Source organism: Novosphingobium oxfordense (assembly GCF_044029435.1).
Lineage (GTDB): Bacteria > Pseudomonadota > Alphaproteobacteria > Sphingomonadales > Sphingomonadaceae > Novosphingobium.
This window is the reverse complement of sequence record NZ_CP147005.1, coordinates 3,225,001-3,333,279: the sequence shown is the minus strand read 5'-3', so window position 1 is coordinate 3,333,279 and position 108,279 is coordinate 3,225,001. Positions and strand designations below refer to the sequence as shown.

The following is a 108,279-nucleotide window of genomic DNA, read 5'->3' as shown; positions in this document are numbered from 1 at the left end:
GATCGAGTTCCGCAAGGCGCATTACGAAGGGCAGTTCACCCCACCGCAGCTGAAGCCGACGATCGTCTATCCCGCCTTCGACGGGGTGATCGACTGGCACGGCGCCACCATCGACCCGCAGCGCAAGCTGCTGATTGCCAATGCCAACTACATCCCCTTCATGATCACCATGAAGCCACGCGGCCCCTACGAAAAGTCGGGCGCGGTGCCGCCGTGGAACGGTTCGGGTAACGAACCGAAGATCGGCCCGGGACTCGCCCCGCAATATGGCACGCCCTATGTCGGCATGGTCCATCCCTGGCTCAATGCGCTGGGCGTGCCGTGCAACCCGCCGCCATGGGGCACGCTGACCGCGATCGATCTGGTGACGCACAAGATCGTCTGGCAGCGCCCGATCGGAGACACGCGCGCCACCGGGCTGGGCGGCACCCATACGAACCTGCCGCTGCCGACCGGCATCTTCAATATCGGCGGCAACATGATGACCGCGGGCGGGCTCGACTTCATCGGCGCCACGGCGGACCAGATGTTCCGCGCGGTGGACGTGCGGACGGGCAAGACGCTGTGGCAGGTCGGCCTGCCCGCCGGCGGCAATGCCACGCCGATGACTTATGCGGTGGACGGCAAGCAATACGTGCTGATCGCCGCAGGCGGCCACGGCGGGCTGGGGACCAAGACAGGCGACTACCTCGTCGCCTATGCCTTGCCCGAAGGCTGATCCGCTGGGCTGACCGCTGAGAGGTTTGGGAGAGAGGGCGTCGCCTGCGGGCGGCGCCCCATTTCCATTCAGCGCGTGGGAATCTTCAGCGCGGCCCTATGGGCGACTTCGGCAATCGCGCCTTCGCTTTGCGCGACGCGATTTTGCGTGGCGGCAGTGTAGACCGTCAGGACGTAGAATTGGCCCGACGGCGGGCGAATCACTGCAATGTCGTTGACCGCACCGGCATTGTTGGTCCCCGGCTTGTTGGCCACGGTCCAGCCTTTCGGGACGCCTGCGCGGATGCGCCGTGTGCCGTTCTGCTCGTTCTGCATCCAGACGAGTAGCGTGGCGCGCTGGTGCTCGCCGAGGACGGTGGGCGTCAGCAGCAGGGCATTCAACGAACCGGCTATCGCGGCGGGCGTGGTGGTGTCGCGCAAGTCGCCGGGCGCCCCCAGGTTCAGCGCCGGCTCGATCCGATCAAGCCGTGATGTCCGGTCGCCCAGGGTGCGGAACAGGCGAGTCACCGCCGATGGGCCGCCCACTAGGCCGAGCAGGTAGTTGGCGGCGGAATTGTCGCTGCGCTCGACCGCTGCTTTGCACAGCGTCTCTACCGGCAGCGTCGCGACATCGGGCTGCTGTGCGGTCACCGGCGAATTGCCCAGCCGGTCGGCGGCGCGGATCGTGATCGGACGTTGCAGCAGGCGCGGGTCCGTTGCCGCGCGGCGGAACACCTCGGCGGCGAGGAAGATCTTGAAAGTGGAGCAGAGCCTGAATCGCTCGTCGGCGCGATGCGTGAAGAGAATCCGGCCATCGCTGGCGCGCAGGACCGCGCCGATGTGCATGCCGTGCCGCCGCTCGAATTCGGCCAGATCGGATGCCGCCTGCACGGGGCAAGCCAGCGCGGCCAGAGCGATGCCGCCGATCAGATGGCGGCGGGTGAGGGCATGGGTCATCGCTTCGCTCGGCGCAGTTCAGGGGCGCATCTGCCTATCCCGTTGCGCCACAACAAAAAAGGGCCGCGGTTTCCCGCGACCCCTTTTTGTAAAGCCGAAGCTCTCGAAAAAGCGGATTAACGCTTCGAGAACTGGAAGCTACGACGTGCCTTGGCGCGACCGTACTTCTTACGCTCGACCACGCGGCTGTCGCGGGTGAGGAAGCCGGCTGCCTTGACGGCGGCGCGCAGGGCGGGCTCGTACTTCGAGAGAGCCTGGGCGATGCCGTGCTTCACAGCGCCAGCCTGGCCCGACAGACCGCCGCCCTTGACGGTGGCGATCACGTCGTACTGGCCGTCGCGACCAGCAACCTGGAAGGTCTGGTTGATGACGAGGCGCAGGGTCGGACGTGCGAAGTACACTTCCTGGTCGCGACCGTTGATGATCACCTTGCCGGTGCCGGGCTTGACCCACACGCGGGCCACGGCGTCCTTACGACGGCCGGTGGCGTAAGCGCGGCCCTGGGCGTCGATTTCCTGGGCGCGGAGCGGGGCGTTCGAAACGACGGGAGCGATCGTCTCAGCCGAATTGGCCACGGCGACTTCGCCGAGGTCCTTCAGGTCGGACAGGCTCTGAACGGTATCGGTATCAGACATTACGCGCCAACCTTGTTCTTGCGGTTCATGGAAGCGACGTCGAGCGCTTCGGGCTGGGTGCCACCGTGCGGGTGCTCGGTGCCGGCGTAGAGGTGCAGGGCTCGCATCTGGTCGCGGCCGAGCGGGCCACGGGGGATCATGCGCTCAACAGCCTTTTCAAGCACGCGCTCGGGGAAACGACCGGCGAGAACCTTGTCCGCGGTCACTTCCTTGATGCCGCCGGCGTAGCCGGTGTGCTTGTAGTAGGTCTGCTGCTTCAGCTTGTTGCCGGTGAACTTCACCTTCTCGGCGTTGATCACGACGACGTGGTCGCCGCAATCGACGTGCGGGGTGAAGCTCGGCTTGTGCTTGCCGCGCAGGAGGTCTGCGATGACGACCGCGAGACGGCCAACCACCAGACCCTCGGCATCGATCAGATGCCACTTCTTTTCCACCTCGGCCGGCTTGATCGACCGGGTGACCTTCGTAAGCGCCTTCATGGCTGGTCTATCCCTAATGTTCAGGTCGCGCAGGGCAGGGAATCGCTTTCGGCGAATCTCCGGCTACGCGGGAAGGCGGCCAAATCGTCGAAAAGGGTGCGCAAGTCAAGCAGACTGCGGGATTCCAGAGAGGTAAAATGATACCGTCCGGAATTCTGGGATGGTCGAGAGATCGGTCGCACATACCCGCGTCGCCGAACTTCGTCGCCCCCGCGAAGGCGGGGGCCCCCTTGTTCTTCGTCGCGAGGTTGCAGAAGGAAGCGGGATCCCCGCCTTCGCGGGGATGACGGGGAGGGGTGGGGTGTTGCTTAGATAGAGCCCGTCCCAGTTCCGATGCTCGCCAGCCACGCGAGCGTGCCCGGCGCGCCGGTGTCGCAGCGCCAGCCGAGTACGGCGGGTTCCTCATAAGGGTGCAGTTCCGTCAGCCGGGCAACGGCCGCGTCGAGCAGGGCGGCGTTGGTCTTCACCAGCAGGCCCTGTTCCTGAGCGGTGTCCTTCACGCCATTCCAGACGAAGACAGAGGTCATGCCGGGCATCAGGTTGCCGCAAGCGGCGAGGCCCTCGTCCAGCAGGGCGTTGATCGCCGCCAACGCGCTGTCCTGATCGGGAAACGGGCTCCAGATCAGGGCAGCGATGGAGGCGGCCTGTTCGCTCACATCCCGAGCCCGACCTGATCGCGGCGGCCAAGGCCGTGCGCGCCCCAGGCCGTCGCCGCCACCAGCAGCGCGCCGCAAAGCTGGTGCGCCACCGCCAGCCACAGCGCCACGCCGGACCAGACGGTGCAGATGCCGAGAATCACCTGAATCCCGAAGGCGCAGTGAATCGCGACCGAAATCTTGCGCAGGCGCATCGCCTTCAGACGGCGCGCCATGACGATCAGCACGGCAACCACCGCCCAGGCCCACCAGCGATGGACGAAGTGAGTAAGGTAAGGATCGTTAACCAACGCATGCAGCGCGCCGCCTGCCCACTCGACGCCATCGGGAAGGAAAGTGCCCTGCATCAGCGGCCAGGCGTCCAGGCTGAACCAACCGGCGCCGGCGACATAGCCCGCGCGCAAGCCCGCAACCATCGCCCCCATGAACAACTGGAAGAACAGCATCGCCAGTGCCAGTGCACCGAACCGCGTCAGCCGAGCCCGCGCCTGCCCGCGCGCCAGTTCGCGAAGGTCCAGCGCGGTCCAGACGAGGCCCCCCAACGTCGTCAGCGCCACCAGCAGGTGTGCGGCGAGGCGGAAGTGGCTTACCCGGTCGGCCGCTTCGGCGGTGAGGCCGGAGGAGACCATCCACCAGCCGACCACGCCCTGAAGCCCGCCCAGCGCCAGCAGCGCCAGCAGGCGCGGCTTGTAGCCCAGCGGGATCGTGCGCTTGAACCAGAACCACGCCAGCGGCAGCGCAAAGGCCAGACCGATCAGGCGCGCCAGCAGGCGGTGGACCCATTCCCAGAAGTAGATGAACTTGTACTGCCCCAGCGTCATGCCCGCCGGGCCGTTCACGTCGATGTACTGCGGGATCTGCTTGTAGTGTTCGAATTCCGCCTGCCACTGCGCTTGCGTCAGCGGAGGAAGAGCACCGGTGATCGGCTTCCATTCGGTGATCGACAGGCCGGATTCGGTCAGGCGGGTGATTCCACCCACCGCCACGATCATCACCACCAGCGCGGCCACGAAGAAGAGCCAGCGCACCATAGGAACGATATCGTCGGAAGTTCCGAGCAGCGGGCGACCGTCAGCATTTCTCATGGCCCATGTCCCTGCGATCTTGCGACGAATTGCGCAAGAGCCACGTCGTCTGAACGAAAGATTGTGAAGGCCGGCTCTTGAATGATGTTACAACATCACATAGATGAGCCGCATGCGGAGTACCCTGATAGCGATTCGAAACCGGATGGACCGGGCGGGCGTCGTCCTCAGCGGACTGTGCGCGGTGCATTGCGTCCTGGGTGTGGTGCTGGTCGGTTTCCTCGGCCTGGGCGGCGATTTCCTGGGCGGCAAAGTGCTGCTCTCTCCCGAGATTCACCGCGTCGGCCTGATGCTGGCGGTGATCGTCGGGGTGATCTCGCTCGGCTTCGGCGTGGCCCGCCACCGCCGTGTCGCGCCGATGGTGATCGGCGGCCTCGGCCTTACGTTGATGGGTGCTGCCATCCTTGTCGGCCATGGCTTTGCGGAATCGGTGCTCACCATCATCGGCGTCTCGTTCGTGGCCTTCGCGCACATCCGGAACATGCGCCACACGCATTGACGGTTTCGCGAGGGTTTCGGGGAAGTGCCGTTTGGGCACTTTCCAAATCCGTTCCCGGCGCTATCTGCGGCGCATGGCTGCAGACATCTCCCTTACCGTCAACGGCGAACCGCGCCGCATCGCGCCCGGTTCCAGCATTGCCGACCTTGTCGCCGATATCGGCCTTGATCCCACCAAAGTGGCGGTCGAGCATAATGGCGAGATCGCACCGCGTTCGACGCTGGCCGATGTCCAGCTGTCGGACGGCGACGTGCTGGAGATCGTCCACTTCGTCGGCGGCGGCTGACGCGCCCGAACTGCCGCTCCGTTTCCTGAATCCGCGCTCCCCGAAAGGATGCGAACCTTGACCGATACTGCTTCCGCTTCCGACTCGTCGCTCGACTCCTGGACCGTCGCCGGCCGCACCTTCACCTCGCGCCTGATCGTGGGCACCGGCAAGTACAAGGATTTCGAGCAGAACGCGGCGGCAGTTGCGGCTTCGGGCGCGGAAATCGTCACCGTGGCGGTGCGCCGCGTCAATGTGTCGGACCCCAAGGCGCCGATGCTGACCGACTATATCGATCCGAAGAAGATCACCTACCTGCCGAACACCGCCGGCTGCTTCACGGCCGACGACGCGATCCGCACGCTGCGCCTGGCGCGGGAGGCGGGCGGCTGGGACCTGGTGAAGCTGGAAGTGCTGGGCGAGGCGCGCACGCTCTATCCCGACATGCGCGAGACGCTGAAGGCCACCGAGATCCTGGCCAAGGAAGGCTTCCTGCCGATGGTCTACTGCGTGGACGATCCGATCGCCGCCAAGCAGCTTGAGGAATGTGGCGCCGTGGCCGTGATGCCGCTGGGCGCGCCGATCGGTTCGGGGCTGGGCATCCAGAACAAGGTGACGGTGCGTCTGATCGTCGAAGGCGCCAAGGTGCCAGTGCTGGTCGATGCCGGAGTCGGCACCGCATCCGAAGCGGCGGTCGCCATGGAGCTGGGTTGCGACGGCGTGCTGATGAATACCGCCATCGCCGAGGCGAAGGATCCGATCCGCATGGCCCGCGCAATGAAGCTGGCAGTGCAGGCCGGACGCGACGCATATCTTGCCGGACGCATGGGCCAGCGCCGCTATGCGGACCCTTCAAGCCCGCTTGCCGGCCTGATCTAATGGTTAACGAATTCCTTTCGAAATGCTTCCGCGAGGTGCCGTAGGCAAACGTTTGCCCGGTTAAGCGCATGGAAAGCTGAAAGGCGTGAAAATGATTCTCGTGGGAAGGGGATGACCTTCCCCGTCACGGGAGTCATGAGCATGACCTACACCGGCGCCGCCACCGTCACGATCAGCGAGCTGCGGGAATTCGCCAGCTTCACCGGGTGCGAGCAACGCTACATCCGGCGCAGTCTGGACGTGGGGCTGGGCCGGCAGGATGCGCTCAAGCTCTGGGGCCGGAACGCCACCGAACTGGCCTCCATCCGCAAGCAATATGCGGCCTATGAAGAGATCAAGGTCCTGCGCGGCACGCAGCCGAGCGAGGCCGGGTTCGAAGATATCGAAAGCTTCATGGGCAAGCTGCTGCGCATGGCCGCCTTCGATCTGGCGCAGGAGCGGATATCGTCCTTCGCCGCCTTTCGCTTCCTTTACGAGCGGCTGCTAGGCGCCGGGATACGTCCCTGGCTGCCCGCCGCCTTCTGCGGCGCCGCGGCGCTGCCCCAGATTCAGCCGGAGCGGCGCAAGCTGCTGCTCCATTCGATCAGCGAAGCCGCCGCCACCGCGCCCGGCTGGTCTGGCCGCGAGCCAAGCTTCTATCCCGAATGGATAGAGAAGGAAGTGGCCTGACACCCATTCCCCTGCCCGGAGCCCCCCGGGTCGCAATGAAGAGAGCGTCGCAAAAATAAGAACGACGCAAAGATGGAACGAAATTCAGTTCCTTGCTGGGGGACGCGCCGGATGGAAACATCCGGCGCGTTTCGTTTCCGAAGCGTTTCAGTTCTCCATCCAACTGGCCGCCAAGGCAATTTCGCCTATACTGCCGGCATGAGCGAACCCGCACCCGCCGCCACGGCCGCCGCCCGCTTCCCCACTTTCGGGCTTGCGCCCTGGTCGATCGTGGTGCCGTTGATAGCGCTGGGCGCCGTGGTGCTGGGCAAACCGTCCAGCATCAGCCTTGCCATCGTCATCGCCATCGCGCTGGGCGGCGCGGTGATGGCGGCGGTCTATCACGCCGAAGTGATCGCCCACCGGGTGGGGGAACCGTTCGGCACGCTGATTCTGGCCTTTGCGGTGACAGTGATCGAAACCTCGCTGATCGTCTCGATCATGCTGAGCGAGGGGCACGGCGCTCAGTCGCTCGCGCGTGATACCGTGATCGCGGCGGTGATGATCACCATCAACGGCATCGTCGGCGTCTGCCTGCTGCTCGGCGGCGGGCGGCATCACGAGCAGGGCTATACCCAGTCCGGCGTCAATCACGGCCTCGCGATTCTCGCCACGCTCTCGGTGCTGACGCTGGTCATGCCCAACTACACCACCAGCAGCGTCGGCCCGTTCTACAACGACAACCAGCTGATCTTCATCGCCTTCGACGCGCTGATGCTCTACGGTGTTTTCGTTGTCGCCCAGACCATCTGGCACCGCGACCACTTCCTGTATCCGGACAAGGATCAGCCCCCGCACGAAACAGTGCCGACCGCCAAGGCGGCGGCGGCCGGAGCGATGCTGCCGCTGACGCTGATCGCAGTGGTGCTGCTGGCCAAGGCGCTTTCGCCCTCCATCGAAGCAGGCGTGGCGGCAATGGGCGCGCCGCCAGCTCTGGTAGGCATCATCATCGCCGCGCTGGTGCTGGCGCCGGAGAGCCTTGCCGCGCTCTCCGCCGCGCGCGCCAACCGGGTGCAGACGAGCCTCAACCTTGCCATCGGCTCGGCGCTCGCCACGATCGGACTCACGATTCCGGCGGTGGCCATCGCCTCGATGTCGATGGGGCTCGACCTCGAACTGGGCCTGTCCGCCAAGTCGACCGTGCTGCTGGGCCTGACTCTGCTGGTGGCGACGATGACGTTGAGCACCGGGCGCACCACGCTGGTGCAGGGCATGGTGCATCTGGTGATCTTCGCCACCTATCTGTTCACGACGCTGGTGCCGTGAATCAGGTTTAATTGCACCGGCAACCCATACCCAAAATACCTCGTCGTCCCCGCGAAGGCGAGGATGACGGGGTTTGGTATCGTGGATGTTGTGTCGCGCTCGTCTAGCAGGACTCCACACTCAGTTCCGATAGAGCGCATCCAGCCGGTCGGTATAGCGTTCCTTCAGCTTGTGCCGGCGGATCTTCAGGCTGGGGGTCATCTCTTCGTTCTCGATCGAGAACGGCTCGTCGGCGAAGGCGTACTGACGCACCTTCTCGATCACCGAGAGGTCCGTGTTCACCCGATCGATCGCCCCGCGAATTTCCGCACGGAACGCCGGCAGACGCTGCAATGCCTTGAAATCGAACTTCTCATCGTTCGCCTTGGCCCATTCCAGCGCCCAATCGGCATCGGGAACGATCAGGCCGACGATGTAAGGCCGGCGGTCCCCATAGACCATGGCCTGCGCGATCTCCGGCTGAAGCGTCAGCATCGATTCCACCTTCTGCGGAGAGACATTGTCGCCCTTGTCGTTGACGATCATGTCCTTCTTGCGGTCGGTGATCTGGATGCGGCCGCGCTTGTCGATATGGCCGATGTCGCCCGTGTGCAGCCAGGCGCCCGTTCCGGAATCGATCAGCACCGCGCGGCTGGCGGCATCGTTCTGCCAGTAGCCCTGCATGACCAGTTCGCCGCGCACCAGAATCTCGCCATCGTCGGCGATCTTCAGATCCACTCCGCGCAGCGGCGGGCCGACGGTGGAGTGGTCGATGCCGGCAGCGGGACGGTTGCAGCTGATGATCGGCCCGGCTTCGGTCTGGCCATAGCCTTGAAGCAGGGTGAGCCCCATCGAATCGAAGAACACGCCGATCTCCGGATTCAGCGGCGCGCCGCCGGAGACCAGCGCCTTGATCCGGCCGCCGAACTTGGCGCGCACCTTCGGCCGCAGCGTGTGTTCGAGCACGAGGTTGACCGCCTTGTCGCCAAGGCGCCAGCGGCCGCGCTGGCGGCGCTCACCGAGGCCCATCGCCAGATCCATCAGCTTCGAGGCGACGGCACCCTGCTTTTCGATCTGCTTCATGATGCGCGTGCGCAGCACTTCGAACAGGCGCGGCACCACCACCATGATGGTCGGCCGCACTTCCTCGATATTGGCGGCCAGCTTGTCCAGCCCTTCGGAATAGTAGATCTGCCCGCCCACGCCGATCGGCAGGAACTGGCCGCCGGTATGCTCATAGGCATGGCTGAGCGGCAGGAACGAGAGGAAGGTCTCGCTCTGGTCCAGCCCGAAATCGTCCATCACGATCTGCGCCGCACCGGCCACGTTGGTCAGCAGCATGCCGTGATGCTGGCGCACGCCGCGCGGCGCGCCGCCGGTGCCGCTGGTATAGATGATGCAGGCCAGATCCTCGCGCCGGAAATGGACGAGGCGGGCCTCGACTTCTGCGCGCGCGAGCACCGGATCGCCTTCGAACAGGCCGTCCCAGTCATGCAGTTCGAACGAACCGCCTTGCAGCGGCGGCATCCGCTCCATGCCGATCACATGGCGGCACAAGTCGGTCTGAACGATCGCCGGCAGCAGCGTCTTGCCCAGCTTGGCGGAGGAGACGATCGCCGCGTTCGCGCCCGAATTCTCCAGGATGTGAATGTGATCGCGCGTGGTGTTGGTGGTGTAGGTAGGCACCGTCACGCAGCCCGCCGCCATGATCGCCAGATCGGCGATGCACCATTCGGGGCGGTTTTCGGAGACGATCAGCACCCGGTCGCCATCGTGCAGGCCCATCCGGCGCAGGGCGGAGGCCATCAGGCAGACGCGGCGCGCCACTTCGGCCCAGGTGATCGGCTGCCAGGCGCCATCGCGCTTGGCCCAGAGCATCGGGGTTTCGCCGAGGGCATCGGCGCGCTTCAGAAACAGCGAAACGAAGTTCGTGCTGTTGTCGAAGTCAACAAGATCCATGTTGACCGGGGTCCTCTCGTGAAATGTCGGAATTTGTCGTTTCGTCAACGTCTAGGCGCGCGCGTCGGTTGCGACAAGCGCGGCCAGTGACGAGATCGGGCGGGGGAAAACCGCGATTGCGGCGTTATTCGGTGCCCACAGCTTCGGCGATGGACGTGAATCCATCGCGTTTCATCAGCGATTCCAGTCCCTTGCAGATGGCTTTGGCGATTCCCGGACCTTCGTAAACCATGGCGCTATAGACCTGGACAAGGCTGGCCCCGGCGCGAATGCGCGCCCAGGCATCTTCCGCCTTGGCGATGCCGCCCACGCCCACGAGGGGAATCGCCCCGCCGGTGGCCTTGCGGAAATCGCGCAGGCGCTGGAGCGCCAGATCCTTGAGCGGCGCGCCCGAAAGCCCGCCGGACTCGCCCGCGTGCTGGGATGCCAGCGCTGGGCGCGAAATCGTGGTGTTGGACACGATCAACGCGCCAAGCCGGCGATCGATGGCGATGCGGGCAATCGCGTCGACATCCGCCGGCTCCAGATCGGGCGCGACCTTTAGGAACACCGGCGGCCGGCGATCGTCGCCGCAGGCCGCGTCCCGCGCCTCTATCACCGCGTCCAGCAGGCCGGTCAGCGCCGATTCGTCCTGCAGCGCGCGCAGGCCGGGGGTGTTGGGGCTGGAGATGTTCACCGCCAAATACGTGGCCAGCGGGGCCATCAGCCGCGCCATCGTCGCGTAATCGGCAACCCGGTCAGTCGAATCCTTGTTGGCACCGATGTTGATGCCCAGCACGCCCGGACGGTCCTGACGTGCCGACAGGCGCGCCAGCGCTGCTTCGGCCCCGTGATTGTTGAATCCCATGCGGTTGATCACCGCGCGGTCTTCCACCAGCCGGAACAGGCGCGGCTTGGGATTGCCGGACTGGGGCAGGGGGGTGATCGAGCCCACCTCGGCAAAGCCGAAGCCCAGGCCCAGCAGGGCGTCGGGCACTTCGCCGTCCTTGTCGAAGCCTGCCGCCATGCCCACCGGATTGGGGAAGGCGATTCCGCCCACTTGCGTGGACAGGCTGGCGGGAAAGGCCGGCGCGCGCGTGGAACCGGCCAGCTTGAGGCCAGCGAGGGCGAGGCCGTGTGCCGATTCGGCATCGAGTCGGAACAGGGCGGGTTTGAGCAGGGAGTAGATCACGTCCGCGCGCATAAACGCGTACGCCCTGCGGCTCAAATGCTTCTTTGCCAGCCCGCCAAAGCGACGGAAACACGGACGACAGTGCGATCTGCGACACGCCGTGTCGCAATTATACAATAAATCGCCCGGCCCCTTCCCTACACGGGATTTGCGACCCGAAGGGCTCGTAGCGGGATGCGCACGAGTTCTTTATTACCTTAAGGGCGGTTCCCAGTTCGCTGGGGGCCGCCTTTTTTTGGTTTATTTCGGGTTATTTTTCCTCCGTTGTGGAGAGGGTTGCAACAGCGTTAACCGGCGAAGCCCGCAAATCCTGTTGAAACTCCATTGAAACCGCAGCCTTCCTGCACTACGTGGCAAATCGGAAGAAATTGATCCACTTTAAGCTGCGGGTCCCGAAAGCCTCTACCGATGCGTTTATCGAGCATGGCGGACTATGCCGTCGTCATCATGTCTGCTGCCGCCCGGCACTGCGGCGGATGCCCGCTCGTCGCGGGTGATTCGAAGCATGGGCGAGTCTCGGCCGCGCAACTGGCCGAGGAAACGCGGCTTCCCGCGCCCACCGTGCAGAAGCTGGTGAGCAAGCTGACCGCCGCTGGCCTGCTGCGTTCTTCGCGCGGCGTGGGCGGCGGGTTGAAGCTGGCCCGCTCGCCCGACACGATTTCGGTTGCGGATATCGTCGAGGCAGTCGAAGGGCCCATCGCGCTCACCGCCTGCCTAGAAAAGGGCAAGTCTCCGGACAAGCCCGAATGCCAGATCGAGGGGGGCTGCCAGGTCCGCCCGCACTGGCCGCAGGTTAATGCGGCACTGCGCGGCGCTCTGGCGCAAGTGGCCCTGACCCAGCTCGTCGAGGAAGTTTGAATGACTGAAGAAACCGCTCCGGCACTGAGCTCGGCCTTGGGCCAAGATGCGCCCGAACTGCGCGATCAGGCCGCGCGTGACGCGGCTGCCCGCGTGGCGGAGTACGAGCACGGCTGGGTCGCCGATATCGAGCAGGAATATGGACCCAAGGGCCTGTCCGAAGACACCGTCCGCTTCATCTCCGCCAAGAAGGAAGAGCCGGAGTGGATGCTGGAATGGCGCCTGAAGGCCTATCGCCGCTGGCTGGACATGCCGATGCCGGACTGGGCGAAGCTGAACGTGCCGCCGATCGACTATCAGGAAGCCTACTATTGGGCCGCGCCCAAGAAGAAGCCTTCGCTGTCCAGCCTGGACGAAGTCGATCCCGAAATCCTGAAGGTCTACGAGAAGCTGGGCATTCCGCTGGAAGAGCAGAAAGTGCTCGCCGGCGTCGAAGGCGCGCGCAAGGTGGCCGTGGATGCGGTGTTCGATTCGGTCTCGGTCGCCACCACCTTCCGCAAGGAGCTGGAGCAGGCAGGCGTGATCTTCCGCTCGATCTCCGAGGCGATCCGCGAATATCCGGAACTGGTGAAGAAGTGGCTGGGCAAGGTCGTGCCCGTGCAGGACAACTACTTCGCCGCGCTGAACTGCGCGGTCTTCTCGGACGGCACCTTCGTCTACATTCCCGAGGGCGTGCGCTGCCCGATGGAGCTCTCCACCTATTTCCGCATCAATGCGGAGAACACCGGCCAGTTCGAACGCACCCTGATCATTGCCGAGAAGGGCAGCTACGTCTCGTACCTGGAAGGCTGCACCGCGCCGATGCGCGATGAAAACCAGCTTCACGCCGCCGTGGTCGAACTGGTCGCGCTGGAAGATGCCGAGATCAAGTACTCCACCGTGCAGAACTGGTACCCCGGCAATGCCGAGGGCAAGGGCGGCATCTACAACTTCGTGACCAAGCGCGGCCTGTGCCAGGGCGCCCGCTCCAAGATCTCTTGGACGCAGGTGGAAACCGGCTCCGCCATCACCTGGAAGTACCCCAGCTGCGTCCTCAATGGCGAGGATTCGGTGGGCGAGTTCTACTCGGTGGCCGTCACCAACAATTTCCAGCAGGCCGATACCGGCACCAAGATGATCCACAACGGCAAAGGCAGCCGCTCCACGATCATCTCCAAGGGCATCTCGGCCGGTAAGAGCAACAACACCTATCGCGGCCTCGTCCGCGTGGCAGCCAATGCCGAAGGCGTGCGCAACTTCACCCAGTGCGATTCGCTGCTGCTGGGCAAGGAATGCGGCGCCCACACCGTGCCGTATATCGAGGTGCGCAATCCCAGCGCCCAGATCGAGCATGAGGCGACCACCAGCAAGATCAGCGACGACCAGCTGTTCTACGCCATGCAGCGCGGGCTCGACACCGAGCAGGCGGTCGCGCTGATCGTCAACGGCTTCGCCAAGGAAGTGCTTCAGCAACTGCCGATGGAGTTCGCCGTCGAAGCGCAGAAGCTGCTGGGCATCTCGCTGGAAGGCTCGGTGGGGTGACATCCGCCATTCCCGCTCCCCTTTCCCCTGCAAGCACGGTGCCCAAGGCCAGTTGGACCGTAAAACGCGTTCAGGGCGACAAAGACAAAAGACACGAAGGACGAATCCATGACCGCCGCCCGTAAGACCCTCGGCATCAGCAAAGCCGCCGCGCCGAAGGCCGACGCCAAGGCCAGCTTCAACGTGACCGGCGCGCGCCTGGAAACACTCAAGGAGCGCGCGAAAGAAGCGCGCCGCAATCCCAGCGATGCGCAGAAGGCGCTCTGGGCGGAACTGTCCGGTTCCAAGCTGGGCGGCGTGAAGTTCATCCGCCAGTCGGTGGTCGGCTCGGCGATCGTGGACTTCGCCTGCCCCTCGCGCTGGATCGTCGTGCAGCTCAGCCCCGAAGACTCCAACCCGGACGTCAACGAGCTTCAGGACCGCAAGCTTACCGAAGTGGGCATTCGCGTGCTGCGCTTCTCCGAAGACGAAGTGCTCGAACGCATCGAAAGCGTCGTGCGCGAGATCACCACCGAACTCAACGTGCCGTTCGACAAGCGCTCCGCGCGCCGGAAGGCCGGGACCACTGCCGCCCCGCGTTTCGACGAGGGAGCCGAAGGATGACCATGCTCAAGATCGATAACCTTCAGGCCAATGTTGCCGACAAGCCGATCCTCAAGGGTCTCTCGCTGACGATCAATCCAGGCGAGATTCACGCGATCATGGGGCCGAACGGCGCGGGCAAGTCGACGCTGGGCTACACGCTCGGCGGCCGTCCGGGCTATGAAGTGACCGGCGGATCGGTAGACTTCCTGGGCCAGGACCTGCTCGAACTGGAACCGCATGAGCGTGCGGCTGCAGGGCTGTTCCTGGGCTTCCAGTATCCGGTCGAGATTCCCGGTGTCTCCTTCGTCCAGTTCCTGCGCGAATCGGCCAATGCCCAGCGCAAGGGCCGGGGCGAGGAACCGCTGTCGGGCGGCGAATTCCTGAAGCTGGCGCGCGAGAAGGCGGGCCTGCTGCGCATGGACATGGACATGCTGAAGCGCCCGGTGAACGTCGGCTTTTCCGGCGGTGAGAAGAAGCGCGCCGAGATGGTGCAGATGGGCATCCTCGACCCGCGCCTGGCGATCCTGGACGAGACCGACTCCGGCCTCGACATCGACGCGCTGCGCATCTGCGGCGAGGGGATCAATTCGATCATGCGCGCGCCGGACAAGGCCGTGCTGCTGATCACCCACTACCAGCGCCTGCTGGATTACGTGAAGCCGGACTTCGTCCACGTTCTGGCCGCCGGCCGGATCGTCAAGTCGGGCGGCCCCGAACTCGCCCTCCAGCTGGAGGAAGAAGGCTACGAGGCCGTCGTCGCATGACCATGGTCTACCTTCTCTGGCACGAGGACGATCCCGAGACCGAGGACGGCGAACTGGTCGGCGTCTATGGCTCGGAAGCGGAGGCCGCGTCGGCCATCGCCCGGTCCGCCAAGCATCCACAGGGATTCTCGGTCGATGCCCATTCGCTGAACGGTGAGCGCTGGCTGGCCGGCCTGCCCGGCGCCTTCCTGGGGAGAGCGGCCAATGACTGACACCCTTACGCTCCCCACCCGCAAGGATGAGGACTTCCGCTATTCCGACCTCGACGCGCTGGCGGGCCTCTGGCCGGTCGCGCGTGAAGAAATCGTTGTCGCTGCCGATTCCGAGGAATCGCTCCAGATCGTCGAGGACGGCACGGCTGCGGTCGCCCGCCATCTGGTGATCACGCTGGGCGCGCGCGCGAAGTTCGACCTTCGCGTGCTGTCTTCCGGCCCCGCCTACGGCCGCGTGGCCGTGGACGTGCGACTGGGCGAGGGCGCCGACTTCACGCTGGGTGCGGCGCAGCTCGCCACCGGTAGCGAGACGTTGGAAGTGGTCACCAAGGTGGTCCACGCCGAGAAGAACGCCACCTCTGCGCAGATCGTGCGCACGGTGCTGGCGGGCCATTCGGTCGGCTCCTACCTCGGCTGCATCGGCGTCGAGCGCGGGGCGGACGGCACCGATGCCGAACAGTCGGTCCGCGCCATGCTGCTGGACCGCACGGCCACGGCCAATGCCCGGCCTGAGCTGGAAATCTACGCCGATGACGTCAAGGCGGCGCATGGCTGCGCGGTGGGCGAACTCGACGCCAACGGCCTGTTCTACCTGATGAGCCGCGGCCTGACTCCGCCCGAAGCCAAGCGCCTGATGCTCCAGGCCTTCGTCGCCGAAGCCTTCACTGGCGCACCCGGCGAAGAAGCGCTGAACGAAGCCGCTTTGGCACGCTTGGAGGCGATCCTGTGAGCACCGATACGCTTGTCCTCAAGGACCAGTTCCCGGGGCTTGCGGGCGACTGGCACTACCTCGACACCGCCGCGACTTCGCAGAAGCCGCAGGCGGTGATCGACGCCACCGTCAATGCGCTGGGCCGCGATTATGCGACCGTGCATCGCGGCGTCTATGCCCGCTCGGCCGAGATGACGCTGGCCTTCGAAGCCGCGCGCCGCAAGGTCGCCACGTTCCTGGGCGGGCATGAGGACGAGATCGTCTTCACCCGCGGCGCGACCGAGGCGATCAACCTCGTCGCGCAGACCTGGGGCGTCGAAAACCTGAAGGCCGGCGACCGCATCCTGCTCTCGACGTTGGAGCACCACTCCAACATCGTGCCGTGGCAGTTGCTGCGTGACCGTACCGGCGTTGAAATCGACGTCTGCCCGCTGACCGAAGACGGTCAAATCGACCTGGAAGCGGCCGAGCGTATCCTCACCCCCGCGCACAAGCTGGTGGCGCTGGCGCATGTTTCCAACGTGCTGGGCTCAGTGCTCCACGTGGAACATGCCGCGAAGCTGGCCCATGCGGTGGGCGCGAAGCTGCTGATCGACGGCTGCCAGGCGGCACCGCGCATCGCCCTCGACGTTTCGGCGATGGGCTGCGATTTCTACGTCTTTTCCGCGCACAAGCTCTACGGCCCCACCGGGATCGGCGCGCTTTGGGCGAAGAAGGCTCTGCTCGATGCGATGCCCCCGTGGCAGGGCGGCGGTTCGATGATCGACCGCGTCACCTTCGAGAAAACCACCTACGCCCCCGCGCCGCAGCGTTTCGAGGCGGGCACGCCGATGATCGTCGAGGCTCTGGGCCTTGGCGCCGCGATCGACTGGCTGACCGCGCAGGGCCTCCAGCGCGCCGAACAGCACGAACGCGATCTGGCCGCGAAGCTGCGCGCCGAACTGGCCAGGCGGAATGACGTCACCCTGTTCGGCCCGGCGGATTCTGTCGGAATCGTCTCTTTCGCGATGGATGGGGTGCATCCGCACGACCTCGGCACCATATTGGATGAAGAGGGCGTCGCGATCCGCGCCGGACACCACTGCGCGCAGCCGCTGATGGACCACCTTGGCGTTCCCGCCACGGCCCGCGCCAGCTTCGGCCTCTACAGCGACGACAGCGATATCGAGGCGCTCATGAAGGGTATCGAGCGCACCCGGAGAATTTTTGGATGAGTGACCAGAAGCCCAGTTTCACCGTCGAGGAAGTCGATTCGGTAACGCCCGCACCGCGCGCGCGCGTCGAGGATGTGCCCGTGCCTGTCGAACAGCCGGTCGAACGCAAGCGCGACTATCTCGACGGATTCCTTGCCGAAAAGCCGCAGGATATCGATCCCGGCCAGCCCGGCGGATCGATCTACGACGGCGTGATCGACGCGCTGAAGGAAATCTTCGACCCCGAGATTCCCGTCAACATCTACGACCTCGGCCTGATCTACGGCGTCGAAGTCTCGCCCGAGGCTTCGGTCGCGGTGACGATGACGCTGACCACGCCGCATTGCCCGGTGGCGGAATCGATGCCCGGCGAAGTCGAGATGCGTGTCTCGGCCGTGCCGGGCGTACGCGATGCCGAGGTCAACCTCGTCTGGGATCCGCCATGGGACATGGCCAAGATGTCCGACGAGGCAAAGCTCGAACTGGGCATGCTCTGATGGCGACGCTTGCCCCTACCATTACCGCCGGAATCACTGTTCGCCTGGCCGACTATACCGACGCGGCCGATGCCGCGCGCGTGGTCGCGCTGCTCGACAGCTATGCGCGCGATCCGATGGGTGGGGGCAAGGCGCTTTCGGACGACGTGCGCGAGCGGCTGGTGCCCGGCCTCGCCGCGCATCAGGGCGCATTCTCGCTGCTGGCCTTTGATGGCGACGAAGCCCTCGGCCTGGCGAACTGCATCACCGGATTCTCGACTTTCGCCGCGCGGCCGCTGGTGAACATCCACGACATGGCCGTGCTGCCCGAGGCACGTGGGCGCGGTGTGGGCAAAGCGCTGATGCTGGCGGTCGAGGCCGAGGCCCGCGCGCGCGGCGCCTGCAAGATCACGCTCGAAGTGCTGAGCGGTAATGCCACGGCCAAGGGCCTCTACGCCTCGCTCGGGTACGGAGACTATGCGTTGGACCCGCAGGCGGGCACTGCGCTGTTCTGGGAAAAGAAGTTATGACGACGACGACTGAAGCCAAGCCTGCGCGCCAGCGTCCGGCCGCCGTGATCCTCACCGCCAATGCCGAAGCCCGCATCGCCAAGTTGATGAGCGAAGCGCCCGAAGGCACTATTGGCGTGCGCCTTTCCACGCCGCGCCGGGGGTGCTCGGGCCTTGCTTATTCGGTGGACTACGTCAGCGAGGAAAAGCCCTTCGACGAGAAGATCGAGACTCCCGGTGGCCTGTTCTACATCGACGGTGCCTCGGTGCTCTATCTGATCGGCAGCACCATGGACTGGGTGGAAGACGATTTCACCGCCGGATTCGTATTCGCCAACCCGAATGCCAAGGGTTCGTGCGGCTGCGGCGAAAGCTTTACGGTTTAAGTTCTCTGTCCTCCCCGGAACGGGGAGGGGGACCGCCCGAAGGTTGGTGGAGGGGAATCTCAGCGCCACGCAAGCTCGCGTTAGGCCGCGAATCCCCTCCGTCAGTCGCTTCGCGACTGCCACCTCCCCGGTACGGGGAGGACAATTTCCCTCTTAGGTAAAACAAAGGGGCCGATCCCGCCTTGGGATCGGCCCCTTCGTCGTTTTCAAATCCCGAGAAAGGATCAGGCCGGAAGCAGGTGCTCCTTGGCGATCTTTTCCTTCCACACCAACGGCGCGAGCTGGTGGACGTTCTTGCCTTCGGAATCGACCGCTACGGTCACCGGCATGTCCTTGACGGTGAATTCGTAGATCGCCTCCATGCCCAGGTCCGCAAAGCCGACGACCTTGGCTTCCTTGATCGCGCGGGCGACGAGGTAGGCGGCGCCGCCGACGGCCATCAGATAGGCCGACTTGTGCTTGGCGATGGACTCGGTGGCGGCGGGGCCGCGTTCCGACTTGCCGATGCTGGCCAGCAGGCCAAGGTCGAGCATGGTGTCGGAGAACTTGTCCATGCGGGTCGCGGTGGTCGGGCCGGCGGGGCCGACGACTTCCTCGCGAACCGGGTCAACCGGGCCGACGTAGTAGATCACGCGACCCTTGAAATCGACCGGCAGTTCCTCGCCCTTGGCCAGCATATCGGAGATACGCTTGTGCGCGGCGTCGCGGCCGGTGAGCATCTTGCCGTTCAGCAGCAGGCGGTCGCCCTGCTTCCAGCTCTGCACGATCTCGGGGGTGAGGGTGTCGAGGTCGACGCGGATGGCGCCGGCGTCGGGCGTCCATTCCACCTTCGGCCAATCGTCGAGATTCGGCGTTTCCAGGAAGCTGGGGCCCGAACCGTCCAGCGTGAAGTGCGCATGGCGGGTGGCGGCGCAGTTCGGGATCATCGCAACCGGCTTGCCGGCGGCGTGGCACGGCCAGTCCATGATCTTCACGTCCAGGATGGTGGCAAGGCCGCCAAGGCCCTGCGCGCCGATGCCGAGCGCGTTCACCTTGTCGAAAATCTCGATGCGCAGCGCCTCGATATCGTTCTGCGGGCCGCGCTGCTTGAGCTGGGCCATGTCGATCGGCTCCATCAGGCTCTGCTTGGCAAGCTTGACGCAGTGCTCGGCTGTGCCACCGATGCCGATGCCCAGCATGCCCGGCGGGCACCAGCCGGCGCCCATCTGGGGCAGCATCTCGATCACCCAGTCGACGATGGAATCGCTGGGATTCATCATCTTGAACTTCGACTTGTTTTCCGAGCCGCCGCCCTTGGCAGCGACGTCCACCGAGACCTTCGATCCCGGAACCATGCTGACCGAAAGCACCGAAGGCGTGTTGTCCTTGGTGTTGCGGCGGGTGAAGGCGGGGTCGGCGAGAACGGAAGCGCGCAGCTTGTTCTCGGCATTGTTGTAGGCGCGGCGCACGCCTTCATCGACCACTTCCTGCAGCGACTTCTCGGATTCGAGGCGGCAGTTCTGGCCCCATTCGATGAAGACGTTGACGATGCCGGTGTCCTGGCAGATCGGGCGATGCCCTTCCGCGCACATGCGGCTGTTGGTCAGGATCTGGGCGATGGCGTCCTTGGCGGCGGGGCCTTGCTCCGCCTCATAGGCGTCGCCCAGCGCGCGGATGTAGTCCATCGGGTGGAAGTAGCTGATGTACTGGAGGGCGTCGGCAACACTCTCAATGAGGTCGTCTTCGCGGATCGTCACCATTTCGGCCATGGAAAGAGCGCTCCCGGTTTTCCTGTCGGTTCACGTGATTTTGCGGGCTCCTTGAGCCTCTTTGAAAATGCGCGCAAGCGCGCATTTATGCGGCACCTGCCCACGCCCCCACCCGACCACCCATCAAGATACGCTCGTGGGTGGTCGGGTGGGGGCGTAAGGCCGGTGCCGCTTTCGATCGGGCTTAAGGCGCGTTCGCACGCCAAGAAAGCGCATTTTCGACGCAAAACGCGTCGAAAATCGCAATCGCTCTATGCAAGTGCCTGTGCCATCGTCCAAACGTCGCGATAGATCGACCAAGGTATTGCAAATGGCTTGGCCTCATTCGCGGCTTGGCCTAGAAGGCCGCCATCTAGTCCGTCTTTGCGGGGGTAGGGGCGTCATCGTCCCCACTTGTGCCCGCAACAGCATGAGGAATGGGACCCAAATGACCTTGACCGAGGATCGGTCCGCTGCAGCGGTTGCCCGCCACGCCATGATCGTCAGCCAGCTGCGCACCAGCGGCGTCAACGAGCCGTGGGTGCTCGAAGCCATGGCCGGCATCGCCCGTGAGGATTTCGTGCCCGCCGCCATGCGCGATGCCGCTTATATCGACCGTGCGATCACGCTGGAAAACGGCCGTCAGCTCGCCGCCCCGCTGGTGCAGGGCAAGATGCTGGCCGAAGCCGAGCCCACCAAGGAAGACAAGGCCCTGCTCGTGGGCGACGCCAACGGCTACCTTGCCGCGCTGCTGCGTCCGCTGGTCGGCTCGCTCGACGTGGTGGATCCGGCTGCCGCCAAGGATGTCGCCAAGGGTGAGCACACCCTGCTCGTCATCGACGGCGCGATCGAGGAACTGCCTGCCGCGCTGACCGCGACGCTGGCCGAAGGTGGCCGCGTGGTCACCGGCCTGGTCGTGCGCAACGTTCCGCGCCTGGCCACCGGCCGCAAGACCGCCGGCATGCTGGCACTGCTTCCGCTCGCCGAAATCGGGATTCCGGTTCTGCCGGAGCTTGCCGCTCCCAAACGCTGGAGCTTCTGAGCATGGCCCGGTTCGCGTTGCGTGCCGGGCTACTCACGGGGGGATGTCTGATTTTGGCGACGGCCAGCGCTCCGGCACTGGCCGACACCCTCCGCGACGCGCTTGTCCTGGCCTATCAGACCAACCCCACGCTTGAAGCGGCGCGCGCCCAGCAGCGCGCCACTGACGAGGGCGTTCCCATCGCCCGTTCCTCCGGCCTGCCCAATCTGGCGGCCGATGGCTCCATCACCAAATACGTCGATGCCGGCGCGGCCAAGGACATCCAGCCGACCCGGATTCTGTCGGCCGGTGTCGATCTGGGCGTGCCGATCTATTCGGGCGGCGCGGTGCGCAACAGCGTGGCCGCCGCCAAGATCCGCGTGGAAGCAGGCCAAGCCTCGCTGCGCGGTTCGGAAAGCTCGCTGTTCTCGCAAGTCGTCGGCGCCTACATGGACGTGATCCGGGCCGAGGCGATCGTCGGCCTGAACATCAAGAACGTGAACGTGCTGAAGGTGAACCTTCAGGCCACCAGCGACCGCTTCCAGATCGGCGAACTGACCCGCACCGACGTCGCGCAGTCGCAATCGCGCCTTGCCGTGGCGACCGGCGATCTGCGCAGTGCCGAGGCGAACCTGGCCGCCGCGCGCGAAACCTATATCCGGCTTGTCGGCAAGGCGCCCGAAAGCCTGGAAACGCCGCCGCCGCTGCCGAATCTACCAACCAATCCGGAAGAGGCGACCACCGTCGCTCTCGATTCCAATCCCGATGTGCTGGCCGCCCGCCAGCGCAGCAAGGCGGCGGAAAAGGACATCGACGTGGCCGGCGCCGGCCGCCTGCCGCGCGTCAGCCTGTTCTCGAACGGCGGCTATACCGACTATCTCGGTTCGGCCGACAGGCAGATCACCGGCTACGAACACAACCACACGGTCACGGCCGGCGCCTCGGTGTCTATCCCGCTGTTCCAGGGCGGATTGCCCGCCGCGCAGCGCCGTCAGGCGCAGGCGACGGCCTCGGCCACGCTGGAGCAGGAGATCGCCACCGAACGCAGCGTGATCGCGCAGGTCCGCTCCGCCTACACCGCCTGGGTCGCCTCGAACGACCTGATCGTCTCTTCGAAGACCGCCGTCGATGCCGCCGCGCTCAGCCTTGAGGGCGTGCGGGCGGAGAACTCGGTGGGCAACCGCACTATCCTGGACATCCTCAACGCCGAGCAGGAACTGCTGAACGCGCAGGTGGATCTGGTGACGGCCCAGCGCAACGCCTATGTCGCCGGCTTCACCCTGCTGGCAGCGATGGGCCGTGCGGAGGCACGCGATCTCAACCTGGACGGCGGCGTGCTCTACGATCCGCAGGTCAATTACGACCGGGTGAAGGGCAAGATTTTCGACTGGGACAACGATCCGGCACCTGTGGCGAAATCCACCCGCACCGTTGACACACCGGTGCAGGACGGCGAGATTCGCGGGGAGTAACCATCTCTTAACCCTGATTCGGGGAAAGATGGCGGGCGCGCTTTTACCGGGCTTTCCGGCAGGGCGAGACGGGGACAGTTGCAATGCGTCAGAACGGCGAACCCTCGGTCGAGGAGATTCTCCAGTCGATCAAGCAGGTCATCGCGCGCGACAATCGCGCCGCTGCCCGCACCGAACGCGCCCGCCGTGCCGGAGAACCGGTGCGTACGGCAGTGTTCGAGGACGACGTGCTCGAACTGCCTGAGGCTGCCGAGCTGGATGACGACATCGAACTGACCGGTAGCGAACCCGGACTGCTGGACGATGGCGCCCGCGATTCGATGCGCGAATCGCTGGCCGCGCTCGCCATGCTGTCTGAACCAGGCGTGCCGCCGCAGATCGTCCGTTCCGGCGAAACCTCGCTGGAAGGGCTGACTCGCGAACTGCTGCGCCCCGCACTGGCCGAATGGCTGGACAAGAACCTGCCGCCGATGGTCGAACGCCTTGTCGCGGCGGAGATTGCCCGGATCGTCGGCAAGAAGATCTGATCGGCCTGGCCGAACCGGAGTTCGCACTGGACCTCGGCCCCCCGGCTTCCTAACTCTGGGCCATGCCAAGACCCGATCCCGCGCTGCTCGATCCTGCGCGCTACCCGTTTTCCTGTGACATCGAACCGCGCTTCAGCGACCTCGATCTCAACCACCACATCAACAACGTCGCCATTGCCGGCATGTTGGAAGACGCGCGCGTGCGTTTCTATCGCGCCGCCAGCGAGCCCGACGAGTTTCGCGGCTTGGCAACGATGGTGGCCAGCATCTCGATCGAATATCTGGGTGAGACGCACTATCCCGACACGCTGACGTTGCACGGCGCGGTCGAGCATCTGGGCCGCAGCAGCCAGCAACTGGTTCAGGTGGTGACCCAGAACGGCCAGCCGGTGGTCTTCGCACGCACGGTGATCGTCATGGTCGGCCCCGAAGGCCCGGCCGTCCTCCCCGAAAGCTATCGCGCCCGCGCGGCCCAATGGGCACTGCGCGCATGACCGCTTCCACCCGCGAGATCGAACAGGCGGCTGAAGCGCTTGCCAAGGCCGGCGGCGATGCCATCCAGCGCCACATCTTCATCTGCGCGGAGCCGCAGAAGGGCGAATGCTGCTCTCCCGAAAAGGGCGCGGCAGCGTGGAAGTACCTCAAGAAGCGGCTGAAACAGCTGGGCTTGGATGGCCCCAAGCGTGAAAATGGCGGTGGAGTCGCCCGCACCAAGGCGGATTGCCTGCGCATCTGTTTCGCCGGGCCGGTCGCGGTCGTCTGGCCGGACGGGGTCTGGTATCATTCCTGCAACGAGGATGTGCTGGAACAGATCATCCAGCAGCACCTGATCGGCGGCGAGCCGGTGGAGGAATTCCGGCTTCATCCCAAGGCCGATTGAGCCCGCGCCCTTACTTCCCCTTCCAATCGTCGCCGCTGGACAGGAACGCCAGCCCCATCAGCGCAGACGCCAGCAGCATCGTGAAGGCGACGCATAGCGCAGTCGCAATGTAGGCGTGGACGGAAATCGTCCCGTTCGAACGATAGAGTAGAATCACGGAAGTCAGCACGAGGCCGACCGTGATCGTCATCATATAGGCCATGATCCGCCGATAGCGCGCCCAGGCGTGGGCGGCCTTCTCGGGATCTTCAAGGGGCGAGCGCGGGAACATGCGGCCCATTTGGGCCTTTGCTCGCAGCCCCGCAAGCGAATCCCGCGAATCTACCCGGGCATTCGGACGAAGTGGCGGGGCCCGCTGCGCTATGATATCCTTCGATCCCGAACCACGCAGATGAGGGCAGGCATAGGGGGCCAACCCAAGAGGGGCCAATAAGGGGAGAGAGCGACAATGACGATTGCGCGGATTATCGAGGGCCGTGGGCCCGTCCAGACCTGCCAGATCGATACCGCCGTTGGCGCGGCGGCCGGTATCCTGGCCGAACGCCGGATCGGCGCGCTGCCGATTCTGGACGGCGACCAGCTGGTCGGCATCTTTTCCGAACGCGACGTGATCTACCGGCTGCATGAATCCGGCCCCGAAATGCTGAAGAAATCGGTGGCCGATGTCATGACCTCTCCGCCCGTGACGGTGGAGCCTTCCACTCCCGTGCTCAGCGCGCTGGCGCTGATGACTCGCCGCCGCATCCGCCACTTGCCGGTGGTGGAGAATGGCCGGATGGTCGGGTTCGTCTCGATCGGCGATCTGGTGAAGTACCGCATCGACAAGGTGGAATCCGAAGCCGCCGCCATGCGCGACTATATCCAGATGGCCTAAGCGCTGATTACGCAAGGGCTGAGGGTATCAAGGCGGAGCGCGAAAGGGTGGCCACACCCTCTCGCCACCTTGCCGCGAGGGACCGCGAAGCCTACATCGCAGGCATGGAACAAACCGTCACACTCAGCCCTTCGGCTGCGGCGCGCGTCGCCGCGATTGCCGACAAGCAGGGCAAGCCCGCGATCCTGCGCCTTTCGGTGGAAGGCGGCGGCTGTTCGGGCTTCCAATACAAGTTCGGCCTGGCCGATGCCCCTGAATCCGACGACGCTGTGGCAGAGACCGACGGCGTGCGCCTCGTGGTCGATTCCATCAGCCTCGATCTGGTGAGCGGCTGCGTGGTCGATTACGTCGAATCGCTGGGCGGCGCCGCCTTCCGGGTCGAAAATCCCAATGCCGCCGCTGGCTGCGGGTGCGGATCCAGCTTCTCCGTATGAAAAAGATCGCCACGTTCAACATCAACGGGGTCAAGGCACGCCTGCCCCGCCTGCTCGAATGGCTGGAGGAAACCCGCCCCTCGGTCGCCTGCCTGCAGGAGATCAAGAGCCAGGACGAAGGCTTCCCGATCGCGGAATTCGAGAAGATCGGATACCAGGGCATCTGGCATGGCCAGAAAGGCTTCAACGGCGTTGCCATCCTGGCGGACGGAGTGAAGCCGGTGGAAATCCAGCGCGGGCTGGAGGGTGAGCCGGAGGATGAGCATTCGCGCTATCTGGAGGCGGATGTCTTCGGCCTGCGCGTGGTCTGCATCTACCTGCCCAACGGCAATCCGGTGCCCGGCCCCAAGTTCGACTACAAGCTGCGCTGGATGAACCGCCTGCGCCAGCGCATGGCCGCGATCCGGGCAGAGGAAGTTCCGGCGATCGTCACGGGCGACTTCAACGTGATTCCCACCGATCAGGACGTCTGGTCGCCGCCCGCCATGGCGGCGGACGCGCTGATGCAGCCGGAATCGCGCGATGCCTATTTCCGCCTGCTGGGCGACGGCTGGACCGACGCGATCGCCACGCACAACCCGCGCGGCGGCGTCTGGACGTTCTGGGACTATCAGGCCGGAGCCTGGCAGCGCGATCACGGCTTTCGGATCGACCATGCGCTGCTCTCGCCCGAACTGGCGGACCGGCTGGAGACTTGCGGCGTCGACAAGGCCTATCGCGGGCGCGAGAAGGCCAGCGACCACACGCCGGTCTGGGTGCAGCTGCGCGACTGACCACAGCCGGGATCAAGTAGAGACAAAGAAACGGGGTCTGGAGCATGTCGCTCCAGACCCCGTTCTCTTTTGCGAAGCGGCAGCGGGCAGAAGCCCGCCATCAAATCCTCAACGATAGAAGATGTGATCGTCCACCTGCGCAACGCGGGTCAGGCGCCACTTAGGCGAGACGCGCTTGGCGTGGAAGTAGAGGGCGTCTTCCGCCGGGCTCTTCCAGCTTTCCTCCACCGCGATACGGGCGATGGCGAGAGCTTCGCGCCAGTCGGCCGAAGCTTCGCGGATGCTGGGCATATGCTTGCCCTGCACGAAGGAGAACTGGCCGGGCTGGTAGACCACGCCGCAATAGCTGGCGGGGAAGCGGCCGGATTCGGAGCGATTGATGATCACGCGGCCGACAGCAAGCTGGCCTTCCTGCGTTTCGCCACGGGCTTCGAAATAGATCGCGCCGGCAAGGCAGCGCATCTCACTGTCGACCGAACCGCTGCTGGGCTGCATTGCAACCAGCTCGGCAAGGGAATCGGCGTCCTGCGTATCGTTCTGCGCGGCATCATCAGCCTGGTTGTCCGTCGCTGCGTCCCCATCGTTGGGGAGGGACTGGACGACCGGCGTGGAAACGAATGCCGTCGCGGTGTTCGATTTTGCCGCAACCGGAACCGGTTGAATAGCGGCGGCGCCCGAACCCTGTGCGCCAAGAAGAGCGGTCATGACCGTAGCGGCAAGCGCGACCATGCTTGCCAATTGCACTTTGCTTCGCATTTACTCTTGTTCAAAGGCGGTGAACCAGTCCGACGCAGATGGGAACGCATCGCCTTATAGGGCGTTTACGTTCACACGATCTGCCGACGATCCCCCGTCTGCGTGCTAGCCGAGCATGCCTTATTGCTGCCCGACCGCCTGCGCGTGTGTGAAGGGGCCATTAACTTGCAGGACGTGCAAGTCAACCGCGTTTATGCCCCAAGGCCGATGAGCCGTTCGGGTCTTGCGACGTCCAGTTCAACCACCCAAAGATCGCGATCCTGGCCGCGGCGCTTCTGGATGTAGTCGGAAAAGGCCAGCGAATCGGCCATTTCCTCTCGCCTGGAGCAGGTCCAGGCGCGGGTGCCGTCCAGTTGCGGCATCCGTTCGTAAACCCGCCCGTCGCGCCCGTTTTCGAGCAGAACGACAAGGATCGTTCCGGCGTCGCGTTCACCTTTTTGTATAACCATGCCAAACCCGCCCTCTGACTCGGCAGCGCGGATGAGGGCGGAAACTTCAAGATGCGCGGGCAGGCGGCCGTCCATGTCAGAACGCTCCGGCGTATCCGGGCAGGCCGGAAAGGGCGATGCGCGAACGCATGAAAGTGCCGGTACCGCGCCCCACTTCGTCGCCATCCTCATCGATCAGGCGCGATTCCGCCACCAGAACACGGCGGCGGCCACTGACCCAGCGCCCTTCGGCAACGATCGTGCCGCCCTTGATCGGCTTGCTGAGCAGGAGGTTGAACGAAGTCGTCAACAGGAACCGATCCGTGACGAGCGTATTGGCCGCGTAGAAGGCCGCATCGTCCAACATCTTGAAGTAGATCGTGCCATGCGCGGCGCCCGCGGCGTGAAAGCAGTCCGGCGCGACGTCGAAGGTGATCCTCGCCAATCCCTCACCGGGAACTTCCAGGCGCGAGGCGAACAGGCCGTTGATCGGTGCCGAGGCGTAGAGACCTTCAAGCGCACGCCAGTGCAGGGCGGCGCCGCTGGTATCGGCGCCGCCCGCAATGGATGCGTCAGGCTGCATCGCGGTCGATGACGTTGCTAAGCAGGCTGTAGAGCGCCTCGGCGCCGGGCGCCTCGATCAGCGCTTCGTGCATGCGCTCGTCGCGCATCATCCGCGAGATAGCGGCAAGCGCGTGAAGATGGGTCGCACCCGCGCCCTCAGGCGAGAGGAGGCCGAACACGATATCCACGGGCTGACCATCGGCGGAATCGAATTCCACCGGCGAATCGAGGCGAATGAACACTGCCACAGGCCGATTCAGCCCGGGAAGACGGGCATGGGGAATCGCGATGCGACGCCCGAATCCAGTGCTGCCCAGCGCTTCCCTTTCGAGCACGCGCTTGAGCACGGTCTCGCCATCGAGTCCGTAGACGTCGGAAAAAATCCCGGCGAGACGTCCCAGGATGGACGCCTTGGTATCCCCGCTGGCCGTCGTGACGGCATCGGGCAGAAGGTTGAAAAGACTGCTCATTTCGTTTTCTGGTTCTGGTCTCAGATCGGTTTCCAATGCCTAAACGCTCGCAACCCCCGGTAGGTCCGGGGGCTGCTTACTCTCCTCCGATCAGAAGTGCAGGCGCCGGTTGACGCTGCTGTCGGCGTCAGTGCGGTTCGACCCAGCCAATCGAACCGTCGCCGCGGCGGTAAACCATATTATGCCGGCCAGTGCCAGCGTTTTTGAACAGGAGCGCAGTGGTATTGCGCAAGTCGAGCATCATCACCGCATCCGAAACGGTGGCCTCGGGAACGTCCACGCGGGTCTCCGCGATGACGACGGGTGCATCCGCATCCAGTTCGTCTTCGGCTTCGGCCTGCGGCTCTTCGAAGATGATGTAGGCGGCTTCCTCGACGGCGGCGGCATGGGCCGTCTGTTCGTGCCGATCCTTCAGCCGCCGCTTGTAGCGCCGCAACTGCTTGTCGATCTTCTCCGACGCCTGGTCGAGCGCAAGGTGCGCGTCCTGCGCCATCCCGGTGGCCTTGAGCACCAGGTTCTGCATCACATGCATGATGATATCGCAGCGGAAAGCCCCAGCCGGCGCGCGTCCGAACGTGACATGTGACGACAACGCACGGTTGAAGTACTTGTCTATGATCACCGTCAGTCGCTCGCTGGCGTGAACCTGCAGGGCCTCACCGGTTTCGACCTGGTGACCTGAGACGCGGATGTCCATGAGCGAATACTCCTCTGCTATTGTATCAGTCACCCCAGAGCGGGGTATCGACCGACTTGAGGAACTCGGCATGGATGACGAGTTCCTCTGCGGTAGCCGCGTGGGGACGCGGCTGGCGGAAGGGGCGGTCCTTTCGGGTAAGGACTTTGGCTTCCACCACGATCTCGGTTGTTTCGGCCATCAGTTCGAGACCGATCTGGCGACCACCGCGCAGTTCAACGTAGACCTGCGCCAGCAGTTCCGCGTCTAGAAGCGCGCCGTGCTTGGTACGATGACTTCGATCAATTCCGTAACGCGTGCAAAGCGCGTCCAGCGAAAGCTTGGCGCCCGGATGGCGCACTTTCGCCAGCGCCACGGTATCGACCATGCGCGACTTGTCGACCGCGGCCAGGCCCAGCAGGCCCAGTTCGTGATTGATGAAGTTGAAGTCGAACCCGGCATTGTGCGCGACCATCGGGCTGTCCTCGATGAAATCGAGGAAGTCCTGCGCGCCTGCGGCGAACAGCGGCTTGTCGGCCAGGAACGCGTCGGACAGGCCGTGAACGGCCTCCGCCTCTGCCGGCATCGTGCGTTCGGGGTTGAAATAGGCGTGGTAGCTGCGGCCGGTGAGCACCCGGTTGACCATTTCGATGCAGCCGATTTCGACCAGTCGGTCCCCGGTCTTAGGGTCGAATCCCGTGGTTTCGGTATCGAATATGATCTCTCGCATCTAAACTCATATCTGCCTGCCGAAGCGGGATCGCAAGGCCCCGGCGCGGATTATTCCTGGAGGCCCAACGCAGCCACGATGCGCTCCACCTCGTCCCGGGTCTCTGCAAGCGACGTTCCGGTATCGATGACGAAGTCCGCCCGCTGCCGCTTTTCGGCATCGGGCACCTGAAGCGCCAGAATCTGTTCGAATTTTTCCGCGCTCATGCCCGGCCGCGCCAATACGCGCTGGCGTTGCACATCCGCCGGGGCGGAGACCACGGCCACCCCGTCGAGCCCCTCATGCCCCCCTTTTTCGTAGAGCAGGGGAATATCGAAGACGACCAGCGGCGAATCCGCATTATCCCGTAGAAATGCGCGCCGCATCGCCCCCACGGCCGGGTGGACGATCGATTCGAGTCGGCCCAGCGCCTCTCGATTCCCGAAGACGGCGGCACCCAGTTTCGCGCGGTCGACGCCGCTCTCCCCGGTAGTGCCGGGAAAAGCCGCCTCGATCGAATCCAGCAGCGCGCCTCCCGGCCCCTGAAGTTGGTGGACGGCAGCGTCGGCATCGAACACCGGCACGCCCAGATCGCGCAGCATCGCCGCCACGGTGGACTTGCCCATGCCGATCGAGCCGGTGAGGCCCAGAATCTTCGGGCCGATCCGGGGCCGATTCATGCTTCCAGTCGCGCGCGCAGTTCGGCGTCATCCGCCGCGTCGCGCGGCGGTTCAGCGCCGAAGAAGCGGCGGAAAGCATGGTCCGCCTGGCCGATCAGCATCGCCAGCCCGTCCACCGTCTCGAACCCCGCGGCGCGCGCGGCCTGCAGGAAGGCGGTATCACGCGGGCTGGTGACGATGTCGTAGACCACGCTTTTCGGCGGGGCATGGCTGAAATCGAAAGCCAGCGCGTCCTGTCCGGTCATCCCCAGCGGGCTGGCGTTGACGATCACGTCGAAGCACTGCTCGCGATCGTCGAAAGCGAAATCGGTCGGCGCTTCGAAATGGCCGAGATGAATCGCGTGGTGATCATCCTGAGCCGTCAGTTCGTCCAGCATCGTCTGCGCCTTGTCGGGGTCACGACCCGCCAGCACGATCACGAAGCCGCGCTCCGCCAGCGCCGCGACGATCGCCCGCGCCGCGCCGCCGGTACCGAGCACACGAGCCATGCGGAACAAGTGAGTCTCCGCCAGCCGCGATTCCAGCGGTTCCAGGAAGCCCGGCGCATCGGTGTTATAGCCGGTCAGCGTGCCATCGGCCTCGCGCACAACCGTATTCACCGCGCCGATCTTTTCCGCCAGCGGGTCCAGCCGGTCGAGCAGCGGCAGGATCGCCAGCTTGTGCGGCATCGTCACATTGCAGCCGCGCCAGTCCGGATCGGCCCGCCGCGCGGCGAGATAATCGGCAAGCCCCTCGGTGCTGACCTGGTGGCGGTCGTACCGCCCCTCGATCCCCAGCTTCTCCAGCCAGAACCCGTGAATCACTGGCGACTTGGACTGGGCGATGGGGTCACCGATCACTTCAGCATACGGCTGCCTCATTGTTCGATCTCTCCCAGACGGCGCAGCGCCGCCTGCACTTTCAACAGCGGCATGCCGAGGATGGTGAAATAGTCGCCCTCGACCGCCTCGAAAAGCTGCACGCCGCGTGCCTCGATCCGGAACACGCCGACGCAGCCGGCCACTTCGGGCCATTCGGCATCGAGATAGTGTTCGATGAAGGCGTCCGACATGGTGATCACGTGCAGTGACGCCACGGCGTCTTCGGCCCAGACGATCTCGCCATCGCGCGCCAGTGCCGCAGCGCTGTGGAGATTCATCACTTTGCCGGAGAAGAAGCGCAGATGCTCGGCCGCGGCTTCGCGGCTGCCCGGCTTGTCGAAACGGCGGCCGCCGCATTCGACCAACGAGTCACTGCCCAGCACCAATTCGCCGGGCGTTTCGGCCAAAACGGCCTCCGAAACCGCCCGCGAAACCGCCAGAGCCTTGGCCTTGGCCAGTTCCAGCGCAATTTCTGCAGGCGCGGCGCCGACAAGCCCGGCTTCGATCGCGCGTTCATCGACATGGGCGGGCTGGGTGCGGAACGGAATCGCGGCCGCTTCCAGCATGGCGCGGCGCGATGCGCTTTGGGACGCAAGGACGATCATCGTAAATTCCCGGGATTCAGAAAGGTTGAGATTCAAACGGGTCCGCCGACATCCTTGTCCTGCGGACCGGCGGCCTTGCGCTCGTTATAGAGATTGATGATGGCGGCGGCGGTTTCCTCGATCGAGCGGCGCGTCACGTCGATCACCGGCCAGGAATTGTCCGCGAACATGCGGCGCGCATATTTCAGCTCGTTCTCCACCCTTTCGGCCTTCACATAGTCCGTATCGGGCGACTGGCTGAGCGAAAGCAGACGATTTCGGCGGATTTGAATCAATCGGTCCGGCGCGGTGGTGAGGCCCACGACCATCGGCCGCTTCAACCCGAACAGGATCGACGGCGGCGGACTTTCCACCACGATCGGGATATTGGCCACCTTGTAACCGCGATTGGCGAGATAGATCGAAGTCGGCGTCTTGCTGGTGCGCGACACGCCCGCCAGCACGATATCGGCCTCTTCCCAATCTTCCCAGGCGATGCCGTCGTCATGGGCGATGGTGAACTGAATCGCATCGACGCGCGCGAAGTAGGCATCGTCCAGCCGATGCTGGCGGCCGGGACGGCCCTTGGCTTCCTGGCCCAGCAGCGCTTCCAGCGCATCTGTCACCCCATCGAGCACGGCAATCGCCGGCAAGCCCAGTTGCTGGCAGCGTTCTTCCAATCGCCCGCGCGTTTCCTCATTCACCAAAGTGAAGAACACGAGGCCGGGATTGGCCGCGATCTCGCCCATGATCCGGTCGAGATGCTGCTGCGAACGCACCATCGGCCAGAAGTGCCGCAGCACGTCTGAATCATCGAACTGGGCGAGGGCGGCCTTGGCGATCATCTCCAGCGTTTCGCCAGTGGAATCCGAGAGAAGATGCAGGTGAAATCGCGCCATATTCGGCCTTTTCCGGGGTTTTCAGAGGGTTCCACAGGGGGCCTGTGGATATGTCCCGGCATAAACCACGGGATGGATACGGTGACAACTCAAGAGGCCGTTTTCCTCCCCGTTGAACCGATTCAATGGGGCGATTCTTAAACAAGATTCAAATCCGCCCCACAGCCTGTGGGTAACAGGGATAAAGAGTCTTTGACTCAGACTCATCCGAGAGTCGCAGCTGACTCTTGAACCTGTTCAGCCCGGGATAAATCGGGCAGGGTTCAATCGTCCCCGATATCCACAGGGCCAACAGACTCTATCAACCTTTTAAGAATCTTATTTTTTTGGACTGGACCTGAATCTCGATGCCTGGCCTTCTTCTCGACACCCTGCGCAAAACGAACACGAGCAGGCGCCCAATCTGGCTGATGCGCCAGGCTGGACGCTACCTTCCCGAATATCGCGCCCTGCGCGCCGAAAAGGGCGGATTCCTCGCGCTCGTCTACGATACCGACGCCGCTGCCGAGATTACGATTCAACCGATCCGTCGTTTCGGATTCGACGGCGCAATCCTGTTCTCCGACATTCTGATCGTGCCCTACGCGATGGGGCAGGACCTGCAGTTCCTGGCCGGCGAAGGCCCGAAGCTGACTCCGCGCCTTGTCGACAGTGCTTTGAGCGGACTCTCCGCCGTGCCCGAACGGCTGACTCCGATTTACGAGACGGTGCGCAAGGTTCGATTTGCCCTCGATGCGGACAAGACCATGCTGGGCTTCGCAGGAAGCCCCTGGACGGTCGCTACGTACATGTGTGCGGGCGAAGGTAGTCGGGACCAGCATGAGACGCGGGCAATGGCCTATCGCGACCCTGCGGCGTTTCAGGAGATCATTCAGGCTATCGTGGGGGTGACTGTCGAATATCTCAGTGGCCAGATTCAAGCCGGGGCTGAGGCCGTGCAGTTGTTCGATTCATGGGCGGGCTCGCTTTCGCCCGCTCAGTTCGAGCAATGGGTGATCGCGCCCAATGCGGCCATCGTCGAAGCGGTGAAGGCGCGCCATCCGGAGACTCCGATCATCGGCTTCCCCAAGGGATCGGGCGAAAAACTTCCCGCTTACGCCCGCGAGACCGGGGTGGACGCGGTCGGAATCGATGAAACGATAGACCCCATCTGGGCCGCGCGCGAATTGCCGCAGGGCATGCCGGTGCAGGGGAATCTCGATCCGCTGCTCCTGCTGGCAGGCGAGGCGGAACTCGAGAGCCAGACCCTGCGCGTGCTGGACGCTTTCGCGGACCGGCCGCATGTATTCAACCTGGGCCACGGAATCGGCCAGTTCACGCCGATCGAGAACGTTGAGGCGCTTCTGGCCATCGTGCGCGGCTGGTCGCGGTAAACCCCGCCTCCCCGATACGGGGAGGGCGACCGCCTGAAGGGTGGTGGAGGGGACTCGCGGTTTACGCAAAGGCGGCATGAGGACGCCAATCCCCTCCGTCTGTCGCTTCGCGACTGCCACCTCCCCGCGCCGGGGAGGACAAAATGTCCATTGGAATCACCTTGAACCGGGCCGATCAAGCGTGCAGGAGAATCTCTCCGCTCCAACGAGACGTCGTACGCCGATGCAGGAAACGCTTTCCATGCTCTATCTCTGGCTCAAGGCCGGACATGTCATTTTCGTGATCTTCTGGATGGCCGGGCTGTTCATGCTGCCGCGCTATTTCGTCTATCATCAGGAAGCGGAACCCGGCTCGGCAGAGGCGGCGCGCTGGATCGATCGCGAGGCCAAGCTGCGCAAGATCATCCTGACGCCGTCGCTGATCATGGTGTGGATCTTCGGCATCGCCACCGCCTTCTCGATCGATGCCTGGAGCCAGGGCTGGCTTCATGCCAAGCTGTTGTTCGTGCTGGGTCTTTCCGGCTATCACGGCTGGCTCGTGGGCTATGCGAAGAAGCTGGCCAAGGGTGAGCGCACGCTGACCGGGAAGCAGCTTCGCCTGTTGAACGAGATTCCCGGGCTTGCCGCCGCGGTCATCGTGGTGCTGGCAGTCGTCAAGCCGTTCTGATCGAGTCTCCCCGACTCCGGTAATCGCAAAAGTATCGGCTTGGCGCAGGCTGCGTCCGGCTTGTGGAACGTGCGTTGACCGAAGGCCGCGCAATCCCTATCTGAGCCTTGTTCCGGCATAGGGCGGTGAGCCCATTCTCCTGCCCGGATCCGCTTTCCCCAAGCCCAATGATCCCGCCGGCCGACACCCATTTTCCATCCGGAATTCAGAAAAAATGCATCTTAAAGAACTCAAGAAGAAATCATCGGCCGAGCTGGTCGAAATGGCAGAGGAACTTGGCGTAGAAGGCGCTTCCACGCTGCGCCGCCAGGACCTGATGTTCGCCATCCTCAAGGAAGTGGCCGAAGACGGTGAGGAAATCATCGGTCAGGGCACGATCGAGGTTCTGCCGGACGGCTTCGGCTTCCTGCGCAGCCCCGAGGCGAACTACCTTGCCGGCCCGGACGACATCTACGTTTCGCCCAACCAGGTCCGCAAATGGGGCCTGCGCACGGGTGACACCGTGGAAGGCGAAATCCGCGCGCCCAAGGACGGCGAGCGCTACTTCGCCATCACCAAGCTCATTAGCGTCAACTTCGACGATCCGGACGTGGTGCGCCACCGCGTCAACTTCGACAACCTGACGCCGCTCTATCCCGATCAGCGCCTGAAGCTCGACAGCCTGGACCCCACGGTCAAGGACAAGTCGGCCCGCGTGATCGACCTCATCTCGCCGCAGGGCAAGGGCCAGCGCGCCCTGATCGTGGCGCCGCCGCGCACCGGTAAGACCGTGCTGCTCCAGAACATGGCCAAGGCCATCACCGACAACCATCCGGAAGTCTTCCTTCTCGTGCTGCTCGTCGACGAGCGTCCGGAAGAAGTCACCGACATGCAGCGTTCGGTGAAGGGCGAGGTCATTTCCTCCACCTTCGACGAACCCGCGCAGCGCCACGTCCAGGTCGCCGAAATGGTGATCGAGAAGGCCAAGCGCCTGGTCGAGCACAAGCGCGACGTCGTGATCCTGCTGGACTCGATCACCCGCCTTGGCCGCGCCTACAACACCGTGGTGCCCAGCTCGGGCAAGGTGCTGACCGGCGGTGTGGACGCCAACGCCCTGCAGCGCCCCAAGCGCTTCTTCGGCGCCGCGCGCAACATCGAGGAGGGCGGTTCGCTCTCCATCATCGCCACGGCCCTGATCGATACCGGCAGCCGCATGGACGAAGTCATCTTCGAAGAGTTCAAGGGCACCGGTAACTCGGAAATCGTCCTGGATCGCAAGGTGGCCGACAAGCGCATCTTCCCGGCACTGGACGTCGGCAAGTCCGGCACCCGCAAGGAAGAGCTGCTGGTTCCGAAGGATCAGCTCACCAAGATGTGGGTGCTGCGCCGCATCCTCATGCAGATGGGTACCGTCGATGCGATGGAGTTCCTGCTCGACAAGATGAAGGACTCTAAGACCAACGAGGACTTCTTCGCCACGATGAACCAGTAAGAGGGGCTCGGGGGCTTGAGCATTCTCGATACGCTTGTCGCCACCTCTTCCATGGGTGGCCCGGCGGAAATCTGGCAGCACATTGTCAACGATTTCTCGAACCTGGGGACGCCGGCAGCCATGTCGGCGTTCCTCCAGGTCCTGATGATCGACGTGGTGCTGGCGGGCGACAACGCCATCGTCGTCGGTGCACTGGCAGCGGGGCTGCCGGCGGACCAGCGCAAGAAGGTCATCGCCATCGGCGTGATCGCGGCACTGGTGCTGCGCATCGCCTTCGCACTGGTGGTGACGTGGCTGCTGGGCCTTGTCGGCCTGATCTTCGCGGGCGGCCTGCTGCTGCTGTGGGTTGCGTGGAAGATGTACCGCGAGATTCGGGGCGGCGACCACGTCGGTTCTCCGGAAATCGAGGGAGACGACAATTCGGGCGTCCGTCCGGCCAAGAGCTTCGCAGGAGCGGCGCTTTCGGTGGCGGTGGCCGACATCTCGATGTCGATCGACAACGTTCTGGGCGTGGCCGGCGCGGCGCGTGACCATCCTGGCATTCTGATCGTCGGTCTGATCTTTGCAGTGGCGCTGATGGGCGTGGCGGCGAATTTCATTGCCCGCTACATCGAACGCTATCGCTGGATCGCCTGGATCGGGCTTGCCGTGATCCTCTACGTGGCGACGAAGATGATCTACGAAGGGTGGACCGACCCGCAGCTGGGCATCATCACCCTGATGTGATTGGCTGGTGCGTGAAATAGAAAAGGGCCCGGAGGCTTCGGCTTCCGGGCCCTTTTCTGTTGCGAAGAACTAGATACGCACCCTGTGCTTGCCGTTACGTTCATCGTCGCCCCCGCGAAGGCGGGGCCCCGCTTCCTTCGCGCCCCGATAGCAAGAGCAAGCGGGATCCTCGCCTTCGCGGGATGACGGGTTGGAGGCGACGGGAATGCCTAGATAAACGGCCGCTGGCGCGTCTCAGGGTACCAGAACCGTGGAACCGGTGGTTGCCCTCGATTCCAGCGCCCGATGCGCTTCAGCGGCGTCCTGAAGCGCAAATGTCTGACCGATCCGGGGCTTGAGCACGCCACTGGCGATCCGGTCGAATAGCTTCTTCGCGCTGATCGCCAGTTCCTCGGGCGTGGCGACATAATCCGCCAGAGTCGGCCGCGTGAGATAGAGCGAGCCGGCGCGCATCAGGTCGAGCGGGGGCAGGGCCGGGACAGGACCGGAGGCATTGCCATAAGTCACCATCAGCCCGCGACGGCGTAGCGAGGCCAGCGATGCGGACCATGAATCGGCACCGACGCCGTCATAGACGACATGACACATCGCGCCTGCCGTGATTTCCCGGATCTTCTCCGGCAAGTCACTGAAATCGCAATAGAGCGAATGCTCACCGGGAACCTGGGCGGCCTTCTCGGCCGATCCGGTGTGGGCGATCACCGTGACCCCCTTGTCCAGCAGCCAGGGCACCAGCAGCGATCCTACACCGCCCGCGGCCGAATGGACCAATGCCACATGCCCGCGCTCGGCGGGGAAGGTGTCTTCCGCCAGATAGCAGGCCGTGAGTCCCTTCAGCATGACGGCTGCGGCGATTTCCGGGGCGATGCCTTCCGGAATCCGCATGGCCTTGTCCGCCTTGAGCAGTCGGTGCGTGGCATAGGCGCCACCGGCACTGGTGGTGCCGACGCGATCGCCCACCGTGAAACCGGAAACACCGTCGCCGATGGCAATGATCCGTCCCACACTCTCCGAACCGAGGCTGATCGGCAGCGGATCGGGGTAGAGGCCCTTGCGGTAGTAGGTATCGATGAAATTGAGGCCGACGGCCTCAGTCTCGATCACCAATTCGCCCGGGCCGGGGGAGGGGACGGTGAAATCCTCCCGCTCGATCACTTCGGGGCCGCCGTGGCGGCGGGCGATCATCCGGTATCCGGTGGTCATGATGGGGGAATCCTCTCGGTGATCAGAATACGCGCCGGAACGTGTCGGCACGGGCGACACTCCAGGCACGGGCGTAGGGGGTGGAGGCGGGATCGGCGAGCAGTTCGCCGGGCTTCAGGAAGCGGTAGACTTCGTCCAGCGGGCCAGCCTTCGCGCTGTCGATCCGCTGGTACATGTCATGCTGGCTGAGGCCCCAGGGATCGTCATATCCCATGGCGACCACGATCTCGCGCAGCGACTTCAATGTTTCCTTCTGGAACCGGGCGACGCGTTCGGCCTTGTCCTCGACCACGAGACCGCGCTGTCGCCAGGCGACTTGCGTAGCGACGCCGGTCGGGCATTCACCAGTGTGGCACTTCATCGATTGCACGCAGCCGAGCGAAAACATGAAGGCGCGAGCGGCATTGCACCAGTCGGCACCCAGCGCGAAAGCGCGGGCCATGCCGGCGCCCGAGTGAATCTTGCCCGATGCGCCAAGCCGCACCTTGTCCTTGAGATTGGCCCCCACCAGCGCATTGCGCATCAGCGTCAGGCCTTCACGCAGCGGCATGCCGACATTGTCGGTCAATTCCTGCGGTGCCGCGCCGGTGCCGCCTTCGGCGCCGTCGACGACGATGAAGTCCGGGGTGATTCCGGTTTCCAGCATGGCCTTGATCAGCGCCATCACCTCGTGCGGCTGACCGACGCAGAGTTTCATGCCTGCCGGCTTTCCGCCGGACAGCTCGCGTAGCTGAGCCAACCACTGGAGTAGCTCGATCGGCGTGGAGAATGCCGAATGCGCGGCGGGGGAGAGGCAGTCCTTGCCCACTTCCACTTTGCGCGTCTCGGCGATTTCCTGAGTCACCTTGGGGCCGGGCAGGACGCCGCCGTGCCCGGGCTTGGCGCCCTGACTCAGCTTGATCTCCACCATGCGAACCTGATCGGCCTGCGCCTGTTCGGCAAAGAGATCCGGATCGAACTTGCCGTCCTTGTAGCGGCAGCCGAAATAGCCGCTGCCCAGTTCCCAGATCAGGTCGCCGCCATGCTTGCGGTGATAGGGGCTGATCGAACCCTCGCCCGTGTCATGCGCGAATCCACCCATCGCCGCGCCCTTGTTCAACGCCTCGATCGCGTTGGCGGACAGCGAGCCGAAGCTCATGGCGGAGATATTGAGCAAGGCGCTTTCGTAAGGCTTGCTGCAGGCGTCACCGCCGATCTTCACGCGCCAGTCCTTGGGCGCCTTTTCGTTCGGAGCGATCGAGTGGCCCAGCCACTCGTATTCGTCTGAATAGACATCCAGTTCGGTGCCCATCGGATGGGAATCGATCTCACCCTTGGCGCGGGCGTAGACGAGGCTGCGCTCCTCCACCGTGAAGGGGCGCCCCTCGCGATCACCCTCAACGATGTAGGCGCGCAGATAGGGGCGCAAGTCTTCGAACAGCCAACGGACGCGGGCAATCAGCGGATAGTTGCGTCGCAGCGCGTGGCGGCCCTGCACGAAGTCCCACAGGGTCAGCAGCAGCACCGGCACCATGAGCCACAAGGCCCAGCGCCACGATGGAATGAACCAGCAGGCGGCCGTCAGAATCACGACCGCCAGCGGCACGGCGTAGCGCGGGGCGATGGTCATCGCGGCTTAGCCGATGTGCTCCGCGAAGAACGCTTCGGTTCGGCTATCGGCGAGTTCGGCACCCGCTTCGTCGCGACGCTCACCGATCTCGGCAGCGAAACCGTGGTCCAGCCCTTCGTAGTCCCAGAGGGTGACGCGCGGATGATCGTCCAGCCCTTCGTGAATCGCCTTCTGCGCGGCAGCGTCAACGAAGTGGTCGGCAGTGGGAATATGCAGCATCAGCGGGCGGGCGATTGCATGCTTCTCATTGAGCATCTGGTCGATCATCACGCCGTAGTATCCGACCGAGGCATCGATATCGGTGCGCGCCGCCACCATGTAGGCGATGCGGCCGCCCATGCAGAATCCGACGAGGCCGACCTTCGCCACGCCTTCTTCGCGACGGATCCAGTGAATCACCGCTTCCAGATCGCGCATGCCCAGATCGAAGTCGTGCGCCATCATGTAACCGACAGCTTCCTTGAATTCCGCTTCGACATAGGGGCTGAGTTCGATGCCCGGCTTCTGGCGCCAGAAGGTGTCGGGTGCGACCGCGAGGTAGCCGCGCGCGGCCCAGCTGTCGGCCTTCTGGCGGATGCCTGCATCGACGCCGAAAATCTCCTGCTGGACGATGATCGCGCCGCGCGGTGTGCCTTCGGGACGGGCTACATAGGCCGGAATCGTGCCATCGTGATCGAGCGTGGGGATTTCGGTGTTGGTCATGGGGTCTCTCCTGCAGGCCGTTTGGCGGAGTTAGGCACGGGTGATGGACTTTGCCAACGCCCTGTGTCAGCTATGATGCAGAAATTCCAAGCGGGAGGCCGTCATGAAGGTCAATGTCGAGGTAGAATGCTCGCCCGAAGAGGCCCGGCGCTTCCTTGGCCTGCCGGATGTGACCAAGGCCAATGAAGTCTACGTGGATGCTCTCAGCAAGGCCATGCAGGGCGTTGGCAGCGTCGATCAGCTTCAGGAATTGACCAAGCAGGTCGCACCGATGGGCGAGTTCGGGCTGAAGCTGTTCCAGCAACTGATGGAAAGCGGCGCGGCCATGGCGCTGAGCGGTGTGCTGAATCCGCAGGGCGGCAAGCCCAAGAAGGACAACTGAGCCTTCACGCGCTGATCCGGTCAGGCTAGGCGAAGAGCCATGTCTGACCTTGCGCATTCCGATACGATCTTCGCCCTCTCCAGCGGGGCGCCGCCGGCAGCCATTGCCATCATCCGTGTGAGTGGGCCGCAGGCGGGTGCCGCGCTTGTCGCGCTCACCGGCTCGCTGCCCGCATCGCGTCGCGCGCGTTATCGGGTGCTGCGCGACCGGGCAGGGGCAGTGCTCGATCAGGCATTGGTCTTGTGGTTCCCCGGCCCGGCCACGGCGACGGGCGAGGACCTGGCCGAGTTTCATCTTCATGGCGGACGCGCTGTTGTGGCGGCGGTCGAGGCCGAATTGGCCGCCTTGCCAAAGTTGCGCCGCGCAACTCCGGGGGAATTCACCCGTCGCGCTTTCGCCAATGGCCAGATCGATCTGGCCGAAGCCGAGGGGCTGGCCGATCTGCTTTCGGCCGAGACCGAATTGCAGCGCCGCTCCGCGCTGGCGATGGCGGGCGGGGCTTTCTCCCGCCAGGTGGAGCAGTGGCGTGACCGCGTGCTGACAGCTTCGGCTTCGGTCGAGGCGGTGCTGGACTTCGGCGACGAGGATGACGTGGCGGACTTGCCGGCGAACTTTCAAGCGGGCCTGTCCGCATTGCGCGATGAGCTTGGCGAATGGCTTTCGCGTCCGCGCGCCGAAGCGCTGCGCGAGGGCTATCGCGTGGTTCTCGCCGGGCCGCCCAATGCGGGGAAGAGCACACTGTTCAATGCGCTGGTTGAGGATGAGGCGGCGATCACCTCACCGCTGGCCGGGACGACGCGCGATGTGCTGACGCGCGCGGTTGCCATTGGCGGCGTGCCGTTCCTGTTCGGTGACACCGCAGGGCTGCGCGATGAGACGGGCGATGTGATCGAGGCGATCGGCATTGCCCGCGCGCGGGATGCACTCGATCGGGCAGACTTGGTGCTCTGGCTTGGCCCGGAAGGGGAGGGGCCGGATGGCGCCTGGGAGATCGCCGCTCAGGCCGACGTGTTCCACGTGGAACAAAAGGCCGCGCCGCGTCATCGGGTTTCGGCCGTCACAGGTGAGGGTGTGAACGCGCTCCGCCTCGATCTTGTCGAGACCGCGCGCGATGCGATGCCTCGTCCCGGCGAAGCGGCGCTCAATGCGCGTCAACATGCTCTTGTCGCGGAAGCCGAGCGAGCGCTCATGGCTGCTGGTCACGAACGCGATCCGCTGCTGGTGGCCGAAGCTTTGCGACTGGCGCGGGTAGCTTTCGATGCCTTGATCGGTCGGGCCACGACGGAGGATATGCTTGACGCATTGTTCGGACGGTTCTGCATCGGCAAATGACTGAGGCGTAAAGCGGGTGTTCCACGTGGAACACACCTTTGACGCGATTCACAGTTTCGAGTAAGCGCGGCGGATGCATTCATTCGACGTGATCGTGATCGGCGGCGGCCATGCCGGCTGCGAGGCGGCTTCCGTTGCCGCCCGCATGGGCGCGCGCGTCGCGCTCGTCAGCTTTGACCTCGACGCCGTGGGGGCCATGAGCTGCAATCCCGCCATCGGCGGATTGGGCAAAGGGCACCTCGTGCGCGAGGTCGATGCCTTCGACGGCTTGATCGCCCGTGCGGCGGATGCGGCCGCGATTCACTATCGCATGCTCAATCGCTCGAAAGGCAGCGCTGTGCAGGGCCCGCGTGTCCAGGCAGATCGCAAGCTGTTCAAGGCGGCGATCCATCGGCTGCTGAAGGATCAGGGCGACCTGACTCTGGTGGCGGGCGAAGCTTCGGCATTGGTCATCGAACAGGGCAGGGTGACCGGACTCGATTTGGTCGACGGCACGCGCCTCAATGCAAAGGCGGTTGTGCTCTGCACCGGCACTTTCCTCGGCGGCACTCTGTTCCGGGGCGAGGAGCGGATGGTCGGCGGGCGCATCGGCGAAAGCTCTGCGCAAAAGCTCGCAGCTCAGCTGCGCGAGGCGAAGCTGCCGATGGCGCGACTCAAGACCGGCACCCCGCCGCGTCTGGATGGCCGCACGATCGATTGGGCCCGGCTTGGTGAACAGCCGACCGACAACGAACCCTGGACGATGTCGGCGATGGGGCAGCGTCGCGAAGTGCCGCAGGTGTTCTGTGCGATCACCCGGACCAACCCGCGCACGCATGACGTGATCCGTGAGAACCTGCATCGCTCGCCGCTGTTCACCGGTGCGATCGGTGCGCAGGGGCCGCGTTACTGCCCTTCGATCGAAGACAAGATTCACCGCTTCGCCGATCGTGATGGGCACCAGATCTTCCTTGAGCCGGAAGGGCTCGACAATCCGCTGGTCTATCCGAACGGTGTGAGCACTTCGCTGCCGGCCGACGTCCAGCTGGCGATGCTGCGGACGATGGAAGGGCTGGAGCGAGTCGAGATGGCCGTGCCCGGCTATGCGGTCGAATACGATCACATCGATCCGCGTGCTTTACGCACGAGTCTGGAGCTGCGCGACATCGCCGGACTCTACTGCGCGGGCCAGATCAACGGCACCACCGGTTACGAGGAGGCGGCCGCGCAAGGGCTGGTCGCGGGTATGCACGCGGCAGCTGCCGTGCTGGGCCGGGAGCCGGCCGCGCTCGATCGAGCCAACAGCTACATGGCGGTGATGATCGACGACCTGACGCTGCATGGCGTGAGCGAGCCCTATCGCATGCTGACGGCACGTGCCGAATACCGTCTGCGTCTGCGCGCCAACAATGCCTCTACGCGTCTCACGCCCCTTGCGATGGAAGCGGGCGCGGTGGGGCCAGTGCGGCGTGAATGGTTTGCCCGGCGTCTGGAGGCGCGCGCCGAACTGGAAGCTGCGTTCGATGTTCCGGTTGCTTCAGTCGAGATGGCGCAGGCCGGCTTGCCGGTTCGCTCTGATGCAGGTCGTCTTCCGATCCGCGAATGGCTGCGCTTCGGCGGCGTCGACCTTGCCGGACTCTCCCCCTGGATCGCCGGCGAGCATCTGGCGGATGCCGATCTGGCCGAGGAACTCGCCGAGGATGCCGCTTACGCCCCTTACCTTGATCGGCAGGAGCGTGAACTGCGCGAGTTGCGGGCGAGCGAGGCGCTGCCTCTGCCCGAAGATTTCCCATATGCCGAAACGCCCGGCCTCTCGCGTGAGATGGTCGAGCGACTGACCAAGGCGCGGCCGGAGACTCTGGCCGCTGCCGGTCGTATTCCCGGCATCACTCCGGCGGCGCTTGCAGCGCTGCTCGTCCATGTCCGCAAGGAAGCAGCGTGATTTCCACCGAAGACGAAGCACGCGACTGGCTGCGTGCTCTCCCCGAATACGATGCCGCCGCCGAGGGCAGGCTGGAGCTTCTCGTTCGCCTGCTGGCAGAGGAGAACACCCGGCAGAACTTGGTCTCGGCCGCGAGCCTGGATCAGGTCTGGCTGCGCCACATCGTCGACAGCGCCCAGCTACTGCCACATGTTCCACGTGGAACATCGTCGCCCTGGATGGACCTTGGCACCGGCGCTGGCTTCCCCGGTCTGGTGATCGCGGCGCTTCGGCCGGAGTGCGAAGTGCTGATGGTCGAGTCGCGCGCGCGGCGAATCGAATGGCTTGATCGCGCCCGCATCGCGATGGGGTTGGATAAGGCGAGGGTGATCGGCCAGCGTCTGGAGTTGGTAGAAACCCGTGAGGCGCGCGTGATTTCGGCGCGTGCTTTTGCGCCTTTGGAAAAACTCCTGACATTATCCTCTCGTTTTTCCACAAGCGACACGGTCTGGCTGTTGCCCAAAGGGCGGTCTGCACAGCAAGAATTGGAAGACCTTCGCAAATGGCGGCATGTGTTCCACGTGGAACAGTCCCTGACGGATCCGCAGGCGGGCATCATTGTCGGCACGCTGGCCGGCGGGAAGGGTAAGACCAAGTGATCCGTATCGCGATTGCCAACCAGAAGGGCGGTGTCGGAAAGACCACGACGGCGATCAACATTGCCACGGCGCTCGCGGCTACGGGTTGGAAGACGCTGCTGATCGACCTTGACCCGCAGGGCAATGCTTCGACCGGCATCGGTATTTCAGCCACCGAACGAACCGCGTCGTCCTACGATGTATTGGTGGACCGTGCCCGCGTGCTCGACTGCGTCATGGGCACCAAGATTCCCGGTCTCGATCTGCTGCCCGCCACAGTCGATCTGTCCGGTGCCGAAATCGAACTGGTGAATGCGGACGATCGCGCCAATCGCCTTCGCACCGAACTGCGCGGCGATCTCGGTTACGATGTCTGCCTGATCGATTGCCCGCCCTCACTGGGGCTGCTTACGCTGAACGCGTTGACGGCCGCCGACACTCTGCTGGTGCCGCTTCAGTGCGAATTCTTTGCGCTGGAAGGGCTTAGCCAGCTTTTGCAGACGGTGGAGCGGGTGCAGCAGCGCTTCAATCCCGATCTGGGGATCATCGGCATCGCGCTCACCATGTTCGACCGCCGCAATCGCCTGACTGACCAGGTTTCGGAGGACGTGCGCTCGGTCCTTGGCTCGCTCGTTTTCGAAACGACCATTCCGCGTAACGTGCGTCTGTCCGAAGCGCCGAGCCACGGCGTACCTGCATTGATCTACGACCATACTTGCGCCGGCAGCCGCGCCTACATGGCGCTGGCCCGCGAACTTATCACCCGACTGCCCGAGAAGAGGAAAGCGGCATGAGCGACGAATCGATTGTCCGCATCAGCGTACCCCAGCCTGACAAGCCCGTGCCCGCCAAGCAGAAGCCCAAGGGGCTCGGCCGAGGTCTTGGCGCGCTGCTGGGCGAGACGCGCCGCGAGGAACCGCTGCCGGCGGGCAGCGAAAGCTCGGTAAGCTCTCCCCGGGCGGGCGGCCTTGCCGTCCTGGCCATTTCAGACATCACCCCGCACCCGGATCAGCCGCGCCGTATCTTCGATGAGGAAGCGCTGGAGGAACTGGCGGCATCGATCGCGCATCGCGGCGTCATCCAGCCGATCATCGTTCGTCCGATGGGTGGGGGCTACCAGCTCGTTGCCGGTGAACGCCGCTGGCGGGCGGCGCAGAAGGCACAGCTTCACGAGATTCCGGCACTGGTCCGGGATCTCTCCGAGCGCGAGGTCATGGCCCTGGCCCTGATCGAGAACCTCCAGCGCGAGGATCTCAATCCCATCGAAGAGGCACGCGCCTATAACCGGCTTGCCGAATTCGAGGGAATGACTCAGGCCGAGATCGCCCGCATGGTCGACAAGAGCCGCAGTCACATCGCGAACTTCCAGCGCTTGCTGGCATTGCCCGATGGCGTGATCGCCAAGGTGGAGAACGGCAGCCTGTCGATGGGCCACGCCCGCGCGCTGATCGGCTGCGACGATGCGGAAGAGATCGCAGAGGCCGCCATCGGCAAGCAGATGTCGGTGCGTGAAATTGAAAAGCTGGTGCGCAAGAAGCTGCGTGGCGACGTTGCGCCCCGCCGGGCGCGTACGGCGCGCAGCGCGACGGAAGACGCCGATATCGCCGCCGTGCAGAACCACCTTGAGGAATTTCTCGGCATGCCGGTGAAGATCAGCGCGGATGCCGATCCCAAGTCGGGTACGGTGACGATCCGTTACGCCACGCTCGATCAGCTCGATCTGGTGTGCCAGCGGCTTACGGGCGGGTCGATTTAAGCGCTTCTTCGAGAGCTTCGTTTGCGCCCGGTTCTCGTCATCCCCGCGAAGGCGGGGATGACGCTTCCCTGTAGACCTGACGAGAGCTTGAAAAAGGCGGCGGGCACCCGCCTACGCAAAGGCGACGGTCTTGGGAAATTTGCGGGGATGATTGGCTCCCCGCAATTCCTATTCAGTCCAGATAGATGAGCGTCAGATCGCGCTGGCAACGGCCTTTGCCAAGCGCTCAATCCCTGCGGCGTCCTCATCATCGAAACGGCCGGGCAGGGGGCTGTCGAGGTCGATCACCGCGATTACCTTGCCGTCGCGCAGCACCGGCACCACCAGTTCGGAACGGCTCGCCGCGTCGCAGGCGATGTGTCCCGGAAAGGCGTGAACATCGGCCACGACCTGAGTCTCGCCGCTTTCCGCCGCCGTGCCGCAAACGCCGCGACCGAAGGGGATGCGGATGCAGGCGGGCTTGCCGATGAACGGGCCAAGCACCAATTCGCCGTCGACGGTGCGATAGAAGCCGGACCAGTTGAGATCGGGCAGAAACTGCCAGAGCAGCGCTGCAAGGTTGGACATGTTGGCGACCGCATCGGGCTCGCCGGCGATCAGCGCCTGCGCCGATTCGACAAGCTGGTCGTAGAGTTCGGGCTTGGGCGTATCGCCCTGGGGTGCGAAGTCGTACATGGATATGCCGTTACTCCAAGTCGCTGTTGCCGCCTAGCCGGCTCGGGCTTATCCATTGCGCCATGCGCTCGATACTCATCAAAGTCGCCGTCGTCCTGCTGCTGATCATCCTCGCCATAGTCGGGGTGATTGCCTGGGCGCAGTATTCCAACACGTCCGACCTGCCGCTGGAAGCTACCACGGGCAAGGACCCCAAACTCGTCGAGCCCAATCCGCAGACGATTCCCAGCGTCAAGCTGGTGAAGACCGTCGGCTGGGGGCAGGGCGAGGCGCCGACTGCGGCCCAGGGTTTTACCGTCAATCGCTTCGCCGAAGGGCTGGATCACCCGCGCACGATGCTGACGCTGCCCAATGGCGACGTGCTGGTGGCCGAAACCAATGCGCCTGCCGGCAACAAGCCCAGCGGCATCACCGGCATGGTGATGGGCTGGATGTTCAGCCGCGTGGGCGCGGACGTGCCTTCGCCGGACAAGATCGTGCTGTTGCGCGATGCCGATGGCGACGGCAAGGCGGAGGTCCGCGCGGACTTCCGGACCGAGGATATGCACTCGCCTTCCGGCATGGCCTATCGCGACGGCAAGCTCTACATCGCCAATCATGACGCGGTGCTGGAATTCGCATTCCAGCCCGGCGAGACCAAACTGGTGGGCAAGCCGCTGCGCAAGATGATGGACCTGCCCGCCGGCGGGAACCACTGGATGCGCAACCTGCTGCTGAGCGACGATGGCCAACACCTCTATGTCGCGGTGGGGTCCTCCACCAACATTGCCGACAATGGGATGGATGCCGAAGCCGGTCGCGCCGCGATCTGGGAAATCGACGTTGCCACCGGCCATCGCCGCCAGTTCGCGGGCGGCATGCGCAATCCCAACGGCATGGGCTGGAATCCCTCCACCGGAGAGCTTTGGGCCACCGTGCAGGAGCGTGACATGCTGGGTCCGGACCTTGTGCCGGACTATCTGACCAACGTCCCTGTCGGCGCCCAGTATGGCTGGCCGTGGATCTACTGGAAGACGACCTTCGACGATCGTGTCCAGTGGCCGATGGAAACCTACATGCTCGAATATACCCGCAAGCCTGAGTACGCGATGGGTGCGCATGCTTCGGTGCTCGGCATGGTTTTCGCGCATGGCGGCATCACCATGGGCGACAAGTTCGCCAACGGGGCCTTCGTGGCGCGTCACGGATCGTGGAATCGCCGCCCGGCAGTTGGTTATGACGTGGTCTTCGTGCCTTTCGACGAGCACGGCAATCCGAAGAACGTGAAGCCGGTGCCAGTGCTCTCGGGCTTCCTCCAGGACGCCTCGCACACGCGTGGTCGGCCGACCTGGCTGGCCTTCGACAAGACCGGCAGCCTGCTGGTCAGCGACGATACGGGCGGCATGATCTGGCGCGTCAATGTGCCGGGCGCGAAGCCGGCGGCGGAGATCAAGCCGGTGGTGGCGGAGCACATGAAGCCGCTGACGGAGCTGAAGGATCCCACCGCCCCCACGGCGGATACGGTCGCCGGCTTCAAGAAGGGACCGGATAGGCTGCTGCCCTGAAGGTCGCATCACACGGAAACGAAAACGGGGGGCGAAAGCCCCCCGTTTCTATTTCAGAGCACCTTGCCGGCGCGTCCCGCCAGTTCGGTGACATATTGCCAGGCCACGCGCCCCGATCGGGCGCCGCGGCGGCGTGACCATTCCAGCGCGTCACTCTCCTCGAACTCCAGGCCATATTGCTCGGCATAGCCGTGGATGATCGCCAGGTACGAAGGCTGATCGCAATTGTGATAGCCGATCGAGAGGCCGAAGCGATCAGCCAGCGCCAGACGGTCGTCGATCACGTCGCGCGGATTGATGGGATCGTCCTGCTCGCTCATGGAACGGCCGACGATGGCGCGGCGGTTGGAGGTTACTGCCAGACGCACATTGGCCGGGCGCGCCTCCACGCCGCCTTCCAGCCAGGAGCGCAGCAGGCGCGGGCCGGTTCCGTCGCCTTCCTCGAAGCCCAGATCGTCGATGTAGACCAGGAACTGGCGATCCACTTTGCCCAACAGCGTGAACAGCGCGGTAACGCCGTGCAGCGCCTCCTGTGCCACCTGCACCAGCGCGATGCGGCCCGGATGGCTCTCCTGCGCGGCGCGGATCGAAGCGCGAATCACGGCGGACTTGCCCATGCCGCGCGATCCCCAGAGCAGCATGTCATGCGCGGCATGGCCGGCAGCCAGGCGATCGACGTTGGTGACCACGCGTTCCTTCTGCGCATCGATGCCGCGCAGCATGTCCAGCCTGGGCGCTTCCAGCGTGCCCACGGCGCGGGCCTCGGTCCCGGTCCAGACATAGGCCGGGTGGGCCAGCCAATCGACCTGAGCGGCCGGGGGAGGGGCCAGTCGTTCGAGAGCGGAAGCGATACGGGTAAGGACTTCGATCTTTTCGGTCACGCGGTCAGTTCCTCGCTGGTGAGGTCATAGAGCAGGGCGGCGCCATGGCCGGCCTGTGCGAGTGCGCCCATGGCTTCGGGCACGATGTGGTCGGCGAAATAGTGGGCGACTACGGCCTTGCGCTTGGCAAAGGCTTCAGGAAGGTCGAGCGAGGGACGGGCGGCCACTTGCCGTTCAAGCTGCCAGCCCGCAACCGCCACCGCGCAGGCATCCAGGAAGGGCACGCTGGCGGCCAGACGGTCATCCAGCGATCCGGCCAGAAAGCGTTCCGCCGTGGCCTTGCAGCCGAGGGCGAGGTCGCGCAGCGCCGGTGATCCGTTTCCAGCGATCTCGTCCATCAGCGCGAAGAGCACGCCGCCTTGCTCCAGACCTAGCTTGCGAGTCACGAGGTCTGCCGCCTGAATGCCGTTGGTGCCTTCGTAGATCGGGGCGATGCGGGCATCGCGGTAATGCTGCGCGGCGCCGGTCTCCTCAATGAAGCCCATGCCGCCGTGGACCTGAATACCCAGGCTGGCCACTTCCACGCCCTTGTCTGTGCACCAGGCTTTCACCAGCGGCACCAAGAGTTCGGCGCATAGCTGTGCCTCGGCGTCGCCCATGTTGCCGCGGTCGAGCTGTCCGGTGGCGTAGTAAAGCAGGGCGCGGCCCCCCTCGGTCAGCGCGCGCATGCGCAGCAGGGTGCGGCGCACGTCGGGATGCTCGACGATGGCGACGGGGTTCTTGTCGGGCGAACCGGCACGGGCGGACTGCACGCGGTCGTTGGCGTAGGCCATGGCCTGCTGCATCGCCCGCTCGGCGATTTGCACGCCCTGCGCGCCGACGTTGATGCGGGCATTGTTCATCATCGTGAACATGCAGCGCAGCCCCTCGTTCTCAGCGCCGACCAGTTCGCCGATGCATTCGCCGTTGTCGCCATAGCTCATCACGCAAGTGGGCGAGGCATGAATGCCCAGCTTGTGTTCGAGGCTGACGACCTTGAGATCGTTGCGCGCGCCGAGCGAGCCGTCTGGTTCCACGTGGAACTTCGGGACCAGGAACAGCGAAATTCCGCGCGATCCGGCCGGCGCGCCGGGCGCGCGGGCGAGGACGAGGTGAACGATGTTCTCGGCCAGATCGTGCTCGCCCCAGGTGATGAAGATCTTTTGCCCGGCAATGCGGTATTTGCCGGCGTGCGGGCCTTCGGTGATCGGCACGGCCGTGCTGCGCAGCGCGCCGAGGTCGGATCCGGCTTGCGGCTCGGTCAGGTTCATCGTGCCCGACCATTCGCCGCTGACGATCTTGGCGAGGTAGGTTGCCTGCTGCGCCGTGCTTCCGTGATGAATCAGTGCCTCGATCGCGCCGACCGTCAGCATCGGCAGCAGCGAGAAGGCCATGTTCGCGGTACCCATGCATTCCAGCACGGCGACGGCGAGCGATTGCGGCAGGCCTTGTCCGCCAAAGTCTTCCGGTGCGGAGATCGAATTCCACCCGGCTTCCACGAAGTCCGCGTAAGCTTGCGCAAAGCCATCGGGCAGCACGACTTTGCCGTCGATCAGGCGTGCGCCTTCGGTATCCCCCTTGCGATTGAGCGGCGCCCATTCGCCAGCGGCGAACTGTCCGGCGCCTTCGACCACGGCTTCCACCACATCGGGGCTGGCGGCGGCGAAGCGTTCGGTCTGGGCAAGCGCGTCCAGCCCGGCGTTTACGCGCAGGGCAAGGACCTGGTCGATGCTGGGGGGATTGAAAGTCATTTTCGCGGTTTTCCTTGGCTTTCCTCGCCGTGCGCTATAGCGGCAGGGCATGGAGCGCACCAGTCGACCCGAACGCCTTGCCGCCGATTCCACCGGCCTTGCCCGTGCTGCGGAACTGTTGCGCGAAAACGGTCTCGTCGCGATTCCGACCGAGACGGTCTACGGCCTTTCGGCAAGGGCGGACCGCGACGAATCCGTCGCCGCGATCTACCGCGCCAAGGGGCGGCCCAGCTTCAATCCGCTGATCGTCCATGTTGCCGGTCTGGAATCGGGCCGCCGTATCGCCCGCTTCGACGATCGCGCGTTGGCGCTGGCGGAGGCTTTCTGGCCCGGCGCGCTGACGATGGTGCTACCGCTTGCCGATGGCGCAGAGATCGCGCCTGCCGTCACCGCCGGCCTGCCGACCGTGGCGCTGCGCTGTCCGGCGCATCCGGTCATGCGGGAAGTGATCGAGCGCGCGGGGCTGCCGCTGGCGGCGCCTTCCGCCAACCGCAGCGGCGGCGTCAGCCCGACGACGGCGGATCACGTCGTGGCATCGCTGGGCGATGGGATCGACGCGGTGGTTGATGGCGGCGCCTGCGAGGCGGGGCTGGAATCGACGATCGTGGCACTGCGCGAGGACGGCCGCTGGCAGGTCCTGCGGCCGGGTCCGATTCCCGAGGCACGGATTCGCGCGGTGCTGGGCACCGAAGCCGACGCCGTGACGTCACAGGAGATCGAGGCGCCCGGCCAGCTTGCCAGCCATTACGCCCCTGGAAAACCGGTGCGTCTGGACGTGGTGGAGGCGGATGCGGACGAGTTCCACATCGGTTTCGGGCCTGTGGCAGGGCATGAGTCGTTGTCTTCGTCGGGTGATCTGGCCGAAGCAGCCTCCCGGCTTTACGCGTTGCTCCATGAGAGTGCGGCGGCAAAATTTCCCCGTGTCGCGGTGGCGCCGGTCCCGGACGTTGGCATCGGTGCCGCGATCAACGACCGTTTGCGGCGCGCAGCGGCTTAAGCGTCCTCGCGTCGCAGTTGGGATTGTCGGATATTTGCCGCCATTTCAGAGCAGCCCGTTCAGTTTGTGGCGAAGGCTGGCCCGCGCAGCCTGTACAGGGTTTCTCCCCAGCGTACGCGGCGCTGGGCTTCGATGAAGAAGCCATGCCGGCGGATCGCCCGCTCGAAATCGGTCCGTTTCATGTGATGTTTCCAGCCTTGCGGCCGTTTCTTGCCGAGCAGCCGATAGGTGACGTCCTTGAGCGACCAATGGTTGTACGAGATCGCCACGGTCCGGAACGAACGAAGCTGCGAGAGCACGCCATCGACATCGACCAGGTATTCGATCACTCCCAGCATGGATGCCGCGGTCGTATCGACGGGGGGCAGCGGCGCGTGGTTGAGATCGACAACGATGTTGCCGCCCCGATCGACGACGTCGAGCGGGACATAGCGAACTCCTGCTGAGAGGTATTTGCGCAAGGACATCAGGCCGCAGCCGATGTCGGCCACGGATTCTTCGCCGGAGAGGTATTGCGCCGCCATCGATGCGCGCGCTTCCCATGTCGTGCGAAGCCGTTCCCAGACACCTGGTTGGCTTTTGAAGGAGTCCAAGGCCAAGTTGGTCATTTCGCAATTGTCTCCAGCGAACGGCGCGTGACGCCTGTACCCCCGGAGCAATACCGACGGCCGGTCATCCCGATAGCGAAACAACCTCCGGTTTGGTGGAAATGGCCGGACCGTGCCACGCAGACTTGCCTTGCGCCGCGATCAGCGCGGCACGCAGGGTCGGCAAGAAGGCGGACACTGCTGGCGCCGCAGACCCGCTTCAGCGGGCTGCCGGTGCGCCTCCCGGCGTCAGGCTCTGGATATCCGCATAGTCGTCCCGCGCCTTGGTGCAGGAATCGCGATCGCCGCGATCGCATTCCTTCAGGTGGCGCTGGTACTGGCGCTGGAGCTTGCCGATCTTCTCGTCCCGCTCGCGCATCTGGCGGCCGCGTTTCTCATCGGCTTCGGATTGGCTGGTGGTGGCCATGTCCACGGCCGAACTGGCCACGCGCACGGGTGCCGTCACGACTTTGCCAACGGTGCTGATGCAGCCGCTCAATGCAAAAAGGCCAAGGGGCAGGGCGATGAGATGGGCGTGGCGGATCATGTCGGCGGCAAGACTGTCACGCCGAAACTGACATGACAATGAACGCGCCGCAGCGGCCTGTGGGAACCCCGAAAGGAAAGGGCCGCACCCTTGCGGGAGCGGCCCTTCATCTTTCACGAACGCGCTGCCGATCAGACGGCTTCGGCGCTTTCGTAGTACTTCGGCGCGTACTCGTTGAGGATCGCGAGGATCTTCTTGAGTGCGCCCTGTTCGTCGGTCTTTTCCATCGCCGCCAGCTCGCGGGCGAGGCGCGACGAAGCGGCCTCGAAGATCTGGCGTTCGGAATAGCTCTGTTCGGGCTGATCGTCGGCCCGGAACAGGTCGCGCGTCACTTCGGCGATCGACACGAGGTCGCCCGAATTGATCTTGGCTTCGTATTCCTGGGCGCGGCGCGACCACATGGTGCGCTTGACCTTGGGCTTGCCCTTGAGAGTGTCGAGTGCTTCGCGCAGAGTCTTGTCCGAGGACAGTTTGCGCATCCCGATCGCTTCCACTTTGTTCATCGGAACGCGCAGAGTCATGCGTTCCTTCTCAAACCGGAGCACGTAGAGTTCGAGCTGCATCCCGGCAATTTCCTGCTTCTGGAGCTCGATCACACGGCCCACGCCGTGCTTGGGATAAACGACGTAATCTCCAACATCGAAGGCATCGGCCTTGGTTGCCATTTATCGTCCTTTCACCTGCAGGTTCGTTGCCTTACCTACGGAGTGGGAGAAACCCGGGAGGTGCGACTATGGAAACGATACACGTCTCCGCCGCCCGGTCAGATAACTCTCCCAACCGTCTGCTTTCGAATCCTGCCTCGCAATGAAAATACCTGCCAAAACGGGCGGGGAGCCCGGGCAGTCGCGGGATTATATAGCACCGATGTGATAAAATTACCAGAGGCGTGCGTATAATTAACAGGTACCGCGCGCGCGGATTGCGACGCGGCACACGTTTGCACTGCAAGTCCCTCAGCCTAGGGGGAAACCGCTTTCCCTCCCAGCCCCTTCGGAAAGTGTCAGTCGCCTTCGCCGGGTTCGGGCGAAAAATATTTTTCGAACTTACCCTCTTCGCCGCGCATCTCGTCGGCGTCGGCGGGCGCGTCCTTCTTGGTGGTGAGGTTCGGCCATTCGGCAGAGTACTTGGCGTTGAGTTCCAGCCACTGCTCAAGACCGCTTTCGGTATCGGGCAGAATCGCTTCGGCCGGGCACTCAGGCTCGCAAACGCCGCAGTCGATGCACTCGCTGGGATTGATCACCAGCATGTTCTCGCCCTCGTAGAAGCAGTCCACGGGGCAGACTTCGACGCAATCCATGTACTTGCACCGGATGCAATTGTCGGTGACGACATAGGTCATGGCTGCGTATTCCTCTTAGACGGCGTCATTGCGGTTGGCCGCTGCTATGGGATCAGCGGGGGCGGCGTCAAGCACTCTATAGCATGCCTGGGCCTCCGGGGCCGGTCCCCTGCGGGTCGGAAGGGAAAGGATTTCTATCACCCTTGCACCCTCTGCTGTGGGCAGGGTCAGGATGTCTCCGGGCGACACTTTCTGATGCGCGCGTTCCACGCGGCGGCCATTGAGGCGCATATGGCCCGATTCCGCCAACACCTGCGCAATCGGCCGCGTCTTCGAGAGGCGCAGGAACCAGAGCAGCTTGTCCACTCTCATTCCGCGCATCCCGAAATCGGCATCAGCGCCCCCTGTCCGCGCCGATCAGCTCGCCCAGTGCGGCGAAGGCGCCGTCGGTGCGAACGGGCTGTGGACGCGTCTCTTCCGCCTGGCGGCGCGGTGGACGCCAGCGCCAGCGGACGGGGGCTGGCGGGCCATGCGCCGCTTCGGCCAGCGGGCGCGGCATTACCGGCTGGAAACCGGCAAGGCGCAGCAATCGGGCATAGCTGGATGTGGTCAGGCCCATCGACACCGCGCGTGCCGGATTGAGCGCGAAATCGCGCGAGGCAGGGCCGGTGCCGCGTGCCTCATGCGCTTCGCGCAACAGCTTTTCCGCCATGTCGAGCCGGATCAGCTGCTTGCCCAGGTTTCGATAACCGGGCGCGCGCTGGCGCTTGCCGGCATCCATGGCGGGGGGCATCGCCGGATCGGGATCGCCGCCCTGCGTCTGCTTGCCAGCCATTTTCGCCAGTTGGCGGTATAGCGTGATGGGGCCGGGGCGCAGCATTGCGGGCACGAAGAGATCGAGCGCGCCCACGCGCACGCCGAGGCGGGCGAGCATGGTGCGGCGATTCTTGTCCAGCCGGTCCACGGCCGTATCTTCGCGTGCGATCATGCCGCCGCAGTCGACCAGCGTGATCAGCAGCGCGCGCAAGTCCGGCCCGGCATCTTCGGCGCGGCTGGCTTCGTCCAACTTGCCGAGCGGGGCGAGCGGTTCGAGCGCCGCGATCAGCCAGGCTTCGAGCGCGGCGACCAGCGCCTTGCGCGAAGGGGCGGGAATGGCATCGAGCACGCGATCGGGCACCAATACGGGTGCAAGCAGCGAGCGACCGGCGGAAAGCGAGGCGATCTTTTCGCCTTCCCACCGCAGTTCGCCCGCTTCCAGCGAGAGTGTTGCGGTGCCTTCGTGAATCGCTGCAGCCAGTTCATCGGCGCGCTTTTGCAGCAACGCAGGCAAATGCCGTTCGGCGGCCGCCAGCAGCAGCTTGCGATCGGTGAGCCGCGTGCCGGGATCGACCTGGAACGCAAAACCGCGCAGCGAGCCAATATGCTCGCCTTCCACCAGCACTTCCTCGTCTGCCAGACGGACCGAGAGCAGTCCGGCATCGGGACCGAGTTTCTTCATGAGCACGGCAGTCCTGCGGTTGATGAAACGTTCGGTAAGCTTGCCATGAAGCGCATCGGAAAGCCGCGCCTCTACCGCCCGGGCGCGCGCCGCCATCTCATCGCGGGCGAGCACCCAGTCGGGGCGCTGGGCGATATAGGCCCATGAACGGATTGCGGCAATCCGCCCTTGCAGGGTGTCGATATCGCCGCCGGTGCGGTCCAGCTGGGCGATCTGCTGCGCCATGTAGTCGGCGCCGAGTTCGCCCTGCCGCAAGTCCTGCCACAGCCGGGCGACGAAGCGGGCGTGCGTTTCCGAACCCTGCTGGCGGAAATCGGGCAGGCGGCAGACGTCCCAGAACCGCGCCACTTGCGCATGGCCGCGCACGGTGCCGCCGACATCGGGATCGTCGGCAAGGCGCTTCAGCACAGCCAGGTCGATGGCTTCGGGCGCAGGGGCCAGTTCGGGGCGTTCGGGCGGGGCTTCCAGATCGGCGATCAGCGTGGCCAGATCGTCGAAGCGCGGTTCGGGCTCGCGCCAGAACAGCTTGGTCAACGGCGGGAAGCGATGCTCCTCGATCGCGTAGACTTCTTCCGGTTCGAATTCGGAATCGTGTCCGCCCGATCCGGTGAGCGTGCCGAATGTGCCGTCGGTCTGGTGGCGGCCGGCGCGTCCGGCGATCTGCGCCATTTCTGCCGTGGTAAGCCGGCGGTGGCGGCGGCCGTCGTACTTGGAGAGCCCGGCGAAGGCGACATGCTGCACGTCGAGGTTGAGGCCCATGCCGATGGCGTCGGTGGCGACGAGGTAGTCGACCTCTCCCGATTGGTAGAGTTCCACTTGGGCATTGCGCGTCTGCGGGCTGAGCGCGCCCATGACCACGGCGGCGCCGCCTCGGAAACGGCGCAGCATTTCAGCGATCGCGTAGACTTGCTCGGTGGAGAAGGCGACGATCGCGCTGCGCGGCGGAATCCGGCTGAGCTTCTTGGCGCCGACGTGCGAGAGCGTGGAAAAGCGCGGGCGCGAGATCACCTCGACTCCCGGCACCAGCGCCTTGACCAGCGGCTCGATCGTTGAGGAGCCGAGGATCATCGTCTCTTCCCGGCCGCGGGCGTGGAGCAGGCGGTCGGTGAAGACGTGGCCGCGTTCCCGATCGGCGGCCAGCTGCGCCTCGTCGATGGCTACGAAGGCCAGGCTGCGGTCGGTGACCGGCATCGCCTCTGCCGTGCAGAGCAGGTAGCGGGCGTTCTTCGGCTCGATCCGTTCCTCGCCGGTGATCAGCGCGACGCTGTTCTCGCCCTTGATCTTGCAGACGCGGTCATAGACCTCTCGCGCCAGCAGGCGGAGCGGGAAGCCGATGGCGCCACTGGAATGGGCACAAAGCCGCTCGATGGCGAGGTGGGTCTTGCCGGTGTTCGTTGGGCCGAGCACCGCCTTTACCCCACTGGGAGCGTCGTTTCGCGACGAGGCATGCGGCTTGTGAAACATTACCCCCTAGATTTGGCATCCCACCCGGGCGCCCGCAAGACTCGGCTCGCCGAAAAACGGGTCAGAAATCCACAGCGTTAGGTAGCAATTAACCTTAAGCGGGCAGGACATGTGCCCGAGGGCCCGTGTGGGGGCCGCTGGAATGCCCCTGATTCTGCCGCCATCGGAGCTTCTCCGATCGCTGACGGAGTGGGGCAAGGCGCATGGCCGTGCGCCGCGTAAAAGGGACGGGCATCTGTTCAAGGCACTTGAACATGGCGGGGAAATCGCAGCGGGCGAGGGGGGCGGACACGTTGCCGCGCTTTCGCACGCGCAAGTCGTTCCCGAGCCGGCCGCGCCTGAATCGCCCGCACGTGAATTGCCGGCGCAATCAAAGCCACGCCTGACAGATCGGATCGAAGGCTGGAAACGCGATATCGAGCATTGGTGCCATCGCGTGGAGATCGCGCCCGATCTCGCCTGCGATATCGGTAGCCGCCGCTGGCTGCGCGGTATGGCGACGATGTTGGGCCTGTCCGTGGCGGCATGCGCGTTCTGGCCCGATTTCTCGACAGTGGAGGCTGCCACCACCGCGCCGCTGGCCGCGCGCGAGCGCGACGAATTCCGCAGCCAGACGATCGCTCCGCTGGCGCTGGGCGCCGATGCCGGGCGTCACATGGGGGCCAGCCCGCTGGTGCGCCCGCTGGGCAGCGTGCCGGAGCGACCCAGTGTCGATCTGGTCGCCACCCTGGGGCAGGGCGACAGCTTCGCGCGGATGCTTGAGCGGATTGGCGTTGGTGGTGACGATGCCGTCCGCATTGGCACATTGGTCGGTCAGGCTGTTCCGCTCGACCAGATCGAGCCGGGCACCCAGTTCGACGTGACTCTGGGCGGCCGTCCGGTTCCCGGTGCGGCGCGTGCGTTGACCGCGATGAACTTCCGCGCGCGCTTCGACATGGACCTATCGGTCCAGCGGGGAGCGGCTGGCCTTTCGCTGGTGCGCCATCCGATTCATGTCGATGAGACGCCGCTGCGTATTCGCGGCACGGTGGGTTCCAGCCTCTATCGTTCTGCCCGCAATGCCGGTGCGCCGATTGCCGCCATTCAGGCCTACCTTCAGGCCATCGACAAATACGTCAGCCTTGAAAGCGATATCCGCGCCAATGACGCGTTCGATATCGTCGTGGCCTACAAGCGATCCGCCAAGGGCGAACGGCAGGTCGGCAACTTGCTCTACGCGGGGCTGGAGCATGACGGCAAACCGCGTGTGCAGCTGCTGCGCTGGGGGCAGGACGGCGAGATGGTCGCTGGCGCAGGGCTGACCGAATCCTCCACCACGACTCCCGGAATGCCAGTAGCGGGGCACATGACCTCCCCCTATGGCATGCGCCGCCATCCGATCCTGGGATACGTGCGCATGCATGCCGGCATCGACTTCGGCGCGGCCTATGGCTCGCCGATCTATGCGGTGGCCGATGGCGTGGTCAGCTTCTCCGGCCGTCATGGTGGCCACGGCAACTATGTGCGGATCGAACATGGCGGCGGCCTCGGCACCGGCTATGGCCATATGAGTCGCATCGCGGTTTCCGCCGGCAGCCGCGTGCGTGCCGGGCAGGTGATCGGCTATGTCGGATCGTCCGGCCTCTCGACCGGGCCGCATCTCCATTTCGAAGCCTATCGCGGTGGACAGACGATCAACCCGACCGGGCTGCGCTTTGTTTCGGGGCCCCGGATCGACGGCAAGGAAAAGAACGCTTTCGACGCGCGAATGAAGGCGCTGCTGAACGTGCAGCCGGGCGAGGCATTGGGATCGATGGCGCCGGCGATGAATGCATCGCCCAGCACCCTGCGCGAGATCGACCGGCTGGAGCCCAAGACGCTCTGACTCTTGGCATGCATGCCGCACAAGCGGTCTTGCGGCCTTGGACAGTCCGTCACATTGAACCGCCTGGCATTTTCCGGCAATCACACCGGCCATGACCGGAGCATATCCCCACACCCGCCTGCGCCGCGCGCGCGCCACGGCCTGGAGCCGCGCCATGCACCGCGAAACGGTGCTGACCCCAGCCGACCTGATCTGGCCGGTCTTCGTGACCGAGGGAGAGGGCGTGGAACAGCCGATTGCCTCGCTGCCCGGCGTGTCGCGCTGGTCGGTGGACTTGCTGGTCGAACGTGCGCGCGAAGCGGCCGATCTGGGCATTCCCTGCCTGGCGCTGTTCCCCGATACCCAGCCCGAACGCCGCAGTGACAATGGGGCCGAAGCGCTCAATCCAGACAACCTCATGTGCCGTGCCCTGCGCGCCATCCGCGCCGAACTGGGCGACCGCATCGGACTGCTGACCGACGTGGCGCTCGATCCCTATACCAGCCACGGGCAGGACGGGCTGGTCGATGAAAACGGCTATGTGCTGAATGACGAGACGGTGGAAGTGCTTGTCGGCCAGGCGTTGAATCAGGCCCGCGCCGGCGCTGACATCATCGCCCCGTCTGACATGATGGACGGCCGCATCGGCGCGATCCGCGATGCGCTGGAGGATGAGGGCTTCGTCAACGTCCAGATCATGAGCTACGCCGCCAAGTACGCCTCTGCCTTCTACGGCCCGTTCCGCGATGCGGTGAACACGCGCGGGCTGCTGAAGGGCGATAAGAAGACCTACCAGATGGACCCCGCCAATGCCGAGGAGGCGCTGCGCGAGGTGGAGATGGATCTGGCCGAAGGCGCGGACAGCGTGATGGTCAAGCCGGGCCTGCCCTATCTGGATATCGCGCGCCGGGTGAAGGAAACCTTCGAGGTTCCGGTCTTCGCCTATCAGGTGTCCGGCGAATACGCGATGATCGAGGCGGCGGTGGCAGCCGGCGCGGCGGATCGCGATGCGATGGTGCTGGAAACGCTCTTGGCCTTCAAGCGCGCGGGCTGTTCGGGCGTGCTGACCTACCACGCCGTCCACGCCGCGCGCCTCTTGCAGAAGTGACGTCATGACGGACTTTCGCGTCGAGACCGATCGGCTGGTGCTGCGCAATTGGCAGCCGGGGGACATCGCGCGCTTCGCGGCGGTGACCAACAATCCGGATGTCATGCGCTGGCTGGGTGGGGTGATGGACGCGGAGCGGCTGGCCCAGTCCGAAGGCCGGATGATCGGCTTTCACGAAAGCTATGGCCACACGTTCTGGATCGTCGAGCGCAAGGCCGATGGCGGCCATCTCTCGGGCGAGATGCTGGGCTTCTGCGGGCTCAAGAAGATCGATGCGCCGGGGGCTTCGTTCCCTGGCGAGTTCGAGATCGGCTGGCGCATGCGCACCGATGCCCACGGCAAGGGCTATGCCAAGGAAGCGGCGATCGCCTCGCTCGATGCCGGGTTCAGCCGGTTCGGCGCGGAAGAGATCTATGCGATCACGGTGATCGAGAACGAGCCGAGCTGGGGCCTGATGCGCCGGCTGGGCATGCGGCGGCGGGAGGATCTCGATTACGACGATCCGCGCTTTGAGCCGCCGCTGCGGCATACGATCGTCTATTCGATCATCCGCGACGAATGGGCCGCGCAGCCGCGCTGATTGCGTCGGCAGGGAGAGATATAATGAATCGCACCGACATCACCGTGGCCGCCTTCAAGGGCAAGGCGCCGCGGATTCATTCCAGCGCCTTCATCGCGCCGGGCTGCCGGATCATCGGCGATGTGGAGATCGGGCCGGACGTCAGCATCTGGTACAACTGCGTGATCCGCGCCGATGTGAATCGCGTGGTGATCGGCGCGCGGACCAATGTGCAGGACGGCTCCGTAATTCACTGCGACAGCCCCAAGCCCTCGCGCCCCGAAGGCTATCCGACGCTGATCGGTGAGGATGTGCTGATCGGGCATTTGGCGATGGTGCACGGCTGCACGCTGGAGGATCGCGCCTTCGTCGGCCTTGGCGCGATCGTCATGGATGGCAGCTACATTGAATCGGATGGCATGCTGGCTGCCGGTGCGCAACTGACCGGCAAGCGCATCGGCGCGCGCCAGCTCTGGATGGGCCGCCCGGCAAAGTATCTGCGCGATCTGGACGACGCGACGATGGCCGCTAACCAGGCCGGCGTGCAGGCCTATGTCGAACGCGGCCGCGAACATGCCGAGGCACTGGGCTTGTAAGACGGATGGCCAAGCCGAAAGCCGCGTTACCCTCCGCCGATGAAGTGAGAACGCTGATCGACGCCGATCAGCGGCTGGCGGTACGCGTTACGCCCGGCGCTAAAGTGGAGGGTGCGGAAATCGTCGAAGGTCGGCTTCTGGTGAAAGTACGTGCCAAGCCCGAAGACGGCAAGGCGAACGAGGCAGTGCGGAGCTTGCTCGCGGCGGCGCTGCAGCTGGCTCCGTCGCGAATCGTGTTGTTGCGCGGCGCAACTTCACGCGAAAAGCAGTTCACGATCACGCTGTAGCCCGCGCAATGCGGTAGCCGGCAAAGGTAGTCGCTATGCCGCAGGCCACGGCCAGCAGTAGACTCGCAGGCCCAAATGCCAGGAACAGTGTGGCGCCCAGCGCGGCCCCGCAGGTGAGGGCCAGCCAAAGCCCAATGAACGCGCCCAGGCCCTCCTCACGCCGGCCGGTGATTATCCCGCCAAGGCCCTGTCCGATCCGCACCAACGCTCCGGTCAGGTAAGTGAGGGCGACTGGTGTTTCGCCTTGCCGAAGCGCGGTATTGAGTGCGCCCATGGCCAGTACCAGCGCCGCCATCATCGCGGGTTCATGCCCGGTCACCGCCACAAGCGTTCCGATCGCGAGCAGAAGAGTGACCAGCCCCAGCACGGCGGGCTTTCGCCACCGTCCCGCATGCTCGGCAACGATGTGACCCAGCGCGACGCCCAGCACGAAGCCGAGAATCAACGATGCGGGAATCGCTGCCCGTGGCGTGTCGGCGATAAGCTCGGTCCCCAGCCGCGTGGTATTGCCCGACATGAACGAGACGAAATAGCGATCGGCGGAGAGGAACCCCACGGCATCGACGTAGCCGGCCAGCCCGGCAAGAGCAGTGGCAAGCAGGCGGCGGGGAGGATCGAGCCGATTCACCCGCGAACGATAGCGGCTGGAATCGGCCCTAGCGACCCATTCCGCGCGCCATGCGGGAAAGCACGTCGGTCATGGCCCGCGCGATATGGGCCGGTTCCGGGGCGACATCGGCAATCGCGCGAGTCATGGCATCGGCCCATTGCCCGGCGGTCTGGCTGTCGATGGGAAAATCCTTGTGCAGGCTCATCATGCATTTGCCGGGATTGGCTTCAAACCAGTCGCGCGGGCCGCCGGCCCAGCCGGTCAGGAAGCGCGAGAGTCCTGCGCGCATAGGTGCAAGGTCCTTGGCATGCATGGCGCGCAGTTCGGCATAGGCCGCGTCCTGCTCCATCAGGTCGTAGAAACGGTTGGCGATCGCTTCGAACACGAGCGCGCCGCCGATCAGGTCGTGCGGAGTCTGGGTGGTTTCGGTCGTCACGGGGCGATTCTCTCCGGCGCGCAAAAGGACATGCTGATGCGATAGCCGATCGGTTCCACGTGGAACTTGATGCGCGTCAATCCAGAACCATGGCGCGCAAGGTTTCGATGCGATCGGCCTCGTGCGCAGGCTTGTCGGCACGAATGCGGTGGATGCGGGGAAAGCGCATGGCAAGGCCGGACTTGTGTCGTTTGCTGAGGTGGACCGAATCGAAAGCCACTTCCAGTACCAGCGACTTGTCGGTTTCGCGCACCGGGCCGAAGCGATTCACTGTGTGGTTGCGGACATGGCGGTCCAGCCACTTCAGTTCCTCATCGGTGAATCCGAAGTAGGCCTTGCCCACGGGCAGCAGTTCTGCACCCGCATCCGGATCGCCGTCCCAGCAGCCGAACGTGAAGTCCGAATAGAACGAGGATCGCTTGCCGCTGCCGCGTTGGGCATACATCAGCACGCAGTCGATCAGCAGCGGATCGCGCTTCCACTTATACCACAACCCGGTCTTGCGCCCGGCCACATAGGGGCTGTCGCGCCGTTTGAGCATCACGCCTTCGATTGCATCCTCGCGCGCCCTTTCGCGGATAGCGGCGAGTTCGGCGAAATCGGCAGCGGGGATCACGGCGCTGAGGTCGAAGCGATGCGGATCGAGCCGGGCGATCAGCGCTTCCAACCGGGCGCGGCGTTCGCTCCAGGGCAGGGGGCGCAAGTCCGCGCCTTCCAGAATCAGTACGTCGTAGAGCCGCACGAAGGCCGGATATTCGGCCAGCATCTTTTTGGAGACGGTCTTGCGGCCCAGCCGCTGTTGCAGCGCATTGAAGCTGGCGGCACCGCCTTCCTCACGCCCCTGATGGGCACCGCGCACCAGCAGTTCACCATCGAGCACGGCATCGACATGGAGCGCCTCGGCAATCTCGGGAAAGCTGCCGGAGATGTCGTCGCCTGATCGCGAATAGACGCGGGTTTCTCCCTGCACGCGTACCACTTGCACGCGGATGCCGTCCCACTTCCATTCGGCGGCGAACTGGGTGAGGTCGAGTTCGGTCCCCTCCAGCGGATGCGCGAGCATGAAGGGGCGGAACAACGGCAAGTGCTCGGAAGAGGGGGCCTCTGCTCCGTGCGCAGCCCAGTCGAACAGCGCGAGATAGGGCGGGGCTTGGCCGTGCCAGTGCTCCTCCACATCCTCCACCGCCACATCGAAAGCATGCCCGAAGGCGGTCTTGGCCAGCCTTGCGGAAATGCCGATGCGCATGGCGCCGGTCGCCAGTTTCAGCAGGGCATAGCGTTCCTCGGCATCGAGCCGGTCAAGCAGGCGCGGCAGTTCGACCATGACATTGGCGCGAGTCATATGGGAGAGCGCGTCGACGGCTTCGGAAACGGTGGGTGGATCCTCGGCAGTGTCCGGGCCGGGCCAGAGCAGGCTGGCGGTTTCCGCGGTATCGCCCACGTAATCGCGACTGAGCGACCAGAGCACGGGATCGACGCGCTCGGTCATCAGGTTGCGGATCGTGGAACTTTTCACCGCCGGGAAGTCGAGGCCGTCGGTCAGGGCGGCGAGGGCCCAGCCGCGATCGGGGTCGGGCGTTTCGCGCAAGTAGTCGGCCAGCAGCTTCAGCTTCGCGTTGCGGCTGCGGGTATAGACCAGCGCGTCGAGGAGGGCGGCGAAGCGTCTCATGAATGGTTTGTTGAATCCGGGGTTCCGCCCAAACCTCGTCGTCCCCGCGAAGGCGGGGACCCCGCTTCCTTCTTTTCACACCGCCAGAAAAGCGGGGCCCCCGCCTTCGCGGGGGCGACGGAGTTCATGGGGCGTGCGTAGGATGAGGAGCGTACGGTCTGGGCCATCTCAATCATCCTCGTCCTCGTACCCCACCAGCGCGAGCGCGCGTGCTCGGCGTTGGTTCAATTCGCACCAGCGCAGCATCGCATCTTCGCGGCCGTGGGTGATCCAGGTCTCGCCCGGATTTACCTCGGTGATGGTCTGGGTCAGTTCGTCCCAATCGGCATGGTCGGAGATGATCAGCGGCAGTTCCACCATCCGTTGCCGCGCGCGCTGCCGCACGCGCATCCAGCCGGAGGCCATGGCGGTGATCGGATCGGGCAGGCGGCGGCTCCAGCGGTCGTTGAGCGCGGAGGGCGGGGCCACCACGATACGGCCGGCAAGCTCTGGCGTCTTGACGTCACTTACCAGCCGCAAGTCCCCCAGATCCACGCCGAAGCGGACATAGAGCCGGCACATCGCCTCCATCGCGCCGTGGAGATAGATCGGCTCCAGATGCCCAGCGCGGCGCAGTTCGGCGATCAGGCGCTGGGCTTTGCCCAAGGCATAAGCGCCGACCAGCACGCAGCGTTCGGGATTGGCGGAGAGGGCGGAGAGCAGCTTGGCGATCTCATGCTCGACAGGCGGATGGCGGAACACCGGCAGGGCGAAAGTCGCTTCGGTAACGAGCACGTCGCAGGGCACGACCTGGAAGGGCGGGCAGGTGGGATCGGGCCGGCGCTTGAAATCGCCGGTCACCACCACCCGCTCACCGGCATGTTCCAGCAGGATCTGCGCCGATCCCAGTACATGCCCGGCGGGAACAAAAGTGGCGGAAACGCCGCCGGGCAGCCGCACGGTCTCGCCATAGGCGGCTGGAATAGCGCCTTCGCTGGTGGCGTAGCGCAGTTCCATGATCGCCAGAGTCTCAGGCGTGGCGATCGTCTCGCCATGGCCGCCGCGCGCATGGTCTGAATGGCCATGAGTCACCAGCGCGCGGGGCACTGGGTGCGAAGGATCGATCCAGCAATCGGCGGGGACGACGTGGATGCCGTGCGGTTCGGGTCTGATCCAGGCGAAATCGCGGGCCATGAAAGGAAAATGGGGCGGAAACCTTGCGGTTCCCGCCCCATTTCTTCTTGAGTCGGTTCAGGCCTGCTCAGTCGTCGGCATTGGCTTCCGGCTGGTTGCCGGGCTTCTTGGCCGTCTTCTTCGCGGGCGCCTTCTTCTTGGCCTTCACAACCTTCGGCGCGGCGGGCGTCAGTTCGAAGCTGAGCGCGTCCTCCTTGACCGAGACGTGGACCTCGCCGCCGTGGGCCAGCTTGCCGAACAGCAGCTCTTCCGCCAGCGGCTGCTTGACCTTCTCCTGGATGACGCGGGCCATCGGTCGCGCACCGTAGAGCTTGTCGTAGCCGCGATGGCCCAGCCATTCGCGCGCGTCGGAATCGAACTGGATGTGGACGTTCTGGTCCGCCAGCTGGAGTTCCAGCTGCAGGATGAATTTGTCCACCACCCGGCTGATCGTTTCCTTGGCCAGATAGGCGAAGGGCACGATGGCATCGAGACGGTTGCGGAACTCGGGGCTGAACATCTGCTTCACTGCCTCGTCCCCGGCATCCGCCTTGGACGTGTCACCGAAACCGATGCCCTGCCGGGCCATGTCCGATGCGCCCGCGTTGGTGGTCATGATCAGGACCACGTTGCGGAAGTCCACGGTCTTGCCGTGGTGATCGGTCAGCTTGCCGTTGTCCATCACCTGCAGGAGGATGTTGAACAGATCGGGGTGCGCCTTTTCGATTTCGTCGAGAAGGAGCACGCAGTGCGGCTGCTGGTCCACCGCATCGGTGAGCAACCCGCCCTGATCGAAGCCGACATAGCCCGGAGGGGCACCGATCAGGCGGCTGACCGAGTGACGCTCCATATATTCGGACATGTCGAAGCGCTGGATCGGGATGCCCATGATCTGGGCCAACTGCTTGGCGACTTCGGTCTTGCCGACGCCGGTGGGCCCGGAGAACAGGAACGAGCCGATCGGCTTGTCCGGATCGCGCAGGCCGGCGCGGCTCAGCTTCATCGCGGTGGACAGCACCTCGATAGCCTTGTCCTGACCGAATACCACGCGCTTCAGATCGCGTTCGAGATTCTCGAGCGCCTTCTTGTCGTCCGAACTGACCGACTTGGGTGGGATGCGCGCCATCGTCGCGATCACCTGCTCGATTTCACGCGCGGTGATCGTCTTCTTGCGGCGGCTGGGCGGCACCAGCATCTGCATCGCGCCCACTTCGTCGATCACGTCGATCGCCTTGTCGGGCAGCTTGCGGTCGTTGATGTAGCGCGCCGAAAGCTCGACCGCGGTCTTGATCGCGTCCGGCGTGTACTTGACCTTGTGGTGTTCCTCGAACGCAGTGCGAAGGCCGCGCAGGATCTTGATCGTGTCCTCCACGGTGGGTTCGTTCACGTCGATCTTCTGGAACCGGCGCAGCAGGGCGCGGTCCTTCTCGAAGTGGTTGCGGAACTCCTTATAAGTGGTCGAACCGATGCAGCGGATCGTGCCGCCCGACAGTGCGGGCTTCAGCAGGTTCGATGCATCCATTGCGCCGCCGCTGGTGGCACCGGCGCCGATCACCGTGTGGATCTCGTCGATGAACAGGATCGCGTGCGGCATCTTCTCCAGTTCGGAGACGACTTGCTTCAGGCGTTCCTCGAAGTCGCCGCGATAGCGGGTGCCGGCCAGCAGCGAGCCCATGTCGAGCGAGTAGATCACCGCCTCGTTCAGAACTTCGGGCACTTCGCCTTCGACGATCTTGCGGGCCAGACCCTCGGCGATGGCGGTCTTGCCTACGCCGGGATCGCCCACATAGAGCGGGTTGTTCTTGGAACGGCGGCAGAGGATCTGGATCGTGCGGTCCACTTCGGGGCCGCGCCCGATCAGCGGGTCGACCTTACCCAGCAGCGCCTTCTCGTTGAGATTGACGGTGAACTGGTCGAGCGCCGAATCCTTCTTGTTGGCGTTCTTGGTCTCGGCCTTCTCCTCGGGTGCGGGGGCCTGTTCCTCGCTGCCCTTGGGGCTGCGTTCGTCCACGCGTTTACCGCCCTTGCCGATGCCGTGGCTAATGTAGCTGACGGCGTCCAGGCGGCTCATGTCCTGCTGCTGCAGGAAGTAGACGGCGTAGGAATCGCGCTCGGAAAACAGGGCGACCAGCACGTTGGCGCCGGTTACGGTGTCCTTGCCCGAGGACTGAACGTGCAGGATCGCGCGCTGGATTACCCGCTGGAAGCCGGCGGTGGGGGCGGGATCGCCCTTTTCCTCGGTCTTCAGCGACTGGTATTCCTGATCGAGATACTGGCGCACCACGTCACCGAGGTCGCCAAGATCCACGCCACATGCCTGCATCACCTGTGCCGCGTCCGGATCGTCGATCAGGGCGAGCAGCAGGTGCTCTAGCGTGGCGTACTCGTGGCTGCGCTCCGAAGCGTGCGAGAGCGCGGCATGTAAGGTCTTTTCTAGGCTTTGCGCGAAGCTGGGCATCTAGGAAACTTTCATGTGGGAGTGGGACTCTCCTTGAGGGGGAGCTTTGGAGGAAAACGGGTTTCAGGATTCATATAGGCACGTTCAGGACGGTTGCGAGGTGCGTGCCGCAAGATCGGATGCAACCTCGCGCCGGTCATGATGTCGACCCCGGATCTCGGGGTTTGAACAGGGCATCGGCGGCCAGCATGTGGGCCTGCGACGCGCGGCGATGCGCGCGGATGCGTTCGATTTCGGTTTCCAGAAGAACCACGCGTGCGTCGAGTTCATCCAGCGAATAGCGCTCCAGGCTTTCGCTGGCGAGAAGGCTGGCGGCTCCGAGTTCTACCTCGGGCGACCGCCGCCGCGGTCGATCATCATCGTCCATTGCATTGCAGCATCGGACGGTAGATGCGTGCTGTCAATGGCCTGAAATTATGTTCCCATCTATGGTGGGTCTGTGGCAACAGGACGCTTATGTTAGTTAACTCAGTTAAGCAGATGACCGCGATCGGCTTTGAAGTGCCGGGTGGTCCCGATGTGCTCAAGCCCGTAACTCTGCCGATTCCCGAGCCGGGACCGGGTGAAGTTCTGGTGAAGGTTGCCTTCGCCGGGGTTAACCGTCCCGATGTGGTGCAGCGGCAGGGCAAGTATCCGCCGCCGCCCGGCGCATCGCCGATTCCCGGGCTGGAAATTTCCGGCAAAGTCGCGGTGCTGGGACAGGGGGTGACCGAGTTCCTGCCCGGACAGGCGGTCTGCGCACTGGTCAGCGGCGGCGGCTATGCCGAATATTGTCTGGCCAAGGCGGCGCACTGCCTGCCGGTGCCGGAAGGGCTGGGGCTGGATGAGGCGGCGGCGTTGCCCGAAACGCTGTTCACCGTCTGGCACAATGTTTTCGAACGCGGCTATGCCCGCGATGGCGAGACGATGCTGGTCCATGGCGGCACCAGCGGAATCGGTACGATGGCGGCCATGCTCGGCCGCCATTTCGGCGTGACCGTGATCGTCACCTGCGGATCGCCCGAGAAGTGCGCGCGCGCACTGGAGATCGGCGCCGCCCATGCGATCGATTACAAGACCAGCGACTTCGTTGAGGAAGTGGCGCGAATCACGGAAGGCAGGGGCGTGGACCTCGTGCTCGACATGGTTGCGGGCGACTATGTAGCACGCAACCTCAAGTGCCTGGCGCCCGATGGCCGTCACGTCACGATCGCCGTGCAGGGCGGGGTCAAGGCAGAGATCAACATGGCGGTGGTCATGACCCGGCGCTACACGCTGACGGGATCGACGCTGCGCCCGCGCTCCGATGCTTTCAAGGGCCTGTTGGCACAGGAAATCCTCGCCAACGCCTGGCCGCTGGTGGAAGAGGGCGAGCTTCGCCCGGTGATGGATGCGTGTTTTCCGCTGGCCGAAGCGGCCGCAGCCCATGCCCGGATGGAAGCGGGCGACCACGTCGGGAAGATCGTTCTCAAGGTTTGAAGATGCGCGCTCACGCACTTTGATTACGCGCTTCGGCAAATCCAGACTCGTCACTGGTGATGGTTTTGCCAAGTCGTTTCAAAATCACGCGTGATCGAATTGCGAAAATCAAGGCTTGTGCTTGCCGAATCCGCAAAGTTTCCCTAAATCGGGCCCGAACGGCCGCTCCGCAAAGGGGCGGCCCTTATTGTTTCCGCCGGAGATAGAGACATGAGCCAGCCCACTCCGCTGATGCCGCACGCGACCGCCTCATGGCTGGTCGACAATACCGCGCTGACGTTTGAGCAGATTGCCGAGTTCTGCGGTCTGCACATGCTTGAAGTGCAGGCAATGGCCGACGATCTGACTTCGGCCAAGTACACCGGCCGCGATCCGGTCCGCTCTGGTGAGCTGACCATGGAAGAGATCGACAAGGGTCAGGCGAATCCCGAGTACAAGCTGCGTATGCACCGCGCGCCGGTGAACGTCAGCCGTACCAAGGGCCCGCGCTACACCCCGGTGTCGAAGCGTCAGGACAAGCCGGACGGCATCGCCTGGATCCTGCGCAACCATCCGGAAGTTTCGGACGCGCAGATCGGCAAGCTGATCGGCACCACGCGCAACACCATCGCCGCGATCCGCGACCGTTCGCACTGGAACATCGCCAACATCACGCCGAAGGATCCGGTTACGCTGGGTCTCTGCTCGCAGCGCGAACTGGACTTCATCGTCTTCAAGGCCGCCAAGAAGGCCGGCATCGAGGACGATGGCCAGAGCGATGAGCGTCTGGTCGATGATCGCGAAGCGCTGATCGAGGAACTGCGTGCAGAGCGCGAAGCCGCTACCCGCGCCGCTTCGGAAGCCGCGCAGGAAGCCGAAGTTGCCGCATGGCTTCAGGCCAAGCGCGCTGCCGAGGCTGCGGAAGAGCAGGGCGAGTAATCGCCCAACCTTCCCGGCTCAGGGATAACAAAGCCCCGCGACGACTGGTTCGTCGCGGGGCTTTTTGTTTGTGCGGCGAGAATCAGCCTCGATAGGCGCGTTGAGCCTCATACCTATCGGCACAATCAACCGCGTCGTCCCCACGAAGGCGGGGATCCCGTTTCCCTTGGATACCCACACGGCGGCCCAAACGAGGACATGCCCGCAGGTCCCCCACGAGCGTTGTAGCTATCACAATGTCGGAAAGGCTCTCGACCATCGCCATGTGCGATCGGGCCATAAAAAAGAGCAGGGGGCACGCGGCCCCCTGCTCAATTCATAATCAAACGCTGAAAATTACTCGGCCGGAACCAGCGTGCTCTCATCGGTGAGCTGTGCGATCGCGGGCGGGACCTGCCCACCGTTCGGGTTCAGGCGGCCTTCAAGGCGGGCACCCTGCTCGATGGTGAGCGCGTCGTAGGCAACATCGCCCTCGATCCGCGCGGTGCGCAGGATCACGACTTCGCGGGCAGAGATGGTACCGCGAACGGTTCCGGCAATGCGCACGGATTCGGCGCTGATGCCGCCGGCGATCTCGCTGGCGTCACCCTGGATCAGCGATTTGCAGGCGATGTCCCCGGTGACGCGGCCCTCGACGTGAAGGTCGACGGAGGCTTCGATGTTGCCGGTAACGGCAGTGTCTGCGCCGAGCACCGAAAAGCTGGTGGCGCCGGTGCGGGCGGTGGAGGTCGAAAAGGTCTTGGCCATGGCGTTATCGGGCTTCTTGCTGAACATTATGGGCGGCCTCGAGGAATGTGCGCGGGTTCATGGGCCGGTTGTTGATGCGCACCTCGAAATGGAGATGCGGGCCAGTTGACCGGCCGGTCGAGCCCATTGCGGCGATACGGGTTCCGCCGTCGACGAGTTGGCCGGGGCGGACGTTGAAGCCGGAAAGATGGCCGTAGCGGGTCATCAAACCATTGCCGTGGCTGATCTCCACGCAGTTGCCGTAACCCTGGCGCTGACCGACGAACGTCACGCGGCCCTTGGCGGCGGCATAGATCGGCGAGCCCATCGGCCCCGGGAAGTCGAGCCCGGCGTGGAACGCGGCGCCGCCGGTGAAGGGGTCTGCGCGATAGCCGAAGCTGGACGAGACGTAGGCGACATGCGCGGGGCTGACCTGCGGGATCGAAGCGAGCCCGTTCTCCAGCGCATCCATGCGGGCCAGGCTCTGACCCAGGCGCTGGAAGCGCGGATCGATCGAGCCGTCGGCGGCAGTCGCCAGCTTTTCGAGCGGACCACCCTCTGCGGCGCGGTTGCCGGCGGCGATCGAATTGGGATTGAGGCCCAGCTTGCGGATGGTGTCGGCCGTTGCGGCCGCGCGGCGATCGGCATAGCGGGTCAGGCGTTCGACGAAGGCGAGCTGTTCGGCCTCGATGCCGGCAAGCTTGCCCGCTTCGGGAACCGCCAGGCTGACCTTCTTCACCGTCTCTGCAGTTTCGGCAGTGCTGTCGGTGACGGTCTCGCCGGCCTTCTGGTCTTCCGGAAGATCGCCGATGTGCGCTTCGACCATGGTTTCGATGAACTTCTGGCGGCGGGCCAGATCGTCCACGGTGCCGTTCAGATTGTTGCGATACTGCTGCACGCGGCTTTCGGCCGTGGCGACCTTGGCTTCGCGCATACGCAGAAGGACGTGGTCGCTGGTCGCGCTGAACTGCGACACGGCGACAGCGCCCATCGATACGCACCATGCGCCCAGCAGCGCGGCACAAGTGCCGGCGGCCACTTTCTGCATTCGCGACGAAATGCGGATAAAGCGGACTTGCCCCTGCGAGCGCATGATGAACTCGCGTTCAGGAAAGGCCGCCTGGAGGCGCGATTTAAGCGCTCCGGCAGATATGAACTTCAAAACGACCCCGCTTAGAAATCTTATGTCCTAACCCCGGCGGCCGGGTAGCAGGGGAGGGGGGCAAAGGCGAATCGACTCGCCGTGGTTGGTTGCAAAAACGGGATGAGTCGGAGCTTGGCTGCGATGAACTGAGGGAACGGTTGCGCATTTGCGGTGAACCGTTTCGCGAAAATTGGCCCGATTCGCGGTTTCAAAGCCTTGAATTCATGCGAAAGTTTGAGTGAATCCAAGCTTAACGCCATTCTTGACGGCGAGGCAACGGTTGCATGACATACATCGAAAGTGGGCCTTGCGTTCGTTTCGTCGCATCGGTGACAGGCTTGCGCAACAATGCTAGGCGGCGCCTATGACCGAGCAGACTATTCTTGCCCCTCAAGCGGCTGCCGAGACGCCGGAAGCGCTTGTGGCCCGTCTTGCGCAGGCCGGCCGTGCCGCCCAGCGCGAACTGGCGAAGATGAGCGATGCGCAGAAGGCCCAGGCCCTGCGCGCCGCCGCTGACGAACTGCGCAAGGCTGAGCCAGCGATCCTGGACGCCAATGCCAAGGACATCGCTGCCGGCGAAGCGAAGGGGCTGACCGGTGCGATGCTCGACCGGCTGCGGCTCGATTCCGCGCGGCTGGCCGGGATCGCGGATGCCGTTGAGCAAGTGGCGGGGCTGGCCGATCCGGTGGGCGAAGTGCTTTCCACCAGCGAGCGGCCCAACGGCCTTCAGCTTTCGCGCGTACGCATTCCGATCGGCTTGATCGGCATCATCTACGAAAGCCGCCCGAACGTAACCGCCGATGCCGCCGCGCTTTGCCTGCGTTCGGGCAACGCTGCGCTGCTGCGTGGCGGCAGCGAGGCGCTACATTCCAATCGCGCGATCATGGCAGCCATGGTGGCGGGGCTGACTCAAGCTGGTGTGCCGGAAGCGGCGATCCAGTTGATGCCGACGCAGGACCGCGCGGCGGTGGGTGCCATGCTGACGGCAGCGGGCCTGATCGACATGATCGTGCCGCGCGGCGGCAAGAGCCTGGTCGCGCGCGTGCAGGCCGATGCACGGGTGCCGGTGCTCGCCCACCTCGACGGCATCTGCCACACTTATGTCCACGCGGCCGCTGGTCCGGAGATGGCCGTGCGCCTGGCCCTCAATGCCAAGATGCGCCGCACTGGCATCTGCGGATCGATGGAGACGCTGCTGCTCGATACGCAGTTCCAGGCTTCCGAAGATGTCGTGCGCGGCTTGCTTGAAGTCGGGTGCGAACTGCGCGGCGATGCCCGTGCGCAGGCGCTCGATCCGCGAATTCTGCCGGCGACGGCTGAGGATTGGGATACCGAGTATCTCGATGCCGTGCTTTCGGTGGCGGTGGTCGATGGGCTGGATGCCGCGCTGGATCACATTGCCGCGCATTCCTCGCACCACACCGACGTGATCGTCACCGAGGATGCGGCGGTTGCGGAACGCTTCCTGGCCGAAGTCGACAGCGCCATCGTCATGGTCAATGCCTCCAGCCAGTTCGCCGATGGCGGTGAATTCGGGCTCGGCGCGGAGATCGGCATTGCCACCGGCCGGCTGCACGCGCGCGGCCCGGTCGCGCTGGAGGGGCTCACCACGTACAAGTGGCTGGTGCGCGGAACCGGGCAGGCCCGACCCTGACGAATCGATCTATGCGTAACGGGCCGATCACCGGCCTGCTGGGTGGCAGCTTCAACCCGGCTCATGGCGGCCATCGGCGCATCACCCTGTTCGCGGCCGATGCGCTGGGGCTGGACGAGGTGTGGTGGCTGGTATCGCCCGGCAATCCGCTGAAGCCGAAAGCCGGGATGGCGCCATTGGCGGCGCGCGTCGCTTCGGCCAAGAAACAGGCGCGGCGCGCGCGAATCCGGGTGACCGCGATCGAGCGCGAATTCGGCACCTTATACACCGTGGAAACCCTGCGCGTGCTGCTCCGCCGCTATCCGCGAAGGCGCTTCGTGTGGTTGATGGGGGCCGATAATCTGGCGCAATTTCACCGGTGGAAGGGCTGGCGCGACATCGCCCGACTCATGCCGATTGCGGTAATTGCCCGTCCGGGGTATGATGGCGATGCCTTCGCGAGCCCCGCGATGGCCTGGTTGGGAAGATTCCGGAGATCCCAGACCAGCCTTCGCAGTCCGGAAAGGTGGAGCGCACCTGCGCTGGTGACATTGCGATTCGACCCCGATGCGCGGTCGGCCACGGCGATCCGCCAGGCCGATCCGGAGTGGGCCCGGAAGTCTATGGAACGACTTTCGCGTGCAAACTCCATTCGAGATGGTGTCACGTACCACCGCATCCCCGGACATGCAGCGTGAGCAGGGGCTTCGCCTTTCTCTCGCACGTCCGCATACCGAAAATAAGATTGCAACTGGCGGCGTGCCCTGCACCCTGCCCCATGCGATCGTGAGAAAGGAGCAGTAACCCACTAAGATGCCACAGGCACAGATACAGCCGGATCAAACCGGCGCCACGCCCCCGGCCATTGTCGAGTCCGACGACCCGCAATTGGCCCTCGTCCTGCAGAGCCTCGACGACGATCAGGCGCAGGACATTGTAACCATCGACCTCGAAGGCAAATCGAGCATCGCCGAATACATGGTGATCGCATCGGGCCGTTCGACCCGCCAGGTGGCGGCGATGGCACAGAAACTTGGCGAACGACTGAAACAAGGCGGTTTCGGCCATTCCCGCGTCGAAGGCCTGCCCGCAGCCGACTGGGTGCTGGTGGATGCCGGCGGCGTAGTCGTCCACCTCTTCCGTCCGGAAGTGCGCAGCTTCTACAATCTTGAGCGTATGTGGGGCTTCGACGGTCCCTCTGGTGCCGCTTAAGATCGGACGCTGAAAGGATGACCCGGCCGCGACGGTGGCCGGGACTCTGAACCGGTAACGGCGCGCAGGCTGCGCGCCGCTGCGGTTTGGTCAAGATCTGGATATGCGGTGGGGCTTGCGCACCCTGCGCCGTGAGGCGATGGAGAGTGATGCTTCTCCACGTCATCGCCCGCGGCAAGATCGCCCGCTCGCCAGAGGCCGAGCTGCTCGATCGCTATGCCAAGCGTATCACCTGGCCTTTCAAACATTCTGAACTGCCCGATGTCGGCGGGAAAGTGCCGCCGCCCGTGCAGACTCCGGTCCGCGAAGTGCTGCTGGATGAGCGCGGCAAGCTGATGAGTTCGGAGGAATTCGCCGAACTGCTCGGCCGCTGGCGTGACGAAGGCGTGCGCGAATGCCGTTTCCTGATCGGTGCGGCGGACGGTCATGGCGACGAGGCCCGCGCCCAGGCCGATCACTTGCTTTGCTTCGGCCGCATGACCTGGCCGCACCTGATGGTGCGGGCGATGCTGGCTGAGCAGTTGTGGCGCGCCACCGCGATTCTCGCCGGGCATCCCTATCATCGCTCGGGGTGAGGGCGGGGCGAGTTCTCCAGCGAATGAGTCGAACCTGATTCCCTGGCGAATGACCCAGACCTGCCTCAGGCGTTCAACCAGAAGACTTCCAAATAAAACGCCGTCGTCCCCGCGCAGGGGGGGACCCCGCTTTTGGGGATGGAAGCGGGACCCCCGCCTACGCGGGGGCGACGGAGTGATGCTGAGCACTCGCGCGCGTGATTCTGACTGTGGCGCCGATGGGCGTTCTCCAGGCTCGAAACCCCTCTGGCCATGACCCCATCCGGCGCGCATAACCCCTGCCGATGCCAGCGATTTCCGGTCCCGGCCTTTGGGCGCTTGTCCTGTCCGCCGTCGCGATGACGGCGATCGTCGGGGTGCGTTATCTCGCCACGTCTGGATTGTTCGCGTGGATCACTACGCGCGTGCGGCCCGGGCTCTATCGCGGAATGAACCGGCAGATTCGGGCCGAAATCGGCTGGTCGCTGGCCTCCAGCGCGATCTACGGTATTCCGGCCGGCGTCGTCGCATGGGGCTGGCAAGCGCGCGGCTGGACGAGGATCTATACCGATCCGATCGGCTGGCCGCTGTGGTGGATGCCGCTTTCGCTGCTGGCCTACCTGTTCCTGCACGATACCTGGTTTTACTGGACCCACCGCTGGATGCACTGGCCGAAGGTGTTCCGGATCATGCACGGCGTCCACCACGCCAGCCGCCCGCCAACGGCTTGGGCGGCGATGAGCTTTCACCCGCTGGAGGCCGTGACGGGCGCGATCGTGATTCCGGCGCTGGTCTTCTTCGTGCCGATTCACGTCGCCGTGCTGGGATTGGTGCTGACGATCATGACGGTGATGGGCATCGCCAACCACATGGGGTGGGAGATGTTTCCGCGCCGCTTCGTAGAATCGGGGCTCGGCCACTGGCTGATCACCGCCAGCCATCATCACCGCCATCACGAGTCCTATCGATGCAACTACGGCCTCTACTTCCGGTTCTGGGATCATCTTTGCGGCACCGATCGCGGCATCTCGCAGCCCTGACGGCCTGTGCGGCGATGCTGTGCGGGGCTTCGTCTCCGCAGGCCGATGTTTCGGCGACGATCACTGGTCTGCGCTCGCAGAAAGGCAACGTGCTGGCATGCCTGACGGCGAATCCGCGCACCTTTCCCGGTTGCAAGGACGATCCGCAGGCACGCAAACTGACGGTGCCGGTGGCCGGGCTCAGCCATCTCGATTTCGGGGCGATACCTGAGGGACGCTATGCCATTTCGTTGATTCATGATGAGAACGGCAATGGCCGGCTCGATACCGCGCTGGCGATCCCGCGGGAGGGCTTCGGATTTTCCCGCGATGCGCCGGTGCATTTCGGGCCGCCAAGCTTCGACAAGGCCGCCTTCGTCGTGGGCGCGGAGCCGGTGCGCCTCGAAATCCGGATGCGATATCTGCTTTAGCGCTGCGGCGGGCCTTGCTGCGCATATCCGGCGCGCCTAACCCTTAACGGGTGACCAAGCAGCACGATATCGTCGAGGAACTGGTCGAGGAGGTTGTCGAAGTGGCAACCGCCGGCCTGGTGCCACCGCCCGCGCATGGGACGTTTTCTCCGTTCCGCTATCCGGTGTTCCGGGCGATCTGGATCGCCAACCTGTTTTCGAACCTGGGCTCGACACTGCAGAGTGTGGGTGCGGCGTGGCTGATGACCGAACTGACGCCGTCACACCAGCTGGTCGCGCTGGTGCAGGCCTCCGCTACCGTACCGATCATGCTGCTGGGCGTATTTGCCGGGGCAATTGCGGACAATTACGACCGGCGATTGGTCATGCTGGTCTCGCAAGTGGGCATGCTGACCGTCTCCGCCCTGCTGGCGGTCATGGCCTATGCGGGCTGGCTGACGCCGTTCCTGCTGCTGGCCTTCACCTTGGGCGTGGGCACGGGCACGGCGCTCAATTCGCCGGCATGGCAGGCATCGGTGCGCCAGCAGGTCGATCCGGAGCAATTGCCGCAGGCGATCGCGCTGAACTCGATTTCGTTCAACATCGCGCGTTCGATCGGGCCGGCGCTGGGTGGACTGTTGATCTCGATCTGGAATCCGGCCTTTGCCTTTGCGATCAACGCGATCAGCTACATCGGTCTGATCGGCGTGCTGCTGTGGTGGAAGCCGGAGGCGCGGACGATCAATGCGCGCCCGATCCTGCCGGCGGTGGGGGCGGGAATCGCATTCTGCGCGCGATCGGTGCCGCTGCGGCGTATCCTGATTCGCGGCTTTGCCTTGGGTTTCTGCCTGGCGACGTTCCAGTCGTTGCTGCCGGGTCTGGTGCACGATTCGATCCATGGGCAGGAACTCGACTACGGCATCATGCTGGGCCTGTTCGGGATCGGTTCGATTCTGGCGGCGCCACTGATCGGGCCGATTCGCCGCCGGTTGGGGCTGGAAGGCATTCTGATTCTGGGATCGGGCCTCTACATCGCGGCGCTGCTGATCGCGGCCATTGGCCACAGCCTGCCCGCCGTCATGCCCGCCGCCTTCCTTGCCGGGGTGAGCTGGGTGTTGATCCTCACCACGATCAACACCGCGGTGCAGATGCGGTCGCCCGATGAAGTGCTGGGGCGCTGTCTGTCGATCTATCAGGCGGTGACTTTCGGCGGCATGGCGCTGGGCGCCTGGACCTGGGGTTCGGTGGCGGATTGGAAGGGGATTCCTTTCGCGCTCCACGGCGGGGCGGCGGCGCTGTTCGTGTCTTTCCTCGTGCTGCGCTTCCTGGCGCCGATGCCGAGGCCGGGAGAGGGCGTGCTGCGCCCCCGTTAGACCCCCGTTGGACTCGCGCGATGCGTAAATGCGCCTGCACGCGGCAATTCCTGCCGGGGCTTAAACATTGATTCACCACGATGGCGCACAATCGTATCGATTGGAAATGGGGTATTCCGACGATGGATACGTTGCGCGGGGAGTTCGCCACCTCGGAAAGGCCGGACAGTGGCCACGATCAGGGCGATGCAGGCAGCGGCTATGAGACCCGCGCGTCCATGGTGATGGGCGACGAGCGGCGCATGCAAGTGCGCGCCTACAATTTCTGGGCAAGCCTGCTGGGCGATCGCCAGTTTCCGGTGATCGCCGATCTCCGTCCGGACGATTACCCCGACTTCGGCCCCTACAGCGTGCTGCTCGATTTCTCGGGCGGTTTGGACGATCCGAAGATTGCCTGGCTTGGCACCGCCTTGGCCGCCGAATGCGGTGCGGAAGCGGAGATCGGCAGTCTTGGCCAGGTGCCCAGCCGCTCGTTGCTTTCCCGCATCACCGACCACTACATGCAGATCCTCGCCAACGAGGCGCCGATCGGGTTCGAGGCGGAGTTCGTGAACCAGCGCGGCGCGACCGTGCTCTATCGCGGTATCCTGTTGCCATTCTCGCACGATGGATCGCGGATCGACTGGATCTATGGCGTGATCAACTGGAAGGAGCTGGCCGATCAGGCCAGCACCGATGCCTTGATGCGCCAGTTGGATGATGCGCTGGATAACGCGCTGGCCGTTCGCACACCCTTGCAACGCGATCTGCCGCCGCTGGGGGGCTGGGCGGATGGCCCGGCGGAGCCCTTGCTGGCGGTGCCCGTCGACGATGCCCTTACGCTTGCCGACGATGCCTTGGCGCTCGACGATTTCATGGCGCTGGAACCCGATTCCACGCCCTTCGACGAATCGGACATCCTCGAACTCACCGCCGACATGGAGCTGGCCGACTGGCTGGCCTCTGCCCGCGAACTGGCGCAGGCGGCGATGGGGTGCGAGGATCGCTCGCGCCAGGCGCTCTATGCGGCGATCGGGCGGGCCTACGACTTCGTGCTGGCCGCTGCGGAGGCTCCTGCGGAACTGGCCGAACTGCTGGAGGATGCGGGCCTGAAGGTTCAGGACCGCGCGCCGCTGGTGCCGCTGGTGAAGCTTGTCTTCGGGGCCGAGTACGACAAGACGCGGCTGACCGAGTTTGCCGGGGTCATCGCCCATGCTCAGCGCCTTGGCCTCGATCGCGGCGGCCTGACGCCGTTCCTTGCCGCGCAGCCGGGCGGTATCAAGGCCGTGGTGCGCGAGGAGCGACGCCTGAAGCGCGAGGAAAGCGACAGCGCGGGCAAAATCGAAACCCGGCATGACCGCATGGTGCGCGGCCTGCGGGGAATGGCGCCGAAGGCTCTGGGCGATCTGGGCAGCGGAAGCGAATTCACCGTGCTCGTCGCGCGCAGGGAAGAGGACGGCAGAGTGGTGTTGCTGGGCGAAGTCGCCGACGACGAATCGCTATTGGACCGCGCCGCGCGTCACCTGCTGGGCTGAGCCGGACATGCGAAGGGGCGACAACCGCGTGGTAGCCGCCCCGGATGATTCGTCTTTGGAAAGCTTAATAGGTGCCGGGGGGATCGCTGGCCGGGAAACTTTCGTCGATCGCTTCGTCGGTCTTCGACCAGCGCTTCGGTGCCGACTTCATGTTTTCCGGGCCGGCATCGCGTACCGGCGGGCATGCGGCACCGTTTCCGGCGGTCGCGGCCTGCGGCTCTTCCTGATCCCGCGTCGCATATTTGTAGAGCGCATAGCCGGCGGCACCGGCGACGGCCAACTTGATCAGTCCCATCGGTCCTGCTCCTCTTGGTGGCAGCGACCCCGCTCAGAGGAGCGGGGCGCAGTGTTCCACGTGAAGCAACGCAGGACTTCGAGGGCGGTTGCCTCAGTCGCCGCCGACGCGTTCGATCTGCGCGCCGACCAGAGCCAGCTTTTCCTCAAGCCGCTCGTACCCGCGATCGAGGTGGTAGAGGCGGTGGACCTGAGTCTCGCCCTCGGCCGCAAGCCCGGCAATGACAAGGCTCATAGAGGCGCGCAGGTCGGTCGCCATCACTTCGGCGCCGGTCAGCTTCTGCACGCCATGGACAACGGCGGTGCGGCCCTTGGTCTCGATATGTGCGCCCATGCGGTTGAGTTCGGGAACGTGCATGTAGCGGTTCTCGAAAATCGTCTCGGTCAGCACGCTGGAGCCTTCGGCGCGGCAGAGCAGGGCCATCAGCTGGGCCTGCATGTCGGTCGCGAAGCCGGGGTAGGGCGCGGTGGAGATGGTGACGGGCTTCAGCGGACCGTCGGCCGCGACGTGCAGGCCATCGGCCGTCGCCTCGACATGGACGCCGGCATCGCGCAGCGCCTGCACGGTGGCTTCCATATCCTCGATCTTCGCGCCCTTCAGCGTCACTTCGCCGCCGGTGATCGCCGCCGCGCAGGCATAGGAGCCGGCCTCGATACGGTCCGGCATCACCATGTAGGTGGCGCCGTGCAGGCGAGGCACGCCGTGGATGGTCAGGTCCGAACTGCCGATGCCCTCGATCTGCGCGCCCATGGCGACCAGCAGGTTGCAGAGGTCGACGATCTCCGGTTCACGCGCCGCGTTGTGGAGCGTCGAGGTGCCGGTGCAGAGCGCCGCAGCCATCAGTGCATTCTCGGTCGCGCCGACAGAGACTACCGGGAACGAGTAACGGCCGCCGGGCAGGCCGCCGTCCGGCGCGATGGCGCGGACGTAGCCCGCCGCCATCTCGATCTGCGCGCCGAGGGCTTCCAGAGCCTTCAGGTGCAGGTCGATCGGGCGGTTGCCGATGGCGCAGCCGCCGGGCAGCGACACGGTCGCCTCGCCCATGCGCGCCAGCATCGGGCCGAGCACCAGGATCGAGGCGCGCATCTTGCGCACGAGGTCGTAAGGCGCGACCGAGCTGGTGATGCGGGTCGCCTGAAGCGTCATCACGCGGCCGAAATCTTCGGGACGGCTGCCGGCGATCATCGTCGAGATGCCGAACTGGTTCATCAGATGCTGGAACCCGTCGATATCCGCCAGGCGCGGCAGATTGCGCAGCGTCAGCGGTTCTTCGGTGAGCATCGCGCAAGGCAGCAGCGTCAGCGCCGCGTTCTTTGCGCCGGAAACGGGGATGGTGCCGGAAAGGCGCTTGCCGCCTTCGATGATGATCTTGTCCATTGCCCGCTCTTTAACGGGATTTGGCCGCGCAGCAAGCACGGCTCGGAGAAAGACGGATGGACTGTTGCGCTGCACCTGCGAAGCGGCTTTAACTGCCCTGTAACTAAATGGAGTCAGACCATTAACTATGTCGGCGCCTCAGTTCAAAAAGCCCGTCCGGAAGGCCGTATTCCCCGTCGCGGGTCTCGGAACCCGCTTTCTTCCCGCCACCAAGGCGATTCCCAAGGAACTTCTGCCCGTCGTTGACCGCCCGCTGATCCAATATGCGGTGGATGAGGCGCGTGAGGCGGGAATCGAGGAATTCGTCTTCGTCACGGGTCGCGGCAAGACCGCGATCGTCGAACATTTTGACACCGCCTACGAGCTGGAAGCGACGATGAGCGCGCGCGGCAAGTCGCTCGACGCGCTGGAGCCGACGCGTATCCAGCCGGGCAATCTGGTGACCGTGCGCCAGCAGGTACCGCTGGGCCTTGGCCATGCGGTGTGGTGCGCGCGTGCGGTGATCGGTGACGAGCCTTTCGCCATCTTCCTGCCGGATGAGCTGATGTATGGCTCGCCCGGTTGCATGGCGCAGATGGTCGAGGCCTATAACGAAGTGGGCGGCAACCTCGTCTCGGTGCTGGAAGTGCCGCGCGAGGAAGTGTCCAGCTACGGCGTGATCGCCCCCGGCGACAGCAAGGGCGCGCTGACCGAAGTGAAGGGGCTGGTCGAAAAGCCCAAGGTGGAGGATGCGCCCTCCAACAAGATCGTTTCGGGCCGCTACATCCTTCAGCCTGAGGTGATGGATCTGCTTGCCAATCAGGGCAAGGGCGCGGGCGGTGAGATTCAGCTTACCGATTCGATGGCCAAGCTGATCGGCGTGCAGCCGTTCCATGCGGTGACTTTCGCCGGGCAGCGCTTCGACTGCGGTTCGAAAGTGGGCTTCGTGGAAGCGACGCTCGCCATCGCGCTGGATCGCGCGGACATGGGCGATGAAGTGCGCAAGATCGCCCGGCGCCTGCTGGACTGAACGACGCTGGACTGAAAAGGGCAGGGGGCGTCCCACGAAGGGGCGCCTCGGTCCTTACTGCCGTACCGGGTCCGTCAGCCGCGCCATGATCGCGGCGACATAGGCCTGTGTTTCGCGGATATTGGGTACGCCACCGGCCTTCGCCACCCGGCCGGGGCCGGCGTTGTAGGCGGCCAGGGCTTTCTCGATATCGCCGCCGAAGGCATCCAGCTGCAAGCGAAGGTAACGGGCGCCGCCTTCGAGGTTCGCCATCGGATCACCGGGATTCACCCCCATCTGCGCGGCGGTACCGGGCATAAGCTGGGCAAGGCCGCGCGCGCCGACCGGCGAGATGGCCAGTTCGTTCCACCGGCTCTCCTGCCAAACGACCGCTTCGAGCAGGGTGGGGCTGATGTCGTACTTGGCGGCCAGTTCGGCCACGCGGAGGCGCCAGCGCGTGGGGCCGGCGGCATCCAGGGCATCGGTGATCGACTGGGGCGCCAGCGCGTCGGCCTGAACTTCGGCGGGCGGCGCAAGATCGGCCGCGTCCAGCGCCGCCGGATCGGCAGGCCGATTCGCCGGTCCGCCGGCAACCCAGCGATAGTCGCCGTTGCCGATTTCCAGCACATCCGCGTGGGCGACGGCGGGCAGGGCGAGCAGCGCCAATGCCGCAAACGCAGAGGCAACAGCCCGATTCACGCGATTCGCTTCCCTCACCATGCGTGCCATTTACATCGGACTGCCCGCGACGTCACCTCCGTGCGGTCGCGGGCAGTTGCGATCAGTCGATCCCCAACGCGCTGCGAATCGCGCGCCAGGAAACCAGCTTGAAGTTCTGCGCATGCGGGGCGTTGTCGCCGTCCTGCGCCACCATCAGGCCATCGGGATAGGCCGGGCCGAAATCGCCGAGCGCGATTTCGATGCCGTCGGTCTCGCTGGTGCCGCCGATCGCGCCGCCGTTGATGCGGAAGCGTCCGGTGGGTTTGCCGGTGCCGAGGTCGAACACGGCATAGGCGCTGTCACCCTGGCTCGATGCGACCAGCCAGGCGCGGCCGCCATCCTCGCGGGCGACGGCAAGGCCTTCCACGTCGGCGACGAGGCCGTCTTGCTCACCCACGCGCGCGAAAGCTTCGGCAACCAGTTTCTCCCCACTCAAGGGTACCTTCCAGATGCCCACGTCTTCCTCAGCCACGAACAGCACTTTGCCGGCATCGTCGACCACGCAGCCTTCCGACTGGGTGGCGAACTTCACCAGCCGCACATAGTCGGGAACGATTCGGCCATTACGCTCGACCAGGCGGCTTTCGGCCACCGATCCGTCTTTCAGCACGACATAGGCGCGGGCGAGTTCGCCTTGCGCCAAGGCTGCGCCCATGCAGAAGCCATAGGCCTCGGCCGGGGCATGGCCGGCGGGAAGGAAAGTATCGGTCCCCAGCGAGGTCAGCTTGCCGGTTGCGCCGTCCAGCGTGAACAGCGCGATGCGCGGTTCGGCCCGATCGGTGCGATCGCTGGCGCCGACGAGGATGGTGGTGCCACCCGCGCGGCGTACTTCGCGCAAGTCCGCATTATTGAGCGCGCCGGCGGCGGCGAAATCGCGCACTTTGCCGTCGAGCCCATAGACGTAAAGCCCGGCCTTCTTGTCGGTGCCGAGCACCAAGCTGGCAGCGGGATTGGCCGCATTGCGCCAGATCGCCGGATCGTCGGCGGCATCGGCGTTGGCGGTGCCTACCGGCTGCGTTTCCCCCGCAGCGGGAACGTCGATGGCCGGAAGGCGCACCGGCGGCGTGGTGGCGGTGGTCGCGCAGCCTGCCAAAGCGCCGGAAAGCATGAGGGCCGGGAGCAATGCTCCCGACCCCGCTTTCTGGCTCAGCTTCACGACATCGGCGATGCGCGTGAAAGCGGCCTTCATCAGAAGGTCACCCGCGCGCCGAACTTCACGGTCGAGCCGTATTCCTCATACTGCAGCACGCGCTTGGCGCCGGCGAGGTTCTGGTAGGCGAAGTACTTGGCATTGTTGACGTTCACCCAGTCCGCGAAGAGGCGGATGTTGTCGGTGAGCTTGTACTTGGCCGAAAGGTCCAGCTGGAAATGCTGGTTCACTGTGCGGTCGGTCTCGAACGAATTGCCCACTTCGTCGAGGTACTTGTCGCGGAAGGTACCGGCAGCGCGCAGGCTGATCGGGCCCTTTTCGTAGCCGAGCACGACGTTGAAAGTGTTCTTCGCGGCGTTGGGCAGCGAAATACGGCGCGCCACGTCGTTATCATCCAGCACCGTGCCGCGGGCATAGGTGTAGGTGTAGTTCAGCTGGGTCAGCAACCCGTCGAAGGGCGAAGGCAGCATCGAGAAGACCTGGCTGACGCTGGCTTCCAGGCCGGCAATCTCCGCCTTGTCACCGTTCACCGGCATCAGCACTTCGTCATAGAGGACGCCGTTGACGGTGTAGTCGTAGAACCGGCGATTGACCGCGTAGTCCTTGATCGACTTGTAGAACGCGCCGAACGAGACCGCGCCGTTGTTGGCGAAGTAGTATTCGAACCCAGCGTCGAGGTTCCAGGCTTGGTAGGGCTTGAGATCCGGGTTGCCGAATTCCGCCTCGTTATCCTCGTTCACGGTGAAGCGCGGGGCCATCTGCGACAGCTTGGGGCGCACGATGGTCTTGTAGCCGGCAAGGCGAGCGACCAGGTTCTGCTGCGGGCTCCAGCGCAGGGTCAGGCTGGGCAGCCAGTTGGTGTAGTTGCGCTTGAAGCTGACCGGATCGACGGTGATCGTATCGTCACCGTTGTCGGTGGTGAGGTTGCCGTTCAGTTTGTTGTGGGTGCGCTCCATGCGAACGCCGCCAATCACGCGCAGCGTGGCGCTGTCCCAGCGGGCCATCGCATAGCCAGCCAGAATATCCTCGCGCACCGAATAGTCGCTGACTGCCGAGTTAAGCGCGCTTTCGTACGCGTTGACCGTGAAGGAGTCCGGATTGTCGAGCAGATAGTCGGCCGGGCCGGTCTTGCTGGAAACCGGCTCGATGTCGGCCAGGCGGTAGGTCTGTTTGCCCAGCACGTCGGCCAGCGTGTAGCTCGCGCCCTTGGCCAGCTCGTAATAGGTCATGTTGAAGTCGTAGGACTTCTTGCGCCAGCGGGCCTTGGCGCCGGCCTGGATCGTGAAGTCGCCGGTATCGCCCGAGAACGTGCGGGCGAGGTCGGCCTTCACCGCCCATTCCTCGTCCTGGCTGTCGGACAGGGTGGTCAGCTCGGTCTTGTTGAACTTGTACTTGGCGGCATTGTAGAAATCGTCGGTATCGCCGGAGACCGAGTAGGTCGGGTAATAGGTATTTGCGTAATCCGTATCGATGACGAGGCCGGATTCGTTGTCGAACTTCTGGCGGAAGCGGGTGGGATCGATCGAGAAGGTCTCCTTCTCGGTCGACTTGGCGTAGCTCGCCTGCCAGTTGAACTTCCAGATGCCGGTGTCGGTATCGCTGCCGATGGCGACGCTGCGGATGCGCTGGCGTTCGAAGCGGTCCTTCAGGTCGCGCTCGACGGTCAGGTCGCTGTCATCGTCGAGCGAGGCGGTATCGAACTTCGCGGTGGTGCCGCTGACCGAAGTGGGCCCTTCGAAATCGCCGAAGTCGAGGGTGGTGCGGCGGCGATATTCGTGATCGTCGAACTGCGCCCAGTTGCCGCGGACATAGGCCTTGGTCGTGTCCGAAGCGCGCCAGTCCAGCGAGAGCGCGGCGTTGATGCGCGTGCGTTCCACGTCATAGTCGCGGTATTCGACCGTTTCGGCCCAGGCATTGCCGTTGTCGTCGACATTCCAGCCGCCGGTTTCGACATTGTCGGTCTCGAACTTGCGCTTGTAGTAGCTGACCGAGCCGGCGATGCCGAAGTTGTCGCCCAGCTTCTGCGTGAAGTCGAAAGCGCCCTTGGGGGTGACCTTGCCCGAATAGTCGTTCCAGCTGCCTTCGGCGCTGACCGAGTAGCGGTTCTTCTTCGAATCGAAGGCGCTGGTGGTGTTGATCTCCACCGAGGCACCGATGAAGTCGCCGTCCATGTCCGGCGTGAAGCTCTTCTTCACTTCGATCGATTCGATGGTGTCGGATGAGATCACGTCGAGCGCGACCGAGCGGGCATCCGATTCCGGTGCGGGCATGCGCACGCCGTTGATCGAGGTGCCGTTAAGATCGGGATCTAGGCCGCGAACCGAAACGTAGCGGCCTTCGCCCTGGTCGTTGAGGATATTCACGCCCGGCAGGCGGCGCAGCGATTCGGCCACGTTCTGGTCGGGGAATTGGCCCACGGCATCGCGCGTCAGCACCGAGACGACGCCATCGGCCGCCTTCTGGCGCGACAGGGCGCTGGTCAGGTTGGCGGTCTGGCCGGTGACGAGGATGTCGCCGCCGCCGATGGCTGCCAGATCGAACGTGGTCGAAACGCGGCCGGTGGCGGGCACGGTGACGGTCTGCGTCGTCACTTCGGCGCCGACATAGCGGGCTTCAAGGGTGTAGGTGCCGGCGGGCACGTCACCGAAAATGAACTGCCCGGCGCGGTCGGTCTGCACGCTGCGATCGAGTTCGACGATCCGCACGCCGGCCGACTGCAGAGAGCGGACGCCGGCGGCGTCATGAACGTTACCGGTAATCTCGCCCGCATGGGCGATCGTGGCAAAGGAGGCCGAGGCAAGCAGCCCCGAAAGGAGGCGCACGGACATCTTCATCTTGAGGCAAACCCCTGTTGCATTAAGGAATTGGGGCGGCCTCTAGGTAGGTTATGTGACAGTTTTGTGCTGTAACTTGGCGATTTTATGATGCGCCGCTGCGGTGCAACATATTGGCCACAGGGCGAAGACTCCGGCAGCGAATCATCGCTGGGGGCACCGGTTCCGGGAAATTTCAAGGGAGGGGAATGGTGCTGCTGGGGAGGATTGAACTCCCGACCTCGTCATTACCAATGACGCGCTCTACCACTGAGCTACAGCAGCGCCTGATCCGAAGGCCTTTCGGCCAGCGCTTCAGCGCTTGCCCACGGCGACCCGGGGCAGGGGCGCGCTAATGTCCGTGGCCGGAGCAATTGTCAAGCGGTGCTTGCGCATTCTTTTTCGGAAGGCCATTCCGCGGGGGACGGAACGGCCCCTGAAAGACCCATTTGCCATGACGCAGCCCCAGCAATCCCGCGAGGAACGGCTTGCCGCCAAGCTTCGTGAAAATCTTCGCCGCCGCAAGGCACAGGCCCGCGCATTCGATGCCGCGGCACCCGATGCGGGAAGCGCGATGGGCGAATCGGAATCGCCGGACGGTCCGGCGGGCGAAAAAGACGCCGCGAATGGCATCGAAAACGAATCGGGCGCTCTTTCCAAATCGCCCCCGGAAAGCTAGGGGCTGCGCCCAGACATACAGTCAGTCTGCCAAAAGGCGTTCCCCGCCGGAGCGCCGATGAGACCCGGGAGTAAGCAGTGCCTCGCCTGATCCTCGTCCGCCACGGCCAGAGCCAATGGAACCTTGAAAACCGCTTCACCGGTTGGTGGGATGTCGACTTGACCCCGCTGGGTGAGGAAGAGGCCCGCGCCGCCGGCACGCTTCTCAAGGAAAAGGGCATCGCGCCCGACGTCGCCTTCACCTCGTTGCAGACGCGCGCGATCCGCACGCTGCACCTGGCACTGGAAGCCGCCGGCCTGCTGTGGATTCCCGAGACCAAGGACTGGCGCCTGAACGAGCGTCACTATGGCGGGCTGACCGGCCTGAACAAGGCGGAGACCGCCGCCAAGCATGGCGAGGACCAGGTGAAGATCTGGCGCCGCAGCTTCGACACGCCGCCGCCGGTGCTGGAAAAGGGCAGCGAGTTCGATCTCTCGGCCGATCCGCGCTACGCCGGGATCGACGTGCCGCAGACCGAAAGCCTGAAGGACACCATCGCGCGCGTGCTGCCTTACTATCAAGGCTCGATCGTGCCGCACCTGAAGGCAGGCGCCGACGTGCTCGTTTCCGCGCACGGCAATTCGCTGCGCGCGCTGGTGAAGCACCTATCGCACATTTCGGATGACGAGATCACCGGTCTGGAAATCCCGACCGGCCAGCCGATCGTCTACGAGCTGGGTAACGATCTCGCGGTGCTCGACCGCTACTACCTCTCGGAGCGTTGAGATGACCGCGAAGGTGCCGGTGGCGATCATCATGGGCAGCCAGTCCGACTGGCCGACCATGGGTAAGGCGGCCGAGATGCTGGACAAGCTGGGCGTCGCCTATGATGCGCGCATCGTCTCCGCCCACCGAACGCCGGAACGCATGGTGGACTTCGCCAAGGGCGCGGCCGACGAAGGCTTCAAGGTGGTGATCGCCGGCGCCGGTGGCGCCGCGCACCTTCCGGGCATGGTCGCCGCGCTCACGCACCTGCCGGTGCTGGGCGTGCCGGTCCAGTCCAAGGCGCTTTCGGGGCAGGACAGCCTGCTGTCGATCGTGCAGATGCCGGCGGGCATCCCGGTCGGCACGCTGGCGATCGGTGAAGCGGGCGCGGCCAATGCCGGCCTGCTCGCCGCTGCGATTCTGGCCACCACCGATGAGGCTCTGGCCGAACGGCTCAAGGCTTTCCGTGCCGCGCAGACCGAAAGCGTGGCAATCCGTCCTTCCTGATATATCGAGTAACGGCGCAATGATTCCCCCCGGCGAAACCATCGGCATTCTTGGTGGCGGCCAGCTTGGCCGGATGATCGCGATGGCCGCCGCGCAGCTTGGCTATCGCTGCCACATTTACGCGCCGGAGGCCGATTCGATCGCCGCCGAAGTCAGCGCCGCTTTCACCTGCGCCGCCTGGGACGATACCGAGGCGATGACGAAGTTCGCCGCCGACTGCGCCGTGGTTACCTACGAGTTCGAGAACGTGCCCGTGGGCCCGCTGGCGGCGCTGGGCGATGTGCCGCTGCTCGCCCACGCCCGTGCGTTGGAAACCGCGCAGGACCGGCTGAACGAGAAGCGCTTCGTCACGGAGTTGGGTGGCAAGCCCGCACCGTTCTTCCCGGTCGATTCGGCCGAGGATCTGGCGGCGGCGATTGCCGAGATCGGCACGCCGGGCATCCTAAAGACCCGGCGCGATGGTTACGACGGCAAGGGCCAATGGCGGATCATGAAGCCTGAGGATGCGGAGGGTCTCGATCTTCCGGCGCAGGCACTGATCTACGAAGGCTTCGTCACCTTCTTCGCCGAGTTTTCCGTGATCCTCTGCCGCGGTGCCGATGGCGACATCCGCTATTTCGATTCGGCCGAGAACGTGCATGAGAGCGGCATTCTCTCGCTCAGCACCGTGCCGGCCAGTCAGGGCATTCTCGATCAGGTTCCAGCCGCCCGCGCGCTGGCGGCGAAAGTGGCCGAAGCGCTGGACTATGTCGGCGTGCTGACGCTGGAAATCTTCGCGACCGAGAACGGTCCCGTGTTCAATGAGATGGCACCGCGCGTGCACAATTCGGGGCACTGGACGATCGAGGGCGCAGTCACCTCTCAGTTCGAAAACCACGTGCGCGCTATCTGCGGGCTGCCGCTGGGTGGCACCGGACTCGCCGCCGCTTCGGTGGAAATGCGCAACCTGATCGGGGACGAGGCGCATGACTGGGCGACAATCCTTGCCGATCCCGCCAATCACCTCCACCTTTATGGCAAGGCCGCGGCGCGGCCCGGCCGCAAGATGGGGCACGTGACGCGCCTCTCCTTCGGGCAGGACTGATCGGCGACTTGGCGCAGGATATCTTCCTTATCTACGCACGCGCCGAAAACGGCACGATCGGGCGTGACGGGGCATTGCCCTGGCGCCTGCCGGCTGACCTTAAGCGCTTCAAGGCGCTGACGATGGGAAGGCCCATGATCATGGGCCGCAAGACCTTCGACAGCTTCCCTTCGCCGCTGCCCGGCCGCCGCCATATCGTGCTGACCCGCGACGAATCCTGGCAGGCCGAAGGCGCCGAAGTGGTCCACACCGTGGATCAGGCACTCGATCTGGCCGGTGAGGGCGAGATTGCCGTGATCGGCGGTGCGGAAATCTACGGCCTCTTCGCCGGCTGTGCAGACCGTATCGAACTGACCGAGATTCACGGGGACTATGAAGGCGATACCTTCATGCCCCGCCCCGGCAGCGAATGGCGCGAAACCGCGCGTGAGGAACACGCGGCGGAAGGCGTCTATCCCGCATATGCTTTCGTGACACTCGTGCGCGACTTATAGGCCCGAACCGACATGATTCGCCTCGACAACCGTGAGCCCTTTCCCGCCGACATGCGCGGCGCCGTGCTGGCGCTGGGCAATTTCGACGGATTCCACCAAGGCCATCAGGCTGTCGTCGGCGAGGCGATCCGCTGGGCGCGCGCCGAAGGGCGCAAGGCGATCGTCGCCACGTTCGATCCGCATCCCGTCCGCCATTTCCAGCCCGATGCTGAACCGTTCCGCCTGACCACGCTGGACCAGCGTCAGGAACTGTTCGGCGAAGCCGGTGCGGACGCCATGCTGGTTTTCCATTTCGATGACGCCATGGCCGGCATGCATGCCGAACAGTGGATCGAGCAGATCCTTGCCGGTCAGCTTGGCGTGGCCGGTGTCGTTACCGGAGACGACTTTACTTTCGGCAAGGCGCGCAGCGGCAATCCCTGCGTGCTGAAGGAAGTGGGCGGCAAGTTCGATATCGAATCGCGCGCGGTCGGCGCCGTGCTCGACGACGGATTGCCGGTCAGTTCCAGCCGCATTCGTGAGGCGCTTCAGGCGGGCGACTGCGAAACCGCCGGGCGTCTGCTGACGCGGCCTTTCGCCATTCGCGGCCATGTGCAGCATGGCGACAAGCGCGGGCGGGTAATCGGCTTTCCCACCGCCAATCTCGACATGGCGAACTACCTGCGCCCGCGTTACGGCATCTATGCGGTGACCGGCCATCTGCCCGATGGCCGCACGCTGATGGGCGCGGCGAACATGGGCATTCGCCCGACGTTCGATCCGCCCAAGGAACTGCTGGAGCCGCACTTCTTCGATTTCGCCGGCGATCTTTACGATCAGGAGATCGAAGTGGCCTTCCATCACTATCTGCGCGGTGAGGCGAAGTTCGATTCGATCGACGCGCTGAAGGCGCAGATGGCGCTCGATTGCGATCGCGCACGGGAATTGCTCGCCAATCTGGTCTGAGATTGCGCGGCTGAGACCTGACGCAAATCCTTACCGGATTTGAACAAGTCGCCCACAGGCCCTATGTCGGCGGGGTGCAAGTCGAACTGCCGAACGAGCCCCCGATGACGCCCGAGGCGCGACGGCGGGCAGCCTTGCTCTGGCGCGAAGGGCGTGGGCCGCGAATCCCGCGTCCCAACCTGACCGCGCGGCCGTTCGTGATCGCCCGGCGCGTGATCGAGGGAACCTGGGAAGACGGGTTCATCCACGCCGGCAATCTTGCCTACATGACCATGGTGGCGCTGTTCCCGTTCTGCATCGCTGTGGCCGCGATCTACTCGGCCGTGGGCGAGCAGGGCCAGCTCGACCAGTCTATCACCGCACTGCTTCAGGCGCTGCCGCTGCGGGTGCGAGAGGCGCTGGCCCCCGTCGCACACGATGCGGTGCGGGCCCGGCACGGCTGGCTGCTCTGGGTGGGCGGCATGTTGGGCGTGTGGACCGCGACCAGCCTGGTCGAGACGATCCGCGACATTCTTTATCGCTCCTACGGCATCACCAAGAGGCGCGCTTTCTGGCGCAACCGGTTGGTATCGAGCGGACTGATCTTCGGCGCGGTGCTGCTGATGCTGCTCTCGCTCTCGTCCCAGGTGTTCCTCTCGCTGATCGAGGACGTGCTGCTGGACCTGTTTCCGCGGCTGGGCCGGTTCGATTATCAGCTCGCCATCTCGCGGCTGGTGACGGCGGGCACGCTGTTCGGCTCGCTTTATACGCTGTTTTACATGCTCACGCCCTCCCGATACCAAGGGAGGGGCTTCCCCAAATGGCCCGGGGCTGTATTGGTGGCGACGTGGTGGCTCGCGACCGCATGGGCCCTGCCCAGAGTGTTGCGCAATTTCATCGCTTACGATCTGACTTACGGAAGCATTGCCGGGGTGATGATCGCGCTTTTCTTTTTCTGGTTTGTCGGACTAGGGATGGTTGCGGGCGCGGAACTCAACGCGGCCCTCACCGTCAGTCCCGAGGAGCAGGAGATGCTCGCGGGACATCAGGACGGCAACGGCGGATTCCCGAAAGGGGCTGCCGAGAACAACGAAGCACAGGAAGAACACGAATGACCGGTCTGATGCAGGGTAAACGCGGCCTGATCATGGGCCTTGCCAACGACAAGTCCCTGGCCTGGGGCATCGCGAAGAAACTGCACGAACACGGCGCGGAACTGGCCTTCTCCTATCAGGGCGAAGCACTGGCCAAGCGCGTCAAGCCGCTGGCGGAAAGCCTGGGCAGCGATTTCCTCATCGATTGCGACGTTTCGGACATGGCGGCGCTGGATACCGCTTTCGAAACGCTGAAGAGCCGTTGGGAAACCATCGACTTCGTCGTCCACGCCATCGGCTTCTCGGACAAGAACGAGCTGCGCGGCAAGTATGTCGACACCAGCCTCGAAAACTTCCTGATGACGATGAACATCTCGGCCTACAGCCTGGTCGCCGTGGCCAAGCGGGCGGAACCGATGATGCGCGAAGGCGGGTCGATCCTGACGCTGACCTACTACGGCGCCGAGAAGGTGGTCCCGCACTATAACGTGATGGGCGTGGCCAAGGCGGCGCTCGAAACCTCGGTGAAGTACCTCGCCAACGATCTGGGCCCGCAGAACATCCGCGTGAACGCGATCTCGGCCGGCCCGATCAAGACGCTGGCCGCCAGCGGCATCGGCGATTTCCGCTACATCCTGAAGTGGAACGAGCTGAACTCGCCGCTGCGCCGCAACACCACGATCGAGGATGTGGGCGGTTCGGGTCTCTATTTCCTCTCGGACCTGTCGTCGGGCGTCACCGGTGAAGTCCATCACGTCGATTCGGGCTATCACCTGGTCGGCATGAAGCAGGAAGATGCCCCGGACATCGCGCTGAGCTGAGGCGCGACCCCGGAACAGAACGCGGAATCGAAAAGGGCCGGAAGGAGCGATCCTTCCGGCCCTTTTTCGTGCCTCGTTGGTTTCCGGCGCGATTACTTCGGCTGGGGCAGCGGCGCGTCGGTCTTGCCGGAGGCACCTTCAGCCGCGTCGGTCGCGGCGGCCTGGCGCTTCTGCTGTTCGAAATAGGCCTGCTCCGCCTGTTCCACGCGCTTCTGCTGCGCGGCGGCATCGGCATCGATGGTGGAGAGGCGCTTTTCGCGTTCGGCGGAAATCAGCTCGCTGAACCGCACTTCCGAACCGTTGGCGCGTTCCGAATAGGCGCGGTTGATCAGCTGCTGCGTGCAGCCGGAGGCGCCGCCGGGGCCGACCGGAGAGCAGCTCATGTTGCCGAAGGCGCCCACGGTCTCATAGGCCTGAACCTTGTTGCTCCACGCCTGCGAGGTGGGCGAATCGATCCCACGCAGCGGTTCGGGAATGCGATAGCGTTCCGATTCCGCCTTGCGCGCGCAGACCGTGATCTCTCCCTCAGACGAAACCGGGCAGGGATCGTTGCCGTAGATGATCAGCTGGTTGACCTTCTCGCCGCCGGGGGCCGCGGCCTGGTCCTGATCGGCGTTCTGGGCTTGAGCGGCGGCGGGCAGCGCGCCCATGGTCAGCCCCAGCCCAAGGGCTGCGATGGCTGCTGCGGTGGTCATGAGGCGCGTCATCGGAATTGCTCCAGTCGTGAGTATGTCGCAAGCCCGGTATAGGGCCGGCAACCCTTGAACGGTAGCTTAAGAGCGCTCTCCAATCAGATGAAATCACCCGATGACTCGGAAAACGCGGTGACCAAAAATCTTACAGCCTGTTTGGAAAATGCCCGCATGGGCATTTTCGTCCGGCACCGGCCGCGTCAATATAACGCCCGAATTTCAGATTCTTTCCGAAAGCTTGATGGCCACGCGGCATCCCATGCGGATGGCGTTGAACAGCAGCGGATAGGCCGGCGCCCGCTCCGCCCCGGCGGCGAGGGCGGCGTCGCGGTGTTCGCGTTCCTCGTCCCGGAACTTGGCGATCACTTGGCCCAGTTCGGGATCCTCGTCCCCCAGATCCTCAAGCTGTTCGGTATAGTGGCGGTCGATCTCGGTTTCGATCGCGGCGGTGCAGGCCATCGCCGCTTCGGGCCCGATCAGCGCCGTGGCCGCGCCCAGCGCATAGCCGGCCACCGACCAGATCGGCTGGAGCAGGGTGGGGCGCACACCACGCTCTGCAATCATGCGGTCGAACCGGGCCTTATGCTCGGCCTCCTGCTCGGCCATGCCGGCGATCTCGGTCGAATGCGGCGCGCGCGCGCCCATGACCGCCATCTGCCCGGCATAGATGCGCACCGCGCCATATTCCCCGGCCTGATCGACGCGAATCATGCGCTCTGTCTTCGATGAGGTCATGACGGTCAGGCCCTTGTTGCGGAAAAGCTGCGGGCGACAAGGGCGAAGATGCCCAGCGCGCCCAGGGTGGAAAGAAGGAAGTTGAAGCCGGCCAGCGAGATGCCGCCCAGCGTCCACGGCGCCACATCGCACCGGATCAGCGGCGCAGCCATGATCGCCGCCATCGGATCGCCGCCACTGGCGAAGGGGCTGGCGGTGCAGGCTGTGAAGCCTTCCCACCAGCCATATTCGACGCCCGCGTGATAGCCGCCGATCAGCCCCGAGCTGAGGATGCCCAGTGCGGCCACCGCGACCAGCGGGCGCACCGGCCGCCAGAAGAACGCCAGCGCCGCGAAAGGCAGGGCGAACATCTGGCCATAGCGTTGCCACCAGCACATCTCGCAAGGGTGCAGGCCAAAGCCGTACTGGCTGATGTAGGCCCCGCCGAGTGCGATCACGGGGATCGCCAGCGCAAGCAGACGGGCGGCGCGCAAGGGTGCGGCAACGGTTACGGTCATCGCGGAAGCCTTCAGTTCTTGCCCGGGACGGCCGGCGTGGCGGCAGTGGCGAGCGCGGGCTTGCCGGCGGTGCGGCGCAGCGTGTCGATCGCGTAGCTCAGCTGGAAATCGGTGATGCCGCGCTTCTTCAGCTCATCCGCGCTCACCTTGAAGCGCGGATCGTCGGCCTTGTCCTTTTCCAGTTCCTTATCGTCGAGCGCGGCTTCGTTGATCAGGTGGCTGCGCAGATCGGATTCCCGCACGGCCCGTTCGGACCGGGCGCGGGCGTCCGGATCGGAAAGCTGCGGTACCTTGATATCCGGCACGATGCCGCCTTCCTGCACCGAATGGCCGGACGGCGTGTAATAACGCGCGGTGGTGATCTTGATCGCGCTTTCCTTGTCGAGCGGGATGTACGACTGGACCGAGCCCTTGCCGAAGGTGCGATCGCCCATGATCACCGCGCGGTGCAGGTCCTGCAGCGCACCGGCGACGATTTCGGAAGCCGAGGCGGAACCGGCGTCCACCAGCACGACCAGCGGCATGCCCTTCACGACATCGCCCTTGAACACGGTTTCGGCGCGGTAATACTGGTTTTCGCTGGCGATGCGGCCGCGCTGCGAAACGATCGTGCCATGGTCCACGAACAGGTCGGACAGTGCCACCGCCTCGTCCAGCGAACCGCCGGGGTTGGAGCGCAAGTCCAGCACCAGGCCATCCAGCTTGGTGCCCTTCTTGGCGGCCTGAACCTTCAGGTCGGCAATGCCCTTGTTCACGAAGTTGCCGACGTCGCGGGAGAATTCGTTGACCGAGATGACGCCGACGTCGTCCTTCAGTTCCCAGGTCACCGGCTCCAGTTCGATGACGCCGCGCGTGACGGTAACGTCGAACGGCGCGTCGCGGCCCTGGCGGAAGATCGTCAGACGGATGGAAGTGCCGGCGGGGCCGCGCATCTTGTCGACCGCTTCGTCCAGATCACGTTCGTAATAGAGCGTGCCGTCCAGGTGGGTGATGTAGTCGCCCGCCTTGATGCCGGCCTTTTCGGCCGGGCTGCCCTTGAACGGAGAGACGACCTTCACTGCGCCGTCGTCTTCCACCACGGAAAGGCCAAGCCCGGTGTAGTTGCCGTCGATCATCGTTTCGAGGCGCTGCTTGGCCGGGCCGTCGAGATAGTTCGAATGCGGGTCCAGGCTGGCCAGCATGCCGTCGATCGCGCCCTTCAGCAGCTTGTCGTCGTCCACCGGGTCCACATAGTTGGCCTTGACCAGCTGGTAGATGGTGAAAAGCTTCTGGAATTCGCGCCCCGCATCGCTGTCGACGGCGGCAAGGCCGGAGGTTGCGGCGGGCAGTACGGCGACGGCGGAAACCAGCAGGGTCGCACGGATAATGGAAACGAACTTGGTAGAGCCAAACTTCATCGGGCTGCGTCGCCTCTCGTGTATCGCATCCGGCGGAAGCCGGGGGTATTCTTGACTATCACGCCGCGTGGGCCAGTCACCCCGGCATAATACCGGGGCGTGCCGGCAATTGCCAGCGCGTCATGCGCGGATGGGATCTTCGTTGCCGTGATGCCGCGCCAGCCAGGCATCAGAGCGAGCGGACATATTGCAGCGGATTCACCGGCACGCCGGCGTGGCGAAGCTCCACCTGCACGCGCGGATCGCCGGGGCCGGTCTGGCCAAGCGGGGATCCCCCGACGATGCTGTCCCCCACCGCGACGTCCAGCTGTGAAAGGCCGGTCACCAGCGAGGTCCAGCCGCCGTCGTGCTCGATGATGACGATGCGGCCAAAACCGCTGTAGGATCCGGCATAGGCCACCCGGCCGGGCGCCGGGGCAACGATCTGGGCATGCGCGCGGGTCGCCAGGGATAGCCCGCGCGAAGGGGCCTGCCCAGGCAGCACTTCGCCGAAGCCGGTGACGACACGGCCCGCCACCGGCAGGATGTAGCTGGCCAGCCCCTCGGGCGGCGCGTCGAACCGGGAAGCCTCGATAACGCGGGCATCCTCGGGCCGGTCCGGCCGCATGATCGGGCCCGGCAGGGCGGAAAGCTGTTCGCGCAGGGCGCCCTGATGGCCCATTTCATCCACCAGATCGCCAAGGTCCCGCGCGGTTTCGGCAAGGGCCAGGGCGTGTTCGGCCTCGCGCGCGGCAATGCCGCTGGCCTGGCGACTGGTCAGCCGCTGGCGGGTTTCCAGCACGGCAAGCTGGTTGCGTCGTTCGCGCATCTGGCTTTCGGTGGCGGCCAGTTCGGTTCGGGCATTGAGCGCCTGCACCTCCAGCGCGCGACCGCGTTCTATCTCGGCCCGAAGGCCCGCCGTGCGGCGCTGGACTTGCGGCAGCATGGTATCGAGCAAGGCGCGCAGATAGACGGCGTCCTGCACCGATCCGGGCCGCAGCATCGCCAGTATGGGCGGACGGCGGCTGAGCAATTGCAGTGATCCGGTGAGACGGGCGAGGGGGAGCCTGGCGCACTGCCAGCCGCTGGCGCAGTGCCGCGCGTTCCGACCCGATCAGGCGGAGCTTGGCCTGCTGTGTGATGATGCCCGCTTCGGTTTCCTGAATGCGCGCCGCAACCGCGGCGGCTTCGCGCGCGGTTTTCTCCAGCCGTTCGCTGGCGCCGCGCGCCTTCTTTTCCAGCGCCTCGGCACGGCGACGGGCCAGATCGCCCTCTCGCCGCGCGGCAATCATGTCCTGCTGCGCTTGCGTCGCGTCAACTGCCGGATCGAGCACGGCCAGCGCGCCGATGCGGCTCTGGCCCTGACCGGCAAACACGACGGCGCCTGCCGCCACGGCGGCCGAAGCAATCAGGATCATGCGGTTGCGCGGGCTCACGCCGGCGTGCCTAAAGCACTGCGAGTCCCGCGCAAAGGGGGAACGGGGAAGGGAGGGGCAACAAGCGGAGGAAACCTCACCGGCTCGCTGCCCCTCCCGTCACGGTGTCCGATCAGCCGGTGCGGCGAACGGCGCCCTTGTGTGCGCCAACGCCCTTGGGGCCGCGCGGGCGGAAACGACGCTTCTCACCCTGCTGTTCGCCGCCCTGTTCGCGGCGATCGCCGCGCGGGGCATCCTGACGCGGCCGGTCGTCGCGACGGCGGTCGTCACGGCGCTGGCCGTCACGCTGACCTTCCTGGCGTTGGCCGTCGCTGCGCTGGCCATCACGGCGATTGTCGCCATCGCGACGCTCGCCGCGCGGCTGCTGGCGGTTGCCGCCATTGCCGCGGCCGTTGCCACGTCCGCCCTGGCCGCCGCTGCGGCCATTGCCGCGATCGTTGCCCTGAAGCTCGGTCGGCGCACGGCGCGAAGGCGCAGGCAGACGCGAAGCCTGCTTCTGGAAGTCTTCCGGCAGCGGCAGCGGGGCCAGCTTTACGCGGGTCAGCTTCTCGATGTCGCGGATGTAGGGCTTTTCGTCCGGCGCGACGTAGCTGATCGCCACGCCGTCCGCGCCGGCACGCGCGGTGCGGCCGATGCGATGGACGTATTGTTCGGCCACGTTCGGAATCTCGAAGTTGTAGACGTGGCTCACGCCCGAAACGTCGATGCCGCGCGCGGCAATATCGGTGGCGACCAGGATGCGGATCGTGCCCTGACGGAACCCGCCGAGCGCGGCGGTGCGCTGAGCCTGGCTCTTGTTGCCGTGGATCGCGGCGGCCGGGATGCCGGCGGCGACGAGGTGACGGACAACGCGGTCAGCGCCGTGCTTGGTGCGGGTGAAGACCAGCGCGCGGTCGATCGCGCCATGGTCGGCCGCCTCGGCCGCGTCCTCGGCCAGGCCGGCACGCAGGCTGAGCGTCAGCAGCGCCTGCTTTTCGGCCTGGTTGATGAAGGTGGCGTACTGTTCGACGCGCTCGGCCGTGGTCGACTGCGGGGCGACCTCCACCTTGACCGGATTGTTGATGAACTGCTTGCCCAGTTCGGCGATCGCCTGCGGCATCGTGGCGGAGAAGAACAGGCTCTGGCGCGTCTTGGGCAGCAGCGCGGCAACCCGCTTCAGCGGCTGGATGAAGCCCAGATCCATCATCTGGTCGGCTTCGTCGAGCACGAAGATCTCGACATGGCGCAGCGTCAGCGCGCGGCTGTCGATCAGGTCGAGCAGGCGGCCGGGGGTGGCGACCAGGATGTCGGTGCCACGCTCAAGCGCGCGGGCCTGCTTGCCGGCGGGCACGCCGCCGAACACGCACTGGACAGTGAGGTTGAGGAACTTGGCATAGCCGCGCATGTTCTCGGCGATCTGGGCGGCCAGTTCGCGGGTGGGCGAGAGCACGAGCATGCGGCAGCCGGCATTCTGGCGCGGCTTGGCATCGTTCGCGAGGCGGTGCAGCGAAGGCAGCGAGAACGCGGCGGTCTTGCCGGTGCCGGTCTGCGCGATGCCCAGAAGGTCACGGCCTTCGAGCAGTGCCGGGATCGACTGGCGCTGGATCGGCGAGGGATCGGTATAGCCCTTGGCGGTCAGCGCACGGAGAATCGGCTCGGCCAGACCAAGTTCGGAGAAATAGGACATAAGTCACTTTCACAAGCAGCCCGGGCGCGCGGATAGGAAAAGGCGCGCGGAGCTAGGTGTCGTTTCGGGCGACCCTGCGTGAAGAAGGAAGCTGGTTCAGGTGCAACCGCTCGTCCGGGCCGGTTCAGGCGTTGACGCCGGAAACCTCACGCTGCTCTCGGATTGCGGCGGGAAATGGACCCCGCGCGCCGGTTGCTTGGCGTGCATTTAGTGCACGGTTGGGGATAACGCAAGAAAATTGCGTTTTGGGGTAATTGGCGGCGAGTGCTGGACCGGGGCTGGGACTGGCGGCGTTGGGCTGGATGGTGGGCGTGGGGTGTGCGATGCTTTACCGCGCGGCGGTCGCTTGAAGCCTCATCCTGATTTACCAGCGAAACAACGGGGGAATCCAAAAACCGTCATCCCCGCGAGGGTGGGGATCCCGTTTGTTCTCGCCGTGCAGAAAAAGGAAAGCGGGCCCCCCGCCTTCGCGGGGGCGACGAAGCTTATTCGGTTGGATCGATTTCTAGAGGCACTGCAAGCCGTTCAGAACTTATCTTCAACCCTCACTACCCCATTGCAGCGTTTGCGGATCGCCCAATGTCACCAGCCGGCGCAATGCCGCACGGGCGAGGCGCTCGGTCTCCACCTTGCGGCGCGCGGCAGCAAGCTGGTGGAGCGGGGCAGGGCGCAGAATCTCCGCATCGTAGCCATCGGCCACGATCACGCCGCAGCGCTCGGGCAGGAACAGTTCGGTTTCCAGCGGGGCCCGATCCAGCGACGGGGGGAGCGCCCAGTAGAACCGGTCGCAATAGTCCAGATAGTCGGTCCACTTGCCGTCGCCCAACAGGTCGGCGCGGCTCACCTTGATCTCTACGATGATGACGTGCCCCTTGGCGTCCACGCCCATCAGGTCCGCTCGTCGGCCGCAGCGCAGCGGCATTTCGGGAAGGCACCAGACATCGTTGCGCGCAAAAAGACGCCCGACGCCGCGCGCGACGTCTGATGCAGTGATCGGCGAAAGGGGAGAATCGACATCGGCCATGCCCCATCATAGGAACATAGCAAGAACTTTCAAGCAGTCGCTTAGGCCGGCGGATTCGCGAGGTTAAGCGCGTCGGGCGGGGCCAGGGCGACCATGGCATCGCGCGCGGCCAAGAATTCGGTCCACAGCGACCGCGCGGCAGCGCGCGGGTCCGCCCCGCGATCCAACGCTGCGAGCAAGGCGCAAAGGCCGGGCTCCATGATCGCGGTCAGGTCCTCGATTCCCTGTTCGGCCAACCGGCAGCGCCAACCGCCCGTTTCGCGCATGATCGCCGGAAAGGCGCGCGTTTCCAGACTGGGGCTGTCTCCCTCGATACCGGCAATGGCGGCAACGACCTGCCCCGCCTGATGGAGCGCAGCCCATTTCATGGCGATCGAGCCGAGCGCAGCCGGTGCGGAAGGATTGTCGGCCGGTTGCGGCCAGGACGCCACGTAGTCCAGCCGGTCACGGGCAGAGGCGGCACGGTCGTAAGCCGGCGCATCGGCGCCCGCGTCCGCAGTGTCGGCCCATTGTCCGTCCGAGAAGCTACCCGTCGCGTCCATGAGGGGATTCGATAGCGGAAAGGCTATTGCGAATTTACTAACTCACCATCCGCTGCACATTTTCCCGTGGACTGTAGTGGGATGACGATATTTGTGGCTGGCAACGCCGCCCATGCTCTGCTAGTCGCCCCGGCACTGCACCCGTAGCTCAGCTGGATAGAGCGCTGCCCTCCGAAGGCAGAGGCCACAGGTTCGAATCCTGTCGGGTGCACCATTCTCCTCAAATCATCGACGTCTTCACGCGGCGATCGCCAGATCGGCGCCGCTGTGGAAGCGTGCGCGGTAGTCGCCCGGCGTCAGGCCGAGGATGCGGTGGAAGGTGCGGCGGAACGCCGTCGAATCCTCGTAACCCACGGTCCAGGCGATCTGGTCGATCGGGCGGCGGGTGAATTCCAGCAGTTCGCGCGCCTTGCCGATTCGCAGATGCTGCACGTATTCGATGGGCTTCATGCCGGTGGCGTTCTTGAAGCGGCGTTGCAGCGTGCGTTCCTCCAGCCCCGCCTGTTCGGATATCTCGGCAAGGCTGGTCGCGCGGCCGGCGCGCGATTGCAGCCAGTGCTGGACTTTCAGGATCGCCTCGTCGCCGTGGGTGAGGCGGGGGGCAAAGCTGGAATAGTGGCGCTGTTCGCGGCCGGCGGGGTCGATCAGCAGGAACTTGGCGGTCTCTATCGTTACCGAGGGGCCAAGGAGGCGATCGACCAGCCGCAGGCCCAGGTCTGTCCAGGCCATCAGCCCACCGGCGGTGATCAGGTCGCCATCCTCTATGACGATACGATCGGCATCGACCCGCACTTCGGGAAAGCGTTCCTGCAACTCGCGCGCGAACAGCCAGTGGGTGGTGGCGGGGCGGCCGTCCAGCAAGCCAGTCGCCGCCAGGATGAAGGCGCCGCCGCAGTTGGAGGCGAGGGTGGTGCCGCGTGCGTGGCGGTCCAGCAGCCAGCGGGCATAGGGCGCGGCCTCCTCGCGGTCGGCCGGGCCGGTCAGGCGGCCGGGCACGATCAGCACGGAGGGTTCGCCCGATTCGTCGGGCGCAGTGTCGTGGCAGCGGGCGAAAGTGCCGTCCTCGCCTTGTTCCCAATGGCTGACGCGTAGGGCCGGGCCACCGTTGCGGGTGGAGAAGTGCGAGGCGATGACGAACAGGTCGGTAATGCCGTGGACCATGGCCGCCTGGCAGTTCCGGTAGAGCACCAGGCCCACTTCGCGAGCGCCAGAGACTGACTGCGTTGCTTTCGCCGGATTCATCGTCGCACCCTCTCCATCGGAACCGAATGTCGGAATCGGCCTGCTCAATGTCGTCTGCGACAATCCCGGGCCTCGGGCGGGCAGCGTACCTTCTGTCTCATTCGAGGCAAAGGGGGCGCAAAGGGCGCCCGTCGCGAAAGAGGATCTGGACGATGGCGGCGATCGGGAATGGCAGCACTGCCACCCATTATCGGGATCACGAGGGCAGGATCGCCAAGCCGCACGCTCTCAATGTATATCGGGCCAAGGTATATGGGGCCAAGGTATATGGGGCGGGCCGTTTCAACGCCGATCTCCTCGACCTCATTCGCAACTGAACCCCGGAAACGATGCCCGGCGGCGACGATTGCCGGGCTCCTGTGCAGAAGGAGTAATGTGATGAACGCCAAGACCTACCTCGTTACCGGCGCGTCCGACGGGATCGGCGCGCTCTATGCAGACCGGCTGGCCCGTCGTGGGCATGACCTGATCCTGGTCGCCCGCCGCAAGGACAAGCTGGCCGAACTGGCTGCCCGGCTGGAGGCTGAAACCGGCGTCTCGGTCGAGGTGATCGGGGCCGATCTCGCCAAGGGCGAAGATCTGTTGCACGTGGAACAACGGCTGCGTGAAGACGCCTCCATCATCGGCCTCGTCAACAATGCCGGCATTGCCAACGAGGGGACGATCCTTGATGCCGATCCCGATTACCTTTCGGGCATGATCGACCTGAATATCCGCGCAGTCACCCGGCTTTCGGCGGCCATCGCGCCAAGGCTGGCGGAACGCGGGCCAGAATTCGGGGGAATCGGGACGATCATCAACGTCACCTCGGTCACCGCGCTGATGCCGGAGGCGTTCACGGCCGTCTATCCTGCGACCAAGGCCTATGTCCTTGCTTTCAGCGAAGCGCTGGCAGCCGAGCTGGGCCCCAAGGGCGTGCGTGTTCAGGCCGTGCTGCCGGGCATCACCCGCACCGCGATCTGGACCGAGGAAAAGATGGCCCAATTGCCCGCGCACATGGTGATGGAGGCGGAGGACATGGTCGACGCCGCGCTGGCCGGGCTGGACATGGGCGAGACAGTGACGATTCCCGCACTGCCGGACATGGCGCAGTACGAGGCTTATATCGCCGCGCGCACCGCACTGCGCCCCAACCTGTCTCTTGCCAAGCCCGCCGCGCGCTACCGCGCGGTCGTGGCGAACTAGGGAGGCACGCGCCATGATCATCGGTCTCACCCTTGGCCAGTTCACTGCCCTTCACGTCGCGATCAGCCTTGTGGCGATCGCGAGCGGGATCGTGGTCATGGCCGCCTTCGCTGCCGGACACCGCCGCATTGCGGCGCTCTCCGGCCTGTTCCTCCTGACCACCGCCGCGACCACGATCACCGGGTTCATGTTCCCCTTCAACGGACCGACTCCGGCATTCCTCACCGGCGTCGTCTCCGTCCCGATGCTGGCCCTGGCTTTCGCCGCTTATTTCGGGCTCAAGTTGCGTGGCCGGGCGGCGGCGGTCTACGCTGTCAGCGCCAGCATCGCGCTTTACCTGAACTTGCTGGCTTTCGTGACGCAGGCATTCCTCAAGATCCCGCCGCTTCATGCCCTGGCACCGTCGGGAACGGAGCCGCCGTTCCTCGTTGCCCAAATGGTGATGCTGGTGGCGATGATCGGCGTTGGCGCACTGTCTTTTCGGGCGGCGCGCAGGGTCTGATCGCCCCACATTCGAGGGCCTGAATCTCCCTTCAAAATGCGCGCGAGGATCACCCGGTCCTTGCGCGCAAAATGTTTCCACCGAATTCCCAACCGTAATGGCTGACAAAGTGCGAATCGGGCCTTGCATGTGCTTGCCAGCGACTCCGCCCTTGAGGCATGACAGTCCCGTGCTTTCGCAGAAAACCCGCTATGCCATCCGCGCCATGCAGCATCTTGCCGATCACTACGGGCAAGGTCCCATCCAGCTGGCGCAGATCGCGGAAGCCCAGAACATCCCCGCCAAGTTCCTGACGACGATCCTGTCCGAGCTGACCCGCTTCGGCATCGTCGATTCCCAGCGCGGCAAGGATGGCGGTTACTGGCTGGCGGTGGCCCCGGTCGATATCACCTATGGCGATCTGATCCGCATCATGCGCGGATCGCTCGCGCTGGTGCCATGCGCCAGCCGCTTCGCGCATGAGAAGTGCAAGAATTGCCTTGAGGAAGGCGATTGCCGCACCCGCGCGCTGATGCTGGAAGTACGGGATCGCACCGCCGATCTGTTGGACGGCATCCGGCTTTCGGACCGGATCGACCCGGTTCCTGCGCAGGAAGAAGACGAAGCCGCCTGACGCGCCATTGCGGCGGATTTCGGCGCTTTCCGTTACATTTCAGCGTGTGAGGCGAAGGTCTTCGCCTGCCTCTACCCCTTTCGGATCGTATCGCACGCCAAAGCATCGCTTCGGCGTAAATAGATTTTGTTTGGGCGTGAATGCGAGAAACTTTCGGCTAGGGGTATTGTCAACTTTTTAGGTTGAGAATATCAACTGACGTGGCGGTGCAAGGCGCCGCGCTCGGAGGAAAGATTCGCCATGGCTCAACCGTCAACGGATACCCAGCGATCGGGACTTCACCTTTCCAGGGACTCCGAGGGCTCGAACTCCAAGGCGGCCCCGCTTCAGGTCGTCGCCGATGCTCTCGACAGGATGCGCTACGGCGTCATCCAAATGACAGTCCACGATGGAAAGCTGGTCCAGCTCGACATCACCGAACGAAAGCGCTTCGCTTCCTAAGCGTGCGCAACGACACCGGATTCTGACAAAAAACCGATTTAACGACTGCCGCCAAGCAGACCGGACCACCGGATGTGAGGCCCTCGAATAGCGACATTCGAACCGCGACATATTCAAGGGGGACTTCATGAGAAGACACATCCGTGGGCCGCTTCCGGCCCCGCTTCCGCTCGCCTGCATTTCGTTCACGCTGCTGCTGGCCACGCCGGCCTTGGCCAGCGAAACATCCGCGCCCGCCGCGGCGCCTGCGGTGGCGACTGCCACGGCCGCTTCCGGGACGGACGCGGATCAGGAATCGCCCACCTCGGTCGGCACCGGCGCCCACGATCGCGGCGGCGAGATCCTCGTTACCGCGCGCCGCCGTCAGGAATCGAGCCAGGAAGTGCCGCTGGCGATTTCCGTCGTGGGCGGTGAGCATCTCGATTCCACCGGCGCCTTCAACGTCGGCCGTCTCCAGCAGCTGACGCCGACGCTGCAGTTCTATTCCTCGAACCCGCGCAACACCGCCGTGAACATTCGCGGCCTGGGCGTGCCGTTCGGCCTCACCAACGATGGTATCGAGCAAGGCGTCGGCATCTATATCGACGACGTCTACAACTCGCGCGTCGCTTCGGCCACGTTCGACTTCCTCGACGTTGCCCAGATCGAAGTGCTGCGCGGCCCGCAAGGCACGCTCTACGGCAAGAACACCACGGCCGGCGCGATCAACATCACCACCAACCAGCCTACCTTTGATTTTCAGGGCAAGGCAGAGGTGTCGGTCGGCAACTACAACTTCAAGCAGGCCAAAGTCGCCGTTTCCGGGCCCCTGTCCGACACGGTGGCGGTCCGCATCGCAGCCTCGACCACTGACCGGCGCGGCACGATCTACAACGTGACGACCAACCAGTGGATCCAGAGCCAGGATAACATCGGCCTGCGCGGGCAGGTGCTCTGGAAACCCACGGATGCCTTGGCGATCACCTTCGCGGGTGACTACAGCACGCAGGATGCGAATTGCTGCGGCTCGGTCTTCGTGGGCTATGGTTCCACGCAGCGCGCGGCCAACCGCCAGTATCCGGCGCTTGCTGCCGCGCTCGGCTATACGCCGCCCAGCACCAATCCCTACGATCGCCTGACCGACCTCGACACGCCGCTGAAGGCTAAGAACAAGATCGGCGGCGCCTCGGTGCGCGTGAAGTGGGACGTGGGCCCCGGCACGCTGACCTCCATCAGCGCCTGGCGTTTCTGGGACTGGAACCCGTCGAACGACCGCGATTTCACCGGTCTGCCGATCGTGGCGCTTTCCCAGAATCCCTCGCAGCAGGATCAGTACACGCAGGAACTGCGGTACAACTACAGCGGCAAGCACTTCGATTTCGTGGTGGGCGCTTTCGGCTTCTATCAGCGGATCGACACGCAGGGCACCGAATCGCAAGGCGCGGCCGCCAGTCGCTGGAACATCAACCCGGGCACCGTTGCGCAGGTTCCGCCGGGCTCTTCGGGTTGCGGCCCCAGCGCTGCGAACCAGCTGGCTTGCAACCCTGCGGTGCTCAACGGACTGGTCGCCTACAACACCCAATACCTCAAGAACACCAGCGCCGCGCTGTTCGGCCAGCTTAGCTGGCATGTCACGCCGGAACTGACCGTCCAGCCGGGCGTGCGCCTGAACTACGACAAGAAGGACGGCTACTATCAGCGCCGCGTCTTCGACGGGCAGGGTAACGAGCTGCTGCTGGGCCAGGCGTCTTACACGGCTACGCAGTCCGCGCAGCTGGCGATCTACACGCCGCAGGAAATCTCACCCGAGTTCAGCGACTGGAATTTCAGCTACGACTTCAATGTCAGCTACAAGGTCACGCCAGACATCCTCGTCTATGCGACTTATGCGAAGAGCTTCAAGTCGGGCGGCATCAACCAGAACGGTGTCCCGGTCGATGCGCAGAACAACCCAATCCTGGCCGCGCAGACGGTGAAGCCGGAATCGGTCCATAACTACGAAGCGGGTATCAAGACGCAGTTCTGGGATCGCCGCGCGACCTTCAACCTGTCGATCTTCCGCTCGGACATCGGCGATTATCAGGCCAACGTCACCAACGGCCAGTATGGCGTGCTGCGCGGCTATCTCGCCAATGCGCAGCAGGTGCGCTCGCAGGGCGTGGAGTGGGACTTCTCGGTCCGCCCGAGCGAACGTTTCAACGCTTACGTCAACGGCGCCTATACGGACGCGAC

At 64.7% G+C, this 108,279-nt stretch carries 119 protein-coding genes and 2 tRNA genes (2 of these 121 cut by a window edge); 67 read left to right on the top strand and 54 right to left on the bottom strand.

Annotated features, from left to right (window positions below; translation table 11 throughout):
* Positions 1 to 718, top strand: the final stretch of a protein-coding gene (locus tag WBP07_RS15930; protein ID WP_395392530.1) for a membrane-bound PQQ-dependent dehydrogenase, glucose/quinate/shikimate family. The gene continues 1,706 nt to the left of window position 1, outside the view; only the last 718 of its 2,424 coding nucleotides appear in the window; the start codon falls outside the window, past its left edge; its stop codon occupies positions 716 to 718.
* Positions 719 to 786: 68 nt separating this feature from the next.
* Here the strand turns inward: WBP07_RS15930 and bla are convergent, their stop codons facing one another.
* The 5 genes from bla to WBP07_RS15905 form a co-directional block, all read right to left on the bottom strand.
* Positions 787 to 1,653 carry a class A beta-lactamase gene (gene bla / locus WBP07_RS15925; RefSeq protein WP_395392528.1) on the bottom strand — a complete coding sequence of 289 codons (867 nt, stop codon included), beginning with the start codon at positions 1,651 to 1,653 and terminating at the stop codon, positions 787 to 789.
* 116 nt (positions 1,654 to 1,769) lie between these two features.
* Positions 1,770 to 2,288, bottom strand: a complete 519-nt coding sequence (gene rpsI, locus WBP07_RS15920) for a 30S ribosomal protein S9 (RefSeq protein ID WP_395392527.1) — start codon at positions 2,286 to 2,288, stop codon at positions 1,770 to 1,772.
* The gene (gene rplM / locus WBP07_RS15915) at positions 2,288 to 2,767 is read right to left on the bottom strand and encodes a 50S ribosomal protein L13 (protein ID WP_142636519.1); all 480 of its coding nucleotides are present in this window, start codon (positions 2,765 to 2,767) and stop codon (positions 2,288 to 2,290) included. Before rplM ends, rpsI begins: the two co-directional genes overlap by 1 nt.
* 308 nt (positions 2,768 to 3,075) lie before the next feature.
* Positions 3,076 to 3,423 carry a divalent-cation tolerance protein CutA gene (gene cutA, locus WBP07_RS15910; RefSeq protein ID WP_395392525.1) on the bottom strand — a complete coding sequence of 116 codons (348 nt, stop codon included), beginning with the start codon at positions 3,421 to 3,423 and terminating at the stop codon, positions 3,076 to 3,078.
* Entirely contained in the window at positions 3,420 to 4,508 is a 1,089-nt protein-coding gene (locus WBP07_RS15905; protein ID WP_395392523.1) for a COX15/CtaA family protein, read from the bottom strand. Before WBP07_RS15905 ends, cutA begins: the two co-directional genes overlap by 4 nt.
* 112 nt (positions 4,509 to 4,620) lie before the next feature.
* On the opposite strand from WBP07_RS15905, the gene WBP07_RS15900 reads away from it, so the two are divergent.
* From WBP07_RS15900 to WBP07_RS15880, 5 genes are all read left to right on the top strand, one after another.
* Positions 4,621 to 5,007: a MerC domain-containing protein gene (locus WBP07_RS15900; protein WP_395392521.1), complete on the top strand. Its 387-nt coding sequence runs from the start codon at positions 4,621 to 4,623 to the stop codon at positions 5,005 to 5,007.
* Between the two features lie 73 nt (positions 5,008 to 5,080).
* Complete coding sequence (gene thiS / locus WBP07_RS15895; protein ID WP_395392519.1) at positions 5,081 to 5,293, top strand: sulfur carrier protein ThiS; 213 nt, start codon at positions 5,081 to 5,083, stop codon at positions 5,291 to 5,293.
* 57 nt (positions 5,294 to 5,350) lie between these two features.
* A complete protein-coding gene (locus WBP07_RS15890) occupies positions 5,351 to 6,151 on the top strand; it encodes a thiazole synthase (protein ID WP_395392517.1) in 801 nt (266 codons plus the stop codon).
* Between the two features lie 141 nt (positions 6,152 to 6,292).
* Positions 6,293 to 6,820, top strand: a complete 528-nt coding sequence (locus WBP07_RS15885) for a hypothetical protein (protein ID WP_395395813.1) — start codon at positions 6,293 to 6,295, stop codon at positions 6,818 to 6,820.
* A gap of 198 nt (positions 6,821 to 7,018) precedes the next feature.
* Complete coding sequence (locus WBP07_RS15880) at positions 7,019 to 8,125, top strand: calcium:proton antiporter (RefSeq protein WP_395392515.1); 1,107 nt, start codon at positions 7,019 to 7,021, stop codon at positions 8,123 to 8,125.
* 120 nt (positions 8,126 to 8,245) lie between these two features.
* Here the strand turns inward: WBP07_RS15880 and WBP07_RS15875 are convergent, their stop codons facing one another.
* Both WBP07_RS15875 and WBP07_RS15870 read right to left on the bottom strand, forming a co-directional pair.
* On the bottom strand, positions 8,246 to 10,063 hold the full coding sequence (locus WBP07_RS15875; protein WP_395392513.1) for an AMP-dependent synthetase/ligase: 1,818 nt from the start codon (positions 10,061 to 10,063) through the stop codon (positions 8,246 to 8,248).
* Positions 10,064 to 10,187: 124 nt separating this feature from the next.
* Entirely contained in the window at positions 10,188 to 11,246 is a 1,059-nt protein-coding gene (locus WBP07_RS15870; RefSeq protein ID WP_395395812.1) for a quinone-dependent dihydroorotate dehydrogenase, read from the bottom strand.
* 396 nt (positions 11,247 to 11,642) lie between these two features.
* Between WBP07_RS15870 and WBP07_RS15865 the strand changes: the two genes are divergently transcribed.
* The 10 genes from WBP07_RS15865 to WBP07_RS15820 all read left to right on the top strand — a co-directional run bounded on the left by WBP07_RS15865 (position 11,643) and on the right by WBP07_RS15820 (position 18,450).
* Positions 11,643 to 12,092 carry an RrF2 family transcriptional regulator gene (locus tag WBP07_RS15865; RefSeq protein ID WP_395329644.1) on the top strand — a complete coding sequence of 150 codons (450 nt, stop codon included), beginning with the start codon at positions 11,643 to 11,645 and terminating at the stop codon, positions 12,090 to 12,092.
* Positions 12,093 to 13,613 (top strand): Fe-S cluster assembly protein SufB, encoded by a 1,521-nt coding sequence (sufB, locus tag WBP07_RS15860; RefSeq protein ID WP_395392512.1) that lies wholly within the window; start codon positions 12,093 to 12,095, stop codon positions 13,611 to 13,613.
* Between the two features lie 108 nt (positions 13,614 to 13,721).
* Positions 13,722 to 14,216, top strand: a complete 495-nt coding sequence (locus WBP07_RS15855; protein ID WP_395392511.1) for an endonuclease domain-containing protein — start codon at positions 13,722 to 13,724, stop codon at positions 14,214 to 14,216.
* A gap of 2 nt (positions 14,217 to 14,218) precedes the next feature.
* The gene (sufC, locus tag WBP07_RS15850) at positions 14,219 to 14,962 is read left to right on the top strand and encodes a Fe-S cluster assembly ATPase SufC (RefSeq protein WP_395395811.1); all 744 of its coding nucleotides are present in this window, start codon (positions 14,219 to 14,221) and stop codon (positions 14,960 to 14,962) included.
* Complete coding sequence (locus tag WBP07_RS15845) at positions 14,959 to 15,174, top strand: hypothetical protein (protein WP_395392509.1); 216 nt, start codon at positions 14,959 to 14,961, stop codon at positions 15,172 to 15,174. The genes sufC and WBP07_RS15845 overlap by 4 nt, the downstream gene beginning before the upstream one ends.
* Positions 15,167 to 15,904, top strand: a complete 738-nt coding sequence (locus WBP07_RS15840) for a SufD family Fe-S cluster assembly protein (RefSeq protein WP_395392507.1) — start codon at positions 15,167 to 15,169, stop codon at positions 15,902 to 15,904. The genes WBP07_RS15845 and WBP07_RS15840 overlap by 8 nt, the downstream gene beginning before the upstream one ends.
* Positions 15,901 to 17,100 carry an aminotransferase class V-fold PLP-dependent enzyme gene (locus WBP07_RS15835; protein WP_395392505.1) on the top strand — a complete coding sequence of 400 codons (1,200 nt, stop codon included), beginning with the start codon at positions 15,901 to 15,903 and terminating at the stop codon, positions 17,098 to 17,100. Before WBP07_RS15840 ends, WBP07_RS15835 begins: the two co-directional genes overlap by 4 nt.
* The gene (locus tag WBP07_RS15830) at positions 17,097 to 17,576 is read left to right on the top strand and encodes an SUF system Fe-S cluster assembly protein (protein WP_395392504.1); all 480 of its coding nucleotides are present in this window, start codon (positions 17,097 to 17,099) and stop codon (positions 17,574 to 17,576) included. The genes WBP07_RS15835 and WBP07_RS15830 overlap by 4 nt, the downstream gene beginning before the upstream one ends.
* Complete coding sequence (locus tag WBP07_RS15825) at positions 17,576 to 18,085, top strand: GNAT family N-acetyltransferase (RefSeq protein WP_395392503.1); 510 nt, start codon at positions 17,576 to 17,578, stop codon at positions 18,083 to 18,085. The genes WBP07_RS15830 and WBP07_RS15825 overlap by 1 nt, the downstream gene beginning before the upstream one ends.
* The gene (locus tag WBP07_RS15820) at positions 18,082 to 18,450 is read left to right on the top strand and encodes a HesB/IscA family protein (protein ID WP_395392501.1); all 369 of its coding nucleotides are present in this window, start codon (positions 18,082 to 18,084) and stop codon (positions 18,448 to 18,450) included. Before WBP07_RS15825 ends, WBP07_RS15820 begins: the two co-directional genes overlap by 4 nt.
* 224 nt (positions 18,451 to 18,674) lie before the next feature.
* Here WBP07_RS15820 and WBP07_RS15815 read toward each other — a convergent pair whose 3' ends face one another.
* Positions 18,675 to 20,198 (bottom strand): fumarate hydratase, encoded by a 1,524-nt coding sequence (locus tag WBP07_RS15815; protein ID WP_395392499.1) that lies wholly within the window; start codon positions 20,196 to 20,198, stop codon positions 18,675 to 18,677.
* Between the two features lie 427 nt (positions 20,199 to 20,625).
* Here WBP07_RS15815 and WBP07_RS15810 point away from each other — a divergent pair, with 427 nt between their 5' ends.
* The 5 genes from WBP07_RS15810 to WBP07_RS15790 all read left to right on the top strand — a co-directional run bounded on the left by WBP07_RS15810 (position 20,626) and on the right by WBP07_RS15790 (position 24,077).
* Positions 20,626 to 21,219, top strand: a complete 594-nt coding sequence (locus WBP07_RS15810; RefSeq protein WP_395392497.1) for a protein-L-isoaspartate O-methyltransferase — start codon at positions 20,626 to 20,628, stop codon at positions 21,217 to 21,219.
* A gap of 2 nt (positions 21,220 to 21,221) precedes the next feature.
* Positions 21,222 to 22,670, top strand: a complete 1,449-nt coding sequence (locus WBP07_RS15805; protein WP_395392495.1) for a TolC family outer membrane protein — start codon at positions 21,222 to 21,224, stop codon at positions 22,668 to 22,670.
* Positions 22,671 to 22,753: 83 nt separating this feature from the next.
* Positions 22,754 to 23,197, top strand: a complete 444-nt coding sequence (locus WBP07_RS15800; RefSeq protein WP_395392493.1) for a DUF2497 domain-containing protein — start codon at positions 22,754 to 22,756, stop codon at positions 23,195 to 23,197.
* Between the two features lie 62 nt (positions 23,198 to 23,259).
* Positions 23,260 to 23,691 carry an acyl-CoA thioesterase gene (locus WBP07_RS15795; RefSeq protein ID WP_395392491.1) on the top strand — a complete coding sequence of 144 codons (432 nt, stop codon included), beginning with the start codon at positions 23,260 to 23,262 and terminating at the stop codon, positions 23,689 to 23,691.
* Complete coding sequence (locus tag WBP07_RS15790; RefSeq protein WP_395392490.1) at positions 23,688 to 24,077, top strand: (2Fe-2S) ferredoxin domain-containing protein; 390 nt, start codon at positions 23,688 to 23,690, stop codon at positions 24,075 to 24,077. The genes WBP07_RS15795 and WBP07_RS15790 overlap by 4 nt, the downstream gene beginning before the upstream one ends.
* A gap of 10 nt (positions 24,078 to 24,087) precedes the next feature.
* Here WBP07_RS15790 and WBP07_RS15785 read toward each other — a convergent pair whose 3' ends face one another.
* Positions 24,088 to 24,348 (bottom strand): hypothetical protein, encoded by a 261-nt coding sequence (locus tag WBP07_RS15785; protein WP_395395810.1) that lies wholly within the window; start codon positions 24,346 to 24,348, stop codon positions 24,088 to 24,090.
* A gap of 177 nt (positions 24,349 to 24,525) precedes the next feature.
* Here WBP07_RS15785 and WBP07_RS15780 point away from each other — a divergent pair, with 177 nt between their 5' ends.
* The 3 genes from WBP07_RS15780 to xth all read left to right on the top strand — a co-directional run bounded on the left by WBP07_RS15780 (position 24,526) and on the right by xth (position 26,158).
* Positions 24,526 to 24,951, top strand: coding sequence for a CBS domain-containing protein (locus WBP07_RS15780; protein WP_395392488.1), 426 nt, complete (start codon positions 24,526 to 24,528; stop codon positions 24,949 to 24,951).
* Between the two features lie 104 nt (positions 24,952 to 25,055).
* Positions 25,056 to 25,385 (top strand): iron-sulfur cluster insertion protein ErpA, encoded by a 330-nt coding sequence (gene erpA, locus WBP07_RS15775; RefSeq protein WP_395392486.1) that lies wholly within the window; start codon positions 25,056 to 25,058, stop codon positions 25,383 to 25,385.
* Positions 25,382 to 26,158 carry an exodeoxyribonuclease III gene (xth, locus tag WBP07_RS15770; RefSeq protein WP_395392485.1) on the top strand — a complete coding sequence of 259 codons (777 nt, stop codon included), beginning with the start codon at positions 25,382 to 25,384 and terminating at the stop codon, positions 26,156 to 26,158. Before erpA ends, xth begins: the two co-directional genes overlap by 4 nt.
* Positions 26,159 to 26,266: 108 nt before the next feature.
* On the opposite strand, the gene WBP07_RS15765 is transcribed toward xth, so the two are convergent.
* The 10 genes from WBP07_RS15765 to WBP07_RS15720 form a co-directional block, all read right to left on the bottom strand.
* A complete protein-coding gene (locus tag WBP07_RS15765; protein WP_395392483.1) occupies positions 26,267 to 26,863 on the bottom strand; it encodes a cell wall hydrolase in 597 nt (198 codons plus the stop codon).
* A gap of 242 nt (positions 26,864 to 27,105) precedes the next feature.
* Entirely contained in the window at positions 27,106 to 27,438 is a 333-nt protein-coding gene (locus WBP07_RS15760) for a DUF1491 family protein (protein ID WP_395392481.1), read from the bottom strand.
* 1 nt (position 27,439) lies between these two features.
* Positions 27,440 to 27,925, bottom strand: a complete 486-nt coding sequence (locus WBP07_RS15755; protein WP_395392479.1) for a PaaI family thioesterase — start codon at positions 27,923 to 27,925, stop codon at positions 27,440 to 27,442.
* Complete coding sequence (locus WBP07_RS15750) at positions 27,915 to 28,376, bottom strand: PTS sugar transporter subunit IIA (RefSeq protein ID WP_395395809.1); 462 nt, start codon at positions 28,374 to 28,376, stop codon at positions 27,915 to 27,917. Before WBP07_RS15750 ends, WBP07_RS15755 begins: the two co-directional genes overlap by 11 nt.
* A 127-nt stretch (positions 28,377 to 28,503) precedes the next feature.
* Positions 28,504 to 29,073: a ribosome hibernation-promoting factor, HPF/YfiA family gene (gene hpf / locus WBP07_RS15745; protein ID WP_395392478.1), complete on the bottom strand. Its 570-nt coding sequence runs from the start codon at positions 29,071 to 29,073 to the stop codon at positions 28,504 to 28,506.
* Positions 29,074 to 29,098: 25 nt separating this feature from the next.
* Positions 29,099 to 29,782 (bottom strand): DNA polymerase III subunit epsilon, encoded by a 684-nt coding sequence (gene dnaQ / locus WBP07_RS15740; protein ID WP_395392476.1) that lies wholly within the window; start codon positions 29,780 to 29,782, stop codon positions 29,099 to 29,101.
* A 50-nt stretch (positions 29,783 to 29,832) separates the two neighbouring features.
* The gene (gene coaE / locus WBP07_RS15735) at positions 29,833 to 30,441 is read right to left on the bottom strand and encodes a dephospho-CoA kinase (protein WP_395392474.1); all 609 of its coding nucleotides are present in this window, start codon (positions 30,439 to 30,441) and stop codon (positions 29,833 to 29,835) included.
* Positions 30,438 to 31,301 (bottom strand): shikimate dehydrogenase, encoded by an 864-nt coding sequence (gene aroE / locus WBP07_RS15730; protein WP_395392473.1) that lies wholly within the window; start codon positions 31,299 to 31,301, stop codon positions 30,438 to 30,440. Before aroE ends, coaE begins: the two co-directional genes overlap by 4 nt.
* Positions 31,298 to 31,906, bottom strand: coding sequence for a Maf family protein (locus tag WBP07_RS15725; protein ID WP_395392472.1), 609 nt, complete (start codon positions 31,904 to 31,906; stop codon positions 31,298 to 31,300). The genes aroE and WBP07_RS15725 overlap by 4 nt, the downstream gene beginning before the upstream one ends.
* A gap of 32 nt (positions 31,907 to 31,938) precedes the next feature.
* The gene (locus WBP07_RS15720) at positions 31,939 to 32,784 is read right to left on the bottom strand and encodes a pyruvate, water dikinase regulatory protein (protein ID WP_395392471.1); all 846 of its coding nucleotides are present in this window, start codon (positions 32,782 to 32,784) and stop codon (positions 31,939 to 31,941) included.
* A 347-nt stretch (positions 32,785 to 33,131) separates the two neighbouring features.
* Here WBP07_RS15720 and hemE point away from each other — a divergent pair, with 347 nt between their 5' ends.
* The 4 genes from hemE (at position 33,132) to WBP07_RS15700 (ending at position 37,021) form a co-directional block, all read left to right on the top strand.
* Entirely contained in the window at positions 33,132 to 34,157 is a 1,026-nt protein-coding gene (gene hemE, locus WBP07_RS15715) for a uroporphyrinogen decarboxylase (RefSeq protein WP_395392469.1), read from the top strand.
* A gap of 223 nt (positions 34,158 to 34,380) precedes the next feature.
* On the top strand, positions 34,381 to 34,824 hold the full coding sequence (locus WBP07_RS15710; protein WP_395392467.1) for a CopD family protein: 444 nt from the start codon (positions 34,381 to 34,383) through the stop codon (positions 34,822 to 34,824).
* Positions 34,825 to 35,038: 214 nt separating this feature from the next.
* The gene (gene rho / locus WBP07_RS15705) at positions 35,039 to 36,295 is read left to right on the top strand and encodes a transcription termination factor Rho (RefSeq protein ID WP_395392466.1); all 1,257 of its coding nucleotides are present in this window, start codon (positions 35,039 to 35,041) and stop codon (positions 36,293 to 36,295) included.
* A gap of 51 nt (positions 36,296 to 36,346) precedes the next feature.
* A complete protein-coding gene (locus tag WBP07_RS15700) occupies positions 36,347 to 37,021 on the top strand; it encodes a TerC family protein (RefSeq protein ID WP_395395808.1) in 675 nt (224 codons plus the stop codon).
* A 234-nt stretch (positions 37,022 to 37,255) separates the two neighbouring features.
* Here the strand turns inward: WBP07_RS15700 and WBP07_RS15695 are convergent, their stop codons facing one another.
* Genes WBP07_RS15695 through WBP07_RS15685 form a run of 3 tightly spaced genes read right to left on the bottom strand, consistent with a single transcriptional unit; the run spans position 37,256 to position 40,535 of the window.
* Positions 37,256 to 38,224 (bottom strand): quinone oxidoreductase family protein, encoded by a 969-nt coding sequence (locus WBP07_RS15695; protein ID WP_395392465.1) that lies wholly within the window; start codon positions 38,222 to 38,224, stop codon positions 37,256 to 37,258.
* A gap of 22 nt (positions 38,225 to 38,246) precedes the next feature.
* A complete protein-coding gene (locus WBP07_RS15690) occupies positions 38,247 to 39,833 on the bottom strand; it encodes an FMN-binding glutamate synthase family protein (RefSeq protein ID WP_395392463.1) in 1,587 nt (528 codons plus the stop codon).
* A 6-nt stretch (positions 39,834 to 39,839) separates the two neighbouring features.
* Positions 39,840 to 40,535 carry a dienelactone hydrolase family protein gene (locus WBP07_RS15685; protein ID WP_395392461.1) on the bottom strand — a complete coding sequence of 232 codons (696 nt, stop codon included), beginning with the start codon at positions 40,533 to 40,535 and terminating at the stop codon, positions 39,840 to 39,842.
* A gap of 103 nt (positions 40,536 to 40,638) precedes the next feature.
* Between WBP07_RS15685 and WBP07_RS15680 the strand changes: the two genes are divergently transcribed.
* From WBP07_RS15680 to WBP07_RS15655, 6 genes are all read left to right on the top strand, one after another.
* Positions 40,639 to 40,917 (top strand): DUF6489 family protein, encoded by a 279-nt coding sequence (locus WBP07_RS15680; RefSeq protein ID WP_142636605.1) that lies wholly within the window; start codon positions 40,639 to 40,641, stop codon positions 40,915 to 40,917.
* A gap of 39 nt (positions 40,918 to 40,956) precedes the next feature.
* A complete protein-coding gene (gene mnmE / locus WBP07_RS15675) occupies positions 40,957 to 42,249 on the top strand; it encodes a tRNA uridine-5-carboxymethylaminomethyl(34) synthesis GTPase MnmE (RefSeq protein WP_395392460.1) in 1,293 nt (430 codons plus the stop codon).
* 73 nt (positions 42,250 to 42,322) lie between these two features.
* Positions 42,323 to 44,170, top strand: coding sequence for a tRNA uridine-5-carboxymethylaminomethyl(34) synthesis enzyme MnmG (gene mnmG / locus WBP07_RS15670; protein ID WP_395392458.1), 1,848 nt, complete (start codon positions 42,323 to 42,325; stop codon positions 44,168 to 44,170).
* A complete protein-coding gene (gene rsmG, locus WBP07_RS15665; RefSeq protein WP_395392456.1) occupies positions 44,167 to 44,808 on the top strand; it encodes a 16S rRNA (guanine(527)-N(7))-methyltransferase RsmG in 642 nt (213 codons plus the stop codon). Before mnmG ends, rsmG begins: the two co-directional genes overlap by 4 nt.
* Positions 44,805 to 45,581 carry a ParA family protein gene (locus WBP07_RS15660; protein ID WP_395392454.1) on the top strand — a complete coding sequence of 259 codons (777 nt, stop codon included), beginning with the start codon at positions 44,805 to 44,807 and terminating at the stop codon, positions 45,579 to 45,581. Before rsmG ends, WBP07_RS15660 begins: the two co-directional genes overlap by 4 nt.
* On the top strand, positions 45,578 to 46,543 hold the full coding sequence (locus tag WBP07_RS15655) for a ParB/RepB/Spo0J family partition protein (protein ID WP_395392452.1): 966 nt from the start codon (positions 45,578 to 45,580) through the stop codon (positions 46,541 to 46,543). The genes WBP07_RS15660 and WBP07_RS15655 overlap by 4 nt, the downstream gene beginning before the upstream one ends.
* A gap of 192 nt (positions 46,544 to 46,735) precedes the next feature.
* On the opposite strand, the gene WBP07_RS15650 is transcribed toward WBP07_RS15655, so the two are convergent.
* Entirely contained in the window at positions 46,736 to 47,218 is a 483-nt protein-coding gene (locus tag WBP07_RS15650; RefSeq protein WP_395392450.1) for a GAF domain-containing protein, read from the bottom strand.
* 62 nt (positions 47,219 to 47,280) lie between these two features.
* On the opposite strand from WBP07_RS15650, the gene WBP07_RS15645 reads away from it, so the two are divergent.
* Positions 47,281 to 48,762: a PQQ-dependent sugar dehydrogenase gene (locus WBP07_RS15645; protein ID WP_395392448.1), complete on the top strand. Its 1,482-nt coding sequence runs from the start codon at positions 47,281 to 47,283 to the stop codon at positions 48,760 to 48,762.
* A 53-nt stretch (positions 48,763 to 48,815) separates the two neighbouring features.
* Here the strand turns inward: WBP07_RS15645 and WBP07_RS15640 are convergent, their stop codons facing one another.
* The gene (locus tag WBP07_RS15640) at positions 48,816 to 49,643 is read right to left on the bottom strand and encodes a DUF815 domain-containing protein (protein ID WP_395392446.1); all 828 of its coding nucleotides are present in this window, start codon (positions 49,641 to 49,643) and stop codon (positions 48,816 to 48,818) included.
* Entirely contained in the window at positions 49,640 to 51,373 is a 1,734-nt protein-coding gene (locus WBP07_RS15635; RefSeq protein WP_395392444.1) for an acyl-CoA dehydrogenase, read from the bottom strand. The genes WBP07_RS15640 and WBP07_RS15635 overlap by 4 nt, the downstream gene beginning before the upstream one ends.
* Positions 51,374 to 51,422: 49 nt before the next feature.
* Between WBP07_RS15635 and WBP07_RS15630 the strand changes: the two genes are divergently transcribed.
* Positions 51,423 to 52,370: an L-threonylcarbamoyladenylate synthase gene (locus WBP07_RS15630; RefSeq protein ID WP_395392443.1), complete on the top strand. Its 948-nt coding sequence runs from the start codon at positions 51,423 to 51,425 to the stop codon at positions 52,368 to 52,370.
* A 59-nt stretch (positions 52,371 to 52,429) separates the two neighbouring features.
* Here the strand turns inward: WBP07_RS15630 and WBP07_RS15625 are convergent, their stop codons facing one another.
* The 6 genes from WBP07_RS15625 to WBP07_RS15600 form a co-directional block, all read right to left on the bottom strand.
* A complete protein-coding gene (locus WBP07_RS15625) occupies positions 52,430 to 52,978 on the bottom strand; it encodes a hypothetical protein (protein ID WP_395392441.1) in 549 nt (182 codons plus the stop codon).
* A gap of 199 nt (positions 52,979 to 53,177) precedes the next feature.
* Positions 53,178 to 53,504 (bottom strand): DUF6726 family protein, encoded by a 327-nt coding sequence (locus tag WBP07_RS15620; RefSeq protein ID WP_395392440.1) that lies wholly within the window; start codon positions 53,502 to 53,504, stop codon positions 53,178 to 53,180.
* Between the two features lie 131 nt (positions 53,505 to 53,635).
* Positions 53,636 to 54,169, bottom strand: coding sequence for a CarD family transcriptional regulator (locus WBP07_RS15615; RefSeq protein ID WP_142636627.1), 534 nt, complete (start codon positions 54,167 to 54,169; stop codon positions 53,636 to 53,638).
* 338 nt (positions 54,170 to 54,507) lie between these two features.
* Positions 54,508 to 54,846, bottom strand: coding sequence for a ferredoxin FdxA (gene fdxA / locus WBP07_RS15610; RefSeq protein WP_395329738.1), 339 nt, complete (start codon positions 54,844 to 54,846; stop codon positions 54,508 to 54,510).
* Positions 54,847 to 54,861: 15 nt separating this feature from the next.
* Entirely contained in the window at positions 54,862 to 55,158 is a 297-nt protein-coding gene (locus tag WBP07_RS15605; protein ID WP_395392438.1) for an RNA-binding S4 domain-containing protein, read from the bottom strand.
* A 22-nt stretch (positions 55,159 to 55,180) separates the two neighbouring features.
* Complete coding sequence (locus tag WBP07_RS15600; RefSeq protein ID WP_395392436.1) at positions 55,181 to 57,748, bottom strand: helicase-related protein; 2,568 nt, start codon at positions 57,746 to 57,748, stop codon at positions 55,181 to 55,183.
* Positions 57,749 to 57,890: 142 nt separating this feature from the next.
* On the opposite strand from WBP07_RS15600, the gene WBP07_RS15595 reads away from it, so the two are divergent.
* From WBP07_RS15595 to WBP07_RS15575, 5 genes are all read left to right on the top strand, one after another.
* Positions 57,891 to 59,612, top strand: a complete 1,722-nt coding sequence (locus WBP07_RS15595; protein WP_395392434.1) for a M23 family metallopeptidase — start codon at positions 57,891 to 57,893, stop codon at positions 59,610 to 59,612.
* A gap of 91 nt (positions 59,613 to 59,703) precedes the next feature.
* Positions 59,704 to 60,699, top strand: coding sequence for a porphobilinogen synthase (gene hemB, locus WBP07_RS15590; RefSeq protein ID WP_395392432.1), 996 nt, complete (start codon positions 59,704 to 59,706; stop codon positions 60,697 to 60,699).
* 4 nt (positions 60,700 to 60,703) lie between these two features.
* A complete protein-coding gene (locus tag WBP07_RS15585; protein WP_395392430.1) occupies positions 60,704 to 61,279 on the top strand; it encodes a GNAT family N-acetyltransferase in 576 nt (191 codons plus the stop codon).
* 23 nt (positions 61,280 to 61,302) lie between these two features.
* Positions 61,303 to 61,854, top strand: a complete 552-nt coding sequence (locus tag WBP07_RS15580; protein ID WP_395392429.1) for a gamma carbonic anhydrase family protein — start codon at positions 61,303 to 61,305, stop codon at positions 61,852 to 61,854.
* Between the two features lie 5 nt (positions 61,855 to 61,859).
* Positions 61,860 to 62,141 (top strand): DUF167 domain-containing protein, encoded by a 282-nt coding sequence (locus tag WBP07_RS15575; RefSeq protein ID WP_395392427.1) that lies wholly within the window; start codon positions 61,860 to 61,862, stop codon positions 62,139 to 62,141.
* Here the strand turns inward: WBP07_RS15575 and WBP07_RS15570 are convergent.
* The 6 genes from WBP07_RS15570 to WBP07_RS15545 form a co-directional block, all read right to left on the bottom strand.
* Positions 62,131 to 62,769 carry a YoaK family protein gene (locus WBP07_RS15570; RefSeq protein WP_395392425.1) on the bottom strand — a complete coding sequence of 213 codons (639 nt, stop codon included), beginning with the start codon at positions 62,767 to 62,769 and terminating at the stop codon, positions 62,131 to 62,133. The two genes, WBP07_RS15575 and WBP07_RS15570, sit on opposite strands and share 11 nt — an antisense overlap.
* Positions 62,770 to 62,797: 28 nt before the next feature.
* Positions 62,798 to 63,187 carry a group II truncated hemoglobin gene (locus WBP07_RS15565; RefSeq protein ID WP_395392424.1) on the bottom strand — a complete coding sequence of 130 codons (390 nt, stop codon included), beginning with the start codon at positions 63,185 to 63,187 and terminating at the stop codon, positions 62,798 to 62,800.
* Positions 63,188 to 63,263: 76 nt separating this feature from the next.
* The gene (locus WBP07_RS15560) at positions 63,264 to 64,856 is read right to left on the bottom strand and encodes a cisplatin damage response ATP-dependent DNA ligase (protein WP_395392423.1); all 1,593 of its coding nucleotides are present in this window, start codon (positions 64,854 to 64,856) and stop codon (positions 63,264 to 63,266) included.
* 168 nt (positions 64,857 to 65,024) lie between these two features.
* Positions 65,025 to 66,029: a ligase-associated DNA damage response exonuclease gene (locus WBP07_RS15555; protein ID WP_395392421.1), complete on the bottom strand. Its 1,005-nt coding sequence runs from the start codon at positions 66,027 to 66,029 to the stop codon at positions 65,025 to 65,027.
* Positions 66,030 to 66,096: 67 nt separating this feature from the next.
* The gene (clpA, locus tag WBP07_RS15550; protein WP_395392419.1) at positions 66,097 to 68,466 is read right to left on the bottom strand and encodes an ATP-dependent Clp protease ATP-binding subunit ClpA; all 2,370 of its coding nucleotides are present in this window, start codon (positions 68,464 to 68,466) and stop codon (positions 66,097 to 66,099) included.
* 136 nt (positions 68,467 to 68,602) lie between these two features.
* Positions 68,603 to 68,833, bottom strand: a complete 231-nt coding sequence (locus tag WBP07_RS15545) for a DUF1192 domain-containing protein (protein WP_395392417.1) — start codon at positions 68,831 to 68,833, stop codon at positions 68,603 to 68,605.
* Between the two features lie 113 nt (positions 68,834 to 68,946).
* Between WBP07_RS15545 and WBP07_RS15540 the strand changes: the two genes are divergently transcribed.
* Together WBP07_RS15540 and WBP07_RS15535 are read left to right on the top strand one after the other, a co-directional pair.
* Entirely contained in the window at positions 68,947 to 69,924 is a 978-nt protein-coding gene (locus WBP07_RS15540) for an NAD(P)H-quinone oxidoreductase (protein WP_395392415.1), read from the top strand.
* Between the two features lie 210 nt (positions 69,925 to 70,134).
* Positions 70,135 to 70,842: a DUF1013 domain-containing protein gene (locus tag WBP07_RS15535; RefSeq protein WP_395392413.1), complete on the top strand. Its 708-nt coding sequence runs from the start codon at positions 70,135 to 70,137 to the stop codon at positions 70,840 to 70,842.
* Positions 70,843 to 71,178: 336 nt separating this feature from the next.
* Here the strand turns inward: WBP07_RS15535 and WBP07_RS15530 are convergent, their stop codons facing one another.
* Both WBP07_RS15530 and WBP07_RS15525 read right to left on the bottom strand, forming a co-directional pair.
* Positions 71,179 to 71,589: a polymer-forming cytoskeletal protein gene (locus WBP07_RS15530; protein ID WP_395395807.1), complete on the bottom strand. Its 411-nt coding sequence runs from the start codon at positions 71,587 to 71,589 to the stop codon at positions 71,179 to 71,181.
* A 4-nt stretch (positions 71,590 to 71,593) separates the two neighbouring features.
* Positions 71,594 to 72,661: a M23 family metallopeptidase gene (locus WBP07_RS15525; protein WP_395392411.1), complete on the bottom strand. Its 1,068-nt coding sequence runs from the start codon at positions 72,659 to 72,661 to the stop codon at positions 71,594 to 71,596.
* 415 nt (positions 72,662 to 73,076) lie between these two features.
* Here WBP07_RS15525 and WBP07_RS15520 point away from each other — a divergent pair, with 415 nt between their 5' ends.
* The 8 genes from WBP07_RS15520 (at position 73,077) to WBP07_RS15485 (ending at position 80,427) form a co-directional block, all read left to right on the top strand.
* Positions 73,077 to 74,366, top strand: a complete 1,290-nt coding sequence (locus WBP07_RS15520) for a glutamate-5-semialdehyde dehydrogenase (RefSeq protein WP_395392409.1) — start codon at positions 73,077 to 73,079, stop codon at positions 74,364 to 74,366.
* An 11-nt stretch (positions 74,367 to 74,377) separates the two neighbouring features.
* Positions 74,378 to 75,043, top strand: a complete 666-nt coding sequence (locus WBP07_RS15515) for a nicotinate-nucleotide adenylyltransferase (protein WP_395392408.1) — start codon at positions 74,378 to 74,380, stop codon at positions 75,041 to 75,043.
* 115 nt (positions 75,044 to 75,158) lie between these two features.
* Positions 75,159 to 75,557 carry a ribosome silencing factor gene (gene rsfS / locus WBP07_RS15510; protein ID WP_395392406.1) on the top strand — a complete coding sequence of 133 codons (399 nt, stop codon included), beginning with the start codon at positions 75,159 to 75,161 and terminating at the stop codon, positions 75,555 to 75,557.
* A gap of 149 nt (positions 75,558 to 75,706) precedes the next feature.
* Positions 75,707 to 76,132, top strand: a complete 426-nt coding sequence (locus tag WBP07_RS15505) for a 23S rRNA (pseudouridine(1915)-N(3))-methyltransferase RlmH (RefSeq protein WP_395395806.1) — start codon at positions 75,707 to 75,709, stop codon at positions 76,130 to 76,132.
* Positions 76,133 to 76,416: 284 nt separating this feature from the next.
* Positions 76,417 to 77,151: a sterol desaturase family protein gene (locus tag WBP07_RS15500; RefSeq protein ID WP_395392405.1), complete on the top strand. Its 735-nt coding sequence runs from the start codon at positions 76,417 to 76,419 to the stop codon at positions 77,149 to 77,151.
* A gap of 14 nt (positions 77,152 to 77,165) precedes the next feature.
* Entirely contained in the window at positions 77,166 to 77,561 is a 396-nt protein-coding gene (locus tag WBP07_RS15495) for a DUF2141 domain-containing protein (protein WP_395392403.1), read from the top strand.
* 50 nt (positions 77,562 to 77,611) lie between these two features.
* Complete coding sequence (locus WBP07_RS15490; RefSeq protein WP_395392402.1) at positions 77,612 to 78,913, top strand: MFS transporter; 1,302 nt, start codon at positions 77,612 to 77,614, stop codon at positions 78,911 to 78,913.
* An 80-nt stretch (positions 78,914 to 78,993) separates the two neighbouring features.
* Positions 78,994 to 80,427, top strand: coding sequence for a hypothetical protein (locus WBP07_RS15485; RefSeq protein ID WP_395392401.1), 1,434 nt, complete (start codon positions 78,994 to 78,996; stop codon positions 80,425 to 80,427).
* A 64-nt stretch (positions 80,428 to 80,491) separates the two neighbouring features.
* On the opposite strand, the gene WBP07_RS15480 is transcribed toward WBP07_RS15485, so the two are convergent.
* Positions 80,492 to 80,722 carry a hypothetical protein gene (locus WBP07_RS15480; RefSeq protein ID WP_395392399.1) on the bottom strand — a complete coding sequence of 77 codons (231 nt, stop codon included), beginning with the start codon at positions 80,720 to 80,722 and terminating at the stop codon, positions 80,492 to 80,494.
* 93 nt (positions 80,723 to 80,815) lie between these two features.
* Complete coding sequence (murA, locus tag WBP07_RS15475) at positions 80,816 to 82,099, bottom strand: UDP-N-acetylglucosamine 1-carboxyvinyltransferase (RefSeq protein ID WP_395392397.1); 1,284 nt, start codon at positions 82,097 to 82,099, stop codon at positions 80,816 to 80,818.
* A gap of 127 nt (positions 82,100 to 82,226) precedes the next feature.
* On the opposite strand from murA, the gene WBP07_RS15470 reads away from it, so the two are divergent.
* The gene (locus tag WBP07_RS15470) at positions 82,227 to 83,108 is read left to right on the top strand and encodes a UTP--glucose-1-phosphate uridylyltransferase (RefSeq protein ID WP_395392395.1); all 882 of its coding nucleotides are present in this window, start codon (positions 82,227 to 82,229) and stop codon (positions 83,106 to 83,108) included.
* A gap of 54 nt (positions 83,109 to 83,162) precedes the next feature.
* On the opposite strand, the gene WBP07_RS15465 is transcribed toward WBP07_RS15470, so the two are convergent.
* The 4 genes from WBP07_RS15465 to WBP07_RS15450 form a co-directional block, all read right to left on the bottom strand.
* Positions 83,163 to 83,807: a lytic transglycosylase domain-containing protein gene (locus WBP07_RS15465; protein WP_395392393.1), complete on the bottom strand. Its 645-nt coding sequence runs from the start codon at positions 83,805 to 83,807 to the stop codon at positions 83,163 to 83,165.
* Positions 83,808 to 83,868: 61 nt separating this feature from the next.
* A complete protein-coding gene (locus tag WBP07_RS15460) occupies positions 83,869 to 84,996 on the bottom strand; it encodes a phytase (protein WP_395392392.1) in 1,128 nt (375 codons plus the stop codon).
* Positions 84,996 to 87,791, bottom strand: coding sequence for a TonB-dependent receptor (locus WBP07_RS15455; RefSeq protein WP_395392390.1), 2,796 nt, complete (start codon positions 87,789 to 87,791; stop codon positions 84,996 to 84,998). The genes WBP07_RS15460 and WBP07_RS15455 overlap by 1 nt, the downstream gene beginning before the upstream one ends.
* A gap of 189 nt (positions 87,792 to 87,980) precedes the next feature.
* Positions 87,981 to 88,055: transfer RNA gene (locus WBP07_RS15450), tRNA-Thr, on the bottom strand.
* A gap of 70 nt (positions 88,056 to 88,125) precedes the next feature.
* On the opposite strand from WBP07_RS15450, the gene WBP07_RS15445 reads away from it, so the two are divergent.
* The 8 genes from WBP07_RS15445 to fabI all read left to right on the top strand — a co-directional run bounded on the left by WBP07_RS15445 (position 88,126) and on the right by fabI (position 94,117).
* On the top strand, positions 88,126 to 88,449 hold the full coding sequence (locus tag WBP07_RS15445; RefSeq protein ID WP_395392388.1) for a hypothetical protein: 324 nt from the start codon (positions 88,126 to 88,128) through the stop codon (positions 88,447 to 88,449).
* A gap of 77 nt (positions 88,450 to 88,526) precedes the next feature.
* Positions 88,527 to 89,213, top strand: coding sequence for a 2,3-diphosphoglycerate-dependent phosphoglycerate mutase (gene gpmA / locus WBP07_RS15440; protein ID WP_395392386.1), 687 nt, complete (start codon positions 88,527 to 88,529; stop codon positions 89,211 to 89,213).
* 1 nt (position 89,214) lies between these two features.
* On the top strand, positions 89,215 to 89,700 hold the full coding sequence (purE, locus tag WBP07_RS15435) for a 5-(carboxyamino)imidazole ribonucleotide mutase (RefSeq protein ID WP_395392384.1): 486 nt from the start codon (positions 89,215 to 89,217) through the stop codon (positions 89,698 to 89,700).
* 19 nt (positions 89,701 to 89,719) lie between these two features.
* Positions 89,720 to 90,784 (top strand): 5-(carboxyamino)imidazole ribonucleotide synthase, encoded by a 1,065-nt coding sequence (locus tag WBP07_RS15430; RefSeq protein WP_395392382.1) that lies wholly within the window; start codon positions 89,720 to 89,722, stop codon positions 90,782 to 90,784.
* Between the two features lie 8 nt (positions 90,785 to 90,792).
* Positions 90,793 to 91,278, top strand: a complete 486-nt coding sequence (locus WBP07_RS15425) for a dihydrofolate reductase (RefSeq protein WP_395392381.1) — start codon at positions 90,793 to 90,795, stop codon at positions 91,276 to 91,278.
* A gap of 12 nt (positions 91,279 to 91,290) precedes the next feature.
* Positions 91,291 to 92,223, top strand: coding sequence for a bifunctional riboflavin kinase/FAD synthetase (locus WBP07_RS15420; RefSeq protein WP_395392379.1), 933 nt, complete (start codon positions 91,291 to 91,293; stop codon positions 92,221 to 92,223).
* Positions 92,224 to 92,297: 74 nt separating this feature from the next.
* Complete coding sequence (locus tag WBP07_RS15415; RefSeq protein WP_395392377.1) at positions 92,298 to 93,317, top strand: YihY/virulence factor BrkB family protein; 1,020 nt, start codon at positions 92,298 to 92,300, stop codon at positions 93,315 to 93,317.
* On the top strand, positions 93,314 to 94,117 hold the full coding sequence (gene fabI / locus WBP07_RS15410; protein WP_395392375.1) for an enoyl-ACP reductase FabI: 804 nt from the start codon (positions 93,314 to 93,316) through the stop codon (positions 94,115 to 94,117). The genes WBP07_RS15415 and fabI overlap by 4 nt, the downstream gene beginning before the upstream one ends.
* A 92-nt stretch (positions 94,118 to 94,209) precedes the next feature.
* Here the strand turns inward: fabI and WBP07_RS15405 are convergent, their stop codons facing one another.
* From WBP07_RS15405 to WBP07_RS15370, 8 genes are all read right to left on the bottom strand, one after another.
* On the bottom strand, positions 94,210 to 94,824 hold the full coding sequence (locus tag WBP07_RS15405; protein WP_395392373.1) for a hypothetical protein: 615 nt from the start codon (positions 94,822 to 94,824) through the stop codon (positions 94,210 to 94,212).
* 204 nt (positions 94,825 to 95,028) lie between these two features.
* Positions 95,029 to 95,520: a demethoxyubiquinone hydroxylase family protein gene (locus WBP07_RS15400; protein ID WP_395392371.1), complete on the bottom strand. Its 492-nt coding sequence runs from the start codon at positions 95,518 to 95,520 to the stop codon at positions 95,029 to 95,031.
* 29 nt (positions 95,521 to 95,549) lie between these two features.
* Positions 95,550 to 96,041: a disulfide bond formation protein B gene (locus WBP07_RS15395; protein WP_395392369.1), complete on the bottom strand. Its 492-nt coding sequence runs from the start codon at positions 96,039 to 96,041 to the stop codon at positions 95,550 to 95,552.
* Between the two features lie 11 nt (positions 96,042 to 96,052).
* Positions 96,053 to 97,438 (bottom strand): S41 family peptidase, encoded by a 1,386-nt coding sequence (locus WBP07_RS15390; protein ID WP_395392368.1) that lies wholly within the window; start codon positions 97,436 to 97,438, stop codon positions 96,053 to 96,055.
* 169 nt (positions 97,439 to 97,607) lie between these two features.
* Entirely contained in the window at positions 97,608 to 98,450 is an 843-nt protein-coding gene (locus WBP07_RS15385; protein ID WP_395392366.1) for a murein hydrolase activator EnvC family protein, read from the bottom strand.
* A gap of 515 nt (positions 98,451 to 98,965) precedes the next feature.
* Positions 98,966 to 100,519 (bottom strand): DEAD/DEAH box helicase, encoded by a 1,554-nt coding sequence (locus tag WBP07_RS15380; RefSeq protein ID WP_395392364.1) that lies wholly within the window; start codon positions 100,517 to 100,519, stop codon positions 98,966 to 98,968.
* Positions 100,520 to 101,057: 538 nt separating this feature from the next.
* Complete coding sequence (locus WBP07_RS15375) at positions 101,058 to 101,543, bottom strand: MmcB family DNA repair protein (protein ID WP_395392362.1); 486 nt, start codon at positions 101,541 to 101,543, stop codon at positions 101,058 to 101,060.
* Positions 101,544 to 101,584: 41 nt separating this feature from the next.
* Entirely contained in the window at positions 101,585 to 102,085 is a 501-nt protein-coding gene (locus WBP07_RS15370) for a hypothetical protein (protein ID WP_395392360.1), read from the bottom strand.
* Between the two features lie 137 nt (positions 102,086 to 102,222).
* Here WBP07_RS15370 and WBP07_RS15365 point away from each other — a divergent pair.
* A tRNA-Arg gene (locus tag WBP07_RS15365) sits at positions 102,223 to 102,299 on the top strand.
* A gap of 23 nt (positions 102,300 to 102,322) precedes the next feature.
* On the opposite strand, the gene WBP07_RS15360 is transcribed toward WBP07_RS15365, so the two are convergent.
* A complete protein-coding gene (locus WBP07_RS15360; RefSeq protein ID WP_395392359.1) occupies positions 102,323 to 103,327 on the bottom strand; it encodes a GlxA family transcriptional regulator in 1,005 nt (334 codons plus the stop codon).
* A 152-nt stretch (positions 103,328 to 103,479) separates the two neighbouring features.
* Here WBP07_RS15360 and WBP07_RS15355 point away from each other — a divergent pair, with 152 nt between their 5' ends.
* The 6 genes from WBP07_RS15355 to WBP07_RS15330 form a co-directional block, all read left to right on the top strand.
* Positions 103,480 to 103,644, top strand: coding sequence for a hypothetical protein (locus WBP07_RS15355; protein ID WP_395392357.1), 165 nt, complete (start codon positions 103,480 to 103,482; stop codon positions 103,642 to 103,644).
* 61 nt (positions 103,645 to 103,705) lie between these two features.
* A complete protein-coding gene (locus WBP07_RS15350) occupies positions 103,706 to 104,512 on the top strand; it encodes an SDR family NAD(P)-dependent oxidoreductase (protein WP_395392356.1) in 807 nt (268 codons plus the stop codon).
* A gap of 13 nt (positions 104,513 to 104,525) precedes the next feature.
* Complete coding sequence (locus tag WBP07_RS15345) at positions 104,526 to 105,014, top strand: hypothetical protein (protein WP_395392354.1); 489 nt, start codon at positions 104,526 to 104,528, stop codon at positions 105,012 to 105,014.
* Positions 105,015 to 105,183: 169 nt separating this feature from the next.
* On the top strand, positions 105,184 to 105,627 hold the full coding sequence (locus tag WBP07_RS15340) for an RrF2 family transcriptional regulator (protein ID WP_395392352.1): 444 nt from the start codon (positions 105,184 to 105,186) through the stop codon (positions 105,625 to 105,627).
* Positions 105,628 to 105,867: 240 nt separating this feature from the next.
* Entirely contained in the window at positions 105,868 to 106,068 is a 201-nt protein-coding gene (locus WBP07_RS15335) for a YezD family protein (protein ID WP_395329831.1), read from the top strand.
* Between the two features lie 127 nt (positions 106,069 to 106,195).
* Positions 106,196 to 108,279, top strand: the 5' portion of a protein-coding gene (locus tag WBP07_RS15330) for a TonB-dependent receptor (RefSeq protein ID WP_395392350.1). 487 nt of this gene lie beyond the right edge of the window; 2,084 of the gene's 2,571 nt are visible here — the first part of the coding sequence; it begins with the start codon at positions 106,196 to 106,198; the stop codon falls past the right edge of the window.

What these genes read in the sequence shown, in the direction of transcription:
- bla (WP_395392528.1), bottom strand. Translation starts at nt 1,653, where the DNA reads ATGACCCATGCCCTCACCCGCCGCCATCTGATCGGCGGCATCGCTCTG.
- rpsI (WP_395392527.1), bottom strand. Translation starts at nt 2,288, where the DNA reads ATGTCTGATACCGATACCGTTCAGAGCCTGTCCGACCTGAAGGACCTC.
- rplM (WP_142636519.1), bottom strand. Translation starts at nt 2,767, where the DNA reads ATGAAGGCGCTTACGAAGGTCACCCGGTCGATCAAGCCGGCCGAGGTG.
- WBP07_RS15905 (WP_395392523.1), bottom strand. Translation starts at nt 4,508, where the DNA reads ATGAGAAATGCTGACGGTCGCCCGCTGCTCGGAACTTCCGACGATATC.
- WBP07_RS15900 (WP_395392521.1), top strand. Translation starts at nt 4,621, where the DNA reads ATGCGGAGTACCCTGATAGCGATTCGAAACCGGATGGACCGGGCGGGC.
- thiS (WP_395392519.1), top strand. Translation starts at nt 5,081, where the DNA reads ATGGCTGCAGACATCTCCCTTACCGTCAACGGCGAACCGCGCCGCATC.
- WBP07_RS15885 (WP_395395813.1), top strand. Translation starts at nt 6,293, where the DNA reads ATGACCTACACCGGCGCCGCCACCGTCACGATCAGCGAGCTGCGGGAA.
- WBP07_RS15880 (WP_395392515.1), top strand. Translation starts at nt 7,019, where the DNA reads ATGAGCGAACCCGCACCCGCCGCCACGGCCGCCGCCCGCTTCCCCACT.
- WBP07_RS15875 (WP_395392513.1), bottom strand. Translation starts at nt 10,063, where the DNA reads ATGGATCTTGTTGACTTCGACAACAGCACGAACTTCGTTTCGCTGTTT.
- WBP07_RS15870 (WP_395395812.1), bottom strand. Translation starts at nt 11,246, where the DNA reads ATGCGCGCGGACGTGATCTACTCCCTGCTCAAACCCGCCCTGTTCCGA.
- WBP07_RS15865 (WP_395329644.1), top strand. Translation starts at nt 11,643, where the DNA reads ATGCGTTTATCGAGCATGGCGGACTATGCCGTCGTCATCATGTCTGCT.
- sufB (WP_395392512.1), top strand. Translation starts at nt 12,093, where the DNA reads ATGACTGAAGAAACCGCTCCGGCACTGAGCTCGGCCTTGGGCCAAGAT.
- WBP07_RS15855 (WP_395392511.1), top strand. Translation starts at nt 13,722, where the DNA reads ATGACCGCCGCCCGTAAGACCCTCGGCATCAGCAAAGCCGCCGCGCCG.
- sufC (WP_395395811.1), top strand. Translation starts at nt 14,219, where the DNA reads ATGCTCAAGATCGATAACCTTCAGGCCAATGTTGCCGACAAGCCGATC.
- WBP07_RS15845 (WP_395392509.1), top strand. Translation starts at nt 14,959, where the DNA reads ATGACCATGGTCTACCTTCTCTGGCACGAGGACGATCCCGAGACCGAG.
- WBP07_RS15840 (WP_395392507.1), top strand. Translation starts at nt 15,167, where the DNA reads ATGACTGACACCCTTACGCTCCCCACCCGCAAGGATGAGGACTTCCGC.
- WBP07_RS15830 (WP_395392504.1), top strand. Translation starts at nt 17,097, where the DNA reads ATGAGTGACCAGAAGCCCAGTTTCACCGTCGAGGAAGTCGATTCGGTA.
- WBP07_RS15825 (WP_395392503.1), top strand. Translation starts at nt 17,576, where the DNA reads ATGGCGACGCTTGCCCCTACCATTACCGCCGGAATCACTGTTCGCCTG.
- WBP07_RS15820 (WP_395392501.1), top strand. Translation starts at nt 18,082, where the DNA reads ATGACGACGACGACTGAAGCCAAGCCTGCGCGCCAGCGTCCGGCCGCC.
- WBP07_RS15815 (WP_395392499.1), bottom strand. Translation starts at nt 20,198, where the DNA reads ATGGCCGAAATGGTGACGATCCGCGAAGACGACCTCATTGAGAGTGTT.
- WBP07_RS15810 (WP_395392497.1), top strand. Translation starts at nt 20,626, where the DNA reads ATGACCTTGACCGAGGATCGGTCCGCTGCAGCGGTTGCCCGCCACGCC.
- WBP07_RS15805 (WP_395392495.1), top strand. Translation starts at nt 21,222, where the DNA reads ATGGCCCGGTTCGCGTTGCGTGCCGGGCTACTCACGGGGGGATGTCTG.
- WBP07_RS15800 (WP_395392493.1), top strand. Translation starts at nt 22,754, where the DNA reads ATGCGTCAGAACGGCGAACCCTCGGTCGAGGAGATTCTCCAGTCGATC.
- WBP07_RS15795 (WP_395392491.1), top strand. Translation starts at nt 23,260, where the DNA reads ATGCCAAGACCCGATCCCGCGCTGCTCGATCCTGCGCGCTACCCGTTT.
- WBP07_RS15790 (WP_395392490.1), top strand. Translation starts at nt 23,688, where the DNA reads ATGACCGCTTCCACCCGCGAGATCGAACAGGCGGCTGAAGCGCTTGCC.
- WBP07_RS15785 (WP_395395810.1), bottom strand. Translation starts at nt 24,348, where the DNA reads ATGTTCCCGCGCTCGCCCCTTGAAGATCCCGAGAAGGCCGCCCACGCC.
- WBP07_RS15780 (WP_395392488.1), top strand. Translation starts at nt 24,526, where the DNA reads ATGACGATTGCGCGGATTATCGAGGGCCGTGGGCCCGTCCAGACCTGC.
- erpA (WP_395392486.1), top strand. Translation starts at nt 25,056, where the DNA reads ATGGAACAAACCGTCACACTCAGCCCTTCGGCTGCGGCGCGCGTCGCC.
- xth (WP_395392485.1), top strand. Translation starts at nt 25,382, where the DNA reads ATGAAAAAGATCGCCACGTTCAACATCAACGGGGTCAAGGCACGCCTG.
- WBP07_RS15765 (WP_395392483.1), bottom strand. Translation starts at nt 26,863, where the DNA reads ATGACCGCTCTTCTTGGCGCACAGGGTTCGGGCGCCGCCGCTATTCAA.
- WBP07_RS15760 (WP_395392481.1), bottom strand. Translation starts at nt 27,438, where the DNA reads ATGGACGGCCGCCTGCCCGCGCATCTTGAAGTTTCCGCCCTCATCCGC.
- WBP07_RS15755 (WP_395392479.1), bottom strand. Translation starts at nt 27,925, where the DNA reads ATGCAGCCTGACGCATCCATTGCGGGCGGCGCCGATACCAGCGGCGCC.
- WBP07_RS15750 (WP_395395809.1), bottom strand. Translation starts at nt 28,376, where the DNA reads ATGAGCAGTCTTTTCAACCTTCTGCCCGATGCCGTCACGACGGCCAGC.
- hpf (WP_395392478.1), bottom strand. Translation starts at nt 29,073, where the DNA reads ATGGACATCCGCGTCTCAGGTCACCAGGTCGAAACCGGTGAGGCCCTG.
- dnaQ (WP_395392476.1), bottom strand. Translation starts at nt 29,782, where the DNA reads ATGCGAGAGATCATATTCGATACCGAAACCACGGGATTCGACCCTAAG.
- coaE (WP_395392474.1), bottom strand. Translation starts at nt 30,441, where the DNA reads ATGAATCGGCCCCGGATCGGCCCGAAGATTCTGGGCCTCACCGGCTCG.
- aroE (WP_395392473.1), bottom strand. Translation starts at nt 31,301, where the DNA reads ATGAGGCAGCCGTATGCTGAAGTGATCGGTGACCCCATCGCCCAGTCC.
- WBP07_RS15725 (WP_395392472.1), bottom strand. Translation starts at nt 31,906, where the DNA reads ATGATCGTCCTTGCGTCCCAAAGCGCATCGCGCCGCGCCATGCTGGAA.
- WBP07_RS15720 (WP_395392471.1), bottom strand. Translation starts at nt 32,784, where the DNA reads ATGGCGCGATTTCACCTGCATCTTCTCTCGGATTCCACTGGCGAAACG.
- hemE (WP_395392469.1), top strand. Translation starts at nt 33,132, where the DNA reads ATGCCTGGCCTTCTTCTCGACACCCTGCGCAAAACGAACACGAGCAGG.
- WBP07_RS15710 (WP_395392467.1), top strand. Translation starts at nt 34,381, where the DNA reads ATGCAGGAAACGCTTTCCATGCTCTATCTCTGGCTCAAGGCCGGACAT.
- rho (WP_395392466.1), top strand. Translation starts at nt 35,039, where the DNA reads ATGCATCTTAAAGAACTCAAGAAGAAATCATCGGCCGAGCTGGTCGAA.
- WBP07_RS15700 (WP_395395808.1), top strand. Translation starts at nt 36,347, where the DNA reads ATGGGTGGCCCGGCGGAAATCTGGCAGCACATTGTCAACGATTTCTCG.
- WBP07_RS15695 (WP_395392465.1), bottom strand. Translation starts at nt 38,224, where the DNA reads ATGACCACCGGATACCGGATGATCGCCCGCCGCCACGGCGGCCCCGAA.
- WBP07_RS15690 (WP_395392463.1), bottom strand. Translation starts at nt 39,833, where the DNA reads ATGACCATCGCCCCGCGCTACGCCGTGCCGCTGGCGGTCGTGATTCTG.
- WBP07_RS15685 (WP_395392461.1), bottom strand. Translation starts at nt 40,535, where the DNA reads ATGACCAACACCGAAATCCCCACGCTCGATCACGATGGCACGATTCCG.
- WBP07_RS15680 (WP_142636605.1), top strand. Translation starts at nt 40,639, where the DNA reads ATGAAGGTCAATGTCGAGGTAGAATGCTCGCCCGAAGAGGCCCGGCGC.
- mnmE (WP_395392460.1), top strand. Translation starts at nt 40,957, where the DNA reads ATGTCTGACCTTGCGCATTCCGATACGATCTTCGCCCTCTCCAGCGGG.
- mnmG (WP_395392458.1), top strand. Translation starts at nt 42,323, where the DNA reads ATGCATTCATTCGACGTGATCGTGATCGGCGGCGGCCATGCCGGCTGC.
- WBP07_RS15655 (WP_395392452.1), top strand. Translation starts at nt 45,578, where the DNA reads ATGAGCGACGAATCGATTGTCCGCATCAGCGTACCCCAGCCTGACAAG.
- WBP07_RS15650 (WP_395392450.1), bottom strand. Translation starts at nt 47,218, where the DNA reads ATGTACGACTTCGCACCCCAGGGCGATACGCCCAAGCCCGAACTCTAC.
- WBP07_RS15645 (WP_395392448.1), top strand. Translation starts at nt 47,281, where the DNA reads ATGCGCTCGATACTCATCAAAGTCGCCGTCGTCCTGCTGCTGATCATC.
- WBP07_RS15635 (WP_395392444.1), bottom strand. Translation starts at nt 51,373, where the DNA reads ATGACTTTCAATCCCCCCAGCATCGACCAGGTCCTTGCCCTGCGCGTA.
- WBP07_RS15630 (WP_395392443.1), top strand. Translation starts at nt 51,423, where the DNA reads ATGGAGCGCACCAGTCGACCCGAACGCCTTGCCGCCGATTCCACCGGC.
- WBP07_RS15625 (WP_395392441.1), bottom strand. Translation starts at nt 52,978, where the DNA reads ATGACCAACTTGGCCTTGGACTCCTTCAAAAGCCAACCAGGTGTCTGG.
- WBP07_RS15620 (WP_395392440.1), bottom strand. Translation starts at nt 53,504, where the DNA reads ATGATCCGCCACGCCCATCTCATCGCCCTGCCCCTTGGCCTTTTTGCA.
- WBP07_RS15615 (WP_142636627.1), bottom strand. Translation starts at nt 54,169, where the DNA reads ATGGCAACCAAGGCCGATGCCTTCGATGTTGGAGATTACGTCGTTTAT.
- fdxA (WP_395329738.1), bottom strand. Translation starts at nt 54,846, where the DNA reads ATGACCTATGTCGTCACCGACAATTGCATCCGGTGCAAGTACATGGAT.
- WBP07_RS15605 (WP_395392438.1), bottom strand. Translation starts at nt 55,158, where the DNA reads ATGAGAGTGGACAAGCTGCTCTGGTTCCTGCGCCTCTCGAAGACGCGG.
- WBP07_RS15600 (WP_395392436.1), bottom strand. Translation starts at nt 57,748, where the DNA reads ATGTTTCACAAGCCGCATGCCTCGTCGCGAAACGACGCTCCCAGTGGG.
- WBP07_RS15595 (WP_395392434.1), top strand. Translation starts at nt 57,891, where the DNA reads ATGCCCCTGATTCTGCCGCCATCGGAGCTTCTCCGATCGCTGACGGAG.
- hemB (WP_395392432.1), top strand. Translation starts at nt 59,704, where the DNA reads ATGACCGGAGCATATCCCCACACCCGCCTGCGCCGCGCGCGCGCCACG.
- WBP07_RS15585 (WP_395392430.1), top strand. Translation starts at nt 60,704, where the DNA reads ATGACGGACTTTCGCGTCGAGACCGATCGGCTGGTGCTGCGCAATTGG.
- WBP07_RS15580 (WP_395392429.1), top strand. Translation starts at nt 61,303, where the DNA reads ATGAATCGCACCGACATCACCGTGGCCGCCTTCAAGGGCAAGGCGCCG.
- WBP07_RS15575 (WP_395392427.1), top strand. Translation starts at nt 61,860, where the DNA reads ATGGCCAAGCCGAAAGCCGCGTTACCCTCCGCCGATGAAGTGAGAACG.
- WBP07_RS15560 (WP_395392423.1), bottom strand. Translation starts at nt 64,856, where the DNA reads ATGAGACGCTTCGCCGCCCTCCTCGACGCGCTGGTCTATACCCGCAGC.
- WBP07_RS15555 (WP_395392421.1), bottom strand. Translation starts at nt 66,029, where the DNA reads ATGGCCCGCGATTTCGCCTGGATCAGACCCGAACCGCACGGCATCCAC.
- clpA (WP_395392419.1), bottom strand. Translation starts at nt 68,466, where the DNA reads ATGCCCAGCTTCGCGCAAAGCCTAGAAAAGACCTTACATGCCGCGCTC.
- WBP07_RS15545 (WP_395392417.1), bottom strand. Translation starts at nt 68,833, where the DNA reads ATGGACGATGATGATCGACCGCGGCGGCGGTCGCCCGAGGTAGAACTC.
- WBP07_RS15540 (WP_395392415.1), top strand. Translation starts at nt 68,947, where the DNA reads ATGACCGCGATCGGCTTTGAAGTGCCGGGTGGTCCCGATGTGCTCAAG.
- WBP07_RS15535 (WP_395392413.1), top strand. Translation starts at nt 70,135, where the DNA reads ATGAGCCAGCCCACTCCGCTGATGCCGCACGCGACCGCCTCATGGCTG.
- WBP07_RS15530 (WP_395395807.1), bottom strand. Translation starts at nt 71,589, where the DNA reads ATGGCCAAGACCTTTTCGACCTCCACCGCCCGCACCGGCGCCACCAGC.
- WBP07_RS15525 (WP_395392411.1), bottom strand. Translation starts at nt 72,661, where the DNA reads ATGCGCTCGCAGGGGCAAGTCCGCTTTATCCGCATTTCGTCGCGAATG.
- WBP07_RS15520 (WP_395392409.1), top strand. Translation starts at nt 73,077, where the DNA reads ATGACCGAGCAGACTATTCTTGCCCCTCAAGCGGCTGCCGAGACGCCG.
- WBP07_RS15515 (WP_395392408.1), top strand. Translation starts at nt 74,378, where the DNA reads ATGCGTAACGGGCCGATCACCGGCCTGCTGGGTGGCAGCTTCAACCCG.
- rsfS (WP_395392406.1), top strand. Translation starts at nt 75,159, where the DNA reads ATGCCACAGGCACAGATACAGCCGGATCAAACCGGCGCCACGCCCCCG.
- WBP07_RS15505 (WP_395395806.1), top strand. Translation starts at nt 75,707, where the DNA reads ATGCTTCTCCACGTCATCGCCCGCGGCAAGATCGCCCGCTCGCCAGAG.
- WBP07_RS15500 (WP_395392405.1), top strand. Translation starts at nt 76,417, where the DNA reads ATGCCAGCGATTTCCGGTCCCGGCCTTTGGGCGCTTGTCCTGTCCGCC.
- WBP07_RS15495 (WP_395392403.1), top strand. Translation starts at nt 77,166, where the DNA reads ATGCTGTGCGGGGCTTCGTCTCCGCAGGCCGATGTTTCGGCGACGATC.
- WBP07_RS15485 (WP_395392401.1), top strand. Translation starts at nt 78,994, where the DNA reads ATGGCGCACAATCGTATCGATTGGAAATGGGGTATTCCGACGATGGAT.
- WBP07_RS15480 (WP_395392399.1), bottom strand. Translation starts at nt 80,722, where the DNA reads ATGGGACTGATCAAGTTGGCCGTCGCCGGTGCCGCCGGCTATGCGCTC.
- murA (WP_395392397.1), bottom strand. Translation starts at nt 82,099, where the DNA reads ATGGACAAGATCATCATCGAAGGCGGCAAGCGCCTTTCCGGCACCATC.
- WBP07_RS15470 (WP_395392395.1), top strand. Translation starts at nt 82,227, where the DNA reads ATGTCGGCGCCTCAGTTCAAAAAGCCCGTCCGGAAGGCCGTATTCCCC.
- WBP07_RS15465 (WP_395392393.1), bottom strand. Translation starts at nt 83,807, where the DNA reads ATGGTGAGGGAAGCGAATCGCGTGAATCGGGCTGTTGCCTCTGCGTTT.
- WBP07_RS15460 (WP_395392392.1), bottom strand. Translation starts at nt 84,996, where the DNA reads ATGAAGGCCGCTTTCACGCGCATCGCCGATGTCGTGAAGCTGAGCCAG.
- WBP07_RS15455 (WP_395392390.1), bottom strand. Translation starts at nt 87,791, where the DNA reads ATGAAGATGTCCGTGCGCCTCCTTTCGGGGCTGCTTGCCTCGGCCTCC.
- WBP07_RS15445 (WP_395392388.1), top strand. Translation starts at nt 88,126, where the DNA reads ATGTCCGTGGCCGGAGCAATTGTCAAGCGGTGCTTGCGCATTCTTTTT.
- purE (WP_395392384.1), top strand. Translation starts at nt 89,215, where the DNA reads ATGACCGCGAAGGTGCCGGTGGCGATCATCATGGGCAGCCAGTCCGAC.
- WBP07_RS15430 (WP_395392382.1), top strand. Translation starts at nt 89,720, where the DNA reads ATGATTCCCCCCGGCGAAACCATCGGCATTCTTGGTGGCGGCCAGCTT.
- WBP07_RS15420 (WP_395392379.1), top strand. Translation starts at nt 91,291, where the DNA reads ATGATTCGCCTCGACAACCGTGAGCCCTTTCCCGCCGACATGCGCGGC.
- fabI (WP_395392375.1), top strand. Translation starts at nt 93,314, where the DNA reads ATGACCGGTCTGATGCAGGGTAAACGCGGCCTGATCATGGGCCTTGCC.
- WBP07_RS15405 (WP_395392373.1), bottom strand. Translation starts at nt 94,824, where the DNA reads ATGACGCGCCTCATGACCACCGCAGCAGCCATCGCAGCCCTTGGGCTG.
- WBP07_RS15400 (WP_395392371.1), bottom strand. Translation starts at nt 95,520, where the DNA reads ATGATTCGCGTCGATCAGGCCGGGGAATATGGCGCGGTGCGCATCTAT.
- WBP07_RS15395 (WP_395392369.1), bottom strand. Translation starts at nt 96,041, where the DNA reads ATGACCGTAACCGTTGCCGCACCCTTGCGCGCCGCCCGTCTGCTTGCG.
- WBP07_RS15390 (WP_395392368.1), bottom strand. Translation starts at nt 97,438, where the DNA reads ATGAAGTTTGGCTCTACCAAGTTCGTTTCCATTATCCGTGCGACCCTG.
- WBP07_RS15380 (WP_395392364.1), bottom strand. Translation starts at nt 100,519, where the DNA reads ATGTCCTATTTCTCCGAACTTGGTCTGGCCGAGCCGATTCTCCGTGCG.
- WBP07_RS15375 (WP_395392362.1), bottom strand. Translation starts at nt 101,543, where the DNA reads ATGGCCGATGTCGATTCTCCCCTTTCGCCGATCACTGCATCAGACGTC.
- WBP07_RS15370 (WP_395392360.1), bottom strand. Translation starts at nt 102,085, where the DNA reads ATGGACGCGACGGGTAGCTTCTCGGACGGACAATGGGCCGACACTGCG.
- WBP07_RS15360 (WP_395392359.1), bottom strand. Translation starts at nt 103,327, where the DNA reads ATGAATCCGGCGAAAGCAACGCAGTCAGTCTCTGGCGCTCGCGAAGTG.
- WBP07_RS15355 (WP_395392357.1), top strand. Translation starts at nt 103,480, where the DNA reads ATGGCGGCGATCGGGAATGGCAGCACTGCCACCCATTATCGGGATCAC.
- WBP07_RS15350 (WP_395392356.1), top strand. Translation starts at nt 103,706, where the DNA reads ATGAACGCCAAGACCTACCTCGTTACCGGCGCGTCCGACGGGATCGGC.
- WBP07_RS15345 (WP_395392354.1), top strand. Translation starts at nt 104,526, where the DNA reads ATGATCATCGGTCTCACCCTTGGCCAGTTCACTGCCCTTCACGTCGCG.
- WBP07_RS15335 (WP_395329831.1), top strand. Translation starts at nt 105,868, where the DNA reads ATGGCTCAACCGTCAACGGATACCCAGCGATCGGGACTTCACCTTTCC.